The organism is Streptomyces siamensis, assembly GCF_039543605.1.
Taxonomy (GTDB): domain Bacteria; phylum Actinomycetota; class Actinomycetes; order Streptomycetales; family Streptomycetaceae; genus Streptomyces; species Streptomyces siamensis.
Genome location: NZ_BAABKB010000003.1, coordinates 114,101 through 229,035, shown reverse-complemented (window position 1 = coordinate 229,035; position 114,935 = coordinate 114,101). Strand labels below are relative to the sequence as shown.

At 71.0% G+C, this 114,935-nt stretch carries 104 protein-coding genes, 1 pseudogene and 1 riboswitch (1 of these 106 cut by a window edge); of the genes and pseudogenes, 49 read left to right on the top strand and 56 right to left on the bottom strand.

Translation table 11 applies throughout. The features are described from left to right. Positions 1-392: pseudogene (locus tag ABEB03_RS10000) on the top strand (2-oxoacid:ferredoxin oxidoreductase subunit beta); the annotation flags it as partial. A gap of 31 nt (positions 393-423) precedes the next feature. On the opposite strand, the gene ABEB03_RS09995 reads toward ABEB03_RS10000, so the two are convergent. Beyond that, positions 424-828, bottom strand: coding sequence for a winged helix-turn-helix transcriptional regulator (locus tag ABEB03_RS09995; RefSeq protein WP_095935980.1), 405 nt, complete (start codon positions 826-828; stop codon positions 424-426). Positions 829-916: 88 nt separating this feature from the next. Here ABEB03_RS09995 and ABEB03_RS09990 point away from each other — a divergent pair, with 88 nt between their 5' ends. The 4 genes from ABEB03_RS09990 (at position 917) to ABEB03_RS09975 (ending at position 4,625) form a co-directional block, all read left to right on the top strand. Continuing rightward, complete coding sequence (locus ABEB03_RS09990) at positions 917-1,774, top strand: SDR family oxidoreductase (RefSeq protein WP_345644768.1); 858 nt, start codon at positions 917-919, stop codon at positions 1,772-1,774. A 148-nt stretch (positions 1,775-1,922) separates the two neighbouring features. Continuing rightward, a complete protein-coding gene (rarD, locus tag ABEB03_RS09985; protein WP_345644765.1) occupies positions 1,923-2,975 on the top strand; it encodes an EamA family transporter RarD in 1,053 nt (350 codons plus the stop codon). A gap of 82 nt (positions 2,976-3,057) precedes the next feature. Next, positions 3,058-3,525 carry a VOC family protein gene (locus ABEB03_RS09980; RefSeq protein WP_425589213.1) on the top strand — a complete coding sequence of 156 codons (468 nt, stop codon included), beginning with the start codon at positions 3,058-3,060 and terminating at the stop codon, positions 3,523-3,525. 152 nt (positions 3,526-3,677) lie between these two features. Next, a complete protein-coding gene (locus tag ABEB03_RS09975; protein WP_345644759.1) occupies positions 3,678-4,625 on the top strand; it encodes a M28 family metallopeptidase in 948 nt (315 codons plus the stop codon). Positions 4,626-4,638: 13 nt separating this feature from the next. Here ABEB03_RS09975 and ABEB03_RS09970 read toward each other — a convergent pair whose 3' ends face one another. From ABEB03_RS09970 to ABEB03_RS09955, 4 genes are all read right to left on the bottom strand, one after another. Beyond that, complete coding sequence (locus ABEB03_RS09970) at positions 4,639-5,253, bottom strand: hypothetical protein (RefSeq protein ID WP_345644756.1); 615 nt, start codon at positions 5,251-5,253, stop codon at positions 4,639-4,641. Between the two features lie 67 nt (positions 5,254-5,320). Further along, entirely contained in the window at positions 5,321-7,882 is a 2,562-nt protein-coding gene (locus ABEB03_RS45315) for a hypothetical protein (protein ID WP_425589212.1), read from the bottom strand. 8 nt (positions 7,883-7,890) lie between these two features. Further along, positions 7,891-8,592 (bottom strand): hypothetical protein, encoded by a 702-nt coding sequence (locus tag ABEB03_RS09960; protein ID WP_345644753.1) that lies wholly within the window; start codon positions 8,590-8,592, stop codon positions 7,891-7,893. A gap of 17 nt (positions 8,593-8,609) precedes the next feature. Then, the gene (locus ABEB03_RS09955) at positions 8,610-9,644 is read right to left on the bottom strand and encodes a peptidoglycan DD-metalloendopeptidase family protein (RefSeq protein WP_345644750.1); all 1,035 of its coding nucleotides are present in this window, start codon (positions 9,642-9,644) and stop codon (positions 8,610-8,612) included. A 174-nt stretch (positions 9,645-9,818) separates the two neighbouring features. On the opposite strand from ABEB03_RS09955, the gene ABEB03_RS09950 reads away from it, so the two are divergent. The 14 genes from ABEB03_RS09950 to ABEB03_RS09885 all read left to right on the top strand — a co-directional run bounded on the left by ABEB03_RS09950 (position 9,819) and on the right by ABEB03_RS09885 (position 23,691). After that, entirely contained in the window at positions 9,819-10,370 is a 552-nt protein-coding gene (locus ABEB03_RS09950) for a DUF6668 family protein (RefSeq protein ID WP_345644747.1), read from the top strand. After that, positions 10,367-10,627 (top strand): hypothetical protein, encoded by a 261-nt coding sequence (locus ABEB03_RS09945; protein WP_345644744.1) that lies wholly within the window; start codon positions 10,367-10,369, stop codon positions 10,625-10,627. Before ABEB03_RS09950 ends, ABEB03_RS09945 begins: the two co-directional genes overlap by 4 nt. A gap of 358 nt (positions 10,628-10,985) precedes the next feature. Further along, positions 10,986-11,285: a hypothetical protein gene (locus tag ABEB03_RS09940; protein WP_028805325.1), complete on the top strand. Its 300-nt coding sequence runs from the start codon at positions 10,986-10,988 to the stop codon at positions 11,283-11,285. Positions 11,286-11,341: 56 nt separating this feature from the next. Then, entirely contained in the window at positions 11,342-12,121 is a 780-nt protein-coding gene (locus tag ABEB03_RS09935; protein ID WP_095935971.1) for a hypothetical protein, read from the top strand. 1 nt (position 12,122) lies between these two features. Beyond that, the gene (locus ABEB03_RS09930; RefSeq protein WP_345644738.1) at positions 12,123-13,283 is read left to right on the top strand and encodes a hypothetical protein; all 1,161 of its coding nucleotides are present in this window, start codon (positions 12,123-12,125) and stop codon (positions 13,281-13,283) included. Between the two features lie 113 nt (positions 13,284-13,396). Then, entirely contained in the window at positions 13,397-14,890 is a 1,494-nt protein-coding gene (locus ABEB03_RS09925) for an SCO6880 family protein (protein ID WP_345644735.1), read from the top strand. Further along, entirely contained in the window at positions 14,887-16,368 is a 1,482-nt protein-coding gene (locus ABEB03_RS09920) for an ATP/GTP-binding protein (protein ID WP_345644732.1), read from the top strand. Before ABEB03_RS09925 ends, ABEB03_RS09920 begins: the two co-directional genes overlap by 4 nt. Before the next feature lie 45 nt (positions 16,369-16,413). Further along, positions 16,414-18,168 carry a type IV secretory system conjugative DNA transfer family protein gene (locus tag ABEB03_RS09915; RefSeq protein ID WP_345644729.1) on the top strand — a complete coding sequence of 585 codons (1,755 nt, stop codon included), beginning with the start codon at positions 16,414-16,416 and terminating at the stop codon, positions 18,166-18,168. Continuing rightward, positions 18,165-18,560, top strand: coding sequence for a DUF4913 domain-containing protein (locus ABEB03_RS09910; RefSeq protein ID WP_345644726.1), 396 nt, complete (start codon positions 18,165-18,167; stop codon positions 18,558-18,560). Before ABEB03_RS09915 ends, ABEB03_RS09910 begins: the two co-directional genes overlap by 4 nt. 283 nt (positions 18,561-18,843) lie before the next feature. Continuing rightward, on the top strand, positions 18,844-19,293 hold the full coding sequence (locus tag ABEB03_RS09905) for a hypothetical protein (RefSeq protein WP_345644723.1): 450 nt from the start codon (positions 18,844-18,846) through the stop codon (positions 19,291-19,293). Between the two features lie 7 nt (positions 19,294-19,300). Then, entirely contained in the window at positions 19,301-20,674 is a 1,374-nt protein-coding gene (locus tag ABEB03_RS09900; RefSeq protein ID WP_345644720.1) for a tetrahydrofolate dehydrogenase/cyclohydrolase catalytic domain-containing protein, read from the top strand. A gap of 178 nt (positions 20,675-20,852) precedes the next feature. After that, on the top strand, positions 20,853-22,232 hold the full coding sequence (locus tag ABEB03_RS09895) for an amidase (RefSeq protein ID WP_345644717.1): 1,380 nt from the start codon (positions 20,853-20,855) through the stop codon (positions 22,230-22,232). After that, a complete protein-coding gene (locus ABEB03_RS09890; RefSeq protein WP_345644714.1) occupies positions 22,229-22,558 on the top strand; it encodes a hypothetical protein in 330 nt (109 codons plus the stop codon). The genes ABEB03_RS09895 and ABEB03_RS09890 overlap by 4 nt, the downstream gene beginning before the upstream one ends. Then, positions 22,555-23,691, top strand: a complete 1,137-nt coding sequence (locus tag ABEB03_RS09885; protein WP_345644711.1) for a zeta toxin family protein — start codon at positions 22,555-22,557, stop codon at positions 23,689-23,691. The genes ABEB03_RS09890 and ABEB03_RS09885 overlap by 4 nt, the downstream gene beginning before the upstream one ends. Before the next feature lie 4 nt (positions 23,692-23,695). Here the strand turns inward: ABEB03_RS09885 and ABEB03_RS09880 are convergent, their stop codons facing one another. Continuing rightward, positions 23,696-24,253, bottom strand: coding sequence for a hypothetical protein (locus tag ABEB03_RS09880; RefSeq protein WP_345644708.1), 558 nt, complete (start codon positions 24,251-24,253; stop codon positions 23,696-23,698). A 44-nt stretch (positions 24,254-24,297) separates the two neighbouring features. Between ABEB03_RS09880 and ABEB03_RS09875 the strand changes: the two genes are divergently transcribed. Both ABEB03_RS09875 and ABEB03_RS09870 read left to right on the top strand, forming a co-directional pair. Then, positions 24,298-27,093, top strand: coding sequence for a hypothetical protein (locus ABEB03_RS09875; RefSeq protein WP_345644705.1), 2,796 nt, complete (start codon positions 24,298-24,300; stop codon positions 27,091-27,093). 153 nt (positions 27,094-27,246) lie between these two features. After that, positions 27,247-27,840, top strand: coding sequence for a flavodoxin family protein (locus tag ABEB03_RS09870; protein ID WP_345644702.1), 594 nt, complete (start codon positions 27,247-27,249; stop codon positions 27,838-27,840). Positions 27,841-27,930: 90 nt separating this feature from the next. Here ABEB03_RS09870 and ABEB03_RS09865 read toward each other — a convergent pair whose 3' ends face one another. The 5 genes from ABEB03_RS09865 to ABEB03_RS09845 all read right to left on the bottom strand — a co-directional run bounded on the left by ABEB03_RS09865 (position 27,931) and on the right by ABEB03_RS09845 (position 33,712). After that, positions 27,931-28,857, bottom strand: coding sequence for an ABC transporter permease (locus ABEB03_RS09865; protein ID WP_345644699.1), 927 nt, complete (start codon positions 28,855-28,857; stop codon positions 27,931-27,933). Then, positions 28,844-29,842, bottom strand: a complete 999-nt coding sequence (locus ABEB03_RS09860; protein WP_345644696.1) for an ABC transporter ATP-binding protein — start codon at positions 29,840-29,842, stop codon at positions 28,844-28,846. Before ABEB03_RS09860 ends, ABEB03_RS09865 begins: the two co-directional genes overlap by 14 nt. A 31-nt stretch (positions 29,843-29,873) precedes the next feature. Continuing rightward, positions 29,874-31,088, bottom strand: a complete 1,215-nt coding sequence (locus ABEB03_RS09855; RefSeq protein ID WP_345644693.1) for a LolA family protein — start codon at positions 31,086-31,088, stop codon at positions 29,874-29,876. A gap of 274 nt (positions 31,089-31,362) precedes the next feature. Beyond that, positions 31,363-32,379 carry a CHRD domain-containing protein gene (locus tag ABEB03_RS09850; RefSeq protein ID WP_345644690.1) on the bottom strand — a complete coding sequence of 339 codons (1,017 nt, stop codon included), beginning with the start codon at positions 32,377-32,379 and terminating at the stop codon, positions 31,363-31,365. A gap of 322 nt (positions 32,380-32,701) precedes the next feature. Continuing rightward, positions 32,702-33,712: a polyprenyl synthetase family protein gene (locus ABEB03_RS09845; RefSeq protein ID WP_345644687.1), complete on the bottom strand. Its 1,011-nt coding sequence runs from the start codon at positions 33,710-33,712 to the stop codon at positions 32,702-32,704. A gap of 542 nt (positions 33,713-34,254) precedes the next feature. Here ABEB03_RS09845 and ABEB03_RS09840 point away from each other — a divergent pair. Together ABEB03_RS09840 and ABEB03_RS09835 are read left to right on the top strand one after the other, a co-directional pair. Further along, complete coding sequence (locus tag ABEB03_RS09840; RefSeq protein WP_345644803.1) at positions 34,255-36,288, top strand: CocE/NonD family hydrolase; 2,034 nt, start codon at positions 34,255-34,257, stop codon at positions 36,286-36,288. Positions 36,289-36,754: 466 nt separating this feature from the next. Next, positions 36,755-36,866: riboswitch (cyclic di-AMP (ydaO/yuaA leader) on the top strand. 22 nt (positions 36,867-36,888) lie between these two features. After that, complete coding sequence (locus ABEB03_RS09835) at positions 36,889-37,620, top strand: transglycosylase SLT domain-containing protein (RefSeq protein ID WP_345644684.1); 732 nt, start codon at positions 36,889-36,891, stop codon at positions 37,618-37,620. A 121-nt stretch (positions 37,621-37,741) separates the two neighbouring features. Here the strand turns inward: ABEB03_RS09835 and ABEB03_RS09830 are convergent, their stop codons facing one another. The 3 genes from ABEB03_RS09830 to ABEB03_RS09820 form a co-directional block, all read right to left on the bottom strand. Next, a complete protein-coding gene (locus ABEB03_RS09830) occupies positions 37,742-38,551 on the bottom strand; it encodes an HAD family hydrolase (protein ID WP_345644681.1) in 810 nt (269 codons plus the stop codon). Positions 38,552-38,755: 204 nt separating this feature from the next. Continuing rightward, complete coding sequence (locus ABEB03_RS09825; protein ID WP_345644678.1) at positions 38,756-40,006, bottom strand: FAD-dependent oxidoreductase; 1,251 nt, start codon at positions 40,004-40,006, stop codon at positions 38,756-38,758. Between the two features lie 34 nt (positions 40,007-40,040). Continuing rightward, on the bottom strand, positions 40,041-41,276 hold the full coding sequence (locus ABEB03_RS09820) for a carboxylate--amine ligase (RefSeq protein ID WP_425589211.1): 1,236 nt from the start codon (positions 41,274-41,276) through the stop codon (positions 40,041-40,043). A 253-nt stretch (positions 41,277-41,529) separates the two neighbouring features. Between ABEB03_RS09820 and fahA the strand changes: the two genes are divergently transcribed. The 7 genes from fahA to ABEB03_RS09785 all read left to right on the top strand — a co-directional run bounded on the left by fahA (position 41,530) and on the right by ABEB03_RS09785 (position 50,096). Beyond that, on the top strand, positions 41,530-42,771 hold the full coding sequence (fahA, locus tag ABEB03_RS09815) for a fumarylacetoacetase (RefSeq protein WP_345644672.1): 1,242 nt from the start codon (positions 41,530-41,532) through the stop codon (positions 42,769-42,771). 363 nt (positions 42,772-43,134) lie between these two features. After that, positions 43,135-43,914 (top strand): GntR family transcriptional regulator, encoded by a 780-nt coding sequence (locus ABEB03_RS09810; protein WP_345644670.1) that lies wholly within the window; start codon positions 43,135-43,137, stop codon positions 43,912-43,914. A 57-nt stretch (positions 43,915-43,971) separates the two neighbouring features. Continuing rightward, the gene (locus ABEB03_RS09805) at positions 43,972-44,199 is read left to right on the top strand and encodes a 4Fe-4S dicluster domain-containing protein (RefSeq protein WP_095935950.1); all 228 of its coding nucleotides are present in this window, start codon (positions 43,972-43,974) and stop codon (positions 44,197-44,199) included. 15 nt (positions 44,200-44,214) lie between these two features. Next, positions 44,215-45,564, top strand: a complete 1,350-nt coding sequence (locus ABEB03_RS09800) for an ABC transporter substrate-binding protein (protein WP_345644666.1) — start codon at positions 44,215-44,217, stop codon at positions 45,562-45,564. Then, on the top strand, positions 45,561-46,466 hold the full coding sequence (locus ABEB03_RS09795; protein WP_345644663.1) for an ABC transporter permease: 906 nt from the start codon (positions 45,561-45,563) through the stop codon (positions 46,464-46,466). The genes ABEB03_RS09800 and ABEB03_RS09795 overlap by 4 nt, the downstream gene beginning before the upstream one ends. After that, positions 46,450-47,250: an ABC transporter ATP-binding protein gene (locus tag ABEB03_RS09790; RefSeq protein WP_345644660.1), complete on the top strand. Its 801-nt coding sequence runs from the start codon at positions 46,450-46,452 to the stop codon at positions 47,248-47,250. Before ABEB03_RS09795 ends, ABEB03_RS09790 begins: the two co-directional genes overlap by 17 nt. Then, a complete protein-coding gene (locus tag ABEB03_RS09785) occupies positions 47,247-50,096 on the top strand; it encodes a fumarate reductase/succinate dehydrogenase flavoprotein subunit (RefSeq protein ID WP_425589210.1) in 2,850 nt (949 codons plus the stop codon). Before ABEB03_RS09790 ends, ABEB03_RS09785 begins: the two co-directional genes overlap by 4 nt. 267 nt (positions 50,097-50,363) lie before the next feature. Here the strand turns inward: ABEB03_RS09785 and recQ are convergent, their stop codons facing one another. The 15 genes from recQ to ABEB03_RS09710 all read right to left on the bottom strand — a co-directional run bounded on the left by recQ (position 50,364) and on the right by ABEB03_RS09710 (position 68,606). Beyond that, positions 50,364-52,379, bottom strand: coding sequence for a DNA helicase RecQ (gene recQ, locus ABEB03_RS09780; RefSeq protein WP_345644657.1), 2,016 nt, complete (start codon positions 52,377-52,379; stop codon positions 50,364-50,366). Between the two features lie 228 nt (positions 52,380-52,607). Further along, a complete protein-coding gene (gene nuoN, locus ABEB03_RS09775; RefSeq protein WP_345644654.1) occupies positions 52,608-54,257 on the bottom strand; it encodes an NADH-quinone oxidoreductase subunit NuoN in 1,650 nt (549 codons plus the stop codon). Beyond that, positions 54,254-55,852 (bottom strand): NADH-quinone oxidoreductase subunit M, encoded by a 1,599-nt coding sequence (locus ABEB03_RS09770; protein ID WP_345644651.1) that lies wholly within the window; start codon positions 55,850-55,852, stop codon positions 54,254-54,256. The genes nuoN and ABEB03_RS09770 overlap by 4 nt, the downstream gene beginning before the upstream one ends. 5 nt (positions 55,853-55,857) lie before the next feature. Further along, on the bottom strand, positions 55,858-57,771 hold the full coding sequence (gene nuoL, locus ABEB03_RS09765; RefSeq protein ID WP_345644648.1) for an NADH-quinone oxidoreductase subunit L: 1,914 nt from the start codon (positions 57,769-57,771) through the stop codon (positions 55,858-55,860). A 14-nt stretch (positions 57,772-57,785) separates the two neighbouring features. Then, a complete protein-coding gene (gene nuoK, locus ABEB03_RS09760; RefSeq protein WP_003974374.1) occupies positions 57,786-58,085 on the bottom strand; it encodes an NADH-quinone oxidoreductase subunit NuoK in 300 nt (99 codons plus the stop codon). Next, positions 58,082-58,900 carry an NADH-quinone oxidoreductase subunit J gene (locus ABEB03_RS09755; protein ID WP_345644645.1) on the bottom strand — a complete coding sequence of 273 codons (819 nt, stop codon included), beginning with the start codon at positions 58,898-58,900 and terminating at the stop codon, positions 58,082-58,084. Before ABEB03_RS09755 ends, nuoK begins: the two co-directional genes overlap by 4 nt. Then, a complete protein-coding gene (gene nuoI / locus ABEB03_RS09750; RefSeq protein WP_345644642.1) occupies positions 58,897-59,526 on the bottom strand; it encodes an NADH-quinone oxidoreductase subunit NuoI in 630 nt (209 codons plus the stop codon). The genes ABEB03_RS09755 and nuoI overlap by 4 nt, the downstream gene beginning before the upstream one ends. Then, positions 59,519-60,892: an NADH-quinone oxidoreductase subunit NuoH gene (nuoH, locus tag ABEB03_RS09745; RefSeq protein ID WP_345644639.1), complete on the bottom strand. Its 1,374-nt coding sequence runs from the start codon at positions 60,890-60,892 to the stop codon at positions 59,519-59,521. The genes nuoI and nuoH overlap by 8 nt, the downstream gene beginning before the upstream one ends. Further along, positions 60,889-63,393: an NADH-quinone oxidoreductase subunit G gene (locus ABEB03_RS09740; protein WP_345644636.1), complete on the bottom strand. Its 2,505-nt coding sequence runs from the start codon at positions 63,391-63,393 to the stop codon at positions 60,889-60,891. The genes nuoH and ABEB03_RS09740 overlap by 4 nt, the downstream gene beginning before the upstream one ends. Beyond that, positions 63,390-64,763, bottom strand: coding sequence for an NADH-quinone oxidoreductase subunit NuoF (nuoF, locus tag ABEB03_RS09735; RefSeq protein WP_345644633.1), 1,374 nt, complete (start codon positions 64,761-64,763; stop codon positions 63,390-63,392). The genes ABEB03_RS09740 and nuoF overlap by 4 nt, the downstream gene beginning before the upstream one ends. Next, positions 64,763-65,608 carry an NADH-quinone oxidoreductase subunit NuoE gene (gene nuoE / locus ABEB03_RS09730; RefSeq protein WP_095935936.1) on the bottom strand — a complete coding sequence of 282 codons (846 nt, stop codon included), beginning with the start codon at positions 65,606-65,608 and terminating at the stop codon, positions 64,763-64,765. Before nuoE ends, nuoF begins: the two co-directional genes overlap by 1 nt. Further along, the gene (locus ABEB03_RS09725) at positions 65,605-66,945 is read right to left on the bottom strand and encodes an NADH-quinone oxidoreductase subunit D (protein WP_028805360.1); all 1,341 of its coding nucleotides are present in this window, start codon (positions 66,943-66,945) and stop codon (positions 65,605-65,607) included. The genes nuoE and ABEB03_RS09725 overlap by 4 nt, the downstream gene beginning before the upstream one ends. Further along, the gene (locus ABEB03_RS09720; RefSeq protein WP_095935934.1) at positions 66,942-67,682 is read right to left on the bottom strand and encodes an NADH-quinone oxidoreductase subunit C; all 741 of its coding nucleotides are present in this window, start codon (positions 67,680-67,682) and stop codon (positions 66,942-66,944) included. Before ABEB03_RS09720 ends, ABEB03_RS09725 begins: the two co-directional genes overlap by 4 nt. Further along, positions 67,679-68,233, bottom strand: a complete 555-nt coding sequence (locus tag ABEB03_RS09715; protein ID WP_003998928.1) for a NuoB/complex I 20 kDa subunit family protein — start codon at positions 68,231-68,233, stop codon at positions 67,679-67,681. Before ABEB03_RS09715 ends, ABEB03_RS09720 begins: the two co-directional genes overlap by 4 nt. Before the next feature lie 13 nt (positions 68,234-68,246). Beyond that, complete coding sequence (locus tag ABEB03_RS09710; protein ID WP_007383963.1) at positions 68,247-68,606, bottom strand: NADH-quinone oxidoreductase subunit A; 360 nt, start codon at positions 68,604-68,606, stop codon at positions 68,247-68,249. A gap of 713 nt (positions 68,607-69,319) precedes the next feature. On the opposite strand from ABEB03_RS09710, the gene ABEB03_RS09705 reads away from it, so the two are divergent. Next, complete coding sequence (locus tag ABEB03_RS09705) at positions 69,320-70,159, top strand: C40 family peptidase (RefSeq protein ID WP_345644618.1); 840 nt, start codon at positions 69,320-69,322, stop codon at positions 70,157-70,159. Between the two features lie 118 nt (positions 70,160-70,277). On the opposite strand, the gene ABEB03_RS09700 is transcribed toward ABEB03_RS09705, so the two are convergent. Further along, positions 70,278-72,107: a hydroxysqualene dehydroxylase gene (locus ABEB03_RS09700; RefSeq protein WP_345644615.1), complete on the bottom strand. Its 1,830-nt coding sequence runs from the start codon at positions 72,105-72,107 to the stop codon at positions 70,278-70,280. Between the two features lie 91 nt (positions 72,108-72,198). Between ABEB03_RS09700 and def the strand changes: the two genes are divergently transcribed. Continuing rightward, a complete protein-coding gene (def, locus tag ABEB03_RS09695; protein ID WP_345644613.1) occupies positions 72,199-72,825 on the top strand; it encodes a peptide deformylase in 627 nt (208 codons plus the stop codon). Between the two features lie 183 nt (positions 72,826-73,008). Here the strand turns inward: def and ABEB03_RS09690 are convergent, their stop codons facing one another. After that, positions 73,009-74,298 carry a geranylgeranyl reductase family protein gene (locus tag ABEB03_RS09690; RefSeq protein ID WP_095935930.1) on the bottom strand — a complete coding sequence of 430 codons (1,290 nt, stop codon included), beginning with the start codon at positions 74,296-74,298 and terminating at the stop codon, positions 73,009-73,011. Positions 74,299-74,397: 99 nt separating this feature from the next. On the opposite strand from ABEB03_RS09690, the gene ABEB03_RS09685 reads away from it, so the two are divergent. Further along, positions 74,398-74,907: a GNAT family N-acetyltransferase gene (locus ABEB03_RS09685; RefSeq protein WP_345644611.1), complete on the top strand. Its 510-nt coding sequence runs from the start codon at positions 74,398-74,400 to the stop codon at positions 74,905-74,907. Positions 74,908-75,093: 186 nt separating this feature from the next. Then, positions 75,094-75,426, top strand: a complete 333-nt coding sequence (locus tag ABEB03_RS09680; RefSeq protein ID WP_095935928.1) for a PASTA domain-containing protein — start codon at positions 75,094-75,096, stop codon at positions 75,424-75,426. 64 nt (positions 75,427-75,490) lie between these two features. Here ABEB03_RS09680 and ABEB03_RS09675 read toward each other — a convergent pair whose 3' ends face one another. The 4 genes from ABEB03_RS09675 to ABEB03_RS09660 form a co-directional block, all read right to left on the bottom strand. Then, entirely contained in the window at positions 75,491-76,183 is a 693-nt protein-coding gene (locus ABEB03_RS09675; RefSeq protein ID WP_345644606.1) for a demethylmenaquinone methyltransferase, read from the bottom strand. A 94-nt stretch (positions 76,184-76,277) separates the two neighbouring features. Then, positions 76,278-77,681 carry an acyltransferase family protein gene (locus ABEB03_RS09670; protein ID WP_345644603.1) on the bottom strand — a complete coding sequence of 468 codons (1,404 nt, stop codon included), beginning with the start codon at positions 77,679-77,681 and terminating at the stop codon, positions 76,278-76,280. After that, complete coding sequence (locus tag ABEB03_RS09665; RefSeq protein ID WP_345644601.1) at positions 77,682-79,979, bottom strand: bifunctional polysaccharide deacetylase/glycosyltransferase family 2 protein; 2,298 nt, start codon at positions 79,977-79,979, stop codon at positions 77,682-77,684. It abuts the gene before it with no gap. 19 nt (positions 79,980-79,998) lie between these two features. Further along, a complete protein-coding gene (locus ABEB03_RS09660; RefSeq protein ID WP_345644598.1) occupies positions 79,999-80,394 on the bottom strand; it encodes a hypothetical protein in 396 nt (131 codons plus the stop codon). A gap of 309 nt (positions 80,395-80,703) precedes the next feature. Between ABEB03_RS09660 and ABEB03_RS09655 the strand changes: the two genes are divergently transcribed. Next, on the top strand, positions 80,704-81,744 hold the full coding sequence (locus tag ABEB03_RS09655) for a chitinase (RefSeq protein WP_345644595.1): 1,041 nt from the start codon (positions 80,704-80,706) through the stop codon (positions 81,742-81,744). A gap of 216 nt (positions 81,745-81,960) precedes the next feature. On the opposite strand, the gene ABEB03_RS09650 is transcribed toward ABEB03_RS09655, so the two are convergent. The 4 genes from ABEB03_RS09650 to ABEB03_RS09635 form a co-directional block, all read right to left on the bottom strand. Next, on the bottom strand, positions 81,961-82,410 hold the full coding sequence (locus ABEB03_RS09650; RefSeq protein WP_345644592.1) for an imidazolonepropionase-like domain-containing protein: 450 nt from the start codon (positions 82,408-82,410) through the stop codon (positions 81,961-81,963). A 7-nt stretch (positions 82,411-82,417) separates the two neighbouring features. Then, positions 82,418-83,617, bottom strand: a complete 1,200-nt coding sequence (gene mqnC, locus ABEB03_RS09645) for a cyclic dehypoxanthinyl futalosine synthase (protein ID WP_345644589.1) — start codon at positions 83,615-83,617, stop codon at positions 82,418-82,420. Positions 83,618-83,719: 102 nt separating this feature from the next. Continuing rightward, a complete protein-coding gene (locus ABEB03_RS09640) occupies positions 83,720-84,547 on the bottom strand; it encodes a prepilin peptidase (protein WP_345644586.1) in 828 nt (275 codons plus the stop codon). 519 nt (positions 84,548-85,066) lie between these two features. Then, entirely contained in the window at positions 85,067-88,063 is a 2,997-nt protein-coding gene (locus ABEB03_RS09635; RefSeq protein WP_345644583.1) for a BTAD domain-containing putative transcriptional regulator, read from the bottom strand. Between the two features lie 344 nt (positions 88,064-88,407). On the opposite strand from ABEB03_RS09635, the gene ABEB03_RS09630 reads away from it, so the two are divergent. The 10 genes from ABEB03_RS09630 to ABEB03_RS09585 all read left to right on the top strand — a co-directional run bounded on the left by ABEB03_RS09630 (position 88,408) and on the right by ABEB03_RS09585 (position 94,622). Further along, positions 88,408-89,064 (top strand): hypothetical protein, encoded by a 657-nt coding sequence (locus ABEB03_RS09630; protein WP_345644580.1) that lies wholly within the window; start codon positions 88,408-88,410, stop codon positions 89,062-89,064. Between the two features lie 2 nt (positions 89,065-89,066). Then, entirely contained in the window at positions 89,067-90,134 is a 1,068-nt protein-coding gene (locus ABEB03_RS09625) for a hypothetical protein (protein WP_345644577.1), read from the top strand. Between the two features lie 146 nt (positions 90,135-90,280). Further along, complete coding sequence (locus ABEB03_RS09620) at positions 90,281-90,676, top strand: hypothetical protein (RefSeq protein ID WP_345644574.1); 396 nt, start codon at positions 90,281-90,283, stop codon at positions 90,674-90,676. 115 nt (positions 90,677-90,791) lie between these two features. Next, a complete protein-coding gene (locus ABEB03_RS09615; RefSeq protein ID WP_345644571.1) occupies positions 90,792-90,917 on the top strand; it encodes a hypothetical protein in 126 nt (41 codons plus the stop codon). Positions 90,918-91,056: 139 nt separating this feature from the next. Further along, on the top strand, positions 91,057-91,854 hold the full coding sequence (locus ABEB03_RS09610; RefSeq protein WP_345644568.1) for a putative T7SS-secreted protein: 798 nt from the start codon (positions 91,057-91,059) through the stop codon (positions 91,852-91,854). A gap of 48 nt (positions 91,855-91,902) precedes the next feature. Continuing rightward, entirely contained in the window at positions 91,903-92,676 is a 774-nt protein-coding gene (locus tag ABEB03_RS09605) for a hypothetical protein (RefSeq protein ID WP_345644565.1), read from the top strand. A gap of 1 nt (position 92,677) precedes the next feature. Beyond that, entirely contained in the window at positions 92,678-93,046 is a 369-nt protein-coding gene (locus ABEB03_RS09600; RefSeq protein ID WP_345644562.1) for a hypothetical protein, read from the top strand. Positions 93,047-93,217: 171 nt separating this feature from the next. Continuing rightward, complete coding sequence (locus tag ABEB03_RS09595; RefSeq protein WP_345644559.1) at positions 93,218-93,505, top strand: hypothetical protein; 288 nt, start codon at positions 93,218-93,220, stop codon at positions 93,503-93,505. A gap of 298 nt (positions 93,506-93,803) precedes the next feature. Next, a complete protein-coding gene (locus tag ABEB03_RS09590) occupies positions 93,804-94,262 on the top strand; it encodes a hypothetical protein (protein WP_345644797.1) in 459 nt (152 codons plus the stop codon). Between the two features lie 21 nt (positions 94,263-94,283). Beyond that, complete coding sequence (locus ABEB03_RS09585; RefSeq protein WP_345644556.1) at positions 94,284-94,622, top strand: hypothetical protein; 339 nt, start codon at positions 94,284-94,286, stop codon at positions 94,620-94,622. Positions 94,623-94,658: 36 nt separating this feature from the next. Here the strand turns inward: ABEB03_RS09585 and ABEB03_RS09580 are convergent, their stop codons facing one another. From ABEB03_RS09580 to ABEB03_RS09500, 17 genes are all read right to left on the bottom strand, one after another. Continuing rightward, on the bottom strand, positions 94,659-95,390 hold the full coding sequence (locus tag ABEB03_RS09580) for a hypothetical protein (protein WP_345644553.1): 732 nt from the start codon (positions 95,388-95,390) through the stop codon (positions 94,659-94,661). Positions 95,391-95,424: 34 nt separating this feature from the next. Continuing rightward, positions 95,425-95,976 carry a TadE/TadG family type IV pilus assembly protein gene (locus ABEB03_RS09575; RefSeq protein WP_425589209.1) on the bottom strand — a complete coding sequence of 184 codons (552 nt, stop codon included), beginning with the start codon at positions 95,974-95,976 and terminating at the stop codon, positions 95,425-95,427. Between the two features lie 8 nt (positions 95,977-95,984). Next, entirely contained in the window at positions 95,985-96,512 is a 528-nt protein-coding gene (locus ABEB03_RS09570) for a TadE/TadG family type IV pilus assembly protein (protein WP_345644550.1), read from the bottom strand. Next, positions 96,512-96,892, bottom strand: coding sequence for a TadE family protein (locus ABEB03_RS09565; RefSeq protein WP_257004899.1), 381 nt, complete (start codon positions 96,890-96,892; stop codon positions 96,512-96,514). Before ABEB03_RS09565 ends, ABEB03_RS09570 begins: the two co-directional genes overlap by 1 nt. Before the next feature lie 107 nt (positions 96,893-96,999). Further along, the gene (locus ABEB03_RS09560; protein ID WP_028805786.1) at positions 97,000-97,251 is read right to left on the bottom strand and encodes a hypothetical protein; all 252 of its coding nucleotides are present in this window, start codon (positions 97,249-97,251) and stop codon (positions 97,000-97,002) included. A 47-nt stretch (positions 97,252-97,298) separates the two neighbouring features. Beyond that, positions 97,299-98,222 (bottom strand): type II secretion system F family protein, encoded by a 924-nt coding sequence (locus tag ABEB03_RS09555; RefSeq protein WP_345644546.1) that lies wholly within the window; start codon positions 98,220-98,222, stop codon positions 97,299-97,301. Then, positions 98,219-99,193, bottom strand: a complete 975-nt coding sequence (locus ABEB03_RS09550) for a type II secretion system F family protein (protein WP_345644543.1) — start codon at positions 99,191-99,193, stop codon at positions 98,219-98,221. Before ABEB03_RS09550 ends, ABEB03_RS09555 begins: the two co-directional genes overlap by 4 nt. A 7-nt stretch (positions 99,194-99,200) precedes the next feature. Next, positions 99,201-100,514, bottom strand: coding sequence for a CpaF family protein (locus ABEB03_RS09545; protein ID WP_345644540.1), 1,314 nt, complete (start codon positions 100,512-100,514; stop codon positions 99,201-99,203). Then, positions 100,511-101,380: a hypothetical protein gene (locus ABEB03_RS09540; protein WP_345644537.1), complete on the bottom strand. Its 870-nt coding sequence runs from the start codon at positions 101,378-101,380 to the stop codon at positions 100,511-100,513. Before ABEB03_RS09540 ends, ABEB03_RS09545 begins: the two co-directional genes overlap by 4 nt. A 20-nt stretch (positions 101,381-101,400) precedes the next feature. Further along, on the bottom strand, positions 101,401-102,129 hold the full coding sequence (locus ABEB03_RS09535) for a hypothetical protein (protein ID WP_345644534.1): 729 nt from the start codon (positions 102,127-102,129) through the stop codon (positions 101,401-101,403). Positions 102,130-102,622: 493 nt separating this feature from the next. Further along, on the bottom strand, positions 102,623-103,450 hold the full coding sequence (locus tag ABEB03_RS09530) for a hypothetical protein (RefSeq protein WP_345644530.1): 828 nt from the start codon (positions 103,448-103,450) through the stop codon (positions 102,623-102,625). Positions 103,451-103,502: 52 nt separating this feature from the next. Further along, positions 103,503-104,099 (bottom strand): hypothetical protein, encoded by a 597-nt coding sequence (locus ABEB03_RS09525; RefSeq protein ID WP_345644527.1) that lies wholly within the window; start codon positions 104,097-104,099, stop codon positions 103,503-103,505. A 1-nt stretch (position 104,100) separates the two neighbouring features. Continuing rightward, positions 104,101-104,694, bottom strand: coding sequence for a hypothetical protein (locus ABEB03_RS09520; protein ID WP_345644524.1), 594 nt, complete (start codon positions 104,692-104,694; stop codon positions 104,101-104,103). Positions 104,695-105,070: 376 nt separating this feature from the next. Next, positions 105,071-105,610, bottom strand: coding sequence for an SMI1/KNR4 family protein (locus ABEB03_RS09515; protein ID WP_345644522.1), 540 nt, complete (start codon positions 105,608-105,610; stop codon positions 105,071-105,073). Next, entirely contained in the window at positions 105,607-110,280 is a 4,674-nt protein-coding gene (locus tag ABEB03_RS09510) for an RHS repeat-associated core domain-containing protein (RefSeq protein WP_345644519.1), read from the bottom strand. The genes ABEB03_RS09515 and ABEB03_RS09510 overlap by 4 nt, the downstream gene beginning before the upstream one ends. Positions 110,281-110,373: 93 nt before the next feature. Next, a complete protein-coding gene (locus ABEB03_RS09505; RefSeq protein WP_345644516.1) occupies positions 110,374-111,021 on the bottom strand; it encodes a hypothetical protein in 648 nt (215 codons plus the stop codon). Between the two features lie 112 nt (positions 111,022-111,133). Continuing rightward, positions 111,134-111,877, bottom strand: coding sequence for a hypothetical protein (locus tag ABEB03_RS09500; RefSeq protein WP_345644513.1), 744 nt, complete (start codon positions 111,875-111,877; stop codon positions 111,134-111,136). Positions 111,878-112,389: 512 nt separating this feature from the next. Here ABEB03_RS09500 and ABEB03_RS09495 point away from each other — a divergent pair. The 4 genes in view from ABEB03_RS09495 to ABEB03_RS09480 are tightly spaced (at most 14 nt apart) and all read left to right on the top strand, a layout consistent with a single transcriptional unit that may run on beyond the window. Continuing rightward, positions 112,390-112,692, top strand: coding sequence for a hypothetical protein (locus ABEB03_RS09495; protein ID WP_095935901.1), 303 nt, complete (start codon positions 112,390-112,392; stop codon positions 112,690-112,692). A gap of 7 nt (positions 112,693-112,699) precedes the next feature. Continuing rightward, on the top strand, positions 112,700-113,950 hold the full coding sequence (locus ABEB03_RS09490) for an enoyl-CoA hydratase/isomerase family protein (protein ID WP_345644506.1): 1,251 nt from the start codon (positions 112,700-112,702) through the stop codon (positions 113,948-113,950). A gap of 14 nt (positions 113,951-113,964) precedes the next feature. Then, positions 113,965-114,876: a hypothetical protein gene (locus ABEB03_RS09485; RefSeq protein ID WP_345644503.1), complete on the top strand. Its 912-nt coding sequence runs from the start codon at positions 113,965-113,967 to the stop codon at positions 114,874-114,876. Then, on the top strand, positions 114,873-114,935 hold the start of the coding sequence (locus ABEB03_RS09480) for a hypothetical protein (RefSeq protein WP_345644500.1). The gene runs 633 nt beyond the window's last position; the window shows 63 of its 696 coding nt (coding positions 1-63); its start codon is at positions 114,873-114,875; its stop codon lies off the right edge, out of view. The genes ABEB03_RS09485 and ABEB03_RS09480 overlap by 4 nt, the downstream gene beginning before the upstream one ends.

The window sequence follows — 114,935 nt, the reverse complement described above, 5'->3', positions numbered from 1 at the left end:
TCGACGCCCTCAAGGACCAGCAACAGGCCCAGGAAGCCGTCATCCGCCTCGAACACGGCCGGCCCATCCGCTTCGGCACCGACAACGCCCGCGGCGTCATCCGCGACCCCCACACCGGCGACCTGAACGTCGTCACCGTCACCCCCGACAACGAAGCGGACATCCTCGTCCACGACGCCCACTCCCCCTCCCCCACCACCGCCTTCGCCCTCTCCCGCCTCGCCGACCCGCACACCCTGCACCACACCCCCATCGGCGTCCTGCGCGCCGTCGACCGCCCCGTCTACGACACCCAGATGGCCGACCAACTCGACACCGCCATCGAACAGAACGGCAAGGGCGACCTCGCCACACTTCTCGCGGGCGGGGACACCTGGACGGTCGTCGGCTGAGACACGGCCGCCGCGCGGTGGGTCATGCCCTTCACGAGGCCCGGGAGCTCGCCTCCCGGGCCTCGTCGTAGGTGCGGCGGGCCTGCTCCACGTCGTCCATGCGCTCCGCGGTCCACGACGCGAGGGCCTTCACCTGCACCGCGGCCTCACGTCCCAGGTCGGTGAGCGAGTAGTCGACGCGCGGCGGGATGACCGGTTTGGCGTCGCGGTGGACCAGCCCGTCGCGCTCCAGCGTCTGCAGGGTCTGCGTCAGCATCTTCTCGCTGACCCGCCCGATCGCCCGGCGCAGCTCACTGAAGCGGAACGGGCGCTCCAGGAGCTCGATCAGGACGAGGACGCCCCAGCGGCTGGTGACGTGCTCCAGGACCAGGCGGTAGGGGCACATCGCCTCGCCGACGGTGTACTTGTTCTCTGCTGCTCCGGTACTTACTGCCATGCCAGTACCTTACTTGAAAGTGGGTACTTTCGCAGAGTTAGTGCACCTCCTAGGGTGAGTGTCAGACCACCCCACAAGGAGTTCACTCATGAGCATCGTCGTCACCGGAGCCACCGGGCACCTCGGCCGTCACGTCATCGACGGCCTGCTGGAGAAGGTCCCGGCGTCCGAGATCGTCGCCGTCGTCCGCAGCGAGGAGAAGGCCGCCGACCTCGCCGCCCGCGGCGTCGGGCTGCGCGTGGCCGACTACAGCGCGCCCGAGACCCTGAAGGGCGCCTTCGCCGCCGGCGACAGGGTGCTGCTGATCTCCGGCAACGCGGTCGGGCAGCGCATCCCGCAGCACACCGCCGTGATCGACGCCGCGAAGGAGGCCGGGGTCGCACAGCTCGCGTACACCGGGGTGCTGGGCGGTCCTGCGGCCGACTTCAAGCTGGCCGACGACCACAAGGGCACCGAGCAGGCGATCCTCGACTCCGGCCTGCCGTACACCTTCCTGCGCAACGGCTGGTACCACGAGAACTACACCGAGAACCTCGCCCCGGTGCTGGAGCACGACGCCGTCGTCGCCTCCGCCGGCGAGGGCCGCATCGCCTCCGCCTCCCGGGCCGACTACGCGGCGGCGGCGGTCGCCGTGCTGACCGGCGAGGGGCACGAGAACCAGGCGTACGAGCTCAGCGGCGACACGGCGTGGGGCCTGGCCGAGTACGCGGCGGAGCTGAGCACGCAGACGGGCCGGGAGATCGCGTACAACAACGTGCCCGGCGAGGTGCTGCAGGGCATTCTCACCGGCGCGGGTCTGCCCGAGCCGTTCGCGGCGATCCTCGTGGACGTCGACGCGGCCGTGGAGCGCGGGCTGCTCGCCGGAACCAGCGGCGACCTGTCCCGCCTCATCGGCCGCCCGACCACCCCGCTCGCCGAGTCGATCAAGGCGGCGCTGAAGGGCTGAACCCCCGCGCCCCCGGGGTCCCGTCGACACCACCCCTGCCTGTCATGACCGTATGGCGATACGGGCATGACAGGCAGGGGTCCTCGGCGCTACCTTCTTCGAGACTTCCGCCGCACGAGAGCGGCGGTCACACGAGAAGGAGGCAGCGGTGGCCGCGACGTCGAGGAGCGAACAGCGCGTAGGTCTGCTGAACGGCTTCGCGGCGTACGGCATGTGGGGGCTCGTCCCCCTCTTCTGGCCGTTGCTGAAGCCCGCCGGAGCGGTCGAGATCCTCGCCCACCGGATGGTCTGGTCCCTCGGCGTGGTCGGCATCGCACTGCTGGTCATGCGGCGCTGGGCCTGGGCGGGCGAGCTGTTGCGGCAGCCGCGCAAGCTGGGCCTGATCACGATCGCCGCGGCCGTCATCACGGTCAACTGGGGCGTCTACATCTGGGCCGTCAACAGCGGACACGTGGTGGAGGCGTCGCTCGGCTACTTCATCAACCCGCTCGTCACCATCGCGATGGGCGTCCTCATCCTCAAGGAACGGCTGCGGCCCGTGCAGTGGGCGGCCGTCGGCGTCGGCTTCAGCGCGGTCCTCGTCCTCACCATCGGCTACGGCCGGCCGCCGTGGATCTCCCTCTGCCTCGCCTTCTCCTTCGCCACCTACGGGCTGGTGAAGAAGAAGGTCAACCTCGGCGGCATCGAGTCGCTCGCCGCCGAGACCGCGATCCAGTTCCTGCCCGCGCTGGCCTACCTGCTGTGGCTGGGCTCCCAGGGAGACGCGACCTTCGCCGCGCAGGGCGGGGGACACGCCCTGCTGCTCGCCGCGACCGGTGTGGTGACGGCGCTCCCCCTCGTCTGCTTCGGGGCGGCGGCGATCCGCGTGCCGCTGTCGACGCTGGGCCTGCTGCAGTACCTCGCACCGGTCTTCCAGTTCCTGCTCGGCATCCTCTACTTCCACGAGGCCATGCCGCCCGAGCGCTGGGCCGGGTTCGCGCTGGTCTGGCTCGCGCTGTCGCTGCTCACCTTCGACGCGCTGCGCACCGCGCGGCGGGCCGCCCGCCAGCTGCGGAACGCCGGCCGCCCCTCGCAGGCCGAGGTCGCCGAGGCCGCGGAGCTCGCCGTGGGGACCGAGGTCGTCACGGGCGCGGACGCCGTCGTGAGCCCCGGCACCGCCCCGGACGCCGGCACGGTCACCGCCCCGCGGGAGCACGCGTAGGGGGTACTGCCCGGGCACCGCGCCGTCCGGCCGCGGGACCGGTTCGGCGACCCGGCCCCCGAACCGCCTGCGGACTGGCAGGATGCCCGCCATGACGCCCACTCCTCTGCACTGGAAACTCGTCGTCGACGCCACCGACCCGCATGCCCAGGCCGACTTCTGGGCGGCCGCGCTCCACTACCGGGCCGAGGACAACAGCGCACTGGTGGAACGGCTGCTGGAGATCGGCGCGCTGCCGGCCGGGGCCACCGTCGACTTCCACGGCCGCGCGGCGTTCCGGGACCTGATCGCCGTACGGCATCCGGACGACCCGTACGACGAGGAGAGCGGCACCGGTCTCGGCCGGCGACTGCTCTTCCAGCGCGTGCCGGAGGCCAAGACCGCCAAGAACCGGCTCCATCTCGATCTGCACCCGGCGCCGGGAGAGCGGGCGGCCGAGGTCGAGCGGCTCACGGAGCTGGGGGCGAGCATGCTGCGGCACGTGAAGGAACCGGCCGGCGAGTGGGTGGTGATGGCCGACCCGGAGGGGAACGAGTTCTGCGTGCACTAGGGGGACACACGCGGGGTGGCGTGACTTCGGACGCACGGCACCGCGGGGTTCCGGTATGCGGACGGGGGTGACCGGATTCCGCTCTTGACGGAGCGTCAGCCTCACCCCCACCATCGGGCTCCCCACTCACTGCGGAATTCGGAGCCCCCCACATGAAGCTCTCCGTTCCCGGACGTGCCGTCGCCGCTGCCGTCGTGGCGGCCACCACGCTCCTCACCACCGGTTCCATAGCCGGCGCGGCGCCCGCGTCCCCCGGCGTGGCCGCCGCCCCCGACCTCCCCGTCGCCAACGTCAAGGCGCATCTCGCACAGTTGCAGTCCATCGCCACCGCCAACGGCGGCAACCGGGCGCACGGCCGCACCGGTTACAAGGCGTCCATCGACTACGTGAAGGCGAAGCTGGACGCGGCCGGGTTCACCACGACCCTCCAGCAGTTCACCTCGTCCGGACGCACCGGCTACAACCTGATCGCCGACTGGCCCGGCGGCGACTCCAACCAGGTCGTCATGGCCGGATCCCACCTCGACAGCGTGACCGCGGGGCCTGGCATCAACGACAACGGGTCCGGGTCCGCGGCCGTCCTGGAGACGGCGCTCGCCGTGTCCCGCGCGCAGTACAAGCCCACCAAACACCTCCGGTTCGCCTGGTGGGGCGCGGAGGAGCTCGGCATGGTCGGCTCCCGGTACTACGTCAACAACCTCTCCTCCACGAACCGCTCGAAGATCAGCGGCTATCTGAACTTCGACATGATCGGCTCCCCGAACCCGGGCTACTTCGTCTACGACGACGACCCCGCCATCGAGAAGACCTTCAAGGACTACTTCACGGGCCTGGGCATCGCGACGGAGCCGGAGACCGAGGGCGACGGCCGCTCCGACCACGCCCCCTTCAAGAACGCCGGCATCCCGGTCGGCGGCCTCTTCAGCGGCGCCGACTACGTCAAGACGACGGCCCAGGCCGCGAAGTGGGGCGGCACGGCGGGCCAGCCGTTCGACCGCTGCTACCACTCCTCCTGCGACACGACGTCGAACATCAACGACACCGCGCTGGACCGCAACGGCGACGCCCTCGCCCATGCGGTGTGGGCGCTGTCGTCCTAGGCAGGCGTCCCGGTCAGCGCCGCGGTCCCGGCGGCGGCGCGGCCGGTGGACGCGCCGGGCCCGCGACGGGGGTCACCGCCCTCGCCGCGGGCGCCTTGCGCCCCAACTCCCGCATGGTGTCCGCTCGTTCCACGGTGAGAGCATGGGCGGCGGCCGGCGTGGAGACCGAACGCATCCTGGCGGCGACCACCGCCGGTACCCGCCCGCCGAGGGCGACGTCGGCGGCGACCCGCGAGCGCAGGGCACCGACCTGGGCCAGGTGATGCTGCAACTCTCCCGCGCCGAGCGACTCGACGTGGACGTCCACCGCGGCCCGTACGGCGGCCGGGGGCGTCGGGATCGGGGCGGCGCCCCGCGGTCCCGCGGGTGTCGCCGCGCGATCGGTGCGGCCCCGCCTTCCGGCGACGCCCGGCGTGAGTGTGCGCCAACTCATGGTGCCGGTCAGCTCGTTGACGGTCACCTCGGTACGCGGGGTCGGCTCGCCGGCCCGCGGGGCGCGGGCACCCGGGCGTGCCGCCCGCGTTCCCGGCTGCGGTGAGCGGCGGCGGGCCGCGGCGGCCCGGTCGGCCCCGGCACCCGGCACACCGGCGCCGGACGCCTCGAGTCCGGCGCCCCCGGCTCCGGACACGCCGGACGCACCCGCGCCGGGCCGGTCTCCTCCTCGTCCCGCGGGACCGCGCCGTGCGCCCCGGCCGTCACTGACCATGGGCCCGGGGTGTCTGCGCGTACGGGTTGTCGGCCATGACACGGGCGCGCTCGGACAGACGGCCCATACGGGTACGCGCCGACTCGAGCTGCTCGATGTCCTCGGCGGCGGGACCGCCGTCGGCCGCGAGCTCCGCCCACACGCCGATCAGGTCACGTCCCAGGTGCAGACCCTGGAGCGGGTCACGGACGGCGCGCCAGGCCGCCGCCGCGCTCTGCACGTTGCCGTACGCGGCACGCGGGTCCCGGTGCCGTCGGCGGACCTGCGCGAGGTCCAGCGACAGGTGGAAGGACCTGAGCGCGTCGCCCGCCAAGTAGGCGATGTACGCGGTCAGTTCACGCAGCTTCAGCACCTCGGGGTGGTCCTGGCCGAGCGAGTGCGACGCCTCCGCGACGGCCTGCTCCGCCATGCCCGCGGCCGCCTCGATCCGGCCCATCTTCACGGCCTCGTTGATCCGTGCCACGGGCTCCTGGAGGAACTGCGGCGAGCCGTCGCCCTCCGGTGCCTGGTCGAGCACGGCCTCGGCGACGGCGTCGAAGCCGCGCACGGGAGCGGGCTTCGGCTCCGGCTCGGGCTCCGGGTCCAGCAGGGGCGCGGGCTCGCTCGGGGCCTTGTGGGCGGGGGCGGGCTCGGCCACCGGTGCCGGCCCGAACTCCCCCGTCGGCGCGGCCACCGCACCGGCGGCCGATTCGGGCACGGCCCGCAGTACGTGCGTCGCCGCACTCCCCGGCAGCGGCTTCGGCTCCGGTACGGCACGCAGCACGAACGTCGCGGGCGTGGGCCCCTCCGCGACGGGTTGCGGCGCGGGGGCCGGAGCAGGCGCGGGGGCCGGCTCGGGCCGCAGCACGGCAGCGGGCGGCTGCACGGGAGCGGCCTGCGGCTCCGGCACGGCAGTCGGCCTCGGCGCGGACACGTGCTCGGACTCCGGCGCGCGGACCGATTGCGGCGCGGGCCCGAACCCGGCCGCGACCGGAGCGGCCTCCGGTGCGGGAGCGGACTGCGGCGCGGGCCCGAACTCCGCCACGGCGGGCGCGGGCTGCGCGACGGGAGCGGGCGCGTGGGCCCGTTCCGGCGCGGGGGCAGCCGCGGGCGACACGTCCGGCTCGGGCCGCTGCGGCGGCGACTGCGGAGCGGGCCTGAACTCCTGGGTGACAGGCAGGGACACCGGTGCCGTCTCGGGCAACGGACGCGGCGCGGGCTGCGGGTCCCGCAGGGGCGCGGGCGCCACCTCGGACCGCGGCTGCGGCGCGGACGCCGGAGCGGGCTCGGCCCCGGGAGCCGCACTCGACTCGGCCCGCACGACCGCTGCGGGCCGCTGCTGCGGCTCCGGCGCGGCAACGGGTCGCGGCTCCTCGATCGGCCGCGGCGCAGGCGTGAACTCCGGCCGCGAGACGGGCGCGTGCTCGGGCTCCGGCACAGGGGCGGGAGCAACCGCGGGCGCCACCTCCGGCGCAGGCCGAAGCGCCGCCGCGGGCCGCTGCTGCGGCTCAAGCGCGGGGGCGGGAGCAACCGCGGGCGCCACCTCCGGCTCGGGCCGAAGCACCGCCGCGGGACGCTGCTGCGGCTCCGGCGCGGGGGCAGGAGCAGGGGCAGGTGCCGACTCCGGCGCGGCGACCGGCCGCGGCTCCGCGATCGGCCGCGGCTCCGCGATCGGCCCCGATGCAGGCCCGAACTCCGATCGCGAAACTGGCGCGTGCTCGGGCCCCGGCACGGAGGCAGGAGCGGGCGCGGGCGCCACCTCCGGCGCAGGCCGAAGCACTGCCGCGGGCCGCTGCTGCGGCTCCGGCGCAGGCGCGGGGGCGGTAGCGGGCTCGGGCGCGCGGACCGGCTGCGGGGCGGGCGCGGGCTGCGGCTCCGGCGTGGTGGTCGGCCGCGGCGCAGGCGCGAACTCCGGTGCACCGGGCGTCGGCTGCGGCACGGGAGCCGGTGTCGGCGCGGGCTGCGGCTCCGGTGCGAGCACCGGCCGTGGCGCGGGGGCGGGCTCCGGGGCCGGCCGGGGGTCCGGTTCCGGTACCGCGCGCAGGACGTACGTCGCCTTGTCCCGGTGGGGAACCGGCGCCGCGCCCTCCCCGGACACCGGCGCGGGTGCCTGAGCCTGGGACAGCGGCGCGGGCGCCTGGGGCTGGGCCTGGGGCGCCGGCGCGCTCTGCCGCGGTTCCGGTCGCGTCGGCGGCTCCGGCTCGGCGGCCGTCACCGGCGCCCCCGGGCCCACCCGCACGGGCTCCCCGGCGTACTGGCTGGACCCGTCCACGTGCACCTGGAGCGGCACGACGTACCCGATGCGCTCGTCGTCGACGGTGGCGAGGACCGGATGGCCGGTGGCGAGGACGAGCCGGTGCAGGTAGGTGAGGACGGCGGCCTGGACGGTCTCGCCGGGCGCGGCGACGACCGGCATCCCGCCGACCGTGGCACCACCGCCCGTACGGTCCGCGGTCACCGGCACGTGCACCTCGATCGGCGTCACCCCGGTGGCCGGGTGCCCGCCGGGGGCGGCACCGGCCGAGCGCTGCCGCTTGAGTTCCCGCTTCTGTTCGCGGCTGAGTCGAGACATCGGTTCCCTCACTCGGGGTGTTCGGTCGAGGCGGCGGAGGACGGAGTCGAGGAGGACGCGGCGGACGATTCCGGGGACGGGGGGACCGCGGCCTCCACCGCGTTCACCTCGTCGACGTGCCACGGCTGCCCCTTCCCCGCCCGCGTGAGCTTGAGGAAGACGTTCGCGCGCGGCCCGGTGCCCGTCCAGCCGTCGCGGCCGTGCGCCGTGCCGTCGACGTAGAGGGCTCGGTAGGCGAGGACGGCCGTGTCCCTGGGGCCGTCGCCGTCGTCGTCGGGGGTCACCTTCACCGTGGTCCAGGCCTTGTGCCCGGCCCAGGTGTTCCAGGCGTCGCCCGCGCCGCTGGCCGGCCGGTAGGACCGCTCGGCAGCGGCCTTCTTGGCCGTGAACCAGCGCGCCGAGCGCAGCACGGCGTCGTGCGGGCCGGAGTCGTACTTCGTGTCATAGCCGTACGCCACCTCCGCCCACGCCTCCGATACGTCCGTCGCGTCCGTCCCGTCGACGCCCGACGGGCTCGGCACCCGCGCGTCCGCGCCCAGCGGCTTGCCGGACGGGAGGGGTGCCTTCGGCGCCACCGAGGGCACCGCGGAGGGCGACGCACCCGGCGCACCCACCACATCACGATGGTCCTGCAGGCCACAGCCCGTCAACGCCACCAGGCCCGTCACGGACACGACCGCGACGGCGATCGTCCTCGTACGCGTGCTCATCGTCGCCTCCCTCCTTCTCACTTCAGCCCCAGCCAGGGTGCCGGGTCCACGTACTTGTTGTTCTGCTGGACCTCGAAGTGCGCGTGCGGTCCGGTCGAGTAGCCGGTGGAGCCCACCGCGCCGACCTTCTGACCGACCTTCACCTTCTGACCGACACGGACGCTGAGGGCGGACATGTGGTTGTAGGTGGTCGATATCTGGTCGCCGTCGATGGTTCCGTGGGAGATCACGACACGGTTTCCGTACCCGTTGGACCATCCGGCGAAGGTGACCGTCCCGTCCCGGGCCGCCATGAACCGCGTACCGGCCGCGGCGCCGAAGTCGATGCCCGTGTGCAGCTTTCTGACGTGCAGGATCGGGTGCATGCGCATGCCGTACGGCGAGGTGATGGGCGGCTTGCCGGGAAGCGGCATCGCCATCTGCTGCCCGTCGGGAATCTTGCCCGGCGCGTCGTCCACCGACTCGTACTTGGCGATGAGCGACTTGATCGTGGCGACGTAGTTCTGGGTCTCGGTGTACGGGGGCATGCCGCCGTACTGGTGCACCGCGCCCGGTCCCGCGTTGTACGCGGCGAGCGCGAGGTCCAGGGTCTCGCCGCGCGCCTCACCACGGTTCTTGTAGCCCTCGACCTGCTTGGCGAGCGCGCAGTCGTAGCGGCCCTGGGCCATGATCGCGTCGCCCGGATCGTACGGGGACACCCGGCCGTTGCCGTCGTCGTCCCGTCCCCAGGTCTGCCAGGTCCCGGGCATGAACTGCGACAACCCCTCGGCGCCCACGGGCGACTGGGCATTCGGGTTCCAGCCCGACTCCGCCTCGATCTGCGCGGCGATGACGGCGGGCTTGATGACGTCGCACAACGCGCCCGCCTTGAGGACCCACGGCACGTACTGCTGCGGAACGGCGCCGTCCTTCAACCCGCCACCCCCGCCCGCCCCTCCGCCGTCCTCACTCGATGCCCCGCTCACTCCGACCATCATGACCACCGGCATGATCACCGCGGCTATGCAACCGCCGACCACCCAGGTCATGGTGCTTCCGCCCCCGTTGGACATGGGCTCCCCTCAGCCTCAAGATCCGGTCGTGTACATGCTGTTGAGTCTCTCGGCTCCCACCCGTTGCCTGCGTCACCGCGACGTCACAGGCTCGTCCCAGGAACTCACACCCCGTTACCTAACCTGTCGGGGCGACGTGAAGATCGGTGGGGCCGACGACGGAGGAGAGTGGCGATGAAGGGGGTCGCGATGCAGGGGAACGAACGGCACGGGCCGGACGGGCCCGAGATCTGGATCCGCGGTCCGGTCGGCGAACCGGATCCGCGGCAGCGCGAGGAGGGGCCCGCGCCCGCTCAAGCCGTCGTCAGTCCACGGCAGTTCGCCTGGGTCGCCACGCACGGCGGGGCCGGCGCCTCGACGCTCGCCACCGTCTTCGGCGGTCACGACGCGGGCCGCAGCTGGCCGCGGTCGGACCAGGGCGAGCCGGGCTCGGTGCTGCTGGTCGGCCGGACGCACGCCGCCGGTCTGGAGGCCGTCTCGCACACGCTCGACATCTTCCGGCGAGGCGACGCGCCGCCGGGGCTCGACCTCGACGCCATCGTCCTGGTCGCGGACGCACCCGGCCGGCTGCCCCGTCAACTCGCCCAGCGCATCAAGGTGATCAGCTCCGTCATCGACGTCTACCGGGTGCCGTGGGTGCCCGACTGGCGCACCGGCGACCTCACCGGACCGCTGCCGCGCGAGATCACATCACTGGCCAGACTGACCGGGAGGACCATCCCATGAGCACCCTGCACGCCCTGACCGGCACGCTGGCCGCTGGCCCGCCCACCGGTGTCACCAGAGAGCTCGACTTCGTCCTCAACCTCATCGCCTGGCTGGTCACCGCGGCCGGTGTGGCGGGGCTGCTGATCGTGGGCAGCCGTATGGCGCTGGCCGTGAAGACCGGTGACGGGGACGAGCACATGAGCCAGTTCCTGATGGTGATGGGCGCCTGTGTCATCGGCGCCACGGCCGGCCCGATCGTCGGCTTCGTCATCTGAGCCGCCGCCCTCGTCGACGCGCTCCTCCGTCGCGACGGGGCAGTTCCCCCTCGCTCGTTTCCGCCTGAGGCACCCTCACTTCGCCGTGAGGGTGCCTCAGTTCGTCGTACCCGGCCGTCGTCCCACCTGCTACTTGATGACGAACTCTTCCCGTGTGTCACGGACACGTCACCGACAGGTGCTGGATCACTACATCGCTTGGCCGGACCCCACAGCAGTCGCCAAGCTCACTGTGCAACCGGGAACCCGGGCGCCACACCGCCCTCGTCCCTCCTGCGCGACCGCTCAAGCACCGCTCAAGCACCGCTCACAGCAAGCACGTCGTCGGCGAGGCAGCCGACCACATCGGGGAGAAGCCATGTTCAAGGCGATTGCAGCCAAGGCACACGAGTACATCTACCTGGCGGACGGAAAGGTCCCCGACCCCAACCGCAACGCGCCGGGCGCACTGACCGGCAAGGTCGACACCGTCCTCGGCATCCTCGCCTGGGCCGGCACCGCGGCGGGCGTCGCGGGTGTGCTCATCACCGGCGCGATGATGGCGATCTCCATGCGCCGCGGCGAGGGCTCGGAGCACATGGGCCGCCTCGGCATGGTCCTCGGCGGCTGTGTCCTCGTCGCCACCGCGGGTCCTGTCGTCACCTTCGTCTTCGCCTGACCGCCGGGCGACCGGACGAACCGATTCGACGACCCGATCCGAAGGGAGCGCAAACCATGCTGAACTCCGGCCGGTCCCAAGGGGGCAGCGGGGAGTGGGAGCAGCCGTTCTGGCAGCAGCGAGGCTGGATCCTGTCGGCCGGGTTCCTGCTGGTGCTGCTCGTCCTCGCCGTCTTCACGATGCTGGACGGCGGCGGCGGACGGTCGCCGCAGGCGTCGGGCGACCCGGACCCGAATCCGACCTCGTCCTCCGGCTCGCACTCGGGCGGGGGCAAGGAGGGTGCGGACGCCCGGCCCGCCGGCTGCCGTACCGACGACAGCGACCAGGCGAAGCCGACGAGCGTGCCGAAGGACTTCACCTGGAAGGCCGACGGCACCGGCCTCGTGCCGGTCTCGAAGACGGTGGGCCCGCTCAAGTACGACGGACCGGTCTGGTCCTGCTTCGCGCACACGCCGATGGGCGCCGTGCTGGCCGCCCACGCCATCACCGACCACCTCAGCTACCAGGGCTGGCGCGAGGTCGTGGACCGTCAGGTCGTCGCCGGCCCCGGCCGCGACGCGCTGATCCGCAGCCGCACCGCCGAGGGCGACAAGCCCAGCTCGGGTTCGCAGGACGCGGGCGGCTACGCCGGCTTCACGGTCCTGTCCTACGACAAGCAGAAGACGACGGTGATGGTCGTGGTCCGCGTCCCCGGCAAGGACGCCTACGGCACCGCGTCGGTGACCATGCGCTGGGACGACGGCGACTGGAAGCTCGCGCCGGACGCCGACGGCACGGTCTATTCCGGTATGTCGCAGGTCAGCGGCACCAAGGGCTTCGTCACGTGGGGGGCGTGAGATGAGTTGCAGCTGGAAGATCGTCGACTGTGTGATCGACGAGGTCGGTTCGGAGTTCACCGAGGGTGCCGTCACCGTCTTCGCCAAGGCCATCGGTGACGCCGCGGCCGAGGTGCTCAAGGCGCTCAACGGCGTCTGGATGCACGTCGACGTGGACGACCCCTCCCAGCCCATCGGGCTGATCGACGCGGAGATCGACTGGATCGTCGCGTACGTGGCCGTGGCGTCGCTGCTGGTGGCCGCGATCAGAATGGCCCTGGAACGCAAGGGCCAGCCCATGAAGCAGGCCTTCATGGGCATGTGGAAGGTCATCCTGGTCGGCGCGGTCGCCGTGCCGGTGGTGCAGGCGCTGACCAAGGCGTCGGACCTGTACGCCCAGCACGTGTACGCCAAGTCCGACCTCGGCGACCGCGCGTCGACGATGCTCGGCGTCATCACGCTCAACCAGCCGGGTCTGGTGCTCATCTTCGGTCTGCTGGTGATGCTGTCGAGCTTCGTGCAGATCTGTCTGATGTACATCCGCATCGGTGTCCTGATCATGCTCGTCGGGACACTGCCGCTGGCCGCCGCCTCCTCGATGACCGGGTGGGGCGAGGGCTGGTGGAAGAAGCACGTCGGCTGGCTCGGGGCCTGGCTGCTCTACAAGCCGGCCGCGGCGCTGATCATCTATTCGGCCACGTCGATGACGCAGGACACCAAGAACCTCGACCAGACCATCGCCGGCATGGGCATGTTGATCATGGCGGTCTTCGCCCTGCCGGCCCTGCTCAAGCTGATCGTCCCCGCGACGGCCGCCCTCGGCGGCACCTCCGGCGGCACGGTCGCGCTCAACGCGGCCAACAACGTGGCCACCGGGGCCGTCAGCATCGCCGCGGGCGGTGCCGGAGGCGGCGGTGGCGGCGGTGGAGGCGGTGGAGGCGGCGGCGGTGCGGCCGGTCCCAAGGGCTCGCCGTCCGCGGGTGCCGGCTCCTCCGCCGGCGGGGCAGGTGGCGCGGGAGGCGCCGCCGCAGGAGGCGGTGCCGCCGCGGCCGGAGCCGCCACGGGTGGCGCGGCCCTCGCGGTGCAGGCCGCCGCGGTCGCCGTGCAGACCGGTGTCGCAGCCGCCACGGAAGTCGCCAACTCCCTTGACGACAACGACGGCATGAAGGGCCACAACCAGTAGGCAGCAGGCCGCCAGGCCCCGGGAGCGGGGCGGGCCGCCCGACGAGGCGGCGCCCCGCTCCCCCGTCCCCGTACACCCGAAGCACTTTGAGTCGAGCCGGAAGAAGGAACCCCATGTCCACCGACGCCATGACGCGTCCCACGTACGGGAACTGGCGCAGGCCCCGCCGTCCCGGACTCGGTCCGCTGGGTCTGCTCGGCACCGTCGTCGCCTTCGGCGGACTGCTGGTGGCACTGCTGGCGTCACTGGTGTCGCTGCTGGCCGCGGTGGTCGTGCTGGTGCCGGTCGCGCTGTTCCTCGCCCCGCTGGCGCTGCGCACCGTCGACGGCCGCAACGTCTACCAGGTCCTCGCGATCCGCATCGGCTGGATGAAGCGCAAGGCGAACGGCTCGCACACCTACGTCTCCGGGCCACTGTCCAAGCGCCCCGGCGGGCGCTACCAGCCGCCCGGCCTGCTCGCCCGCACCAAGATGTACGAGGGCCGCGACGCCTACAACCGCTCCTTCGGCGTGCTGCACCACCCGGGCCGCGGTCTGTACACCGTGGTGCTGGCCTGTGAACCGGACGGCGGTTCACTGGTCGACCCCGAGCAGGTCGACATCTGGGTGGCCTCCTGGGGCGACTGGCTGTCGCGGCTGTCGCACGAGCCGGGTCTGCGCGGCGCGCAGGTCGTCGTGGAGACGGCCCCGGACACCGGGACGCGGCTGGCGGCCGAGGTGCTGCCGCGCATCTCGCCGAACGCTCCGGCGGCGGCCCGCGCCGTGATGGAGGAGGTCGTCGAGCGCTATCCGTCGGCGTCCTCCGAGATGCACACGTACATCGCGCTCACCTACGGCCCCACCGGCGGACCCAAGCGTGAGGTCGAGGACATCATCACCGATCTGTCGATGCGGCTGCCGGGTCTGCTGTCCGGGCTGGTCGCGGCCGGCGGCGGCAGCGCGTACCCGCTGGCGGCGGAGCGGCTCGCCGAGATCGTACGGGTGGCGTTCGACCCGGCCGTCGCCCCCGACGTGCTCAGTGCCCGCGCCGAACACTCCACCACCGGGCTGGAGTGGAGCGACGCGGGCCCGGCGGCGGCCGTCGAGACCGTCACCGCGTACAAGCACGACTCGGGTGTCTCGCGCACCTGGATGCTGACGCTCGCACCGCGCGGCACGGTCAGGTCGAGCGTGCTGCGCGGCCTCCTCGAACCCGCGCCGGGCACCCGGCGCAAGCGGGTCTCCCTCATCTACCGGCCCATCGACCCGGCGACCTCCGCCCGCATCGTGGAGTCCGACCGGCGCTCCGCCCACTTCATGGCGGGATCGCGGCGCGGTCTCGTGCAGGCGCGGGCCAGCTCCGAGATGCAGGCCGCCGAGCAGACCGCCGCCGAGGAGGCGGCGGGCGCGGGGCTCGTCGAGTTCTCGCTGATGGTGACCGTCACCGTCGACGACGAGGAGCAGTTGCAGGACGCGGCCATCACCGTCCGCAACCTGCAGGCCTCGTCCCGCATCCTGATGCGCCCCGCGGACCGTATGCAGGCCTCCGCGTTCACCTGCACGCTGCCGGTCGGCCTGCTGCCGTGGGAGCACACCCTCGTTCCGTACCAGATCCGGGAGGCGCTGTGAGCAAGCAGTCGACGCCGAGGCCGCAGGTGGCACCGCCGCGCGGCTGGTACGGCCCCGCCGGGGGCCAGGTCGGGCACGTCGATCCGCCCGCGCTGTGGCGGGCGACCACCGTGCAGGCGTGCGGGCTGTGGCCGTTCGCGGCGGGCTCCGGCGCGCCCATGACGGGCGTCCCGCTGGGCCAGCACCTGCACACCGGGGCGACGGTGTGCGGCGACCCCATCTCCTGGTTCACCCGGGCCCGTTACATCTCCAACCCGTCCCTGTTCATGCTCGGCATGCCGGGTCTGGGCAAGTCGACACTGGTCAACCGGATGCTCATCGGGATGTCGGCGACGGGCATCACCCCGCTGGTGCTCGGCGACCTGAAGCCCGACTACGCCGACACGGTCAGGGCGCTGGGCGGCCAGGTCATCTCGATCGGCCGCGGCGTCGGCGGCATCAACGTCCTCGACCCGGGCGCGATGGGCGAGGCGGCGGTGCGCATCGGCGGCGAGCGCGGCCGGGTGCTGGCCGCCGAGGCCCACGGCCGGGTGCTGAACATGGTCGCGGCGCTCATCACGATCGTCCGCGGCCGTCCGATGGACGACCACGAGCAGTCGGTGCTCTCCGCCTGTCTGCACCACCTGGCCGAGCGGACGAAGCCGGGGCGGGCCCCGCTGCTGCCCGATCTGCTGAAGGTGCTCGACGAGGGCCCCGACCGGGTCCGCGCGGTGACGCTGGACCGGGGCAACGTGGCCCGGTACCAGGAGGCCGTGGACCCGCTGCACCGCTCGCTGCTGGGCGTGCTGGACGGCCCCCTCGGCGACACCTTCGCGGCCGAGACGTCGACCCGGATCAACCCGGCGTCCCCCGCCGTGTGCGTGGACATCTCCCGCATCGGTGAGGCGGACACCCAGCTGACCGCGGCCGCGATGCTCGCCGCCTGGTCGGACGGGCTCGGCACGGTGGCCGCCGCGCACGCGCTCGCGGACGCCGGACTGGCCCCGCAGCGCTGGTTCTTCACCGTCCTGGACGAGCTGTGGCGCCCGCTGCGGGCCGCCTCCGGCATCGTCGAGCGGATCGACGCGCTGACCCGGCTCAACCGGTCGCTCGGCCTCGGCGACGCGAAGATCACGCACACGCTGAAGGACGCCGAGGCGCTGGGCAGCGAGGCGGACCGCGCCAAGGCGCGGGGCTTCGTGGAACGGGCCGGCATGGTCGTCTGCGCGGGCCTTCCCCGTACCGAGATGAAGGAACTCGGCGAGATCGTGGGGATGTCCGAGCGGGAGATCGAACTGGTGTCGTCGTGGTCGTCCCCGCCGGGCTGGGCGAGCACGGGCGGGAACGAGGAGCCGCCCGGCCGGGGCCGGTTCCTGATCAAGGTCGGCGGTCGTCCCGGCATCCCGATCAAGGTGTCCATCACGGACACCGAGCGGGCCCTGCACAACACCAACACGCGCTGGTCACAGGCAGGTCCGAGCCTGTCCAAGGGCGCGTAGGGCGAGCCGCGGGGGCGGCAGGACACCGAAAAACGGGGAGCAGCAGTGAGCAGCACACGCAAGAGTCAGCACAGCGGGGAGGACTTCCTCCCCTGGATCGTGCCGGGCGCGGCCTTCCTCGTCGGCACGCTCTTCTTCGGGGCCTGGCTGGGCGGCACGGCCGGAGCCGCGGTGAGCGGCGCCGGTTGGCACCCGCCGCCCTTCGGCCTGGCCACGATGTCCACGCTGGTCAAGGACGGCCCGGCCGCGGTGTGGCCGACGGCGTCGGCCGGCGCGGTCGCCGCGGGCATGGCGACGGTCTTCGGCGCGGTCGTCGCCGTCGTGGTCGTCCTCGTCCTGCTGGTGCGGGGCCGGACGGCCGGGCCCAGCGGGCTCGCGGGCCGCAAGGAACTGGCCGGCCTGCTGCCCAAGGGCGCCGAGCGCCGGGCCCGTGAGCTCCGCCCGGCGCTGGCGAAGCAGGGGAGGATCACCGCGGACGACACGGGGAACCTCCTCGGCAACCTGGAGCCCAGTGGCCCCGAACTCCGATCCAGCTACGAGGACGTGGAGCTGGACCTGATGGCCCCGCGTGCGGGCAAGTCCACGGGCATCGCGGTACCACGCGTGCTGCGGGCCCGCGGCAGCGTGCTGCTGACGTCGAACAAGGCGGACGTCTACAGCGTGACGCGCGCCGAGCGCGAACGCGTCGGCCGGGTGTGGACGTTCGACCCGCAGGGCATCGCGCACTCGCCGCGCACCCTGTGGTGGGACATGCTCGCCGACGCGTCGACGATCGAGGGCGCCCGCCGCCTGGCCGGGCACTTCGTGGGCGCGGTCAACGACGACGCGACCCGCCGCGACTTCTGGATCTCGGCGGCCCAGAACACCCTCACCGCCCTCTTCCACGCTGCCCAGCGCGGCGGCCGGCAGATCGGCGAGGTGCTGGCCTGGCTGGCGGACCCGGCCGACCGCACGCCCGTCGACCTGCTGCGCGACGCCGGCATGACGGCCCTCGCGGACCAGCTCCAGGGCACCATGCAGGGCGCCGTGGAGACCCGGGACGGCATCTACGAGACGGCACGGCAGTGCGTGGCGTGCCTGCTCGACCCGGCGATCGCCGCATGGGTGAGTCCGGACCCGGACCTGCCGCAGTTCCTGCCGGACCGGCACGTGCTGTCGAACGACACGCTCTACCTGCTGTCCAAGGACGGCGGCGGTTCGGCGGCCGGCGTCATCGCCGCGGCGGCGGACTCGGTGCTGCGCGCGGGGGTCGTGGCGGCGGAACGCATGGGAGGGCGGCTGGAGCCGCCGATGACGGCGGTGCTCGACGAGGCCGCCAACGTCTGCCGGATCTCCGATCTGCCCGACCTGTACTCGCACTTCGGCTCGCGCGGCATCAACATCGTGACCCTGCTGCAGAGTTACCGGCAGGGCGCGCGGGTGTGGGGCGAGGCCGGCATGGACGCGCTCTGGTCGGCCGCCACCATCAAGCTCCTCGGCGCCGGTCTGGACGACGCCGACTTCGTGGAGAAGGTCTCCCGGCTCGTCGGCGAGCACGACGTCTCGACGGTCAGCTGGTCCAAGGGCAAGGAAGGACGGTCCCGTTCGACGTCGTACCGGCTGGAGCGCATCCTGCCCGCCGACCGCATCCGAGCCCTGCCCAAGGGCACCGCGCTGCTCCTGGCCACCGGCGTCAAGCCGGCCCTGGTCAGGCTGCGGCCCTGGTACGCCGAACCCGGTGCCGACCGCATCGCGACCGCGGCGCAGGCCGAGGTCAAAGCCATCACCGCCCGCGCCGCCGAAGGGATCACGAGCCGATGACAACCGCCGAAGCACAGTCCGCCCCGCCGTTCATCCTGTACCTCGACGGCCAGGAGTACGCCGACGAGATGACCGGGCTCTCCGTCTGGGTCTCGGACCTGCTGCTGCCCGTGTACGGCCGCGAGGTCACCTCGCAGCAGCCCTGGTGCCCGCGCTGGTGGGAGCACCTGGAGGCGGTGGCCCGGCTGCACGGCCTGTGGCTGGCCTGGCAGGAGCACACCGACCCGGCCGCGGGCGCGTCCGGACCGGCGGTCTGGCACCGCGACCATCTCGGGCCCGTGCTCGCCGAACTCCGGTCTCCCTCAGGTCCGTTCGCGGGCTGCAAGGAGGGCGGCCACCGCGCGAAGACCGCACCGTTCGCCGAGCCGTACGACAAGCATCCGGGCCTGTGACCCGGCCCCGGCGGCCAGGTCGCGGGAGCGGCCGCGTCCCTACACTGAACCGGCGGCCGGAAGATCACCGCCGGGGTCCGTACCGCGCGGGGCCGAGGACCGCCCGGACGCGACGCGGACCGGACCGGACGGAATCCGTGGCACACACCTGCCGGCCGTCCGTCGATGCCGGGGCGCCCCGCCGCACGGACCCGACCGGCCGCCCGGCCACCGCCGGCCGGCGGGGACTGCCCTCACGGACGGGCCGTCCCCGCCGTTCGAACCTCGTCGAGGAGAAGCACACATGAACCACCCGCACACCCCGTACTTCGAGGACGTCGTCGACTGGCGGCACCACCGGGCTGGACGCGCGCACACCCTGGTGCGCGCCGTCCGCTCCGGCGACGGACGCCGGGCGGTGGCCGTCGTGTCGGAGCTGGCGAGCAACCCCGACGACCGCGGCATCACCGACGACTTCGGCTCGGTCGCCGACGCCGCGCTGCCGGTGCTGCGCCGGGCCTTCGGACCGCAGCTCGAACAGGTCGACTGGATCGCCCATTTCGGGTCCTTCTCCTACCACGACCCGACGGGCCCCGAGACCTTCACCCGGGTCACCGTGACCCCCGGGCCGGCGGGGCACCGCGACGACCTGTCCGGCGACGAGCCGCTGGCGGCCGGCCGGGTGGAGGAGCTGCTGGGCCGAGGGCTCGACCCCGTCGCCCAGGTGCTCGCGCGGATCGAGCGGGCGGGATGAGGCGCCGATGACCGAGCATGTGTCGGGCCGGGACGTCCTGCGTCAGGCCAAGGAGCTCTACCAGCCCTACCGTGACGCCGTGGAGCCCACGGGGCAACGGGTGGCGATCATCCGCTTCGAGCCGGCCGCCACCGATCCGCAGGACTGGCGGGTGCGCCTGGAGGCCTCCCGGGTCTCCGCCGAGCAGAAGGTGAAGAGCTTCGAGCACCTCGGCTTCAAGGCGGACCACATCGTGATGCCGCCGGGCACTTCGCGTGCGCAGTTCGCCGAGACCCTCGACCGCGCCAACCAGGATCCCGCGACCCGCGCGATCATCGTCCAGTTCCCGCCGCCCGCCCATCTGCGTCCGCTCGTCGAGCGGATGGACCCGGCCAAGGACATCGACGCTCTGCTCAAGGGCCGCTCCCAGTACGCGGCGTGCGCGACGGCGGAGGGCATCTGCCGTGTGGTGCAGCCCTTCGCGCAGGACGATCCGACGATCGCGGTGGTGGGCAGCAAGGGCTTCGTCGGACAGGGCGTGGTGCACACGCTGCGGGAGCAGGGCCACCGGCTGATGGAGCTCGACGCCGGGGACGACCTGCGGCGGGTACGCGACGCCGACATCGTCGTCTCGGTGACCGGCAACCCCGGGATCCTGGGACCGGACCATCTGCGGCCGCACCACCGGCTCGTCGTCGACTCCGGTTTCGTGCCGCAGCCGGACGGCAGTGTGCGCGGCGACGTCCAGCGGGCCGCGTACGGCATCCCGCAGCACCTCACGCCCGTGCCCGGCGGCATCGGGCCCGTCGAGATGGCCACCTTGATGGAGCGGGTGGTACGCCGGGAGGTCGACCCGGCCGCCCCGTCCTGGAAGGTCGAACCCCGCCCGTACCTCACCAAGGAGCAGATGACGCAGGGCGCGTCGGCGGCCCCCGCGGCCTCGGTGGCGGCCGCCGCCGGACGCGGGTCCACCGCCGGGCAGGGAAGTGCCGCCGGACAGGCCACCTCCGCGGCTCAAGGAGCTCCGGAGAGCCGGACGACATCAACGAAGCAGACGGGATCCGCGAGCCGGACAGGGCCGACGAACCAGGCGGGGTCCGCGCACCAGACAGGCCCGACGAACCAGTCGGGATCTGCGAACCGGACAGGCCCCGCGGACCAGACGGGATCTGCGAACCGGACAGGCCCCGCGGACCGGACGGGATCTGCCGCTCAGGGGCCGCCCGCGGTTCCGGGCAACCCCGTGGCCCAGGCCGCCAAGCTGCGCGGCGCCGGTGGGGCCGGGAGCGGGGGCGGTACGAACACGGCGGGCGGGCCCTCCGCCGGCGGCGGCCCGGCAACACCGGTCCGGCCGCAGCTCCCTCAGCAGCCGAAGCCACCGGCCCCGGGGCCCGGCCGCTGAACCACGCCGTGCGAGCCGCGGGGCACCGGCCGGGACGAGACCGTACGAGACGTGTCCCGGCCCCGCCCCGCGCACGCGCCGCACACCGTCCCGCACCAGCCACGCGCGCACCGCACGCGTCCCGCGCGTGCCCCGCACACATCCTGCCCGCCGTACCGAAGGAGCCTCGGCCGACGCCATGAGACCCGAAGCGGAAGTGGAACCGGCCCCGGCGCGGGCCCCGGAACCGGACGCCCTGCGGTGGCTGTCGGCCGAGGACACCGCCGCGGCCGTCCGCGCGCGCACCATCAGCGCGGTCGACGCGGTCGCCGCCGCGCTGACGCGGATCGCGCGGGTGGACCCCGGCCTCTCGGCGTTCGCGGAGGTCTGGGCCGAGGAGGCCCTCGGGCGCGCCGCCGAGGTGGACGCGCGGGTCGCCGCGGGCGAGTGGCTGCCGCTCGCGGGGGTTCCGGTCGGCGTCAAGGGCCGGCACGGACTGCGCGCGGCAGGCGCCCTGGTCGCGGCCGGCTGCGTGCCCGTCGGCGCCACCTCGGTGCCGGGCCCGGGCACGCCCTGGCAGACGTGGGGTCTCGGGGCGCACGGCCGGACCGTCAATCCGTGGCGGGCCGACCGGACGCCGGGCGGTTCCTCGGCCGGCTCCGCGGCGGCGGTGGCGGCCGGGCTGGTACCCCTGGCGACCGGCAGCGACGGCGCGGGCTCCGTGCGGATTCCCGCGGCGTGGTGCGGCGTCCTCGGCCTGAAGACCACGACCGGCCGTCTCCCGTCGGCCGACCGCACCGGGCTGACGGCAGCCGGAGTCCTCACACGCAGCGCCTCGGACGCCGCCGCGTACTGGCGGGTCGTGGCCGCAGGCCCGGACGGGAGGACCCCCGCCGGGCCGCCGTCCTCCTCCGCACAGCAGCGCCCGTCCCCGCAGCACCCCCCTTCCGTACCGCCCGGCGCCTCCGTACCGCCGGTCCCCGCCGTCTGGTCCGCCGACCTCGGGTTCGCCGACACCGATCCCGGCATCGCCGCCCGCGCGTTCGCGGAGGTGCGGCGGCTCGCCGCGGCCGGGATCGTCCGCCTGGTGGAGCGCGAGGTGGCCCTGACGGACCCCGGACCGGCCTGGCTGGCCCTGCGCACGCCGGGCGGCGACGTCTCCCGGGCGCGGACCGTGCGGACGGCCAACGACCGTCGACTCGCGGAGCTGTTCGGCGAGGTCCCGCTGCTGCTGACACCGGCCACACCGAACCCGCCGCACGGCCACGAAGGCCCCGGCGAGCGCTACTCGACCGCTCTCACCTGGGCGTTCAACCTGAGCGGACATCCCGCGGCGAGCGTTCCCGCAGGTATCGGCCCGGACGGCTGCCCGGCCGGACTCCAACTGGTCGCCGCGCACGACTGCGAACCACTGCTGCTGGACGTCGCGCGGCGGGCCGAGCGGCACCGGCCCGCCCTCGTACCCGTCTTCGACAGCGGACGGGACGAGGCGGCACCGCCCGCCGCCACCGCCTCGACCATGGACAGCACCCCGGCAGGCCCCGAGACCAGTAGCAGACGAGGAAGACCCCACCGATGAACGAGACTCCCGCACACGGCGCCCCCGACGGCGCGACCCCGGGGGCCGGTCCGGCCCCCTCCCTGCGCGCCTATCTCGGCCTCTACTCCGCCGGGTTCGTGGGGCGCGAGGACATGATCGCGACCGTCGCCGCCTGGCCCTTCGAGCCCGAGGAGGGGCTCGACGAAGGGCATCCCGAACCCACCCACCAGGACAACACCCTGTCCGTGGTCTCCGCCGCGCGGCTGCTCGGGCAGCTGACCCGCGAGGACGTGGCCGAGATCCAGCGCCGCATCGACCTCCGCGCCGACGGCGGGGCGGGCGGCGGGGCCGAACGGCGGCCATGACCCCGCACGACGGGCCGGAGGCGGGGCTCGCACCTGAATACCGCCCGCTGTACCGGGCGTTGCAGACCAGGATGTCGGCCGGCGGCGATCTGGCGCCGGGGGACGGCGACACGTACAGCCGGTTCCGGCACGGCGCGCTGTGGACGCCGGACCGCGAGCGCCTGCACGAGGCCGTCCTGGAGGACTTCAAGGCCCGCTGCGCCGGACTGCCGCGCGACGGCCACGCGGCGCTGCTCACCGCCGGGGCGCCCGGCGCGGGCAAGGGCGGCGCGCTGCGCGGCCTCGCCGAGTGGCAGGGACGCGACGACGAGCTGGGCCGGGCGCTGACCGGGGTGCACGGCATCGACATACGCGACTACGTGGTGCTGGACCCGGACGAGTTCAAGGTGGCGCTGTCCGAGCACGGCGGCACCCCTCGTCTGCCGGACCACGCACGCGAGTTGCCGGGCGGTCGCCTGCTCTCCCCGTCGGAGACGGCCTCGCTCACGCACCGCGAGTCGGCGTTCCTCCAGGGCGTCTTCGAGCAGTGGGCGCGCGCCGAGGGCCACAACCTGCTCTACGACGCGACGCTGCGCGACCAGCGGTGGAACGAGCAGCTCCTCGGCGACCTGCGCGCCGGCGGCTACGACAGGCGGGTCCTGCTGTCCGTGGAGGTGCCGGTCGAGCAGTGCCTCGCCCAGAACGCGAGCCGCTGGCAGCGCGGCCGCGCCGACTTCGACGCGGGCCGTGACCGGTACGGAGGCCGTATGGCCCCCGAGGACATGATCAAGGACCTCTACGCACAGAGCACCTCGGGGCGTGGCTTCTCCGTCGGCCGCGAGAACGCCGAGAAGCTGGTGGCGTCCGGGCTGGCGACCGGCTTGATCACGTCGGAACGGGGGGACTTCCCGGCCGTCCCGGGCGGGCCCGCCGCGCGGGCGGACCGCACGGCGCGGGCGGACCGCACGGCGCGGGCGGTACTCGGGGCGGGTGCCGCCCCCGCGTTCCGAGAGGGTGACGCCGTCCTGCGTGTCGCCGCCGCGGGCCGGCTGCGCTCGGGCTCCGGTACGGCCACGGGCGGGCCGCCGTCGGCGCCCGCGGGCCCGGCGGTCACGATCAGGACGACTGCGCCCCGGCCCCCGCGGACGCCATGAACGGCTATGCGCCCGCCGGCGGGCTGAACCGGTCGACGCCCGCGAGGATGCGCTGCTTGCGCGCCTGGTTGTCCAGCAGCCGGGCCCGGCTGAAGCGGGTCGCGTCCTTGCGGTACAGCTCGCGGCCGAGGTCGGAGGTGAAGCGCTCCGCGGGGACCTCGTCGGCGTCCTCCGGAAGGAACTTGAGGACCTCGTCGAGCGCCGCGAGCGCGTACGCGAAGCTCGCGCGGTGGTCGCGCTGTTCGGCGGGCGGCACGTTCAGCAGCCGCAGCCCCGAGTCCGTGCCGACCTGGTCCGAGACCCACAGGAACTCGCCGGGATCGATGATCCGGGACGGCTCCGCGCCACCGAACGCCGGTGGCGCGGGCGGCAGTTCTTCGGACATGACGAACGCGAACGAGCGGGTGCGGCCGCACTGCGGGCACATGCCCTCGTACACGGCGACCAACGCGCCGTCACGCTCTTCGAGACGGTGCTCGCGCTCGAAGTCCCTCGCTCCGCACGCGCAGGCGTGCAGGTCCATGTAGAGGTGCGCTTCTTGAGTCGAACGAGCGATCAGCATGCCAAAATCCTACGTGCCACGAGGCGGCCGAGGGGGAAGTGCCAGTGGAGCAGGAACCGTACGACAGCAGGGTGGGGAGCGCGCGGCCGAGGACGGATGGTGCGGCGCCGGGCAGAGGGCCCGATCCCGGGGAGATCACGGTCATCACGGCGACCGACGTGGCGGGCAGCCGTTTCACCGGCGGCATCGGCACGGCCCCGGAACCGGGCCGGCAGGCAGCCGTCGTCGCGCAGGCTCAGGCCGTGCTCCCGATGGTCGTACAGAGCGTGTACGCCAAGCAGTTGCGTTCCGTCGAGCTGCGCGGCGACGACACCGGTGACCCCCACTTCGTGCTCACCGACCACCGGGACAAGGAGTTCACGCTGCGCGTGGACGCGGTGCCGTTGCCGACGGGCACGGTCGCCCGCATGCATGTCAACACCACCTCGGACCACCACTTCGTGCAGCTCTCCGACCGGATGGACCCGCAGCAGGTGGGCCGGGCACTGAGCCACGAAATCGGCGAGATGCTCGCGGTGCGCGAGCGGGCGGCGCGGGCGGCGGCCGGCGACCCTTCGGTCGCCGGGGTGGCGCCGCCTCGGGATGTGCTGCTGACGCGCGGCCGGCTCACCGCCGCCGAGGAGGGCTTCCGGCTGACCGAGGAGGACCTCGGCCGGGTCGGCGAGCTGAACCACCTCGCCGCACGGATGACGGACGCCACGCTGGAGGCCTCCCAACGCGCCGAAGCACGCGAGGAGTTGTCTGCCCTCATCGATCACACCGGGCTCCGCCCGCAGGCCCCTTCCGGATCCGATCGGTTCGACCGTGAGCTGCAGGCCGCGGACCTGCGCCTGAACTCGATCGAACCCCATCTCACGCCCCAGGCCTGGCAGGCGGTGTCCCATCTCGCCGTGCCCGTCGAGCAGTTGTCCGGTCAGGACGCGGTGGACCTCCAGGCGTTCCGGGCCCGCGCCGCGTACACGCTGCCGCTCGGCAACGGGCCGCCGATGCCGGGCATGCGCCCCGACGGCACCCCCGTTCCCCGCGAGGAACTCGCCGCGGCGGCGGCCGAGGCGGCCGACCGGCGCACCCGGGCGAGCGCCGCCACCCTGGACCAGCTGCGCGCCGAGGCCGCGGCGAGCGGTGAGTGGCCCACCCGGCAGGTGATGATCGGCGGCGGCGCGAGCCTCGTCGGCCGTGATCCGGACGCCCTGCTCGTCGACGCGCGGGGCCGCTGGCACCTGGACCCGGGCCAGGGCATCGTGCAGTCCGCCGACCAGGTCCGTGACATGCGGGCGACCGGGCTGGGGGACGCCCACCAGTTCGTCGACCCGACCGGGCGGGTGCCCCGGGACGCCGTGCGCCTGTGGGAGGACGAGCTGGCCGTGCGCGGGCCGGTCGTCGACGGGATGGCGCGGCTGTTGCCCGCGCAGGACGGCCGTCTGTACGCGCACATCCGGCCCAACGACGGCTCACCGGACGTCTATGTGCAGGTCGAGGGCGTGCCGACGGTCGCCACCGGTCTGCCGCCCGAGATGGTGCCGGGCGTCGACCGTCGTGACGTGGTGAACCTGCCCGAGGCGATCGACGCCGTACGCGGGCGGCTGCCCGCCGACTCCCCGGCCCACGAACGTCTCGCCGGGGCGCCCGACGCACGGCAGACGCTCCAGGTCCTGCGCGAGGAAGGGGTGCTGGACGCCCTGCGGGCCGACGGCGGGGCCCGGTCCGCGCTCAGGACGCTGGACGCCACCGCGCAGTGGGAACAGGCCAGGGCGACGGCCCCCGGGCGGGTCTTCCTCGGCGACGAGATCGCGGAGAACCGTTTCGACGTGAGCGCCGCGGATGCGCCGAGGACGTGGCTGGTCGCGGGCGCGGGCGGCACGGGCGTGGCCGACGCGGAGATCATCCTGGAGGCCGACCCGCGGGCCCGCGTCACCATCTACGGGCCTAACCTGCCGCCCGCTCTGGAGAACCAGGTCCAGTTCACGGCCATGCGCGAGCGTTTCGTCGCCGAGTACGGCGGCGACGGCCGGCTCACCATCGACATCCACCCCGACAACCGGGTCGGCGCCGTGCAGATGCACACCGGGCCCGACGGGAAGCCGCGGTTCCGGGAGGGGCACGTGGAGGCGGAGGCGTACGTCGCCAGCCTCGGGCGCACCGCACCGGTCCCGGAGGCGCTCCGGGACCTGGGCGAGCAAACCCGCGCCGCGGGCGGGCAGGTGCGCGGCGACCTGATGTTCGACCACGACCGGCAGTACCTCGGGTACGGCATGACCTTCGAGTCCGGCGGGCAGCAGCGCCGCGTCGAGGTGACCGGCGCCGCCTCCCAGGCACTGCCCCGTGACGTCTTCCCGCGCGACACCCAGGCCGCACTGGGCACCATGGGCGCCCGGCAGGTCCCGTCCCAGAGCGGCAACGCGGCCCCGGGCTTCGCGCCGACGGCCCAGCAGTCCGTGCGCCTGGCGCAGGCACGGGAGCAGGGGACGGTGGAACGTCGTGCGGCGGTGCCGGAGAGCTGGCAGCGCCCGGCCTTGGCAGCGGGCACGACGCCGGGCTCCCGCCCTTCGGCCGGCCCTTCCTCGACCACGGCCTCGCCCGCAGGGCCCCCGTCCGTCACCCCTACCGACCCCGTCGCGGGCACCCCGTCCGGTACCCCCACCAACCCTGTCGCGGGCACCCCGTCCGCCACCCCCACCAACCCCGTCGCGGGCGCCGCACGGCGCCAGTCCGGCCGGGGTTCGGCCGCTCCGGGCGGTCCGGTGCCGGGCTCGGCGCCCGGGTCGGCGTCGCCTGGGCAGCCACCGCGCGTCCCGCGCCCTCCTCAGCCGGGCGGGGGAGGCGGCGCGCCGGGACGGTGACGCGTGGAATGTCGGCGCCCTTCGAGGCGGTGGCGCGCCGTTCGGAGCGGTGCCGCGCGGTTCATGGACCGCGGCCCCCCTGGACAAGTGCATGCGTGTGCATATATTGTCCACGCATGTAGTCGCTCCACCGCGCGTACCCCAGGGGGACCCATGACCCGCCGTTTCCTGTTCCTGCTCGGCAGCAGCCGTAGCGACGGCAACACCGAGCTGCTCGCGCGCAGGGCCGCCGAGCAGCTGCCCGGCGACGTCGAGCAGCGCTGGCTGAGCCTCGCCGAGCATCCGCTGCCCGACTTCACGGACCTGCGGCGCGACAGCGACCACCTGCTCCCGCCCGCCGGAAGCAATGTCGCACTGCTGCTCGACGCCACCCTCGCGGCCACCGACATCGTGATCGCCTCGCCGCTGTACTGGTACTCGGTGTCCGGCCTCACCAAGCGCTACCTGGACTACTGGTCGGGCTGGCTGCGCACCCCCGGCATCGACTTCAAGACAACGATGGCGGGACGCACCCTCTGGGGCGTCACCGCACTGGCCCACGAGGAGCAGGAGGTCGCCGACCCGCTGGTCGACACCCTCAACCACTCCGCCGCGTACATGAGGATGCGCTTCGGAGGGGTCCTGCTCGGCAACGGCAGCCGGCGCGGCGACGTGCTGGAGGACGCCGACGCACTGGCTCGCGCGAAGACGTTCTTCGCGCAGGAGCCGCCGCTCGCCCGCTTCCCCTACGAGTCGGCCACCGTCTGACCGCCGCCGCGCGCCCGGCCCCCGTACGCCCCTCTCCCGCACGCCGACGTCCCTCCGGACGGCGATGTCCTTACGGACGGCGGCGTCCGTCTAGACGGTGATGTCCTTCGCCGCGAACCGCGCCCACGCCGCCGACCCGAACACGGCGGCGTACAGGCCCTGAAGGCCGAGGTTGCGGACCAGGTCGTCCCAGTACACCGGTTCACGCATGAGGTCCGCGAAGGACAGCCAGTAGTGCGAGAAGAAGTACGGCTGGAGCGCGTGCAGCTGGGGGAACTGGTCGAGGATCTGGACGGTGATGAGGAGGCCGACCGTCGTCGCCATGGCCGCGATGCCGCTGTTCGTCAGTGTGGAGACGAACAGGCCGAGCGCCGCGACCCCGACCAGGGAGGCGGCGACGACCAGGGCGATGAGCAGCGCCCGGCCGAGGCCTTCCGCGAAGCTGATCCGGGTCCCGGAGATCGTCGTCAGGTCTCCCAGCGGGAACAGCAGCGCGCCCACCGTGAGCGCCGAGACCGCCACGACGAGTGTGGCGACCAGACAGAACGTCATCGTGGTCGCGTACTTGGTGAGCAGCAGCCGGGTGCGGCCCGCCGGGGCGACCAGGAGATAGCGCAGCGTCCCCGCGTTCGCCTCGCCCGCGATCGCGTCACCCGCGATGACGCCGATCGCCATCGGCAGGAAGAACGGGAGCGTCGCGGCCAGCGCGGTGAACACCAGGAACAGACCGTTGTTGGTGACCTGCGAGATGAACGCGGGGCCTTCACCGCCGCCGCCCGCCGCCGAGCCGTCACTCGTCTCGATCCTGATGGCCACCCCGACCAGGACCGGTACGGCCGCGAGCACGCCCAGCAGGGCGATCGTCCGCCACCGCCGGAAGGTGGTGACCAGCTCGCTGCGGAACAGCCCGAACGTCCACAACAGGCCGGGGGACCGCGCGGCCCCCGCCGGGTCCACCGCGGCCCCGCCCAGGTCCGGCCGCGTGTGCGGCCCCGGAGCCGCCTCAGCCCGCGACATCGAACCCCTCCCCCGTCAGTGCCACGAACGCGTCCTCCAGGGAGGCCCGTTCCACCCCGAAACCTCGGACCCGTACGCCCGCCGTCACCAACGCCGCGTTGAGCTCGGCGAGTTCACGGTCCGGGGGCTCGGCCGTCACCCCCGTCTCGGTCACCACGAGATCCGCCACGCCCTGTTCCTTCAGCACGCGCGCCGCGTCACCCGGGTCCGGGGTGGTCACCACCAGCCGGCCCCGCGCACCGGCGGCGAGGTCGGCCACCGCGCCCTGGACGACCAGCCGTCCCTGCGCCATCACGGCGGCATGCGTGCACACCTGCTCGATCTCGTCGAGCAGGTGCGAGGACAGGAAGACGGTCGTGCCGTCGGAGGCCAGCTCACGCACGAGGGCCCGGATCTCCCGCATGCCCTGCGGGTCCAGGCCGTTGGTCGGCTCGTCCAGGACGAGCAGGCGGCGGGGCTGGAGCAGCGCCGCGGCGAGCCCGAGCCGCTGCTTCATGCCCAGCGAGTACGCCTTGGCCTTCTTGGCCGCCGCGGTGAGGCCGACCCGGTCGAGGGCGTCCGCGACACGGCTGCGCCGGGTGCGCGGGTCGGCCGTCGGGTCGGCGGCGTCGTACCGCATCAGGTTGTCGCGCCCCGAGAGGAAGCCGTACAGCGCGGGGCCCTCGATGAGGGCCCCGACCTGTGGGAGCACGGCGCGCGTGGCACGGGGCATGGGCCGCCCCAGGACGCGCGCCGTGCCCGAGGTCGGCTCGATCAGGCCCATCAGCATGCGGATGGTGGTGGTCTTGCCTGAGCCGTTGGGCCCGAGGAAGCCGAAGACGCTGCCCGCCGGGACGGTCAGGTCCAGGCCGTCGACGGCGAGCTGTCCGCCGCGGTAGCGCTTGGTGAGGGCGCGGGTGGCGATCACCGCGTCCTCGGCGGGCACGGCGCCCGCGCCACCCGTGTCGTCCGTCCGGTCGGACTCGGCGGCGGACAGCTCCTCCATGGGCTCCCTCGGTTCGCTCGACTGCGGGGACTCAGTGGGCGGCGTCGGCCGCCTTCACCAGGGCGTCCTTGGTGACGGCACCGGCGTACACCTTGCCGTCGTCCGTGATCAGCGCGTTGACCAGGCGGGTCGAGAAGACCGTACCCGAGCCGAACTTGCCGGAGACCTGGTCGCCGAGGGAGTTCAGGAACCCGTCGACGTCGCTGTTGCCGGACGAGCCCGACGGCATGCCCTGGCCGCCCGTGTCGAACTCGGCGATCGAGTTCCAGCCCTTGCCGATGGTCTTCAGGCCGCCGAGCCCCTCACCGAGCCCCATGCCGAAGTCCTCGCCGGACTTCCGGGAGTGCTCCGGTGCCTTCGACTCGTCGGCCTCGGTGACCTTCGCGCCCTTCGGCGGGGTGAACTCGAACGTCGACGCGGCCGGCGCGGAGAAGTCGACCTTGGTGAAGCCCGCGTCGACCACTGCCGCGCCGCCGCTCGCCGGCGTCAGCGTGAACTTCAGCGGCAGGCCCGTCTTCGCGTCCACCCCGATGCTGATCGCACCGACCGTGGAGCCGGATTGCTTCGGCTTGATGACCAGCCGGTACGCGTCCCGGCCCGCGATCTGGGCGGTGCCGTCGACGGTCACGGAGGTCGTGTCGTCGACCGCCTTCAGCGCTTCCTCCGCGAAGTCCTTGGGCGTGGCCGGGACGTCCTCGGGCGCCTTGCCCTTCTTCTCCTCGGACCGGGGCGCGGTCGCGTGGTACGCCTCGTTCGACTTGCTGTCGTACGCCCATACGTCGTCGCCGTTGTGGATGACGCTGTACTCGGCCGCGCTGTCCAGAAGGGAGACCCTGCTCCTGTCCGGGCCGTCGGCGGCGACGCGCAGCGTGTGCGTGCCGGAGGCCAGTTCGAGGAGCTTGGACTGCGGGTCGGCGGAGGAGCCGCCGTCGCCCTCGGCGGCGCCGGAGGCGAAGCCGCTCGCCAGGCCGCCCAGGTCGGGCAGTCCGAGATCGGTGCTGACCTTGACCGTGCCCGACAGCTGCTGGACGTCGGACTTGGCGATCTTCTCGATGAGCTGCTGCGCGGTGACCTTCGGCAGGTCGGGGTCCCCGGAGTCGGCGAGTGCCGGGACCAGCCCGATGGTCGCCGCCGCCACCCCCACCACCGCGACCGGGACGACATACCTGGCGGCCTTGCGCCGCCCGGAGCGCACGTCCTCGGCCTCGTCGGCCTTCGTGCTGTCGTCGGATTCGTACGGTGCCATGTGTGCCTTACCTCCGTCGTCGGCGGCGGCCCTACCGTCGTGCCCTTCTCCACTCCTAAGCCGCCATTCTCACCCGAACCGGTGAGGAGTGGTGTTATCCATCTGACCAAATCGGCCGGAGGGAAGCGTCAGACCGCGGACTCAACTCCGCGTACTCCTGCGGTATGACGCGGGGAGGCGGTGTCTCCCCCGACCCGTAGGGGTCGGGGGAGACACCGCCCGGGCCGACGGGCCGCCGCGCCCGGCACCGGGCCGGGCGCGGCGGCCTGCGGGGTCAGCGCTGCACGAACACGTAGTCCGCCTGGTACGGCACGCCCACCACGGTGCCCGGCGTGCAGGACCCGGCGGGGGCGACGCCGCCCACCGTGTTGAGGCGGAGGATCTCCTGCGTCCCGGCCAGCAGACCGCGGTGCTTGCCGGAACCGGTGGCCTTGAGGTCCAGCTCGGGGATGTTCTTGTCGCCGTTCGGGGTCTTGGAGATCAGTGCGCCGGTGACGGCGCTGCCGTCGGGCGCGACCCACTGCGGCGTCCCGGAGCCGGGCCTCACGAACGAGTGGGCGATGTGGCCGCCGAGCCGGGCCGAGACGTCGCGCTGGACGAAGGCCCGGCCGCCGTCCTCGGCGGTCTTGCACTCGTAGATCTGCCTGCCCCGGACGACCGAGGCCTGGAAGTTGTCCAGGGCGTTGTGGAAGTCGAAGGTGCCGGTGACCTTGTGGAGCTGGCCGCGGACGGCACCGCCGGGGAACTCGGCGGTGTGCAGATTGGCGTAGAAGGAACCCGGGTCGGTCTTCAGCGCGTCGAGGAGGGCCGCGTCCTCGACCTCGACGGTGCCGACGACGCTGTGGTGCCTGATCTTGCCGAGCAGCTCGGTGAAGTCGATCTTGACGCCGCCGTTGGTGCCCTTGGCGCCCTGGTGGATGTGGAGCAGGGTCGGCCTGCCGGTGCCGCGCCAGGTCACGGCGACGGACACCTTGTTGCCCTTGACCTTGATGAACTCCAGTGCCGCGCCGTCCTTGTCGCCGACGGCGGGGCCGCCCTGGACGGGCACCTCGTTGGCGCCGCGCAGGCTGGTGGCGAGGATGGTCCCGCCGCTGCCTCCCATGACGCCGCTCTGCGTGACGATGGTCCGGTCGTCGTGCGCGGAGTGGCTCGTGCCGCGGTCCTCGCGGTGACTGCCGCTGTCGGCGACCGCCGGGATGACGGCGGCGGCGACACCGGCCGCGGCGGCGACCGCGACACCGGTCAGGATCAGACCCTTGCGACGCGTACTGATCGTGGCGTTCGATCCCATGATTCTGTTTTCTCCCCGTACTTCAGCCGACGCCCCCTGCGTCAGCTTCTGGGCATGAGTACGGACCTGATCTGACCCTGGACTCAATCCAACTCAGTGACGCACGTCACACTTCCGGGTGAGCCCCTGACACGCCGAAACCCGCTGGGACCGGACACGACGGCTCAGCCCGTCCGGCGCTCGAGGACGAGGCCGTGCAGGCCGATCAGAGGGCACGGAAAGCCGGCCCGAGCCCGAGACGGGGCCACGAGCAGAGCGCGGACCGGGGCAAAGGCGCGAGCGAGGGCCGGGGCCAGAACGTGGACCGGGCCGGAGGACCAGATCAGCCGGCCCGGTGCACCACCGCGTCCACCAGCTCCACGAGCGCCGCCTTGGCATCGCACTCCGGCAACGGAACCAGCGCCGCACGCGCCTCCTCCGCGTACCGCACGGTGTCCCGCCGCGCCTGCTCCAGGGCCGGGTGGGACCGCAGCCGGGCCAGCGCCTCGGCGTGCCGGGCGTCGTCGGTGAGGTCGGAGTCGAGCAGCTCGCACAGCGCGATGTCCTCCGCGAGCCCGAGCCGCTCCGCGCGCTCACGCAGCCGGAGCACCGGCAGCGTGGGGATGCCCTCGCGCAGGTCCGTGCCGGGCGTCTTGCCGGACTCGTGCGAGTCGGACGCGATGTCCAGCACGTCGTCCGCGAGCTGGAAGGCAACACCGAGACGCTCCCCGTACTGGGTGAGCACGTCGACGACCGTCTCGTCGGCTCCCGACATCATCGCGCCGAACCGGCAGGCGACGGCGACCAGCGAACCGGTCTTGCCGCTCAGGACGTCGAGGTAGTGATCGACCGGGTCGCGCCCGTCGCGCGGCCCCGCGGTCTCCAGGATCTGGCCGGTGACCAGCCGTTCGAAGGCCTCGGCCTGGATGCGGACCGCCTCGGGCCCGAGGTCGGCCAGGATGTAGGAGGCGCGGGCGAAGAGGAAGTCACCGGTCAGGACGGCGACCGAGTTGCCCCAGCGGGTGTTGGCGCTCGGCACCCCGCGCCGCACGTCCGCCTCGTCCATCACGTCGTCGTGGTACAGCGTGGCGAGGTGGGTGAGCTCGACGACCACCGCCGAGGGCACGACACCCGGCGCGTAGGGGTCACCGAACTGCGCGGCGAGCGTCACGAGAAGCGGCCGGAACCGCTTCCCGCCGGCCCGCACGAGGTGCTGGGCGGCTTCCGTGATGAAGGGGACCTCGCTCTTGGTGGCTTCGAGCAAACCCTCCTCGACAGCCGCCAATCCGGCCTGGACATCGGCTTCGAGAGCCTGGTCCCGCACGCTCAGCCCGAACGGCCCGACGACGGTCACGAGAGGTTCTCCTGTCTGCTGACGATCACATGGCGAAACTCGGTCGATCATTCGGTCGATGACACGGTTTGTCGATGTGTCGCTGCCATCACTCAAGTCAGCGTATCCGGTCACGTTTCGATCACCACGAGCGCCCACCGTCCCCCGGCCGACTTGGCTCCGGCAGGAGGTACCTCCATGCCCGGGCGGTATCCGATCACCAACGGTATGTTCGCGATCAGCCGATACCCGGCGACATGTGGCGTTACGTTCCGATACAACCGGAAGTGGGTGACCGTGTCCCGAACCTGCGCCGAGCCGAGCCCGGCAGCCGGCCCTCGTCGCCGACCGGTCGGCATCACCTGGCCGGACGCACGCACACGGCGGAACACATCCCCTCGGTGGACGCCGCGCACGGCGCCGCCCACCGAGGTCACCCCCACGCACCCCGCCCGCCCCACGTACCGCAAGGGCCCGCCGGGCCGCCCCGACAGGCCGCGCCCGACGACCGTGCCGAACCGCCCGAGTCCCACGGCTCCGCCGGGCCCGGGAGCGCGATGATCATGCACATCCGTACGTCCTTCCCGTACGAGACCGCCCACGAGGACATCTGGATCCCTCTCCCGGACGGCACCCGTCTGTACGCGCGCGTCTGGCGCCCGCTGACCGAGGAACGCGTACCCGCTCTCCTCGAATACCTTCCGCACCGCCTCACGGACCGGACCGCGCCCCGCGACTGGCAGCGCCACCCCTGGTACGCGGGCCACGGCTACGCCTCCGTCCGCGTGGACATCCGCGGGCACGGCAATGCGGAGGGCATGCCGGCGGACGCGCACGCGCAGGAGGAGCTGGACGACGGCGTGGAGGTGGTCAACTGGCTGGCCGCCCAGCCCTGGTGCACGGGAAGCGTCGGCATGTTCGGCATCTCCTGGGGCGGCTTCGACTCTCTCCGGATCGCGGCCCTCGCACCCGAGCCGCTCAAGGCGGTCGTCGCGGTCTGCTCGACGGACGACCGCTACGACAACGACGTCCACTACGCAGGAGGTTCCGTACGGGCCGCCGGCCTGCACGCCAGGTCGGCCGCGACGCTCGCCTCCGCCGCCCTTCCCCCGGACCCGGCGCACGTGGGCGAGGTGATGTGGCGGGACATGTGGGTGAAGCGGCTCCAGGCGGTGGAGCCACCGGTCCACACCTGGCTGGAGCACCAGACCCGGGATGCGTACTGGCGCCACGGGAGCGTCCGCGAGAACTACGGAGCGATCCGGGCGGCGGTCCTGGCGGTCGGCGGCTGGCACGACCCGTACCGCGACACGGTGCTGCGTCTGGTCGAGCACCTGCCACCCGATCGCGTACGCGGAGTGATCGGCCCGTGGTCGCACCACTATCCCGACCGGGACCGGCCGCCCGGCCCGGCGATCGGCTTCCTCCAGGAGACCCTGCGCTGGTGGGACCACTGGCTGCGCACCCCGACGACGCCCGGGACGGGCCCCGGCCCCGGCCCCGGCCCCGGCGGCATCATGACGGAACCGCTCCTGCGCTCGTACGTCATGGACGCGCGTCCCCCGGCGACGACGTATCCGGTGATCACCGGCCGCTGGGTGGGTGATCCCGTCTGGCCGTCGCCCTCCGTGACCCGGGTCACATACGCGCTCCAGGGCGACCCGGTGGCGGTGCGCTCACCGCAGCACACCGGGGTGGACGCGGGCCGCACCGTCCCACGCGGCCACGACGCCGACCTGCCCCCGGACCAGCGGGAGGAGGACGCCCGGTCGGTCTGCTTCGAGTTCGAGGTCACGGAGGAGACCTGGGTCCTGGGCCGCCCGGCGGTCCGGCTGCGGCTGACCTCGCACTCCCCCCGGGGCCAGGTGATCGCCAGGCTGTGCGACGTGGCTCCCGACGGCGCCTCGACGCTCGTCACCCGGGGCGTGCTGAATCTGTCGGCGCGCCACGGCAGCGACCGGGCGACGGCATGGGTGCCGGGCGCGACGGAGGACGTGCTCGTCGAGCTGGACCCCATCGGTCACGCGTTCCCGCCCGGGCATCACGTCCGGCTCGCCGTCTCCTCCGCGTACTGGCCGTGGGTCTGGCCCCAGCCCGGTCCGGAGACCGGCTTCACCCTGGACCCGGCGGCCGGCGTCCTCGAACTCCCGGTGAGGGCACGGGAGTCGGACCCGGCGATCGCCTTCGAGGAGCCGGAGCAGTCCGCACCCCTCGGGGCGGCCTCCCCCGCGACGCTGGACGAGCCGCGCCCCGAACGGCTCCTCGTGCACGACGTCGCCAAGGGCGAGTGGCGTCTGGAGACCGACCTCCGTCACGAAGGCACCCATATCCACCCGGACGGCCTCGAAGTCACCGAGGACGTCGGGGAGTCGTACACGATCGACGAGTCCGGCCCCTTGTCGGCGCGCGCCCGCTCGGCCTGGTCGGTCCGCTTCCACCGCCCTGACCTCGCCTGGGACGCCCGGGTGACGACGCGGTCGGAACTCACCTGCTCCGAAAGGGAGTTCATCGCCTCCGACGAGGTCATCTGCAGGGACGGCGACGAGGTGGTCTTCCACCGGACGTGGCAGAAGCGGATCCCGCGCACGTCGGGCTAGGCCCGCCGACGCTCCGGCCCTGCCCGCCGGGGCGGCCGGACGCACGACCGCCCTGCCCCACGGAAACCCCTGCGGCCTGCCCGAGTTGCCCGACTTATACCCTCCGGCCCGCCACGCCCTGATGTCCGAGTTGTACCTACTCGTACCGATAGGCCACCGAGGCGTGATGTCCGAGTTGCCGGTCTTGCCGCTTTAGTTGGCCTTGGTCTCGTGAGTTGGGTCACGTGCACCCTCGACCGGGAATTTACGCCGTCTTCACAGGATCCCTTTGCTAAAGGCAAGTTGAGGATCCAATTCCGGTTGAATCGGACGTATCGACACTGCCTTAATCAGGCGAAAGCGATCTTCGTCCGAAATTCAGCCCTTGTTCCCGACATGTGCTCTCGCATACGTTCACGTCGATCCCGGGCGGATCGCCGAATCCTGCCGCCGCCCGGACCCACCCACCCACGCACACACGGCAGGAGCGGGGGACCCAGAAAAGCCGTCGATCCAGACAAACCGGAACGACTAGGGGTCAAGCCGCACAGAGAGCGCGGCCGGGCACCTCCCCGCCCGAACCCGACAGCTCACCTCGCAGGCGCAGGAGAGGAAACCGCCATGTCCGGACGACTCATGAACCGCCGCTTCAGGACCAGCCCCCTCATCACCCGTGGCGTGCTCGCCGCCGGTGTGGGCGGAGTCGCCCTCGCACTCCCCCTCCTGAGCGCCACCGGCGCCCAGGCCGCCACCGCGACGCAGACCGTCCGGGCGACCGTCCCCCAGGTGCAGCTCCTCACCTACACCGTGGTCGCCGGTGACACCCTCCAGAGCGTCGCGAAGAAGAACCCGTCGAGCGGTGGCTGGCAGGCGCTGTACGACGCCAACAAGGCCGTCATCGGCCCCGACGCCGCCCACCTGCGCCCGGGACTGGTGCTGACGGTGGGCACGAAGAACCTCGCGACCGGCGTGGTGTCCCCGCTCACCAAGGCCGCACCGGCGGCAGCGGCCCCCTCCTCCGGCAAGACGTACGCCAACAACCTCGACGGCTGGATCAAGCACTCCCTGGACATCATGGCCAAGAAGCGCATACCCGGCACGTACAACGGCATCCACCGCAACGTGATGCGCGAGTCCTCCGGCAACCCCCGCGCCATCAACAACTGGGACTCCAACGCCAAGGCCGGCATCCCCTCGAAGGGCCTCCTCCAGGTGATCGACCCCACCTTCAAGGCGTACCACGTCCCCGGCACCTCGATGGACCCGTACGACCCGGTCGCGAACATCACGGCCGCCTGCAACTACGCCGCGGCGAAGTACGGCTCGATCGACAACGTCAACGGAGCGTACTGACCCGGCGACAGCGGCACATCGCCGATTCGGGGCGCGGGCGGACTTCCGCACGCGCCCCGAATCGGTATTTTTGTCCGTCTTTCTCAGACTTCTCTGATTTGTTCCGTTTCTTCGGTTGCGTCTACACCCCGAAGAGCCGTTCCAGCACGACCGCGATGCCGTCGTCCTCGTTCGACAAGGTCACCTCGTCGGCCACCGCCTTCAGTTCCGGATGCGCGTTGGCCATGGCGATCCCACGGGCCGCCCAGTCGAACATGGGGATGTCATTGGGCATGTCGCCGAAGGCGAGGGTCTCGGCGGGCGCGAGACCGAGGTGCGCCGCGGCGAGGGCGAGACCCGTCGCCTTGGTCACGCCGCATGGCTGGAGTTCGACGGTACCCGGCCCCGACATGGTGACCGTCGCCAGCGAACCGACCACCGACCGTGCCGCCGAGGCCAACTCGTCGTCGGTCAGGGAAGGGTGACGGAGCAGCACCTTGCTGATGGGCTCCGTCCACAGGTCGTCGCGCCGCCGCACCCGTACCGCCGGGAGCGTCGGGTGGGGCATCACGTAGCCCGGCTCGATCAAGGTCAGCCCGTCCACGCCGTCCTGGTCCACCGCCGCGTACAGCAGGCCGACTTCCGCCTCGATCTTGCCGAGCGCCGTCTCCGCCAGTTCCCTGTCCAGGGTCACCGACCACAGCATCCGGTCCGCCCCGGCGTCGTACAGCTGCGCTCCCTGACCGCACACCGCCAGTCCCTCGCCGCCGAGTTCGTCCAGCAGCGGTCGCACCCTCGGTGCGGGACGGCCCGTCACCACGAGATGCCGGGCACCCGCCTCGGCCACCCTCGCCAGCGCGGCCCGCGACCGGTCGGAGAGGGTGTCGTCGCCGCGCAGCAGCGTTCCGTCCAGGTCAGTGGCGATGAGTGAATATGCAGTCGGAGCGGCCATGATCCGAAGAATACGGATCGCACGACTCAACGGCCCGCCGTGAACCGGACGACGTCCGGTATCCCGCCCGCAACGCCCTTCACCGTCCGGACGGCAGGGGCAGTTCGCCGTACAACCCGTGCGCGCGGTACACGGAGGCGCCCTTCTCCACAGCCACGCAAGGGCGAGGTGCGCCGCTTCGCCCGCAGCGCACCTCGCCCCAACTCACCTGTGTGCGGCGGCCAGATGTCCGGCCAGCCGGGGCGAGGCGAACTCCGTCCCGCACACGAACCGCATCACCGGCCCGTACGAGGCCGCCGCCGGCAGCCCGGTGAAGTACAGGCCTCGGACGGAGGAGCGGTAGCCCGCGCCCAGCCTCGGGGTGCCGCGGCTGACCGCCAGTTCGGTGCGCAGCTCGTGCCCGAGGAAGTCCATCGCCGCGACGTCGACGCGATAGCCGGTCGCCGCGACGACGTGGTCGGCGAAGAGTTCCTCGGCCCGGCCCCCATGGGTCCGGACGGTCAGGACGGGGCTGCCCTCGCGCACCTGGGCGCGGACGATCCGCTGGACCTCACGGACCTCGACCTTGCCCTCGAAGCGGTCGCGCAGCCACCAGGCTCCGAGCGGGCCGAGCACCCGGCGCACCAAGTAGTGCCGGGCCCGCGCGGGCAGGTGGCGATAGGGCTGCGGGTAGTAGCTCAGGGCCCACAGGGACCAGGCGCGGCCGAAGGGGGACTCGGGGCGCAGCCTCGGCTGGTGCCACGGGGGCGCGCCGAAGTCCACGGCGCCCCTGCCGCGGGACACCACCCGCACCCGCGCACCCGCCTCCGCCGCGAGCGCCGCCGTCTCCAGAGCGGACTGGCCGGCGCCGACGACGATCAGTTCCTTGCCGGAGAACCGGCTCAGGTCGTGGTGCTGGGAGCTGTGCGAGACGGGGCCCGTGGGGGTGGGCCCGTCGGCCGCCACGCTCGCGAGCTCGGGAGGCAGATGGTCGAGTCCGGACAGACCGGTGGCCACCACGACGGCCCGCGCGGTGAACAACTCGCCCGAGTCCAGCTTGAGTTCGAAGCCGTCCGGGCTCTCGGCGGCACCGGAACGGGCGGAGCCGCCGGAGCCGCCGCGGCCGGCCTTGCGGTCGACGGAGACGACCCGCACCCGCTCCAGCTCGGGCACCAGTTTCTGCTGGAACCACTCGCCGTACGCGATGAACGTCTCGACGGGGATGATGTCCTCGTCCGTGACGAGGCGAGGTATCCCCGCGGCGTCGCAGTAGTCGAGGAGTGTGTGCCCACGCTGCGGGGCGTCGATGGTGGATGCGGCCGGGGTCGACTTGAGGAGCATTCCCTCGGGCATGTGGTCGCGCCAGCTCACCATGGGCTCGCCGAAGACACGCACCGGGACACCGCGGGCCCGCAGATGGGCCGCGGTGGACAGGCCGAACGGCCCGGCACCGATGACTGCTACCGGATGAATCACGAAGTCCCCTCCCCAGGACGTCGGACGTCTGCCGTCACTTCGTGGTGGTGCTGCCGCGGCGGTTGGTGCGCCACAGCTGATACAGGTGCTTCGCGCCCGGCCGCACGAAGCGCGCGAGCATCGTGAAGAACGGCCGCAGGTCGTCACCCGCGAGCCAGGCCAGCTCCGTACCACTCGCGCGAGCCGGTGCGTGCGGTGTCGTGTAGCCGCTGCGCCGGTAGGCGAGCAGCGCCGGCAGGTCGATGTTCTCCACGACGTAGCGGTGACCGGCCCGCTGTTCCCCCTCCGGAACGGCGCGCCCGGTCAGATCCAGATGCATGGCGCGGACGACGTCGATGCCCGACTCGTTCTCGAAGAGACGGAACTGCGCGCCCATCCGCGGGTTGAAGTCGAGAAGCTTGTACTGCCCGTCGCGCCGGTCGAAGCGCAGGTCGAGGTCGATGATGCCGCTGAAGCCGATCTCCTTGATGAACCGGGCGGCGAGGTCGGCGAGTTCCGGATTGTCGACGACGTACGCGTTCGCCGTCATTCCCGCGTGCGGCGGCCAGGAGCGGACCTTGACGCCCGTGAACATCGCGAGCGGTGTCGAGTCCGCGTCGAAGTAGGCGTGCACGATCCAGTCCTCCGCGTCCTCCCTGGGCAGGTACTCCTGGAGGATCACGCCCGGTTGCGGACCCCAGTCCCGGGCGAGCGTCAGCAGGCCCTCGCGGGTCGCGATCCGCGTCGTGCCGTTCACGGCGGGACGGCTGCGGCGCACGAACGCCTCGCGGTTCTTGGCGACGACGGGAAAGCGGGCGCTCTCGGCGAACTCGACGATGTCCTCGTACGACTGCGGAAAGGCCGCCGCAGGACTGGGGATGCCGTGTTCGACGCACAGTTCGTGCAGCCCCTGCTTGCTGGCGAGCCTGCGGGGCAGCTTGGCGTCCACGCGCGGGAAGAGGAAGCGGTCGCCCAACTCGTCCTGGTGCTCCGCGATGAGGACGGCGGCCTCCTCGTCCGTCGGCACGAGGACCGTCGGCCGCCCGATCCGCCTGCCGATCCGCAGCAGCCCCTCGACGAGCCGTTCCGGTTCCTCCGTCCCCGTCGTCGGCCAGACGAACGCACGGCGCAGATAGCGCGAGCTCGCGGCCGGTGTGTAACGGTCCTCGGTGATCGCATACATCGGGATGCCCAGCCGGCCCAGACTCCGGATGGCACCCACCCCACCGTGGTGCAGCGGATAGTCGCCGAACTTCACGATGAGGCCCGGAACATGCTGGTCGGCGTGCACCGGCGCACTTCTGGAGCTCCTGGCCACGGGTCCCCCCACGCGTCCCCCTACGGACCGGACCCACCCCGTCCGTGTCCCCAAAGGACGCTAAGCCGGAATTGCCACGTCCGACAAGGAAAATTCGGACATTGCAAACTCTTTAGGCACTGCCACAGCAGGGTCACTCCCCCGTAACGTGTGCCGCGACCACACATAACGTGTGGCACCCCTGGATCAGACGACGCGTACGAATCCGAAAGCGAGGCACCTACCGATGCCCCCCTTCGATGTCCCCGAGGGCGATCCCTTCGGCCCGCACAACCTTCCGTACGGCGTGTTCTCCCCGAACGGCGACCCGGGCGGTTCCGCGGAGCGGCGCGTCGGCGTCCGGCTCGGCGACCACGTGCTCGACGCGGGCGCCGCCGCCCGCGCGCTCGGTTCCCCGTACGCCGAGCTCCTGGCGCAGCCCACGCTGAACCCGCTGCTCGCGGCCGGCCGCACCACCTGGTCCGACGTACGCCGGGCGCTCACGGCCTGGGTGACCGTCCCGGCCCACCGGGAGACCCTCGAACCGCATGTCCACCCGCTGTCCGAGGTCACCCTGCACCTTCCCTTCGAGGTGGCGGACTACGTCGACTTCTACGCCTCCGAGAACCACGCCCGGAACGTCGGTCAGATCTTCCGGCCCGACGCCGCCGACTCCCTCACCCCCAACTGGAAGCACCTGCCGATCGGTTATCACGGCCGCTCCGGCACGGTCGTGGTGTCCGGCACGGACGTCGTGCGCCCCTCCGGCCAGCGGAAGGCGCCCGCCGACACCGAGCCCGTCTTCGGTCCCTCCGTCCGCCTCGACATCGAGGCGGAGGTCGGTTTCGTGGTCGGCGCCCCCTCACCCATGGGCACGCCCGTCCCGCTCTCCTCCTTCCGCGACCACGTCTTCGGCCTCTGCCTCCTCAACGACTGGTCGGCGCGCGACATCCAGGCGTGGGAGTACGTGCCCCTCGGCCCCTTCCTCGGCAAGTCCTTCGCCACGTCGGTGTCGGCGTGGATCACCCCGCTCGACGCCCTGGACAGCGCCCTCGTCGCGCCGCCCGCCCGCACGCATCCCCTGCTCCCCTACCTCGACGACTCCGCCGAGGAGCCGGGCGGCTACGACCTGCGGATCTCCGTGGCGATCAACGGTCACGTCGTCTCCGAACCGCCCTTCTCCACCATGTACTGGACGGCCGCGCAGCAGCTCGCCCACATGACGGTGAACGGCGCCTCCCTGCGCACCGGCGACCTGTACGGCTCCGGCACCGTCAGCGGCCCCTCCGACGCCGAACGCGGCTCCCTCCTGGAACTCACCTGGAACGGCCGCGACCCGCTCGAACTCCCCGACGGCAAGCGCGCCTTCCTGGAGGACGGCGACGAGGTGACCCTGACGGCCTGGGCACCCGGCCCCGGCGGAACCAAGGTGGGGCTGGGAGAGGTCCGCGGCCGCATCGCGAGCGCCGTAGGTGCCACGGAGGCCTAAGGGGCACGGCCGGCGCCGCGGGACCGGCCCGTGCGGCGTCACCGGTGCGGCCAGTCCGGGGCACGCGTTCCCGACACGTCCGGCGCCAGGTCCCGACACGTCCGGCGCCAGGTCCTGACGCGTGCGGCAACCGCTCGAGAGAAGCGGGAACCCGGAGTCGGGCCGGGGCCCGGGCGCACGCCCGGCGCCGCGGAGGCCTGGGGCCCGGGGGCCGGTTCGGCCCCCGCCCCGCCTCCGCCGCCGGTGGCAGATCTTCGACGGTGATAACGAAAGTAGCAGGTCAGAGCGGCGCCCGCCGCGTGCCCAAGTGGCGCAACACTCCAGCAACACCACTCGCCGCACCGCGTCGGTATCGTCCGGCGCATGCTCACCGACCGCATCCGCGACCACGCCGGCCAGGGCGCGACCACCGTCGCCGCCCACCGGCGTCGGCTGCGCGCGGACCGGGCGCGGCAACTCGCCGACCTCCTCCGTCGGCAGGTGCTGACCGGCGGCTATCCGGACGGCTCCCTGCCGCACGAGGCCGCCCTCGGCACGGACTACCGAGCCTCGCGCAACACGGTCCGCCAGGCCCTGGACCTGCTGCGCGCCGAAGGCCTGGTGGAACGACTGCCCGGCGTCGGCACCGTCGTCGTGGCACAGAAGTACCCGCACGGACTCGACCGGCTGATGGGACTCGCGGAGACCCTGCGCGAACACGGCCAGGTCAGCAATGAGGTCCGCTCGATGGGCCCGGTGGCCGCACCCGCCCCCGTGGCCGACCGCCTCGGCATCGCCCCAGGCGCCGACGTCCTCTACATCGAACGCCTCCGCCGCCTGGACGGCCTCCCGCTCTCCCTCGACCTCACCTACATCCCCCTCGACCTCGGTGCCGACCTGCTCGCCGCCGACCTGGAGAACACCGACGTCTTCCGCCTCCTGGAAGCCATCACGGGACAGCCGCTCGGGCACGCCGACATCACACTGGAGGCGGTGAACGCGGACGCGCACTCCGCCGCCGTGCTCCAGGCCCCGCGCGGCACCGCCGTCCTCATGCTGGAACGGCTCACCCATCTCGCCGACGGCCGCCCCGTGGACCTGGAGTTCATCCGCTTCCGCGGAGACCGCATCAGCATGGGCGGCCGGCTCCGCCGCGCCCGCTGAGCGCCCCCTCCCCACCTCACCCCTTCCGTATCCCGCAGGACCTTCCTGGAGACAGCCATGCCCTTGGCGCCCCAGCGGGCCGACGTGCCCGTGACCATCGACGAGTCGAAGTGCATCGACGGCTGCACCCTGTGCGTCGACATGTGCCCGCTGGACTCCCTCGCCATCGACGAGAGCAGCGGCAAGGCGTACATGCACGTCGACGAGTGCTGGTACTGCGGCCCGTGCGCCGCGCGCTGCCCCACCGGGGCCGTCACGGTCGACATGCCCTATCTGCTGCGGTGAGAGGCCCGAACTCCCATGAGACACAAAGCGATCGCCGCCCTCACCACGGCGGCTCTGGCCCTTCCGCTGACCGCGTGCGGCGCGGACACGGCGGCCGGCGACGGCTCCACGGTCACCGTCACCGTCGGCTACCAGTCCAAGACGATCAACACCGTCACCGCGGGCACCCTGCTGCGCTCGCTCGGCTCCTTCGAGAAGCAGCTCGACGCGCTCGGTGACGGAACCACGTACAAGGTGGACTGGCAGGACTACGCGACCGGCGCCCCGATCACCGCACAGATGACCGCCGGGAAGATCGACATCGGTTCGATGGGCGACTTCCCGCTCCTCATCAACGCGGCCCGCGGCAAGCAGCTGGGACGCCCCACCCACCTGGTCTCCGTCACCGGCTACAACCTCCGCGGCGGCCTCAACACCATCGTCACGGCACCGGATTCGAAGCTTCGTTCCCTGAGTGATCTGCGCGGCAAGAAGGTGTCGACGAGTGTCGGCTCGGCCGCCGACGGCACCCTCGTACGGGCCCTCCAGCGCGCGGGCATCGACCCGGACAAGGGAATCCAGAAGCTCAACCAGCAGCCCGCTGTGGGGGCTTCGGCGCTCACGGCGGGCAGCGCGGACGCACTGTCGCAGTTCGTCGCCTGGCCCGGTCTGCTCGCCTACCAGGGCAAGGCGAAGGCCCTGTACGACGGCGCCGAACTGAACCTGCCGACCTTCCACGGCGTGACCGCCCGGGAGGACTTCGCCAAGAAGCACCCGGCCGTCCTGGAGGCCTTCCTGAAGGCTCAGGCGGAGGCGACGGACTACCTGCACGACCACCCGGTGGCAGCGGCGGAGAAGGTCGCGAAGGCCACCGGTCTGCCCGCCGAGGTCGTCTACCTCTACAACGGCGCGCACGGCACGGCCACCTTCGGTCCGGCGCTCCAGCCCCGCCTGGTCTCCGCCCTGAAGAAGGACGTCGCGATCCTGAAGTCGGCGAAACTCGTCGGCGACGTCGACGTGGACGCCTTCGTCGACGACCGGTACGTCAGACGTGCTCTCGGCCCGGCCGCGTACGCCGACCAGCTCGCCGCGGCGCCCCCGCCGGCCGCGAGCGAGGCGTGGCCGAAGGGCGCCGCCGCCACCCGCACCTTCGACTCCCCCAGCGCCCTGTTGCGATACGTGGCCGCGCACCGCTCCACCCTCCGCGCCGCGTACGTCCCCGACACCACCACCGGAACGCTCTGGTTCGCGGACAGGTCGGTGTGGGTGGCCGACGGCGACGAGCTGCACCCCTTCGTCACCCAGGCCGCCGCCCGGAAGTACGCCGCCGCCCACCGGGGCGCCCGCACCCTCTCGTACGCCGCGGCCCTGGAGCAGGCGTCATGACCCGCCATCTCGTCAGGGCCGCGTCGCTCGCCACGGCCCTGACCGCCTGGCAGCTCCTGACGAGCCTGAACGTCGACCTGTGGCTGCGCTTCTCGCAGTTCCCCACCGTCGCCGACGTGGCCCGCGCCTTCGGCGACCGGCTGGGCGGCGCCGACTACTGGACCGACCTCACCGACAGCCTCACCCGCATCCTGACCGGCTTCCTGCTGGCCGCCGTCCTGGGCGTCGCCACCGGTGTGACCGTCGCCCGCTCCCGCCTCGCCGAGGACCTGCTCGGGCCGCTGCTCGAAGTGGTCCGCCCGATCCCGGCGATCGCGCTGGTGCCGGTCGCGATCCTCCTGTTCCCCAGCAACGAACAGGGCATCGTCTTCATCACCTGCACCGCCGCCTTCTTCCCGGTCCTGGTCTCCACCCGGCACGCCGTCCGCGCCCTCACGCCCGTATGGGAGGAGGCGGTGCGCACCATGGGCGGCGGCCGGTGGCGGGTGCTCGGCTCGGTGGTCCTGCCCGGCGCCCTCCCCGGGATCTTCGGCGGCCTCTCCGTCGGCATCGGCGTCTCGTGGATCTGTGTCATCTCCGCCGAGATGATCTCCGGTCAGTACGGCGTCGGCTACCGCACGTGGCAGGACTACACCGTCGTCGACTATCCCGGCGTCTTCGTCGGCATGGTCACGATCGGAGTGCTCGGCTGGCTCACCTCCACGGCCGTCGAACGCGCGGGCCGGTGGCTCACCCGCTGGCTGCCCCGCACGGAGTACGTCGCCACGGCACACCCCCGGGTTCCCGGGGCGCGCGGCCGGGTCCCGGGGCCGCGCGCCCGCAGGACCGCCGCTGCGGCGGTCACCGCCGGGACGACGACGCCCGTACATCCCGAGGGGGCACGCGATGAGCACCTCGTCTGAGACACCGGCCGCCGTGCGCGGCACTCGGCTCTCCCTCGTGAACGCCTCGCTCGGCCGCCCCGGCGCCCCCGCCCTCGACGGCGTCGACCTCGACGTCGCGCCCGGCGAGATCCTCACCGTGGTCGGCCCCTCGGGCTGCGGAAAGTCCACCCTCCTGCGCACGCTCGCCGGGCTGCTGCCCATCCTCGCGGGAACGGTCGCCCAGGACGGCAGCCCCCTGGTGGGCCCCGCCGCCGACCGGGCGCTCGTCTTCCAGGAGGACTCCCTCCTGCCCTGGCGCACCCTGCGCGCCAACGTCGAACTCCCGCTCGCCATCGCGGGAACGGCACGCTCCGAGCGGCGGCGGCAGGCCGAGTCCTGGCTCGCCCGGGTCGGCCTGGCCGGCCGCGAACGGCAGCTGCCGCACCGCGTCTCCGGCGGACAGCGCCAACGCGTCCAGCTCGCCCGCGCCCTCGCCGGCGCACCCCGCGCCCTCCTCATGGACGAACCCTTCGGCGCGCTCGACGCCCAGACCCGCGCCGGCATGCAGGACCTCCTCGTCGAGGTGCTGCACGGCAGCGGGGCGACCGTCGTCTTCGTCACCCACGACGTGGACGAGGCGCTGTTCCTCGGCGACCGGGTGGCCCTGCTCGGTGCCGCCCGCCCGGCCGGCCCGGACGGCGCCGCGGGCGGCGGGCGGCTCCTCGCCGTACGCGAAGTCCCGCGCCCCCGCGAGCGGTCCGCATCGGACGACCCGGCGAGGCTCGCCCTGCGCCGTGAGGTCCTCACGTCACTCGGCAGTTGAAGAACCCGAAAGGCACTCCCGTGGAGATCCCCGCGCTCGCAGCCGCCGAAGAGCTGTCCTGCGACGTCCTCGTCATCGGCGGCGGCACGGCCGGCACCATGGCGGCGCTGACCGCCGCCGAGCACGGTGCCGACGTCCTGCTCCTGGAGAAGGCACACGTCCGGCACTCCGGCGCCCTCGCCATGGGCATGGACGGCGTCAACAACGCGGTCGTGCCCGGCCGTGCCGAGCCCGACGACTACGTCGCCGAGATCACCCGCGCCAACGACGGCATCGTCGACCAGTCCACCGTCCGCCAGACCGCGACCCGCGGCTTCGCGATGGTGCAGCGCCTGGAGTCGTACGGCGTGAAGTTCGAGAAGGACGAGCACGGCGAGTACGCGGTCCGTCAGGTGCACCGCTCCGGCTCCTACGTCCTGCCGATGCCCGAGGGCAAGGACGTCAAGAAGGTCCTCTACCGGCAGCTGCGGCGGCGCGAGATGCGCGAGCGGATCCGTATCGAGAACCGCGTGATGCCGGTACGGGTCCTCACGGCCGGGGGCCGCGCGGTCGGGGCGGCGGGCTTCAACACCCGCACCGGGCGGTTCGTGACGGTCCGCGCCGGCGCCGTGATCCTCGCCACCGGCGCCTGCGGCCGGCTCGGCCTGCCCGCCTCCGGCTACCTCTACGGGACGTACGAGAATCCCACCAACGCCGGTGACGGGTACGCCATGGCCTACCACGCGGGCGCCGAGCTCACCGGTATCGAGTGCTTCCAGATCAACCCGTTGATCAAGGACTACAACGGTCCCGCCTGCGCCTACGTCGCCAACCCCTTCGGCGGCTACCAGGTCAACCGGCACGGCGAGCGTTTCGTCGACTCCGACTACTGGTCGGGCCAGATGATGGCCGAGTTCGCCGCGGAGGTCGCCTCGGACCGCGGCCCGGTGTACCTGAAGCTGAGCCATCTCCCCGAGGAATCGATCAGCGCCCTCGAATCCATCCTGCACTCCACGGAACGCCCCACCCGCGGCACCTTCCACTCCGGCCGCGGCCACGACTACCGCACCCACGACGTCGAGATGCACATCTCCGAGATCGGCCTGTGCGGCGGTCACTCCGCGTCCGGCGTCCGGGTCGACGACCACGCCCGGACGACCGTGCCCCGCCTGTACGCCGCGGGCGACCTGGCCTGCGTCCCACACAACTACATGATCGGCGCGTTCGTCTTCGGTGACCTCGCCGGTGCGGACGCCGCCCAGTACGCCCCCTACGCGGGCGAGTTGCCGCAGGACCAGCTCCGCGACGCGCACGAGCTGATCTACCGCCCGCTGCGCCATCCGGACGGACCGCCGCAACCCCAGGTCGAGTACAAGCTCCGCCGCTTCGTGAACGACTACGTCGCCCCGCCCAAGTCCGGCGCCCGGCTCTCGCTCGCCCTCGAAGCCTTCGAGCGGATGCGCGCGGACATCGCGGCGATGGGGGCCCGCACTCCGCACGAACTGATGCGGTGCGCCGAAGTCACCTTCATCCGTGACTGCGCGGAGATGGCCGCGCGTGCGTCGCTCGCCCGCACGGAGTCCCGCTGGGGCCTCTACCACGACCGCACGGACCATCCGGTGCGCGACGACGTCTCCTGGTTCCACCACCTCGATCTGCACAAGTCCCCCTCCGGATCGATGGAGTTCACGGCTCGACCCGTGGCTCCCTATCTCGTCCCCGTCCCCGACTTCACCCCGACCGGCGGGCCCTCCCGGCACCTCGGCGAGGTCCACGCGGAGGGCGTGGCCACGGCGGGCGCACGGGACGCGGCCCCCGTGGCCGCCACCGCCCTCGCCCCTGCCGCAACCACCGCAGCCACCGCAGCCACCGCAGCCACCGCGGCCACCGGCCGAACGCCACTCCCCATCGATGCCGAACTGCCCGCCGACAGCCCCCGCGACCTCCCGGACGGCGCACACGGCGGCCCGGACGACGGCCCCGACTCCTCACCCCGTCTGCTGGAGCTCCTCGCCCTCGCCGAGCAGGAACCCGAACTCCCCTCGCTGCGCCCCTATCTGACCGACCCCGCTCCCGGCGTGCGGCGCGCGGCCCTCGCCGTACTCACCGAGACCGTGCCGCCCGGCACCGGACCCGTCCTCGCCGACGCGCTGCGGGACCCGCACGCGGAGGTGAGGGCCACGGCGGCGGCCTCGCTGCGCGAACTGGTCGAGACGCTGCCGCCCGAGCCCGCCCTGCGCGACGGTCTCGCCGCCGCGCTCCCCGGGGGCGATCCCGTCGTACGGGCCGCGGCGCTGGACGTGCTGCGGGCACTGCGCCTCGGTGACGCGGCGCTGTTCGCGGACGCCCTCGCGGATCCCGACACCGCCGTGCGCATCGAGGCCGTGCGCGCCCTGGTCTCCGTCGACGCCACCGAACCGCTGACCCGGGCGGCGGCCGACCCGTCCCGCGAGGTCCGCGTCACCGTGGCCAAGGCGCTGGCCCATGTGACGCCGGACGGTACGGTCCTGGCCACGGTCGACCGGCTCACCGCCGACGCCGACGCGCTGGTCCGCGCCGCCGCCTTCGAGGCGCTGGCCGCCACGGGCTGCCCGGCCGGGCCCGCCTCGCGTGCCGTCGCCGCGCTGGCCGACCCCGCTTGGCAGGTCCGCGCCGGCGCCGCGACCGCGCTGTCCGCCGCGGACCCGGAACCGGCCGTGCCCACGCTGGCCAAGGCCCTGTCGGACTCGAACGCCGACGTCCGCAAGGCAGCGGTGCTGGCACTCGTGCACCACGCCGGCACCGACGAGGACGCGCGCGCCGCCCTCGCCACGGCCGTGACGGACCCCGACGCCGACGTCCGCGCCTACGCGACCCGAGCCCTGTGACACCGGCCCCCCGCGACACCGTCCCCGGACGCCCGGACCCATGGCACCGGACCTCGTGACTGCCGTCCCCGGACGCCGCCCCGCGACCACGAGCCCCGTGCCGCGGGCGCCCGCGACTGCCGCCCCCGGAGACCCCTGCCCCGTGACGCCGGACCCGCGACACCCGGACCCCGTGATGTCAGGCCCTGCGGCGCCGAGCCCCCGTCGGCGCCGGGCGACCCGCAAGGTGCCGCATCCCGGTGGCCCGGTCCCGGGCGACCCGGCGTCCTACATCCAGTCCTCCGGCTCCGGCTCCTCGCTCAGCTCGGGCCAGTCCGGGTCCGGTGCCTGGTCAGCGGTCGAGGCCGGGGCCCTGCCGCTGGACGGGGCCGGGGTCTCGCCAGGGGCGCCGTCCAACGAGGCGAGCACCTCCAGCACTCCCTCGCCGTACGTCGCCAGCTTCTTCTCGCCCACGCCGCCGATGCCGCCCAGGCCGGCCACCGAGGTGGGCCACACCGTGGCGATCTCGCGGAGCGTGGCGTCGTGGAAGATGACGTACGCCGGGACGCCCTGCTCACGGGCCTGCTCGGCTCGCCAGGAGCGCAGCGCCTCGAAGGCGGGGACGAGCTCTGGGGGCAGCTCCGCCACGGCGGCCTTGGCCTTGCGCTCGCCCTTGGCCCCGGACGACGAGCGGGGTGCGGCCTGCCGCTTCGGTTCCTTGCGCAGCGGCACCTCGCGCTCGCGGCGCAGCACCTCGCCGCTGGTCTCGGTGAGCACCAGCGTCCCGTACTCGCCCTCGACGGCGAGCAGCCCCTGGGCGAGCAACTGCCGGACGGCGCCGCGCCATTCGGGCTCGGACAGGTCCTCGCCGATGCCGAACACGGACAGCTGGTCGTGGTCGAACTGGATCACCTTGGCGGTGCGGCGCCCCATCAGGATGTCGATGATCTGTCCGGCGCCGAACTTCTGGCCCCGCTCGCGCTGCAATCGCACCACCGTGGACAGCAGCTTCTGCGCCGCGACCGTGCCGTCCCAGGTGTCGGGCGGAGTCAGGCAGGTGTCGCAGTTGCCGCAGGCCGGGGTGTGCTGCTCCTGGCCGAAGTAGGCGAGGAGCTGCGACCGGCGGCACTGGGCCGTCTCGCACAGCGCCAGCATGGCGTCGAGATGGGCGGCGGCCCGGCGGCGGAACGCCTCGTCGCCCTCGGAGCCCTGGATCAGCTTGCGCTGCTGGACCACGTCCTGAAGGCCGTACGCCATCCAGGCCGTGGACGGCAGCCCGTCGCGGCCGGCGCGACCCGTCTCCTGGTAGTAGCCCTCGACCGACTTCGGCAGGTCGAGGTGGGCGACGAACCGGACGTCCGGCTTGTCGATGCCCATCCCGAAGGCGATGGTGGCGACCACCACGAGCCCCTCCTCGCGCAGGAAGCGCGACTGGTGGGCGGCGCGGGTGCCGGCGTCCAGGCCCGCGTGGTACGGCACCGCCTCGATGCCGTTGCGGGAGAGGAACTCGGCGGTCTTCTCCACCGAATTGCGGGAGAGGCAGTAGACGATGCCCGCGTCGCCGGCGTGCTCCTCGCGCAGGAACGACAGCAACTGCTTCTTCGGGTCGGCCTTCCCGACGATCCGGTACTGGATGTTGGGGCGGTCGAAGCTCGCCTCGAAGTGGCGGGCCTTCGGCATGCCCAGTCGCTGGGTGATCTCCTGATGCGTGGCGCGCGTGGCGGTGGCCGTCAGGGCGATCCGCGGGACGTCGGGCCAGCGCTCTCCGAGCACGGACAGTGCGAGGTAGTCGGGGCGGAAGTCGTGGCCCCACTGGGCCACGCAGTGCGCCTCGTCGACGGCGAACACGGAGATCTTCGCGCGGGACAGCAGGTTCAGTGTGGTGTCCAGGCGGAGCCGCTCGGGTGCCAGATACAGCACGTCCAGCTCGCCCGCCAGGAGCTCCGCCTCCACCATGCGGCGCTCGTCGAAGTCCTGCGTGGAGTTCATGAACCCGGCGCGCACGCCGAGCGCCCGCAGCGCGTCGACCTGGTCCTGCATCAGCGCGATGAGCGGGGAGACCACGACGCCGGTGCCCGGTCTGACCAGTGCGGGAATCTGATAGCAGAGCGACTTGCCGCCGCCCGTCGGCATCAGGACGACCGCGTCACCGCCGGCCACCACGTGCTCGATGATCGCTTCCTGCTCACCGCGGAAGGCGTCGTACCCGAAGACACGGTGGAGCGTGGCCAGCGCCTCGCTGTCGCCCTGTGTCATCGTCGTGTCCGCTCCGGTCATCGCACCCGTCCCGCCCGTCCCGCTCATCGCTCGTCGTCCCCCGTATGTCGTGCTTCGCCCACGACAGCCACCATAGGGCTCCGCGCCGACACCCTCGGAGTTGTCCACAGACTGCTACCGCGCCGCTGCCCTCCGTGGCCCTGAGTCCCCCGCCCCGCGCGCGGCTCGGCGCGCCCGGTCCTCCGACAACGCGTCGGGCCCCGCTCCCGGTGAGGGAGCGGGGCCCGACGCCTGTGCACGTCCCGGCCCGCGTGATCAGCGGACGAAGACCCCGGCCTGACTCGCCAGGTCCAGGAAGTACTGCGGCGCGACACCGAGCACCAGGGTGACCGCGACGCCCACGCCGATCGCCGTCATGGTCAACGGCGACGGCACGGCGACCGTCGGCCCCTCGGGCCGCGGCTCACTGAAGAACATGAGCACGATGACGCGGATGTAGAAGAACGCCGCGATCGCCGACGAGATCACACCGACCACGACCAGTGCGCCCGCTCCGCCCTCCGCCGCCGCCTTGAACACGGCGAACTTCCCGGCGAAGCCGGAGGTCAGCGGGATGCCGGCGAAGGCCAGCAGGAACACCGCGAAGACCGCCGCCACCAGCGGGGACCTGCGTCCGAGCCCCGCCCACTTGGAGAGGTGGGTGGCCTCGCCGCCCGCGTCCCGCACGAGCGTCACTACGGCGAAGGCGCCGATGGTGACGAACGAGTACGCGCCCAGGTAGAAGAGGACGGACGAGACGCCGTCGGGCGAGGTCGCGATGACACCCGCGAGGATGAAGCCCGCGTGCGCGATCGACGAGTATGCCAGCAGTCGCTTGATGTCCGTCTGCGTGATCGCGACGATCGCACCGCCCAGCATGGTCACGATCGCGACGGCCCACATGACCGGCCGCCAGTCCCAGCGCAGGCCCGGCAGGACGACGTAGAGCAGGCGCAGCAGCGCGCCGAAGGCGGCCACCTTCGTCGCCGCGGCCATGAAGCCGGTCACGGGGGTCGGCGCGCCCTGGTAGACGTCGGGCGTCCACATGTGGAACGGCACGGCGCCGACCTTGAACAGCAGTCCCATGGCGAGCATGGCGGCGCCGATGAGCAGCAGCGCGTCGTTGCCCATGGTGCCGGCGAGCGCCGGGTCGACGTTCTGCACGGTGCCGTCGACGACCTGCGCGATCGTCGCGTACGACACGGAGCCCGCGTAGCCGTACAGCAGGGCGATGCCGAACAGGGTGAACGCGGAGGCGAAGGCGCCGAGCAGGAAGTACTTGACCGCCGCCTCCTGCGACATGAGCCGCTTGCGGCGGGCCACCGCGCACAGGAGGTACAGCGGGAGCGAGAAGACCTCCAGGGCCACGAAGAGCGTCAGCAGGTCGTTGGCCGAGGGGAAGACGAGCATGCCGCCGATGGCGAAGAGCAGGAGCGGGAACACCTCGGTGGTGGTGAACCCGGCCTTGACGGCGGCCTTCTCACTGTCGCTGCCGGGCACGGACGCGGCCTGCGCGGCGAACGAGTCGACGCGGTTGCCGTGGGCCTCCGGGTCCAGTCGCCGCTCGGCGAAGGTGAACACGCCGAGCAGGCCGGCCAGCAGGATCGTGCCCTGGAGGAACAGGGCCGGTCCGTCGACGGCGATGGCACCCATCGCCGCGATGTGCGCCTTCGTGGTGCCGTATCCGCCCGCCGCGAGCGCGACGACCGCGGCGAAAGCGGCGGCGAGCGCGACGACGGCGACGAACACCTGGGCGTAGTAGCGCGACTTGCGCGGCACGAACGCCTCGATCAGCACCCCGATGACGGCCGCGCCGATGACGATCAAGGTGGGCGACAATTGCCCGTATTCGATCTTCGGTGCCTCGAACTTCGAGATCGGATCGGCTGCGGTTGTCCACAGGCTGTGGACGGCTGCTGCGCTCACTTGGCCGCCTCCACCTCGGGCTTGGGGTCCGTCTTGTGTACGTCTGACATGGTCTGCTTGACCGCCGGATTGACGATGTCGGTGACGGGCTTCGGGTAGACGCCCAGGAAGATCAACAGGGCGATCAGCGGGGCGACCACCAGGAGCTCGCGCACCCTGAGGTCGGGCATCTCGGCGACCTCCGCCTTCACCGGGCCCGTCATCGTCCGCTGGTAGAGGACGAGCGTGTAGAGCGCGGCGAGGACGATGCCGAAGGTGGCGATGATGCCGACCACCGGATAGCGCGTGAACGTGCCGACCAGGACCAGGAACTCACTCACGAACGGCGCAAGTCCCGGCAGCGAGAGCGTGGCGAGCCCGCCGATCAGGAAGGTGCCGGCGAGGACCGGTGCGACCTTCTGCACCCCTCCGTAGTCGGCGATCAGGCGCGAGCCGCGCCGCGAGATCAGGAAGCCGGCCACCAGCATCAGAGCGGCGGTCGAGATCCCGTGGTTGACCATGTACAGCGTCGCGCCCGACTGGCCCTGGCTGGTCATCGCGAAGATGCCCATGATGATGAACCCGAAGTGCGAGATCGACGCGTACGCGACCAGGCGCTTGATGTCGCGCTGGCCGACCGCGAGCAGGGCGCCGTAGACGATGCTGATGAGCGCCAGCACGAGGATGGCGGGCGTCGCCCACTTCGAGGCCTCCGGGAAGAGCTGGAGGCAGAAGCGGAGCATCGCGAAGGTGCCGACCTTGTCGACGACCGCCGTGATCAGCACGGCGACCGGGGCGGTGGCCTCACCCATGGCGTTGGGCAGCCAGGTGTGCAGCGGCCACAGGGGCGCCTTCACCGCGAAGGCGAAGAAGAAGCCGAGGAAGAGCCACCGCTCCGTGTTGGTCGCCATGTCCAGCGTTCCGTTGGCGCGGGCCTGCACGATCTCCTGGAGCGAGAAGTTCCCGGCGACCACGTACAGACCGATGACGGCGGCCAGCATGATCAGGCCGCCGACCAGGTTGTAGAGGAGGAACTTCACGGCGGCGTACGAGCGTTGTGTCGCGGCGGCCGCGTCGCCCTCGGCCGTGGAGCCGGCCGACCGGTACGCGCCGTGCGCCCTGTCCCCGAAGCCGCCGATGAGGAAGTACATCGGGATGAGCATGGCTTCGAAGAAGATGTAGAAGAGGAAGACGTCGGTGGCCTCGAACGAGATGATCACCATCGCCTCGACGGCGAGGATCAGCGCGAAGAAGCCCTGCGTGGGACGCCACCGTGAACTGCCCGTCTCCTGCGGGTCGGCGTCGTGCCAGCCCGCGAGGATGATGAACGGGATCAGCAGCGCGGTGAGCGCGACCAGCGCCACCCCGATGCCGTCCACACCCAGTTCGTAGCGCACGCCGAAGTCCGCGATCCAGGGATGGGACTCGGTGAGCTGGTAGCGCGCGCCGTCGGGGTCGAAGCGCACCAGGGTCACCGCGGCGAGCGCCAGGGTGCCCAGGGAGACGAGCAGCGCCAGCCACTTGGCGGCGACGCGCTGCGCGGCCGGCACGGCGGCCGTGGCGATCGCCCCGAGCGCCGGGAGCGCCGCCGTCGCTGTCAGCAGAGGAAAGGACATCGGTATCAGACCGCCCTCATCAGCAGGGTCGCGGCGATGAGGACCGCCGCACCGCCGAACATCGAGACCGCGTAACTGCGCGCATAGCCGTTCTGCAGCCTGCGCAGCCGGCCGGAGAGGCCGCCCACGGAGGCCGCCGTGCCGTTGACGACGCCGTCGACCAGCGTGTGGTCGACGTACACCAGGGAGCGGGTGAGGTGCTCGCCGCCGCGCACCAGCACGACGTGGTTGAAGTCGTCCTGGTACAGATCGCGCCGGGCGGCCCGGGTGGCCAGGGAACCCCGCGGGGCGACCACCGGGACGGGACGGCGCCCGTACTGGGCGTACGCGATTCCGGCGCCGACGACGAGCAGCACCATCGTGGCCAGCGTGACCGTGAGGGCGCTGACCGGCGAGTCTCCTTCGGAGTGCCCGGTGACCGGCTCCAGCCAGTGCAGGAATCGGTCGCCGATGCTGAACAGACCGCCCGCGAAGACCGATCCGAAGGCCAGCACGATCATGGGGATCGTCATCGACCTGGGCGACTCGTGCGGGTGCGGCTCGTGGCCGTCCGCGTCCGGCTGCCAGCGCTTCTCACCGAAGAAGGTCATGAGCATCACGCGCGTCATGTAGTACGCGGTGATGGCCGCGCCGAGCAGGGCCGCGCCGCCGAGGATCCAGCCCTCGGTGCCGCCCTTGGCGAAGGCCGCCTCGATGATCTTGTCCTTGGAGAAGAAGCCGGACAGGCCCGGGAAGCCGATGATCGCGAGATAGCCGAGGCCGAAGGTGACGAAGGTGATCGGCATGTACTTCCTGAGGCCGCCGAACTTCCGCATGTCGACCTCGTCGTTCATGCCGTGCATGACCGATCCGGCGCCGAGGAACAGCCCGGCCTTGAAGAAGCCGTGCGTCACCAGGTGCATGATCGCCCAGACGTAGCCGATGGGGCCGAGGCCCGCGGCCAGCACCATGTAGCCGATCTGGGACATGGTCGAGCCGGCCAGCGCCTTCTTGATGTCGTCCTTCGCGCAACCGACGATCGCACCGAACAGGAGCGTGACCGCACCGACGACGGTGACGACGAGCTGCGCGTCGGGCGCCGCGTTGAAGATCGCGCCGGACCGGACGATGAGGTAGACACCGGCGGTCACCATCGTCGCGGCGTGGATGAGGGCCGAGACCGGGGTCGGGCCCTCCATCGCGTCCCCGAGCCAGGACTGCAGCGGCACCTGGGCGGACTTGCCGCAGGCCGCGAGGAGCAGCATCAGGGCGATGGCGGTCAGCTTGCCCTCGCTCGCGCCCTGCGTCAGTCCCGCCTCCCCGTGGGTGCCGAGGACCGGCCCGAACGCGAAGGTCCCGAAGGTCGTGAACATCAGCATGATGGCGATCGACAGGCCCATGTCGCCGACGCGGTTGACCAGGAAGGCCTTCTTCGCGGCGGTGGCGGCGCTGGGCTTGTGCTGCCAGAAGCCGATCAGCAGGTACGAGGCGAGACCCACGCCCTCCCAGCCGACGTACAGCAGCAGGTAGTTGTCGGCGAGGACGAGCAGCAGCATCGCCGCGAGGAACAGGTTCAGGTAGCCGAAGAAGCGGCGGCGGCGCTCGTCGTGCTCCATGTACCCGACGGAGTACAGGTGGATCAGCGAGCCGACGCCGGAGATCAGCAGCACGAACGTCATCGACAGCTGGTCGAGCTGGAAGGACACGTCGGCCTGGAAGCCGGCGACCGGGATCCAGCTGAACAGGTGCTGGCTGATGGTCCGGTCGTCGGGGCTCTTGCCGAGCATGTCGGCGAAGAGCACGACGCCCATCACGAACGAGGCCGAGGCGAGCGCCGTACCGATCCAGTGGCCGACGGCGTCCAGCCGCCGTCCGCCGCACAGCAGTACGGCCGCTCCGAGCAGGGGCGCCGCGATCAGCAGCGCAATCAGGTTCTCCACGATTCAGCGACCCCTCAGAGCTTCATCAGGCTGGCGTCGTCGACCGAGGCCGAGTGGCGGGAACGGAACAGCGACACGATGATCGCGAGCCCGACCACGACCTCCGCGGCGGCGACGACCATCGTGAAGAAGGCGATGATCTGGCCGTCGAGATTGCCGTGCATGCGGGAGAAGGCGACGAACGCGAGGTTGCAGGCGTTGAGCATGAGCTCGATGCACATGAACACCACGATCGCGTTGCGTCTGATCAGTACGCCGGTGGCGCCGATCGTGAACAACAGGGCCGCGAGATAGAGGTAGTTGACCGGGTTCACTTCGACCCCTCCCCCGTCTTCGTGCGCTCCAGGCGCTCCTCGGCACGCTGCTCCAGGGCCTTCAGATCGCTCAGTGCCTCGGTCGACACGTCACGGATCTGGCCGCGCTCGCGCAGCGTCTTGTTCACGGTCAGCTCGGACGGGGTGCCGTCGGGGAGCAGGCCCGCGATGTCCACCGCGTTGTGCCGGGCGTAGACGCCGGGCGCCGGGAGCGGCGGCAGGTGCTTGCCCTCGCGCACACGCTGCTCGGCCAGCTCGCGCTGGGTCTTGGGGCGCTCGGTGCGCTCGCGGTGCGTGAGCACCATGGCGCCGACGGCGGCCGTGATGAGCAGGGCGCCGGTGATCTCGAACGCGAACACGTACTTCGTGAAGATGAGGGCGGCGAGGCCCTCCACATTGCCGTTCGCGTTCGCCTTGGCCAGGCCGTTGAAGTCCTTGATGGAGGCGTTGCCGATGCCGCCGAGGAGCAGGACGCCGAAGCCGAGGCCGCACGCCAGGGCCAGCCAGCGCTGCCCCTTGATGGTCTCCTTCAGCGAGTCCGCCGCAGTGACACCGACGAGCATGACCACGAACAGGAACAGCATCATGATCGCGCCCGTGTAGACGACGATCTGGACGATGCCCAGGAAGTAGGCGCCGTTGGCCAGGTAGAACACCGCGAGGATGATCATGGTCCCGGCGAGGCAGAGCGCGCTGTGCACGGCCTTGCGCATGAAGACGGTGCACAGGGCGCCGATCACGGCGACGGTGCCCAGGACCCAGAACTGGAAGGCCTCCCCGGTGGAGGTGGAGTATGCGGCCAGCTGCGCGCTCATCCCTCCGCCTCCTCGCCTGCGGGCGCACCCGACGTGTTCGTCGAGACGGGCACCTCGCCCTTGGAGACGGCCACTTGGCGCTGCGTGCCGGGCGCGGCCTCGGTCACCAGGCCCCGGTAGTAGTCCTGCTCGTCGGTGCCCGGGAAGATCGCGTGCGGTGTGTCGACCATGCCCTCGTCGAGCCCGGCGAGCAGCTGCTCCTTGGTGTAGATGAGGTTGGCCCGGCTGGAGTCGGCCAGCTCGAACTCGTTCGTCATCGTGAGCGCGCGTGTGGGGCACGCCTCGATGCACAGTCCGCACAGGATGCAGCGGGCGTAGTTGATCTGGTAGACGCGGCCGTACCGCTCGCCCGGCGAGTAGCGCTCCTCGTCGGTGTTGTCCGCACCCTCCACATAGATCGCGTCCGCGGGACAGGCCCAGGCGCAGAGCTCACAGCCGACGCACTTCTCCAGGCCGTCCGGGTGGCGATTGAGCTGGTGCCGGCCGTGGAACCGCGGAGCGGTGGTCTTCTGCTGCTCCGGGTACTGCTCCGTCAGCCGCTTCTTGAACATGGCCTTGAAGGTCACGCCGAAGCCGGCGACGGGGTTCTGGAAACCCTGCTTGGTCTCCTTCGGCTCCTCAGCCATCGGACCCCTCCTTTCCGTCACGAGATCCACCCATTGATCCGTCACTCGCAGTATCGGACCCGCCACTGACAATGAGCTCCCGCTCGCGGCGCGAGCGGCGCCTCGGCACCGGTGGCAACTCCTGCCCCGGCAGCGGCGGCACGGGGAATCCACCGGCCATCGGGTCGAAGGCGGCGGGTTCGGCGGGCACCTCCCGGGCCCCCTGCTTGTCGCGGAAGATGTCCGCGACGAAGGAGAGCAGCAGCAGGACGAGGACGCCGCCGCCCACGTACAGGGCGATGTCCGCGAAGTCGTAGTTCTCGTTCCTGAGCGTCCGTACGGTCGCGACGAGCATCAGCCAGACCACGGAGACCGGGATGAGCACCTTCCAGCCGAGCTTCATCAGCTGGTCGTAGCGGACGCGCGGGAGCGTGCCGCGCAGCCAGATGAAGAAGAAGAGCAGCAGCTGCACCTTGATGACGAACCACGCCATCGGCCACCAGCCGTGGTTGGCGCCCTCCCAGAAGGTGCTGATCGGCCACGGGGCCCGCCAGCCGCCCAGGAAGAGCGTCACCGACACCGCCGAGACCGTCACCATGTTCACGTACTCGGCGAGCATGAACATCGCGAACTTGATCGACGAGTACTCGGTGTTGAACCCGCCGACGAGGTCGCCCTCGGACTCCGGCATGTCGAACGGCGCACGGTTGGTCTCGCCGACCATCGTCACGATGTAGATCAGGAACGAGACCGGCAGCAGGATGATGTACCAGCGGTCGTGCTGCTGCTCGACGATCGTCGAGGTGGACATCGACCCGGAGTAGAGGAACACCGAGGCGAAGGCGGCGCCCATGGCGATCTCGTAGGAGATCATCTGCGCGCAGGACCGCAGACCGCCCAGCAGGGGGTAGGTCGATCCGGAGCTCCAGCCCGCCAGCACGATGCCGTAGATGCCGACGGAGGCGACCGCGAGGATGTAGAGCATCGCGATCGGCAGGTCGGTCAGCTGCATCGTGGTGCGGTGGCCGAAGATCGAGATCTCGTTGCCCGCCGGGCCGAAGGGGATCACCGCGATCGCCATGAAGGCCGGGATGGCCGCGACGATCGGCGCGAGGACGTAGACCACCTTGTCCGCGCGTTTGACGATGACGTCTTCCTTGAGCATCAGCTTGATGCCGTCGGCGAGCGACTGGAGCATGCCCCAGGGGCCGTGCCGGTTCGGGCCGATGCGCAGCTGCATCCACGCGACGACCTTGCGCTCCCACACGATGGAGAAGAGCACGGTCACCATGAGGAAGGCGAAGCAGAAGACCGCCTTGATGACGACCAGCCACCACGGGTCGCGGCCGAACATGGAGAGGTCTTCAGCGGCGAGGTACGGGCTCATGCCTCCACCTCCTTGGGAGCCTCGGCGGCAGAGCGCGCCGGACCGATTCGGACGAGTGCGCCGGGCTGCGCCCCGGTGTCGGAGGCGACGCCCGTTCCGGCGGAGTTCAGCGGGAGCCAGACCACGCGGTCGGGCATCTCGGTGATCTGGAGGGGGAGTTCGACCGCTCCGGAGGGACCGGTCACGGCGAGGAGGTCGCCGTTCCCGACGCCCGCCTCGGCGGCCGTGGCGGCCGACACGCGCGCGCGTGCGGCGTGCCGGGTCCCGGCGAGCGCCGTGTCGCCCTCCTGGAGGCGGCCCTGGTCGAGCAGCAGACGGTGCCCGGCGAGGACGGCCTCCCCGGCGGCCGGACGCGGCAGCTGCACGGCCGTCTCCAGGGGCTCGGTGGCCCGCGGCCCGTCCCAGGCGCCGAGCCGGTCCAGCTCGCCGCGCGCGGTGCGCAGGTCCGGCAGGCCCAGGTGCACGTCCATGGCGTCGGCCAGCATCTGCAGGATGCGTGCGTCGGTGGGTGCCAGGCGCCGGGTCATCTGGTCGGGCTTGAGCGCGGCCTCGAAGAGGCGGGCGCGGCCCTCCCAGTTGAGGAAGGTGCCCGCCTTCTCGGCGACGGCGGCGACGGGAAGCACGACGTCGGCGCGCTCGGTGACCTCGCTGGGGCGCTGCTCCAGCGACACCACGAAGCCCGCTTCGGACAGGGCGGCACGCGCGCGTGCCGGGTCGGGGAGGTCGGCGACCTCCACGCCCGCCACCAGCAGGGCCCGCAGTTCGCCGCCCGCGGCGGCCTCGACGATCTGGCCGGTGTCGCGGCCGTAGCGGTGCGGGAGCTCGGAGACGCCCCAGGCGGCGGCGACCTCCTCCCGCGCGCGCGGGTCGGTGGCCGGGCGCCCGCCCGGCAGCAGCGACGGCAGCGCGCCCGCCTCGATCGCGCCGCGCTCCCCTGCCCGGCGCGGGATCCACACCAGCTGGGCGCCCGTCGCGGACGCGGCGCGTACGGCCGCGGTGAGCCCGCCGACCACGGAGGCGAGGCGTTCACCGACGACGATCACGGCGCCCTCGGTGCGCAGCGCCTGCGCGGCCTCTGCTCCGTCGCCCTCCAGGCCGACACCGCTCGCGAGGGCGTCGAGCCATTCGGTCTCGGTGCCGGGAGCGGCGGCCAGCAGGACGCCGCCCGCCTTCTCCAGTCCGCGCGTCGCGTGTGTGGCGAGCGAGAAGGTCCTCTGGCGGTGCCCGCGCCAGGCCTTGCGCAGCCGCAGGAAGACGCCGGGCGCCTCCTCCTCCGACTCGAAGCCGACCAGCAGGACGGCGGGCGCCTTCTCCAGGGAGGTGTAGGTGACGCCCGAGCCGTCCAGGTCCCGGCCCCGTCCGGCGACGCGGGCCGCCAGGAAGTCGGCCTCCTCGGCGCTGTGCACGCGCGCGCGGAAGTCGATGTCGTTCGTGTCGAGGGCCACGCGCGCGAACTTGCTGTAGGCGTAGGCGTCCTCGACGGTGAGCCGGCCGCCGGTGAGAACACCGGTCCGGCCCCGGGCCGCGAGCAGCCCCTGCGCCGCCGCCTCCAGGGCCTCCGGCCAGGAGGCGGGCTCCAGCTCACCCGACGCACCGCGCACGAGAGGCGTCTCCAGGCGGTCGCGCTGCTGCGCGTACCGGAACCCGAACCGTCCCTTGTCGCAGATCCACTCCTCGTTGACCTCGGGGTCCGGGGCCGCGAGGCGCCGCATGACCTTGCCGCGCCGGTGGTCGGTGCGCGTGGCGCACCCTCCGGAGCAGTGCTCGCACACGGAGTGCGAGGAGATGAGGTCGAAGGGGCGCGAGCGGAATCGGTACGCCGACGACGTCAGCGCGCCGACCGGGCAGATCTGGATGGTGTTGCCGGAGAAGTACGACTCGAAGGGGTCGCCCTCACCGGTGCCGACCTGCTGGAGCGCGCCGCGCTCGATCAGCTCGATCATCGGGTCGCCGGCGATCTGGTTGGAGAAGCGGGTGCAGCGGGCGCACAGCACGCACCGCTCCCGGTCGAGCAGCACCTGCGTGGAGATCGGCACCGGCTTCTCGTACGTCCGCTTCCTGCCCTCGAAGCGGGACTCGGCGTGGCCGTGCGACATGGCCTGGTTCTGCAGCGGGCACTCGCCGCCCTTGTCGCAGACCGGGCAGTCCAGCGGGTGGTTGATGAGCAGCAGCTCCATCACACCTTGCTGGGCCTTCTCCGCCACCGGGGAGGTGAGATGAGTCTTGACGACCATCCCGTCCGTACACGTGATCGTGCAGGACGCCATGGGCTTGCGCTGGCCCTCGACCTCGACGATGCACTGGCGGCAGGCGCCCGCCGGGTCGAGCAGCGGATGGTCGCAGAACCGGGGGATCTCGATGCCGAGCTCTTCGGCGGCCCGGATGACCAGGGTGCCCTTCGGCACGCTGATCTCGGCGCCGTCGATCGTCAGCGAGACGAGATCTTCCCGCGGGACCGCCGCCTCCCCGCCTCCGGAGGGAGCGCTGGTGGTCACTGTCATGCGTTCACCTCCGTGCGGTCGGCCCAAGCGGTGGACTTGGCCGGGTCAAAGGGGCAGCCGCGGCCCGTGATGTGCTGCTCGTACTCCTCACGGAAGTACTTGAGCGAGGAGAAGATCGGCGAGGCGGCGCCGTCGCCGAGGGCGCAGAACGACTTGCCGTTGATGTTGTCGGCGATGTCGTTCAGCTTGTCGAGGTCGGACATGAGGCCCTTGCCGGCCTCGATGTCGCGCAGCAACTGCACGAGCCAGTACGTCCCTTCACGGCACGGCGTGCACTTGCCGCAGGACTCGTGGGCGTAGAACTCGGTCCACCGCGTGACGGCCCGCACCACGCAGGTCGTCTCGTCGAAGCACTGGAGCGCCTTGGTGCCGAGCATGGAACCCGCGGCGCCGACCCCTTCGTAGTCGAGGGGGACGTCGAGGTGCTCGTCGGTGAACATCGGCGTGGAGGAGCCGCCCGGCGTCCAGAACTTCAGCCGGTGGCCGGGCCGCATCCCGCCGCTCATGTCGAGGAGTTGGCGCAGGGTGATGCCGAGCGGGGCCTCGTACTGGCCGGGGTTCGCGACATGGCCGCTGAGCGAGTAGAGCGTGAAGCCCGGGGACTTCTCGCTGCCCATCGACCTGAACCATTCCTTGCCTTTGTGCAGGATTGCGGGAACGGATGCGATGGATTCGACGTTGTTCACCACAGTGGGGCACGCATAGAGGCCCGCGACCGCAGGGAAGGGGGGACGGAGCCGCGGTTGGCCACGACGGCCTTCGAGCGAGTCGAGCAGTGCGGTCTCCTCGCCGCAGATGTACGCGCCCGCGCCCGCGTGCACGGTGAGCTGGAGGTCGAGTCCGCTGCCCAGGATGTTCTCGCCGAGATAGCCCGCCGCGTAGGCCTCGCGCACGGCCTCGTGCAACCGCCGCAGGACGGGGACCACTTCACCGCGCAGATAGATGAAGGCGTGCGAGGACCGGATGGCGTAGCACGCGATCACCATGCCCTCGATGAGGCTGTGCGGGTTCGCGAAGAGGAGCGGGATGTCCTTGCAGGTTCCCGGTTCCGACTCGTCGGCGTTGACCACCAGATAGTGCGGCTTGCCGTCGCCCTGCGGAATGAACTGCCATTTCATTCCGGTGGGGAATCCGGCACCGCCGCGACCGCGCAGTCCGGATTCCTTGACGTAGGCGATGAGGTCGTCGGGCGACATCGCGAGCGCCTTGCGCAGGCCCTCGTATCCGTCGTGCCTGCGGTAGACGTCCAGCGTCCAGGACTTCTCCTCGTCCCAGAAGGCCGAGAGCACGGGCGCCAGCAGCTTCTCGGGGCTGGACTCTCCCCCGGCCTCGGGCTGCGACGTGCTCCCGTATTGGGTGGACAAGGTCATCACTCCCCCTCCTCGGCGACGGGACCCGCCGGGTGGGCCGGGTCGGAGGCCGATGTGTCCTGCGGCGCGTCGTGCGAGCTCAGGTGCTCGGGGTGCGGCTGGTCCTGAGGCGCCCCGCCGCCGCGCGGGTGCACCACGCGCGCGGGGGCGGCCTCTCCCTTGGCCAGCCGGAGCCCGATCAGCGACGCGTGGCCGGCGCTGCCGCTCGCCTCGACGGCCCCGGCGCGCTCGTCGGGGAAGCCCGCGAGGATCCGGGCGGTGTCCTTGAAGGTGCACAGCGGGGCACCGCGGGTGGGCTCGACCTGTGCTCCCGCGACCAGGTCGTCGACGAGGCGCTTCGCGGAGTCCACGGTCTGGTTGTCGAAGAACTCCCAGTTGACCATCACGACCGGTGCGAAGTCGCAGGCCGCGTTGCACTCGATGTGCTCCAGGGTGACCTTGCCGTCCTCGGTGGTCTCGCCGTTGCCGACGCCCAGGTGGTCCTGGAGTGCCTCGAAGATCGCGTCGCCGCCCATGACCGCGCACAGGGTGTTGGTGCAGACGCCCACCTGGTAGTCGCCGGAGGGCTTGCGCCGGTACATCGAGTAGAAGGTCGCGACCGCGGTGACCTCGGCCGTGGTCAGGCCGAGCACCTCCGCGCAGAACCGCATTCCCGTCCGCGTGACGTGGCCCTCCTCCGACTGCACGAGGTGCAGCAACGGCAGGAGCGCCGAGCGGGAGTCCGGGTAGCGGGCGACGACCTCCCGCGCGTCGGCTTCGAGCCTGGCCCGGACGTCGTCCGGGTAGTCGGGCGCGGGCAGGTGGGGCATGCCCAGGCTGACGCCCTCGGAGGGGGTGGTGGTCACCGGTCGACGCCTCCCATCACGGGGTCGATGGACGCCACGGCGACGATGACGTCGGCGACCTGGCCGCCCTCGCACATCGCCGCCATGGCCTGGAGATTGGTGAAGGACGGGTCCCGGAAGTGGACCCGGTAGGGGCGGGTGCCTCCGTCGGACGCGACGTGCACCCCGAGCTCGCCCTTGGGCGATTCGACCGCCACGTACGCCTGGCCCGGCGGGACGCGGAAGCCTTCGGTCACCAGCTTGAAGTGGTGGATCAGGGCCTCCATGGAGGTGCCCATGATGTTCTTGATGTGGTCGAGGGAGTTGCCGAGACCGTCGGGGCCGAGCGCGAGCTGGGCGGGCCAGGCGATTTTCTTGTCGGCGACCATGACCGGGCCCGGCTGGAGCCGGTCCAGGCACTGCTCGACGATGCGCAGCGACTGCCGCATCTCCTCCAGGCGGATCAGGAAGCGGCCGTAGGAGTCGCAGGTGTCGGCGGTCGGCACCTCGAAGTCGTACGTCTCGTAGCCGCAGTACGGCTGGGACTTGCGCAGGTCGTGCGGCAGGCCGGCGGAGCGGAGGATCGGGCCGGTGGCGCCGAGTGCCATGCAGCCGGCCAGGTCGAGGTAGCCGACGTCCTGCATGCGGGCCTTGAAGATGGGGTTCCCGGTGGCGAGCTTGTCGTACTCGGGAAGGTTCTTCTTCATCTTCTTCACGAACTCGCGGATCTGGTCCACGGCGCCCGGGGGCAGGTCCTGGGCCAGGCCGCCGGGGCGGATGTACGCGTGGTTCATCCGCAGGCCGGTGATCAGCTCGTAGATGTCGAGAATGAGTTCACGATCACGGAATCCGTAGATCATGATCGTGGTGGCGCCGAGCTCCATGCCGCCGGTGGCGATGCACACCAGGTGGGACGAGAGCCGGTTCAGCTCCATCATGAGGACGCGGATGATCGAGGCGCGGTCGGGGACCTGGTCCTCGATGCCGAGGAGCTTCTCGACCGCGAGGCAGTACGCCGTCTCGTTGAAGAACGGCGTCAGGTAGTCCATGCGCGTCACGAACGTGGTGCCCTGCGTCCACGTGCGGAACTCGAGGTTCTTCTCGATGCCGGTGTGGAGGTACCCGATGCCGCAGCGGGCCTCGGTGACCGTCTCACCGTCGATCTCCAGGATGAGCCGGAGCACGCCGTGCGTGGACGGGTGCTGCGGACCCATGTTGACGATGATGCGCTCGTCGTCGGAGGTGGCCGCGGTCTGGGCGATCTCGTCCCAGTCACCGCCGGTGACCGTGTAGACGGTGCCCTCGGTCGTCTCGCGGGCCGATGCGGCTGATGCAGAAGAAGGGGTCTGCGTGCTCATGAGTACGACCTCCGCTGGTCCGGAGCCGGGATCTGGGCGCCCTTGTACTCGACGGGGATGCCGCCGAGGGGGTAGTCCTTGCGCTGCGGAAAGCCTTGCCAGTCGTCCGGCATCATGATCCGCGTCAGTGCCGGGTGGCCGTCGAAGATCAGCCCGAAGAAGTCGTACGTCTCGCGCTCGTGCCAGTCGTTGGTCGGATAGACGGAGACGAGCGAGGGGACGTGCGGGTCGGCGTCGGGGGCGCTGACCTCCAGCCGGATCAGCCGGTTGTGGGTGATCGAGCGCAGGTGGTAGACGGCGTGCAGCTCGCGACCCTTGTCGTGCGGGTAGTGGACCCCGGAGACACCGGTGCACAGCTCGAAGCGGAGGGCCGGGTCGTCGCGCAGGGTCTGGGCGACGCGGACCAGGTGCTCGCGCTCGATGTGGAAGGTGATCTCGCCGCGGTCGACGACCGTCTTCTCGACGGCGTTGTCGGGGACGAGTCCCTGTTCCTCCAGGGCGCCCTCCAGCTCGTCGGCGACCTCGTCGAACCAGCCGCCGTAGGGGCGGGTGGCGGGGCCCGGGAGCCGGACGGAGCGGACCAGGCCGCCGTAGCCCGTGGTGTCGCCGCCGTTGTCGGCGCCGAACATGCCCCGCTGGACGCGGATCTCCTCGCCGCCCTCGCCACGCTGGCCGGGGAGGTTCGAGGCTCCGAGGTCCTTCTCGGGGTTGACTCCGTTGCCGTTCGCGTCGCTCACCGCAGCAGGCCCTTCATCTCGATGGTGGGGAGCGCCTTGAGCGCCGCTTCCTCCGCCTCGCGGGCCGCCTCCTCGGCGTTCACGCCGAGCTTGGAGGTCTGGATCTTCTGGTGGAGCTTGAGGATCGCGTCCATCAGCATCTCGGGCCGTGGCGGACAGCCCGGCAAATAGATGTCGACCGGGACGATGTGGTCGACTCCCTGCACAATGGCGTAGTTGTTGAACATTCCACCCGATGAGGCACAAACCCCCATGGAGATCACCCACTTGGGGTTGGGCATCTGGTCGTAGACCTGCCGCAGCACCGGCGCCATCTTCTGGCTGACCCGGCCGGCGACGATCATCAGGTCCGCCTGTCGCGGCGACCCGCGGAAGACCTCCATGCCGAAGCGCGCCAGGTCGTAGCGCCCGGCCCCGGTGGTCATCATCTCGATGGCGCAACAGGCGAGTCCGAACGTCGCGGGGAAGACGGACGCCTTGCGCACCCATCCCGCGGCCTGCTCGACGGTCGTCAGCAGGAATCCGCTCGGCAGCTTTTCTTCGAGTCCCATGTCTTAAGGCCCCTCAGTCCCATTCCAGGCCGCCGCGCCGCCATACGTACGCGTACGCGACGAAGACGGTGAGCACGAAGAGCAGCATCTCCACGAGCCCGAAAACACCCAGGGCGTCGAAGGTGACGGCCCAGGGGTAGAGGAAGACGATCTCGATGTCGAAGACGATGAAGAGCATCGCCGTCAGGTAGTACTTGATGGGGAAGCGCCCGCCGCCGGCCGGCGTGGGGGTCGGCTCGATGCCGCACTCGTAGGCTTCGAGCTTGGCGCGGTTGTACCGCTTCGGACCGATCAGCGTGGCCATGACCACGGAGAAGATCGCAAAGCCTGCCCCGAGGGCTCCCAGTACGAGGATCGGCGCATACGCGTTCACGCTCCTCGCTCCTCTCAGTCGGCACTGACTGGTGGCGGTTCGGCGGGCAAGCACTCCCGCCCCACAGGCCCCACGAGCTCCACCCGTCCCGGCGAAGATCGCGAACATGTGAAGCAGGTCACAAGCCCAACTGCCTCGCATCTTATGCCCGCCGGTCTGTGATCTGCGACACGGGGTATTACACAAGCTTTGTGATCTCCACCACCTGACGAACGATCATGAAGTCGTATGAGAAGTGATCTTCATACGCGAAGCGTCCGGTCGATCACCAGAGGTGACATTTCCGCTCGTCACCGCAGGTCCGAGGCGGCGTCTCCATATCAAGAGACTTCCTCTGCATGCAAATTCGAGTTGGACGCAGACCCTTGATAGAGGACCGCGTTCACACTTCGGAGGGAGCGCGGCGGCCGATGTGGACGCGTGCACGCGTTCACGAGCGGGGGGCGGGTGGAACTCACGCGCGGGACGCCGACGCCCCGGTGACCGTTCCGTGACCTGCGCCACATCTGCCTATGGGTCAGATAAGCCGGGCTTGGCCATCGGCTTCAACCGGTGGTAGGTGGCGGGCAATTCGGACGTAATACAGAAAGCCCATGATCACGGGCTTGTCGAGGGCTGTCCGCAATGCCCGTTACGGCGTCAATAAGGAGTGACGCGCGTCGATTTCGGCGGCCGATTGAACAACTGTGGCGCACCACACGTTTCTTGAAGGTATGGAGGAGCCCCTGGTACCGCTTGTACCCATGTCCCACACCGCTCACATACGAAGCCACCGGAAACCCCGTCGCAACGCGTCGGCGCTCGCGATGCGCGCTGGTGTTGCCGGTGGCGTTCTCAGCACCCTGGCCGTGGCCGGTGCGTCCGGTTCGGCGAACGCCGCCGAGCCCGTGACGCAGACCCTCGAACTGCCCACCCTGACGGCCGACCTGGCCACCCAGGTCGCGCAGTCCGCCGACGCCACCCAGCAGGCCGCGGCCAACTACGAGCTGCAGGCGGAGCGTGACGCGGCCGCCGCAAAGGCCGCAAAGCAGGCCAAGGCGGACCTCGCCGAGGCCAAGCACAAGGCCGAGGCCAAGAAGAAGGCCGCCGCCGAAGCCGCACGCAGGGCTGCCGCCGCCGAGGCCGCCTCGCGCTCCTCGGAGCGGACCACCCTGTCCGCCTCCGCGTCCACGTCCACGAACGTCTCCGCCCCGGCCAGCGGAAGCGTCGCGACCGTCGTCGCCTTCCTCAAGGCGCAGGTCGGCGACGCCTACGTGATGGGCGGCACGGGCCCGAACGCGTGGGACTGCTCGGGCCTCGTGCAGGCCGCGTTCAAGCAGGTCGGTGTCGACCTGCCGCGCGTCTCGCAGGACCAGTCGACGTCCGGCACGCCGGTCTCGCTGTCCAACCTTCAGGTCGGCGACATCCTGTACTGGGGTTCCGCCGGTTCGGCGTACCACGTGGGTGTGTACATCGGGAACGGCCAGTACCTGGACGCCGCCAACCCCTCCAAGGGTGTGGTGATTCAGGACCTTTCGGGCTATCCGGCCACGGGCGCGGTCCGCGTCCTCTGAGCCCTCGCCGTGAGGGCCGCCGCCTCCGAGGCGGCGGCCCTTTCGTGCTGCCCGCCGCCGTCCCCGTCCCGCCGCGTTCCCGCCTCCCTCCGGCTCCACGCCCCCTGCCCGGGGTCTCCTATCCGAGGTCGAAGGTGTTCGGCAGGCCGAGCTTGTGGCGGAGTTCGTCCACCCGCTTCAGCGGCTCCATCTCCGGGGGGCGGTACAGCTCCCGGACGCGACACCGCTCGGTGTCCGAATCGTCCGCTTCCAGCAGTGCGTTGACGGCCCGCCGCGCCGATTCGTTGGCGCCCTCCATCGTCGCCAGGTCGACGTCCGTGCGGACGTAGTCGCCGGCGAGGAAGAAGTTCGGGACCGCGGTGCCGGCGGTGGGCCGGTTGTACAGCGTGCCCGTGGGGTGGATGAGGAGCTGTTCGCGGTTCTGCGGGTCCGGGCCGCCCAGACCCGTCACGGCCGGGTCCATGAACCAGCCGATCCGGTCCTCGTCCCTGAGGGTCGTCTTCCCGGAGTCGTTCAGCCCGTCCTTCAGCTGCGCCCACAGTTCGGCGACGATCTCGTCCTTGGTGCACTCACGGGCCGTCCTGCCGTACAGGATCCCGGGCTTGTCCCACTCGGAGACGATCACGGACAGGCAGTCGCGGGCCTCGCCGTCGCCGTAATCGCGTGAAAAGTCCCGTACGTCCCAGAACTGGGCCTGTCCGATGCCCGTCACCGACCACGGCGAGTCGAGGCAGTTGATGTGGCCGTGCACGACCGGGGTGGGCGTGCGCAGGTAGAACATCACGCCGGTCATCCAGTCCGTCCTCAGCGCGTCGCACCGGCCGAGCTGCCGGTCCGCCGCGCGCAGGGCGGCGCCCCAGGTCGCGCGGGCGTGCTCCACGGGCATCGCGGAGAGGTAGTGGTCGGCGGTGACCGTCCGTTCCCGGCCCCCGTCGCGGTCCGACACACGGACCCCCGTCACCCGGCCCTGCGCGTACAGCACCTCCCGGACCTGGGTGCCGAGGACGAACTCGACACCGAGGGAGCGCAGATGCGTCTCCCAGGGGTCGATCCACGCCTCGCTCGTCGGCGCGTTCAGGACGCGGTCGACGTCGGCGTCGCCGTCCATGCCGCGGCCCAGCAGCCCCCACAGCAGGAGGGCCTCGATGATGACGCGGCCGACCGTGCGGGTGGAGGCGATCTCGGCGCGGGTGGCGACGAGGTTGCGGGTCTGCCCGATGCCCAGCAGGGTCTGGTACTCCGTGCTCATCTCGCCGGCGCGGATGAAGTCCCACCAGGACACCTTCTCCCACTGGTCCTCACGGCGGGCGTCGCAGCTGGTGAGGTGGACGAGCAGCCGGTCGGCGAAGTAGGCGGCCTCGTGGGCCGGCAGGCGGGTGCCGAGGTCGAGGACCGACAGGATCTGGTCGCGGAGCCAGGACGGCGTGATGTCGCCGGGGGCGGGCAAAGTGGTGGCCCGGCGCAGCGGGAAGTGGAGGTCGGGCCGGCCCGAGTTCCGCGCGAACAGTGCCTCGGTGCCGCCGCGGAGGTTGTCGTGGACTCCGCCCGCGTTGCCGGGGAAGGGGATGCGGCGCATCGTGTCCGGGAGGTTCCGGTAGAAACCGGGAAAGAAGCGGAAGCCGTGCTCGCCGGGGAGCGGTCTGCGTCCACCGGAGCCGGTCCCGGGGACGTCCATCGAGCGGGCCTTGCCGCCGAGTCGGTCGTAGTACTCGTAGACGGTCACGGCGTAGCCGCGCTCGGCGAGTTCGTGGGCGGCGCTGAGGCCCGAGACCCCGCCGCCCAGGACGGCGACCCGCCTGCCCGCGGCCGGAGCGGCCGCGGCACTCCCGGCCGGCCCTAAGGAGACGGCGGCGGCCGTGGCTCCGACCGCTCCTCCGGCCGCGGCCAGGAAGCGTCTGCGGGTCTGTCCGATGTGCTCCTGGGACTGCTGCGCGTGTTCTGTTGTCATGAGCAACGGAGGGTAGGGAGGGGCTCCGGAAGCCGGAACCCCCGTCGGCCCGCCACCCACAGCATCCTCACAATCACCGGGAGAGACAGTCATGCCACGTGTGTTCGTCCAGGGCAGCCCCGTCGACACGTATCCGCGGCTCGCGCCGGAGGCCCGGCGGGGTGCGGTACGGCGGATCACCGAGGTCGGCGAGGAGGTGCTGCACAAGCCGTGCCGGGACGTGACCGAGTTCGGGCCCGATCTCGCCGCGCTCATCGACGACATGTTCCTGACGATGTACGTCGCGGAAGGCGCCGGTCTCGCGGCGAACCAGGTCGGGGTCGCGCTGCGCCTGTTCGTCTACGACTGCCCGGACGACGAGGGGGTCCGGCACGTCGGGCACATCGTCAATCCGGTGCTGGAGCCGCTCGACCCGGCCGGGCGCCGGCTGCTCGACGAGGGCGAGGGCTGTCTGTCGGTGCCGGGCGCCGTGATGGACGTACCGCGTCCGGACCGGGCCGTCGTGCGTGGGCAGGACAGGGACGGCCGCCCGGTCTGCGTCGAGGGCACCGGGTACTTCGCCCGCTGCCTCGCCCACGAGACCGACCACCTCGGCGGGCAGGTCTATCTGGACCGGCTCTCCGGGCGGGAGCGCAAGGAGGCCCTGCGGCAGGTCGCGGAACGACGCGAGGAGGTCTTCGCGCGCCGGGCCGCTCGTCTGAAGGCGCTCGGTTCCTGACAGGGGCCTTGCCGGCCCCGCCCGGTCCCTGGCAGGGGCCTTGCCGGCCACCTTCCCGTGACCACGGGCGGGCGGTCCGGCGAGCACCCCGGTGCCGCCGCCTCACGCAGGGCGGTCTCGGGGCGTGCCCTCGGTCGAGGCGTCACCGGTGCCGCCCCCTCGGACGGAGGGGGCGGCGCCGGGTCAGGCCTTCGGCGCGACCTTGCTCAGGCCGTTGATGATCCGGTCCATCGCGTCGCCGCCGGTCGGGTCCGTCAGGTTCGCGAGCATCTTCAGCGTGAACTTCATCAGCATCGGGTGGGTCAGTCCGCGCTGCGTGGCGATCTTCATGACCTTCGGGTTGCCGATGAGCTTCACGAACGCGCGGCCGAGCGTGTAGTAGCCGCCGTAGGTGTCCTTGAGGACGCGCGGGTAGCGCTGGAGGGCGAGTTCGCGCTGGGCCGGGGTGGCGCGCGAATGCGCCTGGACGATGACGTCGGCGGCGATCTGCCCGGACTCCATGGCGTAGGCGATGCCCTCGCCGTTGAAGGGGTTCACCAGACCGCCGGCGTCGCCGACCAGCAACAGGCCCTTGGTGTAGTGCGGCTGGCGGTTGAAGGCCATCGGGAGGGCGGCGCCGCGGATCGGGCCCGTCATGTTCTCCGGGGTGTAGCCCCAGTCCTCCGGCATGGACGCGCACCAGGCCTTGAGGACCTCGCGCCAGTCCAGTTCCTTGAAGGAGTCGGAGGTGTTGAGGACGCCGAGGCCGACGTTCGACGTGCCGTCGCCCATGCCGAAGATCCAGCCGTAGCCGGGCAGGAGACGGTCCTCGGCGCCGCGCCGGTCCCACAGCTCCAGCCAGGACTCCAGGTAGTCGTCCTCGTGACGCGGCGAGGTGAAGTACGTGCGGACCGCGACACCCATCGGGCGGTCCTCGCGGCGGTGCAGCCCCATCGCCAGGGAGAGGCGCGTGGAGTTGCCGTCGGCGGCGACGACGAGCGGGGCGTGGAAGGTGACCTCGCGCTTCTCCTCACCGAGCTTGGCGTGGACGCCGGTGATGCGGCCGGTGCGGTCGTCGACGATCGGGGCGCCGACGTTGCAGCGCTCGTACAGCCGCGCGCCCGCCTTCTGTGCCTGCCGCGCCAGCTGCTCGTCGAAGTCGTCCCGCTTGCGCACGAGGCCGTAGTCGGGGAAGGAGGCGAGATCCGGCCAGTCCAGCTGGAGGCGCACACCGCCGCCGATGATCCGCAGGCCCTTGTTCCGGAGCCAGCCCGCTTCCTCCGAGATGTCGATGCCCATCGAGACGAGCTGCTTGGTGGCGCGCGGGGTCAGGCCGTCACCGCACACCTTCTCCCGCGGGAACGCGGTCTTCTCCAGGAGCAGGACGTCGAGTCCCGCCTTCGCGAGGTAGTACGCGGTGGTGGAACCGGCTGGCCCGGCCCCGACGACGATGACATCGGCGGTGTTCTCGGAGAGGGGCTGGGGCTCGGTCACGGCGGGGTCTCCCCAAGACTCGAAATCAACGTGCCGACGGGCACTGGACATGGGCAGTCTATGCAGCGGTACTGATCACCCGGCTGAAGGGCTGCCCCCGTGAACCGAGCTCTCCCCGACGTACGGCTCCGTGTCCCCACCGACGAGGACGCCTTCGCCTGGCACCGGATCTTCGCCGACCCCGAGGTCATGGAGTTCCACGGGGGCAGGGCGGCCGAGTTGTCCGTGTACGAGGAGCTCACCGCCCGGCAGCGGCGGCACGACGCGGAGCACGGCTTCTGCCTGTGGACGATGGTCGGCCCGGAGGACGAGGTGCTGGGCTTCACGGGGGCGCAGCCGTGGCCGCACGGGTGGGGGCCGGCCGGCGAGATCGAGATCGGCTGGCGGCTGGGACGGGCGCACTGGGGCAAGGGGTACGTCACGGCGGCGGCCCGCACCACCCTGGAGCGGGTCCGCGCGGCCGGCGTCCGTGACGTCGTGGCCATGGTCAACGCCCGCAACGAACGCTCCATCGCCGTCACGAAGCGCCTCGGCATGGAGCTCGCCGAGCGGTTCACGACTCCCGTGACGGGCCAGGAGGGCCACCGCTACCGCCTGACGCTGGCCTGAGCACCCCGGCACGGGCCCGTACCGCCCGGCCGCGCCCGGCACCGGCTCACGCGGGGCCGGCGGCACCCCTGCCGCCGGCCCGAGCACTCCCCCGCAGCGGCCCGCGCGGGACCGGCGGCGCCGCTGACGACTTCCGGATGGCACCGGCGGAGGCTTACCCTTCCGGTACCGCTGGGGGTGAAGCTTGTGCAGATAACACCCAAGACACCCGAAGTGCGCGTACCGCGGCTCGTCGGCCTGATGGCCGTGGACGCGCGTGAGACGGCCGAGGCGCAAGGGGTGCTGCTGGTCGCACCGGACCGGCCCGACTTCCTGCGCACGGTCGTCGACTATGTCGTACGGCAGTACCCGCCACCCGGTGTGGAGGTCCCGCGCGGTGCCCTGGTCACCGTGTGGTTCGACCTCGGTGACGCCGAGGGCGGCGCGGGGGTGCGCGAGCCGCGCCTGCCACGCCCGCCGTCGGGCGGGATGCGCCGCGAACTCGACGAGCCCGGTGATCCTTTCGTGGTGCCGCACTGAGAGCCCGTGCCGGTACGCCGCAGCGGCCCGCGCGCCGACCGCTGCGTGGCCGGCCGCGCCGCGGTCAGGCCTTGAAGCCCCGGTGCAGGGCCACGACCCCGCCCGTCAGGTTCCGCCAGGCCACCTTCGACCAGCCCGCCTTGCGCAGCCGCTCGGCCAGCTCGGGCTGGGTCGGCCAGGCACGGATCGACTCGGCGAGATAGACGTACGCATCCGGGTTGGAGGAGACGGCGCGGGCGACCGGCGGCAGCGCGCGCATCAGGTACTCGGTGTACACGGTGCGGAACGGCGCCCAGGTGGGGTGCGAGAACTCGCAGATCACGACCCGCCCGCCGGGCTTCGTCACCCGGTACAGCTCGCTCAGCGCGGTGTCGGTTTCCTGCACGTTGCGCAGCCCGAAGGAGATGGTGACCGCGTCGAAGGTGTCGTCCTTGAAGGGCAGCTTCGTCGCGTCACCCGCGGTGAGCGGCAGCCACGGGTGGTTCCTCTTGCCGACCCGCAGCATCCCGAGGGAGAAGTCGCAGGGCACGACGTAGGCGCCGGTACGCGCGAAGGGCAGGGAGGAGGTCGCCGTACCGGCCGCGAGGTCGAGGATCTTCTGCGCGGGCCGCGCGTCGACCGCCTTGGCGACCTCTCTGCGCCAGACCCGGTCCTGGCCCAGCGACAGCAGGTCGTTCGTCAGGTCGTACCGTTCCGCCACGTCGTCGAACATCGAGGCGACTTCGTGCGGCTGCTTGTCCAGGGATGCGCGGGTCACGGGCCCATTGTGGCAGTACGGGCCGGGCGACTCTCCGGCACCCGGCCCGTACGCCGGCCTCACGTCCCCCCTGCAGACCTCCACCGGGTCCCGCTCAGGGAAGGAGCCTCGGCTTCTTCCTGGCCGCCACGTCCTCGACCCAGCCGAAGAGCGGGACGGCGATCCAGATCAGCAGCCAGCCGATGCCGAACATGAACCACTGGCTCTCCAGCGGGAGCCACTTCTCGAAGGCCGGCACCTTCCAGAACTGATCGATCAGCGGGACCGCGAGCACCAGGGCGATCTCGTGCCAGAGGTAGATCGTCACGGCCCGGCCGTTGAAGATCGTCACGATCCGGTCGAGGCGCCGGAAGCGGGTGAGCCACGCGAAGTCCACGTCGTAGTACGCCTTGAAGTACATCAGGAGCGTCACGAAGCCGGCCGACCAGAAGGCCTGCGCGAGCGGGATCTCGTCCAGGTCGTAGGTGCCGGCCGCCGCCCGCTGGGCGAACGCGTACCAGCCTCCCGAGGCGAGCGCGGCCAGCGACGCCAGGACGACCGGTCCCGGCCTCAGCCGCTGGAGCACGCCCTCGCGGTGCGCGAACCCGAGGAGCCAGCAGAACCCGTACGTCGCCAGGTCCGTGAGGGCGCTGCCGAAGCGGTCGTAGGGCGGCTGCCAGACGTACTGGAAGACGACGATCGGGACGAGGGACAGCAGCAGGACGGGGATCGGGGCCTTGCGGAAGATCCGCAGGAGCAGCGGGGAGAGCAGCACGAGCCAGAGGTACGTCCGCAGGTACCAGAGGATCTCCCAGGCCTGCACGCCCCACTGGTTGCCCGGCGGGTCGCCGACCGGCACGAACCAGAACACGATCTGCCAGCCCGGCATCCAGTCGTGGATCAGCATGGCGACCACGACGAAGAACCCCCAGAACCAGAAGGGCGGCAGCAGCCGCCGCATCCGGCTTCGGACCACCTTGAGGGCGGGCCGTTCCAGGGACTTCGCCATCAGGGTGCCGGCGAGCGCGAACATCACGCCCATCGAGGGGAAGACCAGGCCGGCCCAGGCCCAGCCGAAGGTGTGGTACGTCACGACACGGACCAGGGCGACGGCGCGAAGGGCGTCGAAGTAGCGGTCGCGGCCCTGTGCTCCTGCTCCCGTCCGCGGCGCTGGCTCCTCCGGCGCGGGGACCGGTTGCTCCGCCGTGTCGCCGCCGGGGTCCGGTTCCGCGGGGGACGGCGATTCGGTCGGGCCCCAGCCGTGCGGCGCCGCGGGAACACCGCCCGCGGCGGCGTACTCGGGAGACAGCTCGCCGTACGCCCGCGGCTGCGGGTCCCGGCCGTACGGATCGGACTGCTCGCCATGGCCGTAGGGATCGGACTGCTGCACGTATCCGGACCCGTGTGCGTAGCCGTGTCCCTGCTGCGCGTACTGCCCGTACTGCCCGTACTGCCCGTACTGTCCTTGCTGGTCGTGCCCTTGGTGGTACTGCCCCTGCCGACTCTGGTCCCAGCTCATCTAGCTCACCCCCGCCGGGGTGCCGACCTCGCCCGTGCGCTTGAGTTTCTGCCAGCGCAGACGTCCGCCGGCAAGGGCCGTGACACAGGAGTGGATCAGGACCAGGTACATCATCTGCCGGTACGCGAGTTGCTGGAGCGGCAGCATCGCGAGGTAGCGGTACTTCTCCCGGTCGAGCCGGAAGGCGTAGGCGGCGCAGACGAGTTGGACGGCGAGGACGGCCAGCCAGGCGAGCAGGGCCGCACGGAAGTCCACGAAGACCATCGAGTAGACGGTGAACACGTCGATGAGCGGTGCGAAGAGCGGCGTGACGATCTGGAAGAGCACGACGAGGGGCATGCCCACCCGGCCGAAGCGGCCCGAAGGGCCCTTGTCCGTCAAGGACTTGCGGTGCTTCCACAGCGCCTGCATGGTGCCGTACGACCATCGGTAGCGCTGCGACCACAGCTGCTTGAGCGAACCCGGCGCCTCCGTCCAGGCCCTGGCGTGCTCCTGATAGACGACGCGCCAGCCCGCCCGGTGCATGGCGATGGTGATGTCGGTGTCCTCGGCGAGCGTGTCCTCGCTCATGCCGCCGACCTCCAGCACCGCGTCCCTGCGGAAGGCCCCGATGGCGCCCGGGATGGTGGGCATGCAGCGCAGCAGGTCGTACATGCGGCGGTCGAGGTTGAAGCCCATCACGTACTCGATGTGCTGCCAGGCGCCGATCACGGTGGTGCGGTTGCCGACCTTGGCGTTGCCCGCGACCGCGCCGATCTCCGGGTCGGCGAAGGGCTGCACGAGCTGGTGCACGGCGTCCGGTTCGAAGACGGTGTCGCCGTCCATCATCACGACGATGTCGTATCTGGCGTTGCGTACGCCGTTGTTGAGCGCGGCCGGCTTGCCCGCGTTCTCCTGCCGGACGACCCGGACGTTGGGCATGCCGAGCGACTCCGCGATCTCGGACGTGTTGTCCGTCGACCCGTCGTCGACGACGATGATCTCGATCGGATGAGTGCTCCTCGCCAGCGACTTGAGGGTGTTGGCGATGCACTCCTTCTCGTTGTAGGCGGGCACGATGACGGACACGGGTTCGGTGACCGGCGGCCCCCAGCTGAACCTCCCGCCCCGGCCGCGCCTGCGGTTGCGCTGCCGGTGGTGGCGGCGGGCGAGGACCAGCATCATCGCGAAGCGGCCCATGACGGCGACTCCGACGACGACGAGGAACCAGGACAGGGCCGGTACGACCCACTCGGCCACGGCGACGGCCCAGATGAGGGCCCTGCCCTCGTAGAGCGTCGCGCCGGTGGCGGTGCGGTGGGCGGCCTGCTCGGTGTCGACCGCGGCGGCGCCGGCCGCGCCGGGGCGCGCCCCTCGGCCGTCCGCCCCGGCCGCTCCCCCGGCGGTGGCCTGCCCCGTGCCTACGGCGCCGGTGCGGTTCAGCTCGGCCTGCGCGCCGCTGACCGTGGTGAAGGTGTAGCCCTTCGCCTTCATCTTCTTGATGTACGTGTCGAGCGCCTCGACCGTCTGCGAGCGGTCGCCGCCCGCGTCGTGCATGAGGACGATGGCGCCCTTGTTCTTCTTCGGCGTCGCCCATTGGACGATCTTCGAGACGCCCGGTTTCTTCCAGTCGTCGCTGTCGGTGTCGACGAAGACGCTGGTGTAGCCGAGACCGCCGATCTCCTTGTAGACGGGCCAGCTGTAGTTGTCGACCGCGTCGATCTCCGACGAGTACGGGGCGCGGAACAGCGTGGTGGTGACGCCGGCGGCACCCGCGAGGGCGAGCTGGGTCTGGTCCAGCTCGCGCTTGAGCCGGGCCGCGCCCTGGTAGGAGAGGTCGACGTGGGTGAAGGTGTGGATGCCCACCTCGTTGCCCTGCTCGACCAGCTTCTTCACGATGCCCGGATAGCGCGAGACCATCGAGCCGACCATGAAGAAGGTGCCCTCGACGTCGTTGTCCTCCAGGACCTTGAGGACCTGGGGCGTCCAGGTGGCCGTCGGCCCGTCGTCGAAGGTGAGCACGATGGTCTTCGCCGGCACCGACTGGGTCTTCGCGGTGCCGTCGGTGAAGGTCAGGATGGGCCCGCCGTCGAGGATCTTCTCGGGGACCCTGTCGTAGGCCGCGCCGTCGCGCACGCGCGAGTCGTTGCCGATCTCGGAGCGCAGGTAACCGTCGAGGAGCATCACGCTGACGAGGGCCAGCAGGAGCAGGAGGGCGAGGATGACGCGCGGCTTCTGCAGCGCCGCGGCCCTTCCGGCGGCCCACTCCATCCTGGAGGGGGCACGGCGGCGGCCGCGCGAGGGCGTCGTCGTAGTCATGAGAGTGGCGGTGTCCCCGTCAGTTGGCGCCGGTGGAGGCGGACACGGAGGGAGCGGAGGAAGGGGCGGCGCCGGTGGGCAGGCCCGACGGCGGGGTCCCGGTGGGGGCGCCGGTGGGGGCCGTGCCGCCCTGCGGCTGCATGCCGCCGCCTCCGGGAGCGGATCCGGCCCGGCCGCCGTCGAAGGGGAACAGCGAGGACGGCGTCAGCGAGGTGCCCCAGCCCATGAAGGCCATGCCGAGCACGCACGCGTACCCGAGGCAGACGACACCGACGAGCGTGCCGAAACGGCGCAGCAGGCGCGCTCTGCGCCCGGAGTTGTCAACGAAGACGGGACCCTCGGCGGCCCCGTGGCCGCGTTTGCGGCGACGGCCGCGGGCAGTTGCGCGGCTTTCGACGGCGGACTCGGATTGCATTCCCCGGAGATTAAGGCGCCTTTATGTGCGAGAAACTCGGTCTCTCATGTGAGGCGCCCATGAGAGACGCCTCAATCTGTCCTTTCTCTATGAGATTTCCCGGACGACTACCTCTTAGCACCGCCGCACCGCTGGGCGATACGCCCCGTTTCATTACACCCTTTCATCACCTTTGCCCCACTATCCTCACCGCGTCGCCCCGCACGATCTTCATTCGGGATTCCCGACCGCGTGTGCCACATTTCCCCTACGGATTCAGCGGTTTGTTTCCGTCCTGAGACAGAAATCACGAGAGCGGGTGCTTACGCAATGAGGAGTTTCCTGAAGCCCGCCGCCGGGCTCGTCTCCCTGGTGGCGCTGGCCTGCGCGGGGTGCTCCTCGGGCGGTGGCGGGGCGTCGGACGCGGCCTCCCCGCGGTCGGGCGGGACGCATACGGCACCCGCGCCCAGCCGCAGCGACAGCCCGTCGTCGGCCACCTCGTACGCCCCGTACGTGAGCGCCACCACCGCCTCGGCCACGGACTCCAGCGGGTCGCCGTCGACGTACAACCTGGCCTTCGTGATCTCCGACGGCAGCGCCTGCACACCGAAGTGGAACGGGACGTACGCCCTCGGCGACTCGGCCGTGGCGTCACGGATCTCGGCGCTGAAGAAGTCGGGTGCGAGCGTGCGCGTGTCCTTCGGCGGAGCCTCCGGAAAGGAACTCGCCTCCACCTGCGACAGCGCGAGCGCTCTCGCCGCGGCCTACGGTGCCGCGCTCGACGCCGCCGGCTCGTCGCAGGCGGACTTCGACATCGAGGGCGACGAGCTGGCCGACTCCGACTCGGTGGCGCTGCGGTCCGAGGCGATCGCGCTGCTCCAGAAGGAGCGCACCGATCTGGAGGTCTCCTTCACCCTGCCCGTGATGCCGTCCGGACTCGACGACGACAGCCTCGCCCTCCTGGAGTCCGCCAACGACCACGCCGTGAAGGTCTCCACGGTCGACATCATGACGATGAACTACGGCAGTTCGTACGCGGGCGACATGGGCGACTACGCGATCACGTCCGCCGAGGCGGCCCACGACCAGCTGGAAGACGTCTTCGGGCTGTCGAGCGCGGGCGCCTGGCGGGGCCTCGCGCTCACCTCGATGATCGGTGTCAACGACGTCGACAACGAGACGTTCACGCTCTCCGACGCCGCCCAGGTCCGCGCGTTCGCCGAGGAGAAGGAGGTCGCGTGGGTCTCCATGTGGTCGACGTTCCGCGACCGGCGGTGCGTGGACGGCGACGCCGATTCCGACGACGCGGCCACCGACTGCAGTGGGGTGAAGCAGAGTTCGGGGGCGTTCGCGAAAGCCCTCGCAGGCTGAGCCGGCCGCCGTGCACGAGGATGCGTGCACGGGGGGGGGACGGGGCAACGCGCCTGCGGGCGCGGGATGTTGACGGGCAGGTCCGGGGTGTCGGCGGGCGAACCCGACGTGCGGGCAGGCGACCTGAGGTGTTGACGGGCAAGCCCGGGGCGGTGTCGGCAGGCAAGCCCGGGTGTCGGCGGGCGGGACCCAGGTCTGCGCGGCCCGGCGGCCGGTCTAGCGGCGCCGGTGCACCAGGCGTCCCGCGCACACGGTCGCGAGGCACGTCCCGTCCGCGTCGAAGACCGCGAGGTCGGCCCGCCCGGTGTCGGTGATCACCGGCGTCCGGGGGTGCGCGAGCACGGCGACGTCGTTGCGCGCGGCCGCGGCGCGCAGGCCGGCGTCGTCCGCGTACGCCTCCAGCACCGCGGTGGCACCCGACTTCAGTACGGCGTGGACGCGTTCGCGGGGGCTCGGCGCCGCGGGCAGGACCCCTTCGTGGACGCGGGCGGGCCCGAGGGAGCCGGGCCAGCGGCGCACGCGCGCCCCCGGGAACCGCTCCAGCAGCTCGTCCAGCGGCCCCACGCCCGCGACACGGTCCCCCTCGACGGCCACGGCGCCGTCCTTGAGCGGCGCCGTGTCGCCCCAGCTGCGCCGGAGCTCGTCGGCGGTGTGGATCGTCAGCACGGCGCGGCTAGTTGGAGGCGAGCAGCTTCAGCTCGGGGTGTGCCGTACCGCCCTCGATCGCGGTCGACGAGATGTGGGACATGACGCGCTCGTCGACGGGGTCGTCCGCCGGGTCGTCGTGGACCACGATGTGCTCGTACGTCGTCGTCCGCTGGGCGGGCACGCGGTCGGCCTTGCGGATCAGGTCGATGATCTCCATGCGGTTGGAGCGGTGCTTGGCACCCGCGGAGGACACCACGTTCTCCTCCAGCATGATCGAGCCCAGGTCGTCCGCGCCGTAGTGCAGGGAGAGCTGGCCGGCCTCCTTGCCGGTGGTCAGCCAGGAGCCCTGGATGTGCGCCACGTTGTCGAGGAAGAGGCGGGCGATCGCGATCATCCGCAGGTACTCGAAGAGCGTGGCCTGCGTACGGCCCTTGAGGTGGTTGTTCTCGGGCTGGTACGTGTACGGGATGAAGGCGCGGAAGCCGCCCGTCCGGTCCTGCACGTCACGGATCATCCGCAGGTGCTCGATGCGCTCGGCGTTGGTCTCGCCCGTGCCCATGAGCATCGTGGACGTCGACTCCACGCCGAGACCGTGCGCCGTCTCCATGATCTCCAGCCAGCGCTCGCCGCTCTCCTTCAGCGGGGCGATCGCCTTGCGGGGCCGCGCCGGCAGCAGCTCGGCGCCGGCGCCGGCGAAGGAGTCGAGTCCGGCGGAGTGGATGCGCTGGATCGCCTCCTCGACGCTCACCTTGGAGATGCGGGCCATGTGCTCGACCTCGGAGGCGCCGAGCGAGTGGATGACGAGCTGCGGGTACGCGGCCTTGATCGCGGCGAAGTGCTTCTCGTAGTACTCGACGCCGTAGTCCGGGTGGTGGCCGCCCTGGAACATGATCTGCGTGCCGCCGAGCTCGACGGTCTCGGCGCAGCGCCGCAGGATGTCGTCGAGGTCGCGCGTCCAGCCCTTGGCGGTGTCCTTGGGGGCCGCGTAGAAGGCGCAGAACTTGCACGCCGTGACGCACACGTTCGTGTAGTTGATGTTGCGCTCGATGATGTACGTCGCGATGTGCTCCGTACCGGCGTACCGGCGGCGGCGTACGGCGTCGGCGGCGGCACCCAGCGCGTGCAGCGGGGCGTCCCGGTAGAGGTCGAGCGCCTCCTCGGGGGTGATCCGCCCGCCTGCGGCGGCACGGTCGAGGACGGACTGGAGGTCGGCCTTCTCGGTCACCGGGGCGTCCCTTTCGGAGGGGTGTGGGCGGACCGATCCAGCCTACGCCAGCCACCTCGGGGGCTCGACGCCAGCCCGCGTACCCCGTGGCCACGGCCCCGTTCAGGCCGCGTACGCGCCGATCAGCAGCCCCACGTAGGCGCCCGCGACGAGGAAGGGCCCGAAGGGGATCGACGTCTTGCGTCCGGCGCGCCGCACCACGACCAGGCCCATCCCGTACAGCCCGCCGAACAGGAACCCGGCGAAGGTGCCCAGCAGCACCACGCTCCACCCGTACCAGCCGAGTACGGCCCCGAGGCCCAGCGCGAGTTTCACGTCCCCGAAGCCCATGCCGTTCGGGTTGATGAGGAAGAGGAGGAAGTACGCGCCGCCGAGCGCGAGCGCCCCGTACAGCGCGGTCGGCCAGTCCCCCGCGTGCTCGGGCACGAGAGCCGCCGCCCCGAGCAGTACGAGCGCGGCCCCGGCGAGCGGCAGGGTCAGCACGTCCGGCAGCCGCTGCACCCGGAAGTCCACCACGGCGAGCAGCACGCCGAGGGGCGCGAGCAGCAGCCAGACGGCGAGCTCCGGCCGGGTACCGGTGGCGAGGGCGAGACCGGCGCAGACCACGGCGGTGGTGAGGGAGACGAGAGACACGCCGGGGCCGTACGCGGACGGGGCGTCGCCCAGGGCCACCCGGCCCGCGTCGCCGGACACCTCCGACGCCGTACGCGGGATGCCGGGCGCACGCCCCCGGTCGCCGCCGCACTCCGGGCAGCGGGCGAGCCCGAGCCAGCCGCGCGCCGGGCCGGTGAGGGCGTGCCCCTCGGGGCAGCGGTCGCGCCACGGCTCGTCCGGCCGTACGGACAGGCGGTACGCGGGCCGGGGCACCAGCAGCCCGGCCGCCGCGCCCCAGAGAGCGGCCCCGACGGCCACCCAGAGTTCGAGGTCCACGCATTCACCCCAAGAGTTCGTTTGCTGCCGCGGGTCATCGTCGCGCAGGGCACGCCGGGTGGGCCATCGTCCGCCGGACGGATCAGCACGGGCGCCGCCCCGCGGGCCGTTCAGCAGGCCCGCCTCCGCCGGTGACACGCGGCCCGGCACCGCCGTCGTCCACGGGACGGACCGGCCGACCGGACCCACACGGCGCGGACCGCACCGACGCGCGGCCCGGGGCTCTGCCCGCGGCGCGGATCGCCCGGGATCCGGTCGTCGCCCGCGGGCCGGAGCGGACCCGGCGTCCTCCCACAGGTAGCTGATCGCCTCGGCGCGTCCTCCCGCAGGGGGTGGATCGCCTCGGCGCGCCCCGACACGGGACGGGGCGCCGTCGCGCGGGGCGGAGTCGCGTCGCCCGGGCGGGCCCCCGGCGGGCACGGCGGACGCTCGGCGGGCCCCAGACGGGCACGGCCGGTCACCACCGGGCCGGGCCCAGGGCCCCGCACCCCGCACCCCGCACCCCGCACCCCGCCAGGCTCATCCGACGGCGGCGACACCGCTCCGCCACGTCGGCAGCAGCTCGTCCAGCAGCGCCTCGGTGCGCGGCGGCAGCCCGCGCGCACCGCTGCGGGTGACCAGGTCCGCGGCGAGCCGCTTCATACGGTCGCCGTCACCGATCGTGTGCGTCGCGCGCAGCAGTTCGTTCCACAGGCGCTCGTCGCCGGGGGCGGAGTTCAGGGCGGCGTTCAGGGCCTCGATGGCCTTCTCCGCGCGGTCCTTCTCCAGATGGAAGGCGGACAGCGCGAGTCCGATGTCCGCGACGAGCAGCGGGAGTTGCGCGTCGATGATCTCGTGTGTGAGCCAGCCGTACCGGCCCGCGGGGCGGTCGGCGAGCAGCGGACCGCGCACCAGGACGAGCGCGTCCGTGAGCAACCGCCCGCGCACCGCACGGCTGTTGACGCCCCTGCCCTGCGTCGCCTCGTGGTACAGCGACCGCAGCACGTCCAGGTCGGAGACGACCGACTTGGCGAGCGTGAGCCGCCCGGTGGCGTCGGTGCCGAGGCGGGCGGTGCCGTCCGGGTCGGTGCCGAGCCAGCCGCGCAGCCGCTCGACGAGCGCGTCCCGCACGTCGTCGGTGACCCCGCGCGGCCACAGCGCGGACGACAGCACCCGCGGGTGCACGCCCTCGCGGTGCAGGAGCAGCAGCGCGAGCGCCTCGTGCATCAACGGGCTGCGCTCGCCGTCGGGCGTGTCCAGACCGATGATCTCGTACGGGCCCACGAGCCGCGCGTACACCGCCGGACGGCCCTGCTCGCTGATGTCGACGAGGAACGGCGGCGCCGCGGAGTTGGTGCTCTCCCGCTCGGGGTCCGCCTCGACGAACAGCTCCACGACCGCCCGCTGCTGCGCCACCGGCAGCGACTGCGCGTCGAGTTCGAGGCCGAGCAGCGGTGCGAGCAGCTTGCCCTCGCCGGTGATCTCCATCTCCCAGGCGGCGCCCGGCAGATCACCGCTCTCCGTGCCGACGAGGTAGCCGATGCCGAGCCGGCTCGCGTCGGCGGCGAGTTCGGCGAGCTTGACGGCGTCCTCGGCGGACGGCTCCGCGGCGAGCAGCACCAAGTGCGGGGCCCAGCGGGTGTGCTGGGCGGGCCCGGTACGGCCGGTCAGCACGGAGTCGTGGCCGGCGGCGCCCAGCGCGCCGCGCCGCTGCCGCGTCTCCGCCTCCATGGTCTCCACGAGCGCCTCGACGTCGTCGAGGTGGCGCAGCCGGTTGGGCGCCAGCGGCGTGAGGTCCTCGCCGAAGCCGACGAGCGTGATCGTCATGCGGTCGGACCAGCCGTTGGTCGCCAACTCGGCGGCGACGGAGGCGAAGACGCCCGCACGGTCGCTCGCGCTGCCGCTCAGCGACACGATGCCGGGGACGGACTCCAGGTTGAGGAGCAGCCGGGAGTCGTCCATCGTCCCGAGGCTGACGAGGCCGGGGTAGGGAGCGGCGGTGTCGACGTCCTCGTACCGCTCCGCGTCGGCGCGCGCCAGCATCCAGAACGTCTGGTCCTGCCCGAGCTGCCAGGGCGCGGGCGGCTTCCCGGCCGGCTGGGCGAGCTGGAGGTGCAGGTCGCCGTTGCCGCTGAGCCAGGCCGCGTAGACGGTCGGCAGCGGGCGGGACTCGGCGGCGAGCGCCGCGGCCAGCCCGCGCAGCGAGAGGTCGAGCAGGCGTACGCCCTCGGGGTCGGCGCCCACCAGCAGCGCGTCCTGGGCGTCCGCGGCCGAACCGGTCGGGACCGGCGGTTCCATGCCGCGCCGCCCGCCGACCGCGCCGAGCGCCGACTGCCACAGGGCCTGGCGGCGTCGGCGGCCGAGCGCGCCGAGCAGGCCCGCGGCGAGAAGGGGCGCGCCGACGAGCGTCTCGGGCAGCCCGAAGGAGAACCCGCTCTCCTCGGCGGCCGAGGAGTCCGAGGCGTGCGAGGCGCCCTGCTCGTGCCGCTGGTCCCCGCCGCTGCCGACGCCCTGGTCGCCACCCGGCCGCTGATGGGGCAGGTGGATGTGCGCGGTGTCCCGGTCGCCGGCGCCGCCGCCCTGCTGCCCGCTGCCCTGCTGGTGGTCGCCGGTCTTCGCGTAGTCGTGGATCTGCTGCTGGACCTGCTCGGAGACCTTCGGCGCCTCGTCGGGCAGCTCGACGAGATCGCCGCCGTGGGCGTCGCCGGGCATCTCCAGGATCCAGCCGGGGCGGATCAGACTCGCCTCGGAGAGCTTGGAACCGTCGGGCTGCGTGCGGTCCTTGTTGAGCTGGTAGATCTCCTTGTAGCGGCGCCCGTCGCCGAGGTGCCGCTCGGCGATCTCCCACAGCGAGTCGTGGTGGCGTCCCTCGGGCGGATGGATCCGGTAGTACTTGGTGTCGCTCTCCTGGGCTGCGTGACCGCTTCCGGCGTCGGCGTGCGACGCCGCGTCGGCGGCCTGCTCGGCGAGCGCGGCGGCCGCGCTGGACGCGGCCTGCTCCTGCTGCTGTGCGAACAGCCCGCCCGGGGTCTGCTGCGCGGCGGCGACCGTGCCGCGCTGGTTGCCCTCCAGGCTCTGGCCGAGCTGCGAGAGGCCCGGCGCGAAGCTGGCCGCGGTGGCGCCGACGAGCAGCAGCGCGGCGACGAGCTGGCGGGCGAGCAGCTGGCTCGGACCGGCGCCGGGGACGCGGTTCGGCAGGCCCACGCCCGACAGCGCGGCCTTCACCTCGACGAGCACGCAGGCGGTGAACTGGGCCCAGGCGAACCACACGATCACCGTCAGCACGTTGATGAACGTGCCGACCGTGATCTCCTGCTGGAGCCAGTCCAGCGAGGGCGCCCCGTGCGGCAACGGCCACCCCACGCTGACCACGAGCGCGCCCGGAACGCCGACGAGCAGCACCAGCAGCGCGACGAACGCGGCGGTCGCCTTCGCGAAGTCCCCGAACGTCCGTCGACGCCGGGGCAGCGGCTGCGGCGTCCGATTCCTCGGACCCGGCGTGCTTCCCGTCGAGCTTGAAGTGGTGCGTCGGGCCATGGCGGGTGTCCTGGGGTCGTGTGGGGAGGGAGGCGAGAGCTTGGAGCTGCTGAGGTGGTCCGGGGGGTGTGCTGAGCCTATCGAGATCGTACGGAGGTCGTCGAAGGTCAGACAGGGGACGGGACTTGAGCGGCGGCCCGCTTTACCGACCCTCACCCCCTAAGTCCGACTTGCCCGTTGCCCCGGAATCCGTGTCCCGCCTCAGCTCACCATCATTCGCAACCGTCATGTCACAGTTCTCACGGTCCCCACACAATCCCCCGTTGCCGCCCCGATGCCCTCTACGCACCCCTGATAGCTTCGTTCTCTGCTGCACACATGCCGAACACAGGGGGAGAAAGCCCGTGTCCCGTCGCGCCCTGACCACAGCCGCCGTCGCGCTCACCGCGACCACGGCCCTCCTCCTCACCGCCTGCGGCGGAGGCGACGACAAGTCCTCGGACGACATCAAGGGCGCGGACACGGGCTCGACGTCACCGTCGGCTTCGGCGTCGGGGGGCACCCAGGCCGGCCGGCCCGACGTGAGCGTGCCCAAGGACCTGGACCTGGTCTTCGACTTCGACACCCCGTCCGACGCCAAGCACGCGGCGGCGCTTGCCGACGCGGCCAACTACATCAGGGCTCTCGACCACGGCATCGACAAGCAGGATCCCGAGGACCCGGCGTACCAGTTCTACTCGGACGGCAGTGCCTCCCAGTACGCCAAGTCCCAGATCCAGGCATGGGTCAAGGGCGGCTGGACCGTGACCGGCACGGACAAGTACTACGACGCCGAGACCAACTCCGTGGGCAAGGGGAAGCGCGTCCTCGTCAGCTTCTGCAGAAACCAGGCGGAGTTCTTCGGCAAGGAGATCAAGACCGGAAAGGTCCTGCGCACCAAGGAGAGTCTGAGCAGCTACCAGAAGTTCACCATGATGATGTTCCCGCCGAGCGGCTCCTCGCCCGCCTGGAAGGCGCAGGTGATCGAGGTCAAGGGGAAGGCGAAGGAGTGCCAGGCATGAGGATGCGCGGACGTACTTCCCACTGGACCCCTGTGGCGGTGGCGGCATTGGTGCTTTGGAGCGGGGGCACGGCGCACGCGGACGGCCCCGCGGACAACACCACACCGCCGACGGGCCCTTCGGGCAACTCCGACGGAAACGGCAACATCAACGCCTCGGCCACCCAGTCCCAGATCAAGGTCCGCCAGGTGAAGGGCCCCACCACGGGCAAGCGGGGCAACATCACGTCGGTCGACCCCAACTGGGAGCCCCCGGCGTGCTGGTACGAGCCCGTCATGACGCCCGAGCAGCTGAAGAGGTTCTCGGAGACGAACGGCAATGGCGACGTCGGTGTCCACGAGACGTGGATCGGCAAGGGGCTGTGGACGGACCACTACCGGGACGAGAAGCCTGAGAAGAACTTCGACGACACCTGGTCCACCGCGCCCGGTTACAAGGACTACAACACCGGCAAGAAGGGGTACTTCTGGCGCAGCGTCGCACCGGACGACACGGACCCCAAGTCGTGGGACTGCGGCCGGATCATGTTCTGGCAGGACGGCAACACGGTCCCGCAGGTCCCGAACGCCCCGACCCCGAAGACGCTCGCCGAGTACGCCTACAACCAGGTCAAGATCCCTGACACCAAGATAGAGCTGAAGCCCGAGGGCAAGTCCACGGTCAATCTGCCCACGTGGATCTGGCTCGACAAGGGCACCTTCCAGGACGTCACCGTCCGCGCCGAGCTCCCGAACACCAACCTGTGGGCGGAGACCACGGCCAAGCCGGTCGCGCTGCACCTGGAGCCCGGCACGGAGGACGCCAGCACGTTCCCGGCCTCCGGCGAGTGCAAGATCAACGACGACGGCTCGATCGGCACCCCGTACAAGAAGGGCGACGCCGACCGGACGCCGCCGTGCGGCATCGAGTACCTGCGTGCCACGAGCGGCGCCCCGTACCAGCTGAAGGCCTCCATCACCTGGCAGATCTCCTGGGAAGGCACCGGCGGCGCCAAGGGCGACCTCCCGGACGGCACCTTCGAGACGACCCAGGACATGAATGTCCAGGAAATCCAGTCGATCAACCGTTAGGTCCGGACGAGACCTCGGCATCCGTAGGGCCGGCCGACGAGCGCGCACAGCCCATCGGGCACGATCCGGTTGGGCATCGCCGACGCGACGGTGAGGACGACAACGGAGGCACCGTGCGGAGCGGACGGCACAACCCAGGAGCTCAGATGATCCGCCCCGTGGGCTTCTTCTCCGAACTCGGCCCCGGGTGGGGACTGCCTGCTGACGGGCTCATCCGCGATGCCGTGAACCCGACGGGAGAGCCGGACGAAGCGAAGATCGTCTCCTACCTCAGGAACGGCGCGGGAATCTGGAGCGAGATGAGCGCAGGCCCCGACGTCCTGGACCCCGAAGCCCCCGCGCTGTGCGGCATCGGATCGCTGTACACGGACGGAACCTGCCTGTGGCGCGAGGACCTCCCCTACTACCTCGGGAAGTATCACGTGTCCCTGCCCTCGGAGTTCGTCGCGCACGTCAGGCTCGCCCACCACCAGGTGCCGGAAGTGCCGGAGCCGCGGCTGATGGAAATCCTGGAACGGGACCTCGGAATCGATGGGACGTAGACAAGGTCGAAAACCTGGACGGGTCATCTCCGCCGCTGACCAGGACGGGACTGGGCATGACCCGGATCTTTTCGGGCGACGAGTGCCAGATCAAAGCACCGCGACCGACCGGTGGATGGCGGTGAAGAACAGCGGCCCATGGTTCGGCCTGAGCCACATGCCGCTCACGGAAGAGGCCCGCACCTACCTGGCGGCCGCCACGTACACCTCCATCGCATACGACGAGGGAGGCGACTCGTGACGGCCCCTGATCACACGTCACTACCGCTACGCAACCACCCACAGGCAAATCCACGTCTCACCCGCAGCAGCGTGCGATAAGTTCGCAAGCATGTTCTGTTCCTGAGACGGCTCAAGTTGCAGGTGTTACGGGGGAAAGCGTGTCGCACAGGCCGGCGGACTGGCACATACTCGACCTGGACCAGGACCCGACTCCCGGCGACCCGCAGCGCGTACGGAAACTCGCCGGCTCGCTGCACGACTTCGCCGACGACGTCTCCCATGTCCTGCGCCACATCAAGGGCATGGCGAACGAGGACGCCGTGCTGAAGTGGGCGGGCAAGACGGCGGAATCCTTCACGGCCGAGTTCGAGGACGTCCCCGGAAAGCTGAAGAAGCTCAAGAAGTCGTACGACATCGCGGGCGACGCGCTCGCCTCGTACTGGCCGGATCTGGAGAAGGCCCAGGAGAAGGCGGACCAGGCCCTCCGCGACGGCCGCAAAGCGCGCGCCGAACTCTCCACTGCGAAAACCGCGTTGAACGGCGCCAATGACTGGGTGCGTACCGCCACGCACAAGGCGGACTCGTACGACCCGGACAAGAACCGCGGCAAGGACGTCCCCAAGCCCGACGAGGACGAGGTGCGCCGGGCGACACGCAACGCCACGCACGCCAAGGAGAAGCAGACCGCCGCCCAGCAGGACGTGGACGACGCCCAGGGCGCGTTGGACGCGGCGAAAAAGCTCGCCGCGCAGGCCAAGGGGCTGCGCGAGGACGCCGCTCGGCGCACGGTGAAGAAACTCCACGAGGCCTCCGACGCCGGCATCCACAACCGCCACTGGTGGGAGGAGGCCGTCGACTGGGTCACCGACCACTGGGACGAGATCGTCACGGTCTGCAAGTGGGTCGTGACCGTCGTCGGCATCATCGTGATGATCGTCGGCGGTCCGCTGGGCTGACTGGTCTTCGCGGCGGCCCTGGTCGTGCTGGCCGACACGATAAGAAAAATGCTCAACGGCCAAGCGGGCTGGGGCGATCTCGTATGGGCCCTCCTGGACTGCATACCCGCCACGAAGGGCTTCACCAGCCTCGCGAAGATGGGCAAGCTCTGGAAGGCGGGGGGCCTCAAAGCCCTCGGCGCCGGCGCGTTGAAGGGCATTACCGGCGGTCTGCGCGGCTACATCAAGGGACTCCGCGAAGGGGGAATGTCTCTCGTCACGGCCGTCCGGGGCCTCGCTTCCCGCGGAAATCCACCACTCAATCTCAATATCAGGAGCTTCCCGAAGGGCCGGCCCGGCCTGAAGATATTCCGCCCTGGAGACAGGCTCGGATATCGCTTCGATCACGTTCCTCCGACCGGAAAGTTCGATGTCGCCGTCCATGGGTCACCCGAAAGCGTGGGCGTTCAAGTACGAGGCGGCGAAGCAGTGGCGCACGATCCGAAGTCATGGGCGAACCTGAACCATCGCGAACTCGCAGACCTCATGCGGCAGAACGGCTGGAACGGCGAGGACATCCGATTGCTCTCGTGCCAGACCGGCATGCGGCCGGACGGCTTTGCTCAGGACCTTGCCAACAAGCTGGGCGTGTCGGTCGAGGCCCCCACCGACTTCCTGTGGGTCCACCGTGGTGGAAAGATGGAGGTGGGACCGTTCGACCCGGACTACTTCAAGGAACTGAAGGCACACGAACAAGGACTGACGTCCCGACCGCCGCTTCCGCGTATTCACCCGACAGAACGCGGAGATTTCAAAGTTTTCGAGCCGAATAATGGAAGCTGACATGAAGCAGATCCCAGCACCTTTCAAGCCGGATGAACCAGCCCGTACGGTCCCGGCTGAGCTCAATCGTCTGTCTATTGAAGTCAGCGAGCGCCTGGCCGAATACCTTGAGACTGCAGAAGACCTTGTGCTCGCCCCGGGCACAAGACAGTCACCTCTGTCCGACAACCCTGATCACCGTGTGCGCGTCGGAGTCATGACGGACGGCGAATGGGTGTGGGATCTCGCGTGGGCAGACCTGGTCCGCGAAAGCCGAATCTCCCCCGGAACCGACTTCATGCAGCATGTCGAGAGGCTCGACTTCGTGCTGCCCGAGGTCTCGGAGGAGAGAATCATGGAGCTCTGCGAAGCTCTTGATATTCCGTACTGATAGCCGTCCCGTGCCTCAACCGCCAGGCCCTCACCGACATCGCCGAGGTCGCCAAGCTCCGGCAGGCGCGCGGCCTGCACGCGCATGACGTCGATATCCGCGCCGTACCGTATCGGAGAGGCGCAAACCCATATAGAGTGCGCCCCTGGCTCGCTCACGGAGGAGCTCGCTATGAAGCTTTCCGGATACCTGGAGCGCGCAGAACCACTGCTCTTCTCCCCCGGCACCCTTCCCGACCCCTTCTCCGATTCCGAGGGAATGCGGGTTCGTGTCGGTGTCATGACGGACGGGACCTGGGTATGGAATCTGGCCTGGTCCGACTACGTCCAGTACCATCGCGTGGCCCCGCCCGCCGAGTTCATCCGGCATGCGGAGTCGCTCGACTTCGTACCGCCCGAGATTTCGGAGGACGAAGCAATGCGGCTCGCCGAGGTTGCGGGACTCCCGATGCCCGACTGACCGCCGACGGGCAACTACTGCCCGCTGACCGCAGGACGACTCTCGAGGCAAGAAGAAGGAACTGAGCACCGTGCCCACCACGCCTGACCCGATCCACGACCCAGCCCGCCCGGGCCAGCAGGAGCGCGTCCAGGAGGCGGCCCAGGAGGACTTCAGGGGAGTTTCCCTGTCCGTCCCCGAATCCTGGTGGGAGTTCGACATCCGTCCTGAGGGCCGGGACAGCACCATCCGCACGCTCGTCGACGAGCGGATCCGCGAGATTCCCGAACTCGGGGACTACCGAGCCGAGCTGACCGCCATGCTGCGCAGGATGGCCAAGGACGCGTACGACTCCGGTGCCGTGTACATGGGCTGCATGGCGGAGAACTTCGGAGGCGTGCCGCTGTCGGCGACCGTCACCGTGTCCGTGCTCGGCGCCAAGAACAAGCAGGGCGTGGCCCTGTCCACGGATCCGCGGGCCATCGCCGAGAGCCTGCGGACCATCACGCCGCGCCGTGACGGCGACGCCTGGCGCACCGTCACGACCGTCGACATCCCCGAAGTCGGCCCGGCTGCCCGGACGTTCGGTGTCGAGGACGTTCCCGTCGCGCAGGGAGACACCCGTACCCTTCGTATGGTGCTGACCCAGACGTACATTCCCGTCCCGGGAACCGCCGGTCAGGTGGTGCTCGTCTCCGGGGCCAGCCCGGTGCTGGACCTGGCGGAGGCGTTCCACGACGTCTTCGACGCCGTGACCGGCACGTTCCGCTTCGTCTGACGAACCAAGGGGGAACCGCACATGGGCACGAGCAAGAGCGACCTCGCGCTCCCGATCAGCGAGCTGGAGGACTACGGCGGGCGGCTGCGCGACATCAAGACCCGGCTGAACCACACCAAGAAGCTCTTCGAGTCCTACAAGGACGACCTCGGCGACCACACCGTCTACGACGCGCTCGACGACTTCGAGTCCGGCTGGGAGGACGGCCGTGAGGACATCTCCCAGGCCCTCGACGCCCTCGCCGACATGTCCGACGCCGTCGTCCGCGAGTTCAAGAAGCTCGACGACAAGCTGGCCAAGGACGTCTCCGACGGGGTGAAGACGGAGAAGAAGGGCGGCAAGGGCGACGGCGGGAAGTGACGCCCGTCCGGGAGGACCGCCCGACGCCGGCCGGCGTCACGCCTCTCGCAGTACCGCCAGTGCGAACGCCAGGCGGCGGTCCAGCCAAGGGGCGTGCGGGTGGTACACCCGCACGCCGTCCAGGTGGCCGGAGGTGAGGACCAGGTCCTCCTCCTCGTCCCCCGTACGCCACGTCACCGGCTTCCACACGTGCGTACTCCGCTGGTCGCCGCCCTCGGCCCCCAGACCGGCGACGGAGTCGACGACGCCGGAGACGAGCGCGCCGGCTCCGCGGACCGCCTTCTCCCTGCCCCGCGCGGCGATGTCCTTCGCACTGCCCCTGGCCCAGTGGTAGCGGGCCACGATCTCCGGGTGTCCTGGCTGCCGCAGCCACCAGCCGTGCTGGAGGGCCCGCTTGGCGGCGGAGGTGCGGTGCACGTGCCCCAGTTCCGTTCCGTCGGCGTCGGTCACGCGGTAGGCGGTGCCGCGACTCGCGGGCGTGAGGACGCACAGCGATGCCCCGCCGGGCTCGACGGCCGCGTGCAGCTCGTACGACGGCGTGCTGTCGTCGGCCTCACCGAGGCGCGTGACGACCGCCGCCGGGGCGAAGTACCGTACGCCGTCCCGCATCGTCGGTTCCCGTACCGCCCGCTCCCCTGTCAGCGCCTTGCGCCGGAAGGCCGCCGGGCGCAGCACGTCGCCGACGACGAAGCCTCCGACCCCGCCGGTCCCTTCCCAGGGCACGGGTTCGACGACCGGGTCGTCCTTCTTCCGCCCGAACACCGCCACGCCACCTCCACTCGTCCGCCGCAGCGGTGCCGGCTCAGCCGACCTCGTTCTCCGCCACCGCGCTGCCGTGCACGACGACGTCGCCGCCGTAGAACATGCCGGTGAAGACCGGGGAGTAGGTGAGCTGGACCTCGACCTCGACCTGGTTCTCGTCCGCGGCCACGCAGTGCGAGGCCGCGATGTCCGCGCCGGACATGCCCATCTCGCGGGCGAACGCCTTCACGCGGGCCCCGCAGTTCTGGTAGCGGATGGGGGCGCCGCCCTTGCCCTGGTTCTGGTAGAGGGCTTCCTTGTCGACGTCCTGGGCGGCGTAGCGGGCGGCCTGTTCGGCTATGTCCGCGGCCCGCTCCCGCTTGGAGATCGACATGCCGCCGTCGATGACGAAGGCCGACAGGGAGAGGAAGACGATCGCGAAGATGATGACCGCGCCGGCGCCGGAACCACGGTCGTCCAGGCGGGCCCGGCGCGCCCCGGCCCACTCCCGGGCGCGGGTACGCAGCCGTGAGGGGACCTCGTGGTCGCCCGGCCCGCGCCGCCCCGCCCGGGCACCCGGCCCGCCCTGTCCCGCGGTTGCGCGCGGCCTCATGTGCCCCATCACGCCTTCCTCTTGAAGGGGTCGAGCGGCGAGGTGAACGAGCTGGTCAGGGTCGTCGGGACGTCCAGGCCGAGCATGGCGAGGCCCCGCACCTGGCAGCTCACCTCGACCGTGAAGAGCTCGGCGTCCGCGAATCCGGTGCTGGTCTTGGTGACGGTCACCGGGCCGGAGCACACGTCCGCGAGGTCGGCGTCGGCCGCCTTCTGCGCCTCGGACATCGCGGTCGCCTCCTCCCGCTGGAGGGATCCGGCGCGTGCCGCGTCCCGAGCGGCTCCGTCGAGCGCGCCCCGGCCGTCCACGAGCTGCCCGAAGGCCACCAGGACGAGGATGAAGAGGATCATCACGGGGGCGAGGATCACGACCTCCACGGTGGACAGTCCCCGGTCTCCGCGGCACGCCCGGTGCCGCCGGGCTCCCGGGTGACCCCGGTCCACCTGCCGCCCCCGGGCTCCCCGGCGTCCCCGGCCCCGGTCGCCCTCGCGGTACGCCGTCACCCGGTCCCGTACGAAGGAGACGAGCGCCGCCATCAGTTCTCGCCCTCCTTCACGAATCTCTCCACCGGGCCCACCGACTGGGCGTGCACCGTGAGGTCCAGGCCCGGGAACACGGTGGGCACCTTGGCCGTGATCTCCACTCCGACCTTGTTCTGCTCGGGCTGGAGAAGCTTCACGTCCGGGGACAGCACCAGCTGCGGGCCGAGCTGGCGGATGTAGCTGTCGACGACGTCACGTGCCTCGCCCCGCCACGCTCCGGGCTGTTCGTCGGCCGTGGCGCGGGCCTTGCGGGCGCCCGCCTGGGCCGCCGCCTGGGCCACGTGATCGGCGAAGAAGTACAGCGCGAACTGCACCGTCGCGAAGATCATGAAGAAGAGCACCGGCGTGAGCAGCACGAACTCGATCGCGGTCATGCCGGAGTCGCCGCGGGTGGAGGCGGCCTCCACCCGGCGGCGTACCCAGCGACGTACCCCTGGATGTGCGCGCACCCGTGTCCCCGTGTGAGAAGTTGCGGAACGGCTCAGCAGGTCTTGCCGGCGTCCGCGCCCTTGATGCAGTCGCCCACCTTGTTGGCGCCGTCGCTGAGGGCGGCGTTGATGATGGCGGCGACCACGCCGACGATCGCGACGACGACGGCGGAGATGATGACCCACTCCACCGCGGACGCACCCCGGTCGAGTTCGCCGGAGCGGGCGCGCTGCACCCGGCCCTGGAGGAAGGTGATCAGGAAGTCCACCCCCGGGATCCCGGTGCTGAAGTTCCGTCCGTTCATGGTGAGTTGTCCTCTCGAAATGACGTGGATGAAGTTGTCGGTCGGCGTCAGACCTGGAAGACGCGCATGGCGGCGGGAAAGATCAGGAAGACCAGGAAGCCGGCGCACAGCAGCAGCTGGGCGACCAGCATCGACTGCGACTTCTCGCCCGCGCTGCCCTCGATCTCGGAGAGCTCGCGGTGCCGCATGGTCTCGGCGCGGGAGGCGAGCGACTCGCGGACCTTCGCGCCGTCGTCCGCGACCAGCGCCAGGGAGGCCGACAGGTCCTTCAGTTCCTCGACGCCGAGTTCCTCGCCCAGCGAGCCGAGGGCCTGCCACTGGCTGATGCCGGTGATGCGGGCGTCGGCGAGCGCGTTGCGGATGCGCTGGGTGGCCCACCCGTCGGAGACCTCGGCGGCGGCCATCAGGGCCTCGGGCAGGCCCCGGCCGCCGGCCAGGCTCATCGACACGAGGTCCAGGTACGCGCCGATCACGCGCCGCAGGTCGCGCCGCTTGTCCGCCGCGTCCCGCCGCACCTCCACGTCGGGGAGGAAGAAGAAGACGAGGGCGAACAGCAGGGCCAGCCAGACCGGGATGATCGGGCTGCTGCCGAAGCCGAGCGTCCAGACGACGGCGAAGAGGAACGGTCCGAAGAACACGCCGGCCGCGGCGAGCAGCACCTTCGTCGCGAGGAACTTCTCCCAGCTCCGGTCCAGGACGGCCAGGTCGGCGCGCAGCGAGCGCTGCTCCCAGCCCTGCTGGAGGTAGAAGTCGGCGACGCGGGTGCCGACCTGGGCCCGCAGGCTGCCGAGTTTCCCGGCGTCCTGTCCGCCGCGGTGCGCGGATTCGTAGGCGGCGCCCCGCGCCCGCATCGCGTCGATGCGGGCGACCTGCGCGACCGCGCTGCGCTTCGACGGCATGAGAGCGCGTACGAGTGCGTAGGCGCCCAGGCCCAGGACGGCGCCGATCAGGAGCGGCATGGTCAGGTTCATCGACGTACCGCCTCGTCGGTGGAAGCCGGAGTACGGGGGCGCACGAACTGCACCGACGACTCGTCGCGCACCAGGAACCGCTCGGGGGTCTCGATGGTGGAGAGCTTGCGCAGCCACCAGAAGCCGAGCGCGAACAGGCCGCAGACGCAGGCGAGTACGAGCTGCCCGACCGCCGTGCCGTACGGCTTGACGAAGTCGCGGTTGAAGATCGACAGGCCGAGGACGAAGGCGATCGACACCGCGACGACGATCTGCACCGAGCGGCGGGTCGAGGCGCGCTGGGCCATCACGCGCTGGCGCATGTCGACCTCCTCGCGGGCCGACTTGGCGAGTGCGCCGAGCACTTGGCGCAGACCGGGTCCGCGCAGCCGGGCGTTGAGGATCAGTGCGGCCACGATGATGTCCGCGGACGCGTCGTCGATCTCGTCGGCCAGTTGCTGCAGGGCCTCGGGCAGCGGTGTACGGGAACGCAGCCGGTCCACCAGGGAGTCCAGGTGGGGCCGCAGTACGGGGGCCGCGGCGCGTGCCGAGGCGGGGATGGCCTGTTCCAGGCCCACCGCTCCGGCGATGGTGTCGCGCAGCGACTCGGTCCAGGACGCCAGGGCCTCCACCCGGCGCATCGCGGCGCGCTCCTCGGAGGCGCCACCGAAGAGCTTGTCCCAGAAGAAGACGAGGATTCCGGCGGCGATTCCGGCGACGGCCCATCGGGTCAGCAGCAGGACGACGAGTCCCACGATGGCGGCGGTGGATCCGCGTCGGCCGGCGAACCGGACGAGCTCACCTGCCCGTTGGCTCGCCTTCTGCTTCTCGTGCTCGGGCTTGGCCGGCAGTCCGCGGACGGCGACGGCGAACAGCGCGATGCCGCCGCCGACGGCGACACCGGAGGCGAGCGCGAACAGGACGGTGGTGGAGAACAGCCCGCCCATGGAGCCGAGCGAGTCGAGCGCGGCGAGGGAAGTCGTGTCCGTCATGCGATGATCAGCCCCAATTCCCGCCGCCGGGCAGCCGGTAGCCGTACTCGACCAGGTCCTCGAGGCAGGCGATGGGCGCGTGCGGGACGACCCGTCCGTCGGGAGCCTCGGCGAACACCTCGCTGGACAGCACCCGGCCGTCGACGCCGTTGACCTCGCGCACCGAGGTGACCATGCGCTGGAGCCGGCCGCCCGTCTGGTAGTTGTTGCGCCGCTGGATGAAGACGACGAAGTTCACCGCGCCCGCGACGAGCATCTGGCTGGCCTCGATGGGCAGTCGCTCGGTCGCCTGGAGCGCGTAGGTGGAGATGCGGTTGAAGACCTCGCTGGAGCTGTTCGCGTGGATCGTGGACAGTGAGCCGTCGTTGCCCTGCGACATGGCGTTCAGCATGGTCACGATCTCGTCGCCGAGGACCTCGCCGACGATGACCCGGGAGGGGTTCATACGCAGCGATCGGCGCACCAGCTCGGCCATGGTGATCGCTCCCTGCCCCTCGGAGTTGGGCAGCCTTTCCTCGAAGGCCACCACGTTCGGGTGCAGGTCGGTGAAGGTGTCGAGGCCGAGCTCCAGGGCCCGTTCGACGGTGATGAGGCGCTCGTGCGGCGGGATCTCGTTGGCGAGGGCGCGCAGCAGGGTGGTCTTTCCGGCGTTGGTGGCGCCGGCGATCATGATGTTCTTGCGGGCACGGACGGCGCAGGCGAGGAAGTGGGCGACCTCGGGTGTGATGGTGCCGTTCCCGACCAGGTCGGAGACGAAGACCTTGCCCATCCGCGCACGGCGGATGGACAGTGCGGGCCGCCGCGTCACGTCCATGACGGCGGAGAGCCGCGACCCGTCCGGCAGCCGCAGGTCGAGCTGCGGGTTGGCGGAGTCGAAGGGCCGGGAGGAGAGGCCGGAGTAGGCGCCCAGCACCTGGATGAGCTCGATCAGTTCCTCGTCGTTCTCGGCGACGGGATCACCTTTGACCTCGCGGCCGTCCGCGTAGCCGATGAAGACCTGGTCGTACCCGTTGATGTCGATGTTCTCGACGTCCGGGTTGTCGAGGAGCGGCTGGAGGCGGCCCACGCCGAACAGCGCGGCGTGCACGGCGGCCGCGTACTGCTCCTCGGTCTCGGCGTCGGGGGGGGTGCGTCCGAGGTTGATCTCGGTACGGGCGTAGTCCTCGAGTATCTGGGCTATGACCGCCCGCGCGTAGTGCCGTTCGTCCTCGTTGGACATCGGTGTGACGCCGCGGACCTGGTCCTCGCGACGCTGTTCGGCGATACGGTCACCGGCGTCCTGCCGGAACCGTTTGACCAGCTGGTGGTCGACGGCGGTCATCGCCCTGCTCCGGCGGCGGGCTGCCCGTGCGGCCCCGGCGTCCCGTGGGCCCCGGCGGCCGGTACGGACCAGGCGGCGCCGTACTGCTGGTACAGGTCCGCGGTGACCTTGCGGGCCGAGCGGATCAGCAGCGACTTGTCGAGCCGTCCGCGCTTGCGTCCCGCCAACTGGTCGGCGCCCGCGGGGTCGTCGGCGAGGGTGCCCACGACGCGCGCACCGGTCTGCGCCGCCACCAGCATGTCGTTGACCTGGTGGACGAGCTTCGCGGAGTCGCCGGGGTCGGTGACGAGGACGACGCCGATGAGCGGCGTGGCGAGGGTCGCGGCGCCGCGGGGGCCGCCGTGCAGCTTGGCGGCGAGGGCGGCGGCCCGGTCGCGTACGCGGGCGATGGCCTCCGGCTCCGTGCGGGAGACCAGCAGGACCAGGGCGGCCTGCGAGAACATCTCGACGACGGGGGTCTCGCCGCTGATCCGGCCGCAGTCGGCGATGACGTCGGCGGGCGCGTGCGGGGAATCGGCGAGCTGCGCGAACGCCCGGCCGAGGGTGGGCCACAGTCCGGCGAGACCGGCGGCCTGTTCGGCGATGCCGAGCCCGACCAGCACCTCCAGGCCGCCGCTCAACGGCTGTACGTGGTCCCAGAGTTGGTCGGGTACGAGGCCGCGCCGGGCGGTCGCCGCGATGGAGAGCATGCCGGTGTTGGGGTTCAGCGGACCGCCGTGGGCCGCCGCACTGCGGTAGACGAGGTCGCCGCCTGCGGGGTCCGTCTCGGCGAGCAGGACCCGGCGGGGCCAGACCGCGGCGAGGGCGACGGCGGCGGTCGTGACGCCTGGGGATCCCTTGTCGGCGGCGAGGGCGATGAGCGCCATGGCTTCTACTCCACTCGCCGTCAGTTGCCGGAGACCAGGACGAGGGAGACCGCGTTGGCGGCGGCGGCGCGGGTCAGTGGCGCCGCGTCACTCTCGTCGACGGTGACCGTGACCTGCTTGTTGGTGCTGCTGATGGTGCTGTCGCTGTCGTCCGGCACGCTGGTGACGCGGGCCGCGGAGACGATCGGCGTGCTGCTTCCGCCGCTCGACGACGACGAGCCGGACCTGTCCGAGGAGGACGACGAGGAGGAAGAGGAGCTGTCACCGACGAAGTAGGCGGCGACGATGTCGCCGGACTTCAGGTCGGCCGGGTACTGGCCCTCCTTGAGGGAGAGACCGACGACGGCCTTGCCGGCGGGGAGGCTGCTCTTGCTCGCGAACATGTCGCCGATGACGACGGTCCCCTGGTAGATGGTGGACTTCGCCTTGAGCGCCTTGAGGCCGGTCCGCTGGTTCCAGCGGACGTAGTTGATGGAGGCGTCGTCCGCGACCATCACCGAGGTGATGTGGTCGCCCACGGACTCGCCGGCCTGGATGTCCGCCGTCACCCGGACGACCTCGACACGGTCGCCGGCCCGCAGCACCAGCATGGTGGCTCCGAGGGCGCCGACGAGGATGAGGAGGACCGCGAGAGCGGCGAGCGCGGGTTTGCGCTCGCGAGGCGCCGAGGGCAGACGCTCACCCATCGCCGGCTGCGCCGACGTGGCGGAACGGTTGTTTCCCGCCCCCGTACGCTCTTGGATCTTCACGCAACCGCTCCCCGTACACCCAAGAAGATTTCTGCCAATTCACATGCCAATTGGGACACTTCGCCCCGGCCCGTCCGAGTGGGACGTACCGCCCGACCTGGCCGGATAGCCAGCGCTGGAGCGAGTGTCAAGCCATGGCACCGTATCAGCCGCACATAAGCCCCTCAAGGCGCGTCAGGGACCACTGACATCGGTGGACTCGTCATTGTTCACGCGCAACGGAGGGCGTCTGGTTCCCTGTTGGGAAAGGGAATCCGACCGGGCGCTCCGGTGTGCGGCCGCGAATCGACGAACGCCCCGGCCCCGGCGATTCGTCACGGACTGCGCACGAGGCCTGCACGAGGTGCTCACGCCCGGGCCGCACGGCAGTGGTCTTTCAGTCGCACGGGGGACGGGGTGAGGGGTGGCGGCGTGGGGGTGGGGCGCGCCGGTCCCACCTTGTGGGGCGTCACGGGGGGCCTCGCTGCCACCCCGAGGCTCCCCGCGGCCATCCTCAGACATGCAGGGACTTCGCCGCCAACACCAACAGGTCATCGAGCCGCAGACGGCGCGCCCCGCCTCCTTCTGCTCCTCCGGAGAGAATCCAGTCCACGTCCCAGTCCACCCGGAACACCTGTCCGCGGAAATTCTCGAACTCGACAAAGCTTCCCGGGGCGCCGTCGAGCAGTTCGAGTTCACGGTACAAAGTCTGCGGCTTGACCAGGACGCCGTTCGGACCGTCCGTCCCTCCCTTGGTCACGGTGTTGTCGTACCGCACCCTGAGGAAGGGAGTCGGCCCCCGGTCGAGGTCGGCCGGAGTGAGGAACCTGAGGAAGCTCTCCCGGGCATCCTCCACTGAATAGCGGTCGGGGCGAGCGAATTCACACTCGTATCCGGGGAAGACCGCCCAGGTCACTTTCTGCAGTTCCGGTTGCTGCACTTCGTGATAGCGGTGCGCACCCGGACGCGCAGCGGCGAGGACGTCAAAGTCACGCCCCGGATACCGAAAGCCGGGAATCGTGGTTAGCGGCGCGTCGCCGGACAGGAGTCGGGAGCCGTTCTCGCGTGCCGCCACGAGGAGCGCGCGGACCAGCCCTTCATCGTAGGAGTCACGGGCGTTCACCTGGAAGAGATGCCGACGATCCCCGCTGAGCGCCGCAGCGAAGTCGAGCCCGGGAACGGGAGACCAGTGCCAGGCGTCCGAGATTCCCGAAAAATCCTCGACACCCGGAAAACCCGATACGACAGCAGCCGGATCCATGCAACCCTCCCTTTGCTCGACCCTGCAGGAAAAGAGTTCGGTCAGGCACCTGTCGACACTGCGGCGCACGCCGACCATCACGGCCGTCCATCCTTCTGGGACACCAACCGGGGTGGGGCGCCCCTGCACGCCCTCACAGCCCCGCCTGATGCTCCGCGAACCCGGTGATCGCCTCGGGAGGGTTGGCCGCCTCGGTGGCTTCCGTCTCCCAGCCGGGTCGGTCCATGTCGAACACCACGATCGGCACCGGTCGTCCGAGGGCCCGTTCGAGGTGCCCGTCGGCCCGCAGGCGTCGCGCGGTGTCGATGCAGACGGCGTCGAAGTGCGCGACGAGTTCGTCGTCGCGGGCGTCCCGCTCGTCCTCGCAGAGTGTGTCGTCGTCCTCGTACCAGAGCCCCTCCGCCTTCGCCTCGGCCAGGTGCAGGGCGCTGCCGACCGGGTCTTCGGGCACGTGGCCGACCGTCTCGAAACCCTCCAGGAGCCAGTACGCGTACTCCCACCGGGCCGTCCCCTCGTACGAGCACTCCTGCTCCAGGACCCGGCGGACCTCGCTCTCGGTGTTGTAGCCGACGGCCAGGTACGGACGGCGAGGGTCCTGACCCACGCGCCAGATGCGGAACGAGACAACGTAGATCTCGGGCTTGAGCTCCTCGGGGAAGCCGTCCACGATGCGCACGGCCTCCTTCAGCACATGCTCGCGGAGGGCCACTGCCCCGGCTTCGTCGCTCATGTCAGAACCCCCACGGGTTGTGGTGCGGAACCAGAGCCGGATCCTCCGACCACACCAGCCGCACCTCCAACTGGTCCCCCAACAGGGCGGTCAGACGCTCGACCGCCCAGCCGTTCCAGCAGACAGCCGTAGGGAACCCCGTCGAGCGGAAGGCCGGCACATCCACCGGCACCGCCTCCGGCCGGAACACCGACCGCTGCACACGGCCCAGTTGGTCCGGCGGTGACGACCTCTCCATGTCCAGGCAGTCCGCCACCCGCTCCACCAGGTACAACAGATACTCGTCCGCCGCCGCCTTCTCGATCCGCACGGGCAGCAGCCGGCCCGCCTTCTCCAGGTCGTCCCGCAGCAGATCCGCGATACGGCGGCTCAGAACGGGGCAGCCGGGAGTTCCGGTCAATAACTCGTTCTTCTTCCAGCGCGAATGGCCGCCCCGCTCCGCGGTGAACTCCGCGGGGTACAGCCCTACCGAGCCCTGCAGCTGCCAACGCATCACGTCCACGACCGAGTTGTCGAGGTGGAGGGTCTGGTACTCCCTCATGCCCGGGAGCAGGCGGTACACGGAGAGGGGCTGTTCGTACTCTTCGATCGGCATGTCACCTGTGTTTCGTCTGACTCGCCCTTCCGGGCACGGGACCGGTTGCGGCACCGGCGCCCCGGCTTCTTCAAGTGAAGCCCACCACCGACGACAATGACGGGGTGGATCAGGATGGGCCGATCAGCAGTGAGCTCGCCGCCAGATGGTCGGAACTGGCGAGAGAGGTGATGCGTGGCGAGACGGCAGCAGCCGACGCAGCCTGCCCCAATTGCGGCGCGCATGCGGTGACATGCCGCGAGACCGGACGGCCGGAGAGCCCCACCGGCTATGCGGAGGCACAGTGCGGGGAGTGCGGCCACGGGATCTACGTCGTACGCGTCCCAGGCCTGGAGGGTTACCCGCCGCACCCCGCTCGGGAGCGCAGGGGCGAGGGTCAGCGCCGCCGCGCCCCGGGAGACGGATAGCCTTCGAAAACAGGCTGAGCCTTCTGGAAGTCGCGAGGGAAGATCTCCACACGATGCGCGCCGGACAGTACGGCCACCAGGAATGCGACGATGCCTCCGTCGAAGTGTGGCCATTCCGTATTGCGCGCGCCGTTCGCCACGACAGTCCACGAATTCGGCTGAACCTCCGGACGCGTCACCCAATAGAGGGTGTCCCCATTGTCGGTCTTACCGACGGGCAGCAGTTCATCGGTCTCGTAGGGAATCTTTTCCCCGTTCTCCCGCAACTCGTCGAGGATCTCGGCCGCCCGGTCAGCGGATTCTACGAGGCGGGTCGGATGGAAAGGCGAGACGGGCTGCAGGATGTAAAGGAAGCTGTTGAACGAACCCGGCCCGTATCGTTCGACCAGCCACTTGTAGTCGTCCGGCAGCACCACCCCCAGCGCTTCTTCGAACCGGGGCCAGTCCACCTCCACCTCCGCACCTTCGGGCGGTGGCACCAGTTGCAGAAGATCGTCCTGTGCGGTCACAGCATCTCCGTCTCTCCGAGCCTGAACATTCCTGCCGGATTCTCAAGGACCCTGTCCAGGCGGAACCCACCGTCGCCGCGCGCGTGGAAGGTGAGCTGGTGCGGTGCGACATCGCCCGGCTCAGGGTAATGGGCCCGGACGTGGTAGGTCACCATCTGCCCACCATCCACCGCGTCAAAGATCTGCTGCTCGATCTGGTCACGCATGATGGGCGTATTCGTGGGGTCTTGTGTGAGGGTGACCAGATTCTCCTCCAGATCCCCGGATCCCCCCAGGCGGTCGGCCAGCAGATGCCCTCGTCCCTCGTTGTAGAGCGTGCCGTGGCCGCTCCAGCCGGAAGGATGGATCTCACTGGCCGCAGGAGTGCCCTGCCTGAGCATGTCGCGAGTGATCAGCGCATCGACACCCGTGGCGCGACCGTATTCGTCCAACGGCAGATAATGAACCTGTCCGTTGTAGGCATACACACCATTGCACGGCCCGAGGCCGAGCGGATCCGCCCACGTCCACGGGTTGTGCACATAGGCGACGGGATTCGGTGCGAGCTCGAGACCCAGCGGGTCCTGCGATGCGTATCGGGCCGTTTCAGGGTCGTAATAGCGATGGTGGTTGTAGTGCAGACCCGTTTCCGGATCGTGGTACTGGCCGGGGAAACGAAGGGGCGTGTATGTCGCGCTGTTCGCCGCCCATGCGGTAACACCCCACAGAGTCCTTCGCGCGCGCCACGCAACTGTCCCTGCCTCGTCGACGAGTTCCGTCGGCGTGCCGATGAGGTCCGTGACAATGGCGAAGAACCTGCTGTCGATCTCTTCCTGGGACGACGCATCCGTGATGCGTTCAGTCTGGGCGAGCGGACGTATTCCGTCGTGGTCCCAGGTGAGCGTGACGGGTTGGGGGAGATCTGCCGCCGTGGTCGTCTGCTCCGTGACGACGGAACCGTCCCATGTGAAGAGGGTCACCTCAACTGCTGTCCCCCCGTCAGCAGTCAGCTTGTGCTTGGCGATACGGCGCCCGAAAGGGTCGTACAAATAGCGCCAGACCATACCGTCCGGCGTGGTCACCGACATGAGCCTGTTCTCGGCATCCCATTCGTAGCGCCACTCATCGGGCTTGCGGGACAAGCGGGTCCTGCGCCGCGTCACGATCCGCCCTACGGCGTCGTACTCGTAATGCACAGAGCCTGCGCGGTTGAGCTTGGTGCCCTCGAATGCCCGGTCTCCCTGGACGTCCTTGCCCGACTGACGAGCGGGCCAGGCCGCTCGGGTCTGATTTCCCGCAGCGTCATAGGCATACGCCTCGACCCAGTCACGGGCGCGTACCTCGGTGACACGCCCAGTACCGTCCAGACCGAACTCGGTCCGGCCGCCGAGCAGATCGTCGATCACACTGAGGTGTCCGTCCGCGCGGAACGCATAGCTCCGCTGCTCCACCGGTTCGCCGGCCGCCGACAGCGTCTGCCCCACCAAGCGCCCGGCCGGATCCCAGTCCTGCGTCAGTGCGGTCGAGTCGCCCCACAGACGTGAGATCTCGTGGCCTGCGGCATCGTGGCGGAAGTCGATGACACGTCCTGAGGTGACCAGCGATACAGGGCGCCCTGCATCGTCGTACGCGTACTCTGCCGTCGCTCCTGCAGGAGTGGTCCTCGCGACACGTCGCCCTCTGGCGTCGTATCGGCACGAAAGTGTGCGGCCATTCACTGTCTCGGCGACCACCCTGCCCGCGCCGTCCCGATGCCAGGTGATCTCGCAGTCCGGATTCACGGCACTTTGGAGCATCCCGCCTCGGTCGTAGACGTACGTGGTGACCTTGCCCGCGGCGTCCTTCCTGACAGTTCGGCCCAGTTCATCAAGGGTGTACCGGACCACCTCACCGAGGGGATTGGTCCGCGCGACCACGCGCCCCGCCGGGTCCCGGTCGTACGCCACCTGTCGTCCGTCGAAGTCCTGCTCGCCGACAAGACGGCCTACCGCGTCGTAACGGTATGTCCACGCAAGGCGTTCGGGACCCAGTACACGGGTCAGCCGCAGTGAAGGGGAATAGGTGAATTCGTAGCGGCTTCCATCGGGACCTGTGCGAGCACTGAGCAGATCGAAGTGGGTGTACTCGTACGTCGTCACGCCGCCGTTGGCGTCGACGTGACGGAGACAGTTTCCTTCCCCGTCGTAACTCCACTGCTGTTCGGTCCCGTCCGGTCCGACAAACCGAGCAATCTTGCCTTCGGTTGTCCACCAGTACCTGCTCACGGACCCCAGCGGGTCGGTTGTGGCTCGTACGCGGCCGAAGGGATCGTAGTCACGGGTCAGCCGATGCCCCAATGGGTCCGTGATCTCGATCGGCTGTCCAGCCGGGTTGTTACGCACAGATGTGGTGGCGCCCAACGCATCGGTGACAGCGCAGATCTGCCCCGTTTCGTCGTACTCGTATTGTGTGGTGGCCCCGAGCGGATCTGTCACTGAGGTGCAGTTGCCGCGACCGTCGTACGTCCGCGAGATCGTGGACCCGTCCGCCAGCGTCACCGAGGCAACCCGCCCCAGATCGTTGTACGTACAACGCGTCGATCCGCCATCGGGGCGTTCCACGGCGACGAGATGACCGGACGGGTCGTAGGTGAATCGCGTGATGTGCCCCATGGCATCGGTCGCCGAGACCAGTCGCTGGTCGGCGTCATACTCGGAGCGCGTCACACCGCCGCAGGCATCGACCTCGGCCACGACCAGAAACGCGTCGTTGACGACGAAGCGGGTCACTGCTCCCTCCGAGGTCGTCAGTGTGGTGATCCGGTCGTCCGGCCAAGCCTGGTCGACGTCGTCGTAGTCGATGGAGACAGCGAGGTGCCCGGCTTCGCCGCCTTCCTCGACGCAGCGGTCCCACTGGTCGTAGACGTAGGTGTAGCTGCTGTTGTTCGTGTCCCTCCATGAGGTCACGCGAAGCTGTTCGTCGTAGCCGAACCGCAGGGGCAGGCCGCTGGAGTTGACCACGCTGGTCAGGCTGCCGTCCGTATAGCCGTAGCTCATGACGGTGACGTCCACGCCCTCCGCGTCACCGCCCACCAGATGAATCCCTGTCACGCGATGGTCCGAGGTGCTGATCCTCACGTGGTAGCCCGCGGAATGCCTGATCGCCAACGGGGTGCCGGCTTCGTCGTAGTCGAACTCGATCGCGCTGCCGTTGCGATCCGTGATGCGACGGAGCAAGGCGACACCGGCGACGGGCCTGGCGAACCATCGCGTCACGCCGCGCGATCGGTCGTCCACACGGTATTCGCCGTTGTCCAGACGGACGAGTGGCCATCGGGGACCTACGTCGGGCAGTACGGGTTCGTCCGGCCCCAGCGGGTGAGCGTAGGCCAGCAGTAGACCGTCTTCGGTGACGAAGACGGTCCCCTGGTCATCGATCTCCAGACGCTGGTCGACCGTGGAAGACCAGGACGGCCCGAACCACCAGCCCGCTCGGTAACCGGACTCGACCCGTCGCGTGAACACCAATGGCAGGGTGCCCGGCAGCAGGACGTCGGTCTGCGAGAGGAACATTTTGCCGGTCGCCATGTCCACCGGGTCACCGCAGCCACGCACGAGTTCCTTCAGGCGGCCATAGGCGTTCTTGGTCCGCGCGGCCATACCGCTCGCGGCATCTCCGAGCATGCCCCGAGCGCTCTTGCCCAAGCCGCGGAGGCCTTGGGCCATGCCCTTGAGGCCCATCTTGCCGAGAGACTTGAAGCCTTTGGCCAATCCGCCGAGGGTGGTGATCCCCTTGCCGCCGGGTATGCAGTCCAGCGCCGCGAACGCCACATCCCACAAGGAGGCCTGGCCCTTGCGATATTTGTTGAGCGTGTCCGCGAGGACGACGAGCGCGGCGATCAGCACGATCGCGCCCAGGATCGGCCCGCCGATGATCATCGCGATGATCCCGACCACTGCGACAACCACCTTGCACACCGCGACGATGGTGTCCCAGTTGTCGGAGAACCAGTCCCCGACCTCCTCCCACCACTTACGGTTGTGGATCCCCGCGTCCGACGCCTCGTCGATCTTCGTCTTCGCCGTACGAGCGGCCTCCTCGCGCATCTTCCGCGCGTCCTCGGCCATCTTCTTCGCCGCGTCCAACGCACCGCTCGCGCTCGTCACGTCCGACCGCGCCGACGTCTGCGCCGACTTGGCATGCTGCGCATCCCGCGTCGCCGCACGCACCTTGCCCTCGTCCGGCTTCTCCTTGTCCTTGCTCCCGGTCGGATCGTCCTTGTACTTGTCCGCCTCCTCGTTCGCCCGCTCCACCCACGAATCCGCAGACGACAGACGCGACTTGGCCGACGACAGGTCGGACCGCGCCTCACGCCCCTTCGCCAGCGCCTTGTCCGCCAGCGCCTGCGCACGCTCCAACACCGGCCAATACACGGCCAGCGCATCCCCGGCCATCTCGTACGACTTCTTCAACTTCTTCAACTGCTTCGGCACACCCGAGAACTCGTCCCCGAACGCCTTCGCCGACTTCCCCGCCCACTTCAGAACAGCGTCCTCGTCCGCCATCCCCTTGACCGACCGCAACGCCTCCCCGACATCGTCCGCGAAGTCATGCAGGTTTTTCGCCAGATGGCGCACGCGGTCCGGATCACCGGGAGTGGGGTCCTTGTCCAGGTCCAGGACATGCCAGTCCCCCGGCCGATTCCCCGCCATACCGCAACCCCCGTCACGCCCACACCACAACAACCGTACGAACGATCGAAGTTACTAGGGATGTGCGCGTGACGGGAAGGCCGTTCGCCCGGTCTAGTTCGCGAAGCGGAACGTCGAGGTGATGGCGTCGAAGATGTCGAAGAAGGAGTCCGCGAGGTCGAGTACCTGGCTGCTCCCGGTGACGAGGGCGACCTTGCCCTCCTGGCCCGGCACGGGGATGAACGTTTGCATGAGCACGGCGCGGACGGTGCGGTTGAGGGCGTCGTCCGGTACGGGAATGTCCTCGATGCCGTAGGTGCGGGCCGCCGGTCCGACGCCGGGGATGTCGACCGTGGTCACCTTCCGCCAGGCGTCGCCCTCCTTCTTCGCCTCGCGTACGGCGAGCCGGCCCGCGATCGTCGCGGGGTCCGTCGAGAGGGGGTCACCGGACTGGGTCCGGCCGCCGACGATCGAGACCGTGACGGACGCGGTGATCGGGGTGTCCCCGCCGAAGCTCTCCGCCATGCAGCCGCAGTACAGCGCGCCCGATTTCCACGCGTCGGCCGCGGACTTCCGCAGGAAGGCGGTGTACGTGTCGCGGTACGCGGCCAGCTCCGGGTGCTGCTCGATCCGTTCGCCGACCATGCGCCGTACGGAGTCGTCGCGGGACTCGGGCCGCACGTCGAACTCCCACCACGACTCGGGCACCTTGATGCGGAAGCCACCGCGCTCGATGGTGAGCGTCTCCATGTAGCGGGCCATGACGCGTCCCCCGTTGCTCGTCCTTCAGTTCGGCCGGGTCAGCCTACGAGGTGACGTGCGGCGTCATTCGGGCACCTCGGCCTCGTCACGCATCAGCGGCCCGACATCTCGCTCAGACGTACAAGGAGCGTTCCGCGAAAGACAGCAGCTCATCGAGCTGCATCTCCTTCGGCGCACCGGCATCCGGCTCCCACTCCGCCACGAGGTGGACGTCGTGCCACTCCACGCGCCACACCTGGTGATGCCTGTTCTCGAACTCGACGAAGCTGCCCGGACCCCCTTCCAGCAGCTGGATCTCCGCCAACAGGCGGCGTGGCGCGGTGAATCCACGTCCCGGGCCCGTGCTCCGGCTCTTCGTCCGCGTATTCGCGTAGCGCATCTTGAGGTAGGGAACGGGGTCCCGATCCAGGTTGTTCATGCGCAGCATCCGATACCGGGTCACCGCCTCGTCGAGCGTCTCGTCCCCGGAGAACTCGCCGGCGTACGCCGGGAACACGAGACGGACCAACGGGGTCAGGTCCGGATTCTCGACACGGTAGAAGCGGTGTACTTCGGCGCCCACTCCGGCGACGACGTCGAACGTCCGCCCTTGCGGTGCCACGAAGCCCGCGGCCGCCCCGAGATGGGGGTTGCGAAGAAAGATGTCCGCTTCATGGTCTCTCGCGAACATCAAGGCGGCTGCCGCCAGTTCCTGGTCGTAGGAATCCCTGCCGCTCAGTTGAAGCAGACGCTCGCCATCGGCCGAGAGCGCCCCGGCGAAGTCGATGCCCGGCGCCGGCGTCCAGTGCCAGGCGGCTTCGAGTCCCGGAAGCGGGGCGGCGTTCGGAAAACCGGTCACAACTGCGCGAATGTCCATGGCTTCTCCTGAGTCGACCCTCGACCCTCGACCCTCGACCCTCGACCCTCGACCCTCGACCCTCGACCGCACGAGTATCCGTCGTCCATCCTTCGTCGGCTTCCTGTGCACGGGTCCCCGTCGTCCGGCCGCCTTCGCGAGAGCCCTCGGACCACTCCGTCACTTCCAGACGATCGTGCGGGTGGACGCCATTCGCGTGGTGATGTCGGAATGCGCGCGAGGCGATCCCCTTCCAGCGAGTACGCGACCGTCCACACAAAACCTTCCCAGCCACCCCAATCCCCCCCGATCCAACCCTTCGCGATACGCAAGAGCGAAAACTCCCCGACCACGCCAAGGGCAGGCAAACGCAGCCCCATAGGCACCCCAAACAACACCTGGAGAGGTGCCCTCCCGGGCGCACCGGCCGAAAGCGTCCCTAGGATTGGCCGGACGATCGCCGTGACCGGAGGGGCGTCCGCTCACGCTCCCGTCGGGGCGATCTGTTCACAGAGGCAACGGGGACGGACATCGTGAGTGATCTACGGCTCGAAGGCACGATCTTCGAGGATCTGAGGAAGACGTTCTCCACCGTCACGGACCGCATGGACACCGCCCGCCGCACATTGCGCGGCACCGACGGTTCGGTCGTCGGGGACGCGGGTCTCGTGGACGACGTACACGACTTCGCCGACGACTGGGGCTACGGCATCAAGCAGCTCGGCAAGCACACCCAGGGCGCCATCAAGATGATCGACAAGATCGGTGAGTCCTTCGAGAAGCTCGACCTGGACCTCGCCGAATCGCTCAAGTCCCCGAAGAAGAAGGGGCACTGAGGCACGCATGGGACGCCCTCCCTTCCCCCACATAGGCTGGGACCCGACGCCGGGTGACGTCGAGCAGACGCGTGAGCTCGCCAAGAAGCTCGGCGGACTCGCGGGCGAACTCGGTACGGCGCTACGGGAGTTGCAGCAGATCGAGTGCGGCGCCTGGAAGGGCAGGACCGCGATCGCGTTCAGCGAGCACATCTCCACCGATGTCACGCCGCTGATCAAGAAGAGCCACGACTCCTTCGACAAGGCGTCGCGCGCCCTGCACCGCTGGGCCGGGCAGCTCTCCGGCTTCCAGGACGAGGCCGACCGGCTGGAGAAGACCGCCGGCGAGAAGCTCGACGCCGAGGACAAGGCCGAGAAGAAGGCCGAGGGCAAGGGCAGCGACGAGCTCGGCAAGGCGTCCGGCGCGGTGGACAAGGTCATCAGCGACGTCCACGACCTCGAGGACCGCTACAAGAAGGCCGCGGCCCTCATCAGCAAGGACCTCGACAAGGCCGCCGACATCGCACCGGACGAGCCCGGGTTCTGGGACAAGCTGGGGCACGGGATCGCGGACGCGTGGGACGCCACCGGCGAGTGGCTGGAGGACCACGCCGATCTGATCAAGATGGTCGGCGACCTGCTCAGCGATCTGAGCGGCATCCTGGGAATGCTGGCCATCATCACGGCGCCGTTCGAGCCCATCGGTGCGATCTTCGCCGCCGCGGCCGTGGTGACCAGCGGCCTGGCCCTCGTGTCACACCTCGTCGCGAAGGCGGCCGGCGCGGACGTCAGCTGGGTGAGCATCGGCTTCGACGCGCTCGGCTCGCTCCCGGGGATCGGCGCCTTCAGCAAGGGCGTCAAGGTCGCCGACGGCGCCACCGCTGCCGCGCGCGCAGCAGAACTCGGCGAGGGCTTCAAGGGCGTCACCACGATCGGCCGGAACATCATCGGTGTGGGTGACAATGTCGCGGGCGCCGTCAGCTTCACCGTCAAGGGCCGCACGGTCGGCCTGTGGGGCATCAAGGCGGGCGGCTTCATCTCGACCGAGGGCGGCGTCATGAACCGGCTCAGCCTCGTCGCCGAGCAGAACATCCGCAACGGGCAGTGGATCGGTACACGGGGCATACCCGGCCTGAACAAGATCGATTCCATGAGCAACCTGGGACGAGGCATCGACGCCGCCATCAAGATCGCACCCAAGGCGTGGTCCATCCCCTCGCACATCGGCGAGATGATGCACCCGGGGGACCGTTTCCATGACTCCGCGACGGCTCACTGAGAGGACATGAGGCCATGGACTGGTACCCATCCCAGGACGAAGACCTGATCCTGCGGGCCAATGCCTCCTTCGCGACCGGACTGGCGCCCCGGGTCGCCGGGCTGCGTTCGTTCCGGGACACCGAGCGGCAGGACATCGAGGCGCAACTGCGCGGGTGGCCGCCCGGCCCCGGCTTCACCCCCCGCGGCAAGGGCGGCCGCGCGGGCGTCCGTGTCCTGGACGTCGCCCTGCTCGGCATTCCCCTCCTGCTGAACATGATCGCGAACGCGGCGGCGCCCAGCGGCGCCCCGTTCGGTGAACCACGCAGCTCCGGCAGACCGCAGGAGCCGGAGAACGAGGTCGACGACTTCCCGGTCGTCTGGGCGGCGCCGGGAACCCTTGCCCGGACCCTGCCCTGGCAACTGGATCCGGCCCGCCGGGCGAAGTCGTACCGGACCGAGTTCGTGCTGACCGATCAGCGGCTCCTCGTCCTCGGTGTGGACGCGACGGCGGGACTGGCTCCCGCCGAGGAACTGTGGGAGACACCGCGGGAGACCGTCGCGGCCGCCGAGGGTATGCCGTACTCCGAGAGCGGCTCCGATGTGAGGCTCCGCTTCACGGACGGATCGTGGACCCGGTGGAAAGCCGGTGACGCCGCCCGACTCATCGCAGCTCTGCGGGGCGAGAGCCGCCGGGTGGCCATGGACGAGATCACCTCCGAACAGCGCGGCCGCGTCGCGGAGCTCGTCGCCGAACCACCGATCCGTGTGTCGCGGTCGGTCGGCACCGTGCTGCCGGTCGAGAAGCCGCCGGAGCTGGAGCGACTGGACGACGGCACCATCGCGGTGCATCTGCGGGTGCCGCTCTCGAACGGCATGGAGCAGACCCTGACCCACTACGTGGACCCGTCCGGGGCGGACGCGTCACCGGAGGGCCGGACACGGTGACCGAGATCTCCCGGCTGGACCCGACGCTCTCGGCCCGCACGATCCCGCCCATGTCGTTC

Coding starts and splice junctions, on each gene's coding strand:
- nuoF (WP_345644633.1), bottom strand. CDS start 64,763: ATGACCTTGTCCACCCAATACGGGAGCACGTCGCAGCCCGAGGCCGGG.
- ABEB03_RS09905 (WP_345644723.1), top strand. CDS start 18,844: ATGAACCACCCGCACACCCCGTACTTCGAGGACGTCGTCGACTGGCGG.
- ABEB03_RS09855 (WP_345644693.1), bottom strand. CDS start 31,088: ATGGCACCGTACGAATCCGACGACAGCACGAAGGCCGACGAGGCCGAG.
- ABEB03_RS09560 (WP_028805786.1), bottom strand. CDS start 97,251: ATGAACGGACGGAACTTCAGCACCGGGATCCCGGGGGTGGACTTCCTG.
- ABEB03_RS09935 (WP_095935971.1), top strand. CDS start 11,342: ATGCTGAACTCCGGCCGGTCCCAAGGGGGCAGCGGGGAGTGGGAGCAG.
- ABEB03_RS09700 (WP_345644615.1), bottom strand. CDS start 72,107: ATGACAACAGAACACGCGCAGCAGTCCCAGGAGCACATCGGACAGACC.
- ABEB03_RS09635 (WP_345644583.1), bottom strand. CDS start 88,063: ATGGCCCGACGCACCACTTCAAGCTCGACGGGAAGCACGCCGGGTCCG.
- ABEB03_RS09550 (WP_345644543.1), bottom strand. CDS start 99,193: ATGACGGACACGACTTCCCTCGCCGCGCTCGACTCGCTCGGCTCCATG.
- ABEB03_RS09595 (WP_345644559.1), top strand. CDS start 93,218: ATGAAGCTTTCCGGATACCTGGAGCGCGCAGAACCACTGCTCTTCTCC.
- recQ (WP_345644657.1), bottom strand. CDS start 52,379: ATGAGCGGGACGGGCGGGACGGGTGCGATGACCGGAGCGGACACGACG.
- ABEB03_RS09615 (WP_345644571.1), top strand. CDS start 90,792: ATGGCGGTGAAGAACAGCGGCCCATGGTTCGGCCTGAGCCACATGCCG.
- nuoH (WP_345644639.1), bottom strand. CDS start 60,892: ATGAGCCCGTACCTCGCCGCTGAAGACCTCTCCATGTTCGGCCGCGAC.
- ABEB03_RS09755 (WP_345644645.1), bottom strand. CDS start 58,900: ATGAGCGCGCAGCTGGCCGCATACTCCACCTCCACCGGGGAGGCCTTC.
- ABEB03_RS09865 (WP_345644699.1), bottom strand. CDS start 28,857: ATGTCGCGGGCTGAGGCGGCTCCGGGGCCGCACACGCGGCCGGACCTG.
- ABEB03_RS09605 (WP_345644565.1), top strand. CDS start 91,903: ATGCTCAACGGCCAAGCGGGCTGGGGCGATCTCGTATGGGCCCTCCTG.
- ABEB03_RS09500 (WP_345644513.1), bottom strand. CDS start 111,877: ATGGACATTCGCGCAGTTGTGACCGGTTTTCCGAACGCCGCCCCGCTT.
- ABEB03_RS45315 (WP_425589212.1), bottom strand. CDS start 7,882: ATGTCTCGACTCAGCCGCGAACAGAAGCGGGAACTCAAGCGGCAGCGC.
- nuoI (WP_345644642.1), bottom strand. CDS start 59,526: ATGGCTGAGGAGCCGAAGGAGACCAAGCAGGGTTTCCAGAACCCCGTC.
- ABEB03_RS09870 (WP_345644702.1), top strand. CDS start 27,247: ATGACCCGCCGTTTCCTGTTCCTGCTCGGCAGCAGCCGTAGCGACGGC.
- ABEB03_RS09625 (WP_345644577.1), top strand. CDS start 89,067: ATGCGCGGACGTACTTCCCACTGGACCCCTGTGGCGGTGGCGGCATTG.
- ABEB03_RS09805 (WP_095935950.1), top strand. CDS start 43,972: ATGCCCTTGGCGCCCCAGCGGGCCGACGTGCCCGTGACCATCGACGAG.
- ABEB03_RS09950 (WP_345644747.1), top strand. CDS start 9,819: ATGAAGGGGGTCGCGATGCAGGGGAACGAACGGCACGGGCCGGACGGG.
- ABEB03_RS09590 (WP_345644797.1), top strand. CDS start 93,804: ATGCTGCGCAGGATGGCCAAGGACGCGTACGACTCCGGTGCCGTGTAC.
- ABEB03_RS09800 (WP_345644666.1), top strand. CDS start 44,215: ATGAGACACAAAGCGATCGCCGCCCTCACCACGGCGGCTCTGGCCCTT.
- ABEB03_RS09910 (WP_345644726.1), top strand. CDS start 18,165: ATGACAACCGCCGAAGCACAGTCCGCCCCGCCGTTCATCCTGTACCTC.
- ABEB03_RS09715 (WP_003998928.1), bottom strand. CDS start 68,233: ATGGGACTCGAAGAAAAGCTGCCGAGCGGATTCCTGCTGACGACCGTC.
- ABEB03_RS09600 (WP_345644562.1), top strand. CDS start 92,678: ATGAAGCAGATCCCAGCACCTTTCAAGCCGGATGAACCAGCCCGTACG.
- ABEB03_RS09895 (WP_345644717.1), top strand. CDS start 20,853: ATGAGACCCGAAGCGGAAGTGGAACCGGCCCCGGCGCGGGCCCCGGAA.
- ABEB03_RS09510 (WP_345644519.1), bottom strand. CDS start 110,280: ATGGCGGGGAATCGGCCGGGGGACTGGCATGTCCTGGACCTGGACAAG.
- ABEB03_RS09655 (WP_345644595.1), top strand. CDS start 80,704: ATGAGGAGTTTCCTGAAGCCCGCCGCCGGGCTCGTCTCCCTGGTGGCG.
- ABEB03_RS09545 (WP_345644540.1), bottom strand. CDS start 100,514: ATGACCGCCGTCGACCACCAGCTGGTCAAACGGTTCCGGCAGGACGCC.
- ABEB03_RS09770 (WP_345644651.1), bottom strand. CDS start 55,852: ATGTCCTTTCCTCTGCTGACAGCGACGGCGGCGCTCCCGGCGCTCGGG.
- ABEB03_RS09835 (WP_345644684.1), top strand. CDS start 36,889: ATGTCCGGACGACTCATGAACCGCCGCTTCAGGACCAGCCCCCTCATC.
- ABEB03_RS09940 (WP_028805325.1), top strand. CDS start 10,986: ATGTTCAAGGCGATTGCAGCCAAGGCACACGAGTACATCTACCTGGCG.
- ABEB03_RS09665 (WP_345644601.1), bottom strand. CDS start 79,979: ATGACTACGACGACGCCCTCGCGCGGCCGCCGCCGTGCCCCCTCCAGG.
- ABEB03_RS09540 (WP_345644537.1), bottom strand. CDS start 101,380: ATGGCGCTCATCGCCCTCGCCGCCGACAAGGGATCCCCAGGCGTCACG.
- ABEB03_RS09790 (WP_345644660.1), top strand. CDS start 46,450: ATGAGCACCTCGTCTGAGACACCGGCCGCCGTGCGCGGCACTCGGCTC.
- ABEB03_RS09520 (WP_345644524.1), bottom strand. CDS start 104,694: ATGCCGATCGAAGAGTACGAACAGCCCCTCTCCGTGTACCGCCTGCTC.
- ABEB03_RS09860 (WP_345644696.1), bottom strand. CDS start 29,842: ATGGAGGAGCTGTCCGCCGCCGAGTCCGACCGGACGGACGACACGGGT.
- ABEB03_RS09810 (WP_345644670.1), top strand. CDS start 43,135: ATGCTCACCGACCGCATCCGCGACCACGCCGGCCAGGGCGCGACCACC.
- def (WP_345644613.1), top strand. CDS start 72,199: ATGCCACGTGTGTTCGTCCAGGGCAGCCCCGTCGACACGTATCCGCGG.
- ABEB03_RS09980 (WP_425589213.1), top strand. CDS start 3,058: ATGCCCGCCATGACGCCCACTCCTCTGCACTGGAAACTCGTCGTCGAC.
- ABEB03_RS09955 (WP_345644750.1), bottom strand. CDS start 9,644: ATGTCCAACGGGGGCGGAAGCACCATGACCTGGGTGGTCGGCGGTTGC.
- ABEB03_RS09850 (WP_345644690.1), bottom strand. CDS start 32,379: ATGGGATCGAACGCCACGATCAGTACGCGTCGCAAGGGTCTGATCCTG.
- ABEB03_RS09740 (WP_345644636.1), bottom strand. CDS start 63,393: ATGACAGTGACCACCAGCGCTCCCTCCGGAGGCGGGGAGGCGGCGGTC.
- ABEB03_RS09890 (WP_345644714.1), top strand. CDS start 22,229: ATGAACGAGACTCCCGCACACGGCGCCCCCGACGGCGCGACCCCGGGG.
- ABEB03_RS09960 (WP_345644753.1), bottom strand. CDS start 8,592: ATGAGCACGCGTACGAGGACGATCGCCGTCGCGGTCGTGTCCGTGACG.
- ABEB03_RS09570 (WP_345644550.1), bottom strand. CDS start 96,512: ATGGCGGCGCTCGTCTCCTTCGTACGGGACCGGGTGACGGCGTACCGC.
- ABEB03_RS09990 (WP_345644768.1), top strand. CDS start 917: ATGAGCATCGTCGTCACCGGAGCCACCGGGCACCTCGGCCGTCACGTC.
- ABEB03_RS09565 (WP_257004899.1), bottom strand. CDS start 96,892: ATGACCGCGATCGAGTTCGTGCTGCTCACGCCGGTGCTCTTCTTCATG.
- ABEB03_RS09995 (WP_095935980.1), bottom strand. CDS start 828: ATGGCAGTAAGTACCGGAGCAGCAGAGAACAAGTACACCGTCGGCGAG.
- ABEB03_RS09830 (WP_345644681.1), bottom strand. CDS start 38,551: ATGGCCGCTCCGACTGCATATTCACTCATCGCCACTGACCTGGACGGA.
- ABEB03_RS09620 (WP_345644574.1), top strand. CDS start 90,281: ATGATCCGCCCCGTGGGCTTCTTCTCCGAACTCGGCCCCGGGTGGGGA.
- ABEB03_RS09840 (WP_345644803.1), top strand. CDS start 34,255: ATGCACATCCGTACGTCCTTCCCGTACGAGACCGCCCACGAGGACATC.
- ABEB03_RS09900 (WP_345644720.1), top strand. CDS start 19,301: ATGACCGAGCATGTGTCGGGCCGGGACGTCCTGCGTCAGGCCAAGGAG.
- ABEB03_RS09670 (WP_345644603.1), bottom strand. CDS start 77,681: ATGAGCTGGGACCAGAGTCGGCAGGGGCAGTACCACCAAGGGCACGAC.
- ABEB03_RS09485 (WP_345644503.1), top strand. CDS start 113,965: ATGGACTGGTACCCATCCCAGGACGAAGACCTGATCCTGCGGGCCAAT.
- ABEB03_RS09660 (WP_345644598.1), bottom strand. CDS start 80,394: ATGCAATCCGAGTCCGCCGTCGAAAGCCGCGCAACTGCCCGCGGCCGT.
- ABEB03_RS09880 (WP_345644708.1), bottom strand. CDS start 24,253: ATGCTGATCGCTCGTTCGACTCAAGAAGCGCACCTCTACATGGACCTG.
- ABEB03_RS09490 (WP_345644506.1), top strand. CDS start 112,700: ATGGGACGCCCTCCCTTCCCCCACATAGGCTGGGACCCGACGCCGGGT.
- ABEB03_RS09930 (WP_345644738.1), top strand. CDS start 12,123: ATGAGTTGCAGCTGGAAGATCGTCGACTGTGTGATCGACGAGGTCGGT.
- ABEB03_RS09925 (WP_345644735.1), top strand. CDS start 13,397: ATGTCCACCGACGCCATGACGCGTCCCACGTACGGGAACTGGCGCAGG.
- fahA (WP_345644672.1), top strand. CDS start 41,530: ATGCCCCCCTTCGATGTCCCCGAGGGCGATCCCTTCGGCCCGCACAAC.
- ABEB03_RS09705 (WP_345644618.1), top strand. CDS start 69,320: ATGGAGGAGCCCCTGGTACCGCTTGTACCCATGTCCCACACCGCTCAC.
- ABEB03_RS09585 (WP_345644556.1), top strand. CDS start 94,284: ATGGGCACGAGCAAGAGCGACCTCGCGCTCCCGATCAGCGAGCTGGAG.
- ABEB03_RS09505 (WP_345644516.1), bottom strand. CDS start 111,021: ATGGCCCGCTACATGGAGACGCTCACCATCGAGCGCGGTGGCTTCCGC.
- ABEB03_RS09945 (WP_345644744.1), top strand. CDS start 10,367: ATGAGCACCCTGCACGCCCTGACCGGCACGCTGGCCGCTGGCCCGCCC.
- ABEB03_RS09725 (WP_028805360.1), bottom strand. CDS start 66,945: ATGAGCACGCAGACCCCTTCTTCTGCATCAGCCGCATCGGCCCGCGAG.
- ABEB03_RS09555 (WP_345644546.1), bottom strand. CDS start 98,222: ATGAACCTGACCATGCCGCTCCTGATCGGCGCCGTCCTGGGCCTGGGC.
- ABEB03_RS09575 (WP_425589209.1), bottom strand. CDS start 95,976: ATGAGGCCGCGCGCAACCGCGGGACAGGGCGGGCCGGGTGCCCGGGCG.
- ABEB03_RS09975 (WP_345644759.1), top strand. CDS start 3,678: ATGAAGCTCTCCGTTCCCGGACGTGCCGTCGCCGCTGCCGTCGTGGCG.
- ABEB03_RS09525 (WP_345644527.1), bottom strand. CDS start 104,099: ATGAGCGACGAAGCCGGGGCAGTGGCCCTCCGCGAGCATGTGCTGAAG.
- ABEB03_RS09795 (WP_345644663.1), top strand. CDS start 45,561: ATGACCCGCCATCTCGTCAGGGCCGCGTCGCTCGCCACGGCCCTGACC.
- ABEB03_RS09885 (WP_345644711.1), top strand. CDS start 22,555: ATGACCCCGCACGACGGGCCGGAGGCGGGGCTCGCACCTGAATACCGC.